Source organism: Nocardioides sp. B-3 (genome assembly GCF_024703895.1).
Classification (GTDB): domain Bacteria; phylum Actinomycetota; class Actinomycetes; order Propionibacteriales; family Nocardioidaceae; genus Nocardioides.
Genome location: NZ_CP087968.1, coordinates 2,517,972 through 2,629,434 on the forward strand (window position 1 = coordinate 2,517,972; position 111,463 = coordinate 2,629,434).

111 protein-coding genes and 38 pseudogenes (2 of these 149 only partly in view) are annotated in these 111,463 nt (G+C 70.3%); 96 read left to right on the top strand and 53 right to left on the bottom strand.

The window, feature by feature from the left end; genetic code table 11:
- From LP418_RS16760 to rplQ, 14 genes and pseudogenes are all read left to right on the top strand, one after another.
- Positions 1–845: the 3' portion of a fibronectin type III domain-containing protein gene (locus tag LP418_RS16760; protein WP_257952927.1), read on the top strand. 730 nt of this gene lie to the left of the window's left edge; only the last 845 of its 1,575 coding nucleotides appear in the window; its start codon lies beyond the left edge, outside the window; its stop codon occupies positions 843–845.
- Positions 846–873: 28 nt separating this feature from the next.
- On the top strand, positions 874–1,107 hold the full coding sequence (locus LP418_RS16765; RefSeq protein WP_257952928.1) for a hypothetical protein: 234 nt from the start codon (positions 874–876) through the stop codon (positions 1,105–1,107).
- Between the two features lie 412 nt (positions 1,108–1,519).
- A complete protein-coding gene (locus tag LP418_RS16770; RefSeq protein WP_257952929.1) occupies positions 1,520–2,488 on the top strand; it encodes an AAA family ATPase in 969 nt (322 codons plus the stop codon).
- Positions 2,489–2,496: 8 nt separating this feature from the next.
- On the top strand, positions 2,497–2,772 hold the full coding sequence (locus LP418_RS16775) for a hypothetical protein (protein WP_257952930.1): 276 nt from the start codon (positions 2,497–2,499) through the stop codon (positions 2,770–2,772).
- A 35-nt stretch (positions 2,773–2,807) separates the two neighbouring features.
- On the top strand, positions 2,808–3,674 hold the full coding sequence (locus LP418_RS16780; protein WP_257952931.1) for a DUF58 domain-containing protein: 867 nt from the start codon (positions 2,808–2,810) through the stop codon (positions 3,672–3,674).
- Positions 3,671–4,849 carry a hypothetical protein gene (locus tag LP418_RS16785; protein ID WP_257952932.1) on the top strand — a complete coding sequence of 393 codons (1,179 nt, stop codon included), beginning with the start codon at positions 3,671–3,673 and terminating at the stop codon, positions 4,847–4,849. Before LP418_RS16780 ends, LP418_RS16785 begins: the two co-directional genes overlap by 4 nt.
- A 35-nt stretch (positions 4,850–4,884) precedes the next feature.
- Positions 4,885–6,150, top strand: coding sequence for a transglutaminase-like domain-containing protein (locus tag LP418_RS16790; RefSeq protein ID WP_257952933.1), 1,266 nt, complete (start codon positions 4,885–4,887; stop codon positions 6,148–6,150).
- Positions 6,151–6,413: 263 nt separating this feature from the next.
- The gene (gene infA / locus LP418_RS16795) at positions 6,414–6,635 is read left to right on the top strand and encodes a translation initiation factor IF-1 (RefSeq protein ID WP_036490070.1); all 222 of its coding nucleotides are present in this window, start codon (positions 6,414–6,416) and stop codon (positions 6,633–6,635) included.
- A gap of 29 nt (positions 6,636–6,664) precedes the next feature.
- Entirely contained in the window at positions 6,665–6,778 is a 114-nt protein-coding gene (rpmJ, locus tag LP418_RS16800; RefSeq protein WP_056707964.1) for a 50S ribosomal protein L36, read from the top strand.
- Positions 6,779–6,990: 212 nt separating this feature from the next.
- Positions 6,991–7,364, top strand: a pseudogene (gene rpsM / locus LP418_RS16805) (30S ribosomal protein S13).
- Positions 7,365–7,434: 70 nt separating this feature from the next.
- Positions 7,435–7,831, top strand: a pseudogene (gene rpsK, locus LP418_RS16810) (30S ribosomal protein S11).
- Between the two features lie 26 nt (positions 7,832–7,857).
- Positions 7,858–8,467 (top strand): annotated as a pseudogene (gene rpsD, locus LP418_RS16815) (30S ribosomal protein S4).
- Between the two features lie 102 nt (positions 8,468–8,569).
- Positions 8,570–9,586, top strand: coding sequence for a DNA-directed RNA polymerase subunit alpha (locus tag LP418_RS16820; RefSeq protein WP_257952934.1), 1,017 nt, complete (start codon positions 8,570–8,572; stop codon positions 9,584–9,586).
- A gap of 116 nt (positions 9,587–9,702) precedes the next feature.
- Positions 9,703–10,230: pseudogene (gene rplQ, locus LP418_RS16825) on the top strand (50S ribosomal protein L17); the annotation flags it as partial.
- 202 nt (positions 10,231–10,432) lie between these two features.
- Here rplQ and LP418_RS33675 read toward each other — a convergent pair.
- Together LP418_RS33675 and LP418_RS16840 are read right to left on the bottom strand one after the other, a co-directional pair.
- Positions 10,433–10,897, bottom strand: coding sequence for a ketopantoate reductase family protein (locus tag LP418_RS33675; RefSeq protein WP_442939933.1), 465 nt, complete (start codon positions 10,895–10,897; stop codon positions 10,433–10,435).
- A 499-nt stretch (positions 10,898–11,396) separates the two neighbouring features.
- Entirely contained in the window at positions 11,397–11,750 is a 354-nt protein-coding gene (locus LP418_RS16840; protein WP_257952936.1) for a GntR family transcriptional regulator, read from the bottom strand.
- 102 nt (positions 11,751–11,852) lie between these two features.
- Between LP418_RS16840 and LP418_RS16845 the strand changes: the two genes are divergently transcribed.
- A complete protein-coding gene (locus LP418_RS16845) occupies positions 11,853–12,245 on the top strand; it encodes a hypothetical protein (protein WP_257952937.1) in 393 nt (130 codons plus the stop codon).
- Between the two features lie 2 nt (positions 12,246–12,247).
- Positions 12,248–12,724 (top strand): PfkB family carbohydrate kinase, encoded by a 477-nt coding sequence (locus LP418_RS16850; RefSeq protein WP_257952938.1) that lies wholly within the window; start codon positions 12,248–12,250, stop codon positions 12,722–12,724.
- 1 nt (position 12,725) lies between these two features.
- On the opposite strand, the gene LP418_RS16855 is transcribed toward LP418_RS16850, so the two are convergent.
- Both LP418_RS16855 and LP418_RS16860 read right to left on the bottom strand, forming a co-directional pair.
- Positions 12,726–13,808, bottom strand: a complete 1,083-nt coding sequence (locus LP418_RS16855; RefSeq protein WP_257952939.1) for an SRPBCC domain-containing protein — start codon at positions 13,806–13,808, stop codon at positions 12,726–12,728.
- A complete protein-coding gene (locus tag LP418_RS16860; RefSeq protein WP_272496275.1) occupies positions 13,805–14,035 on the bottom strand; it encodes a hypothetical protein in 231 nt (76 codons plus the stop codon). Before LP418_RS16860 ends, LP418_RS16855 begins: the two co-directional genes overlap by 4 nt.
- Before the next feature lies 1 nt (position 14,036).
- Here LP418_RS16860 and LP418_RS29930 point away from each other — a divergent pair, with 1 nt between their 5' ends.
- Positions 14,037–14,207 (top strand): hypothetical protein, encoded by a 171-nt coding sequence (locus tag LP418_RS29930; RefSeq protein ID WP_272496276.1) that lies wholly within the window; start codon positions 14,037–14,039, stop codon positions 14,205–14,207.
- 128 nt (positions 14,208–14,335) lie between these two features.
- Here LP418_RS29930 and LP418_RS16865 read toward each other — a convergent pair whose 3' ends face one another.
- The gene (locus LP418_RS16865) at positions 14,336–14,806 is read right to left on the bottom strand and encodes an NAD(P)-binding domain-containing protein (RefSeq protein WP_257952940.1); all 471 of its coding nucleotides are present in this window, start codon (positions 14,804–14,806) and stop codon (positions 14,336–14,338) included.
- A gap of 156 nt (positions 14,807–14,962) precedes the next feature.
- On the bottom strand, positions 14,963–15,925 hold the full coding sequence (locus tag LP418_RS16870; protein ID WP_257952941.1) for a hypothetical protein: 963 nt from the start codon (positions 15,923–15,925) through the stop codon (positions 14,963–14,965).
- Positions 15,926–15,965: 40 nt separating this feature from the next.
- Between LP418_RS16870 and LP418_RS31015 the strand changes: the two genes are divergently transcribed.
- From LP418_RS31015 to LP418_RS16900, 5 genes and pseudogenes are all read left to right on the top strand, one after another.
- Positions 15,966–16,355 (top strand): hypothetical protein, encoded by a 390-nt coding sequence (locus LP418_RS31015; RefSeq protein WP_336275737.1) that lies wholly within the window; start codon positions 15,966–15,968, stop codon positions 16,353–16,355.
- Positions 16,356–16,414: 59 nt separating this feature from the next.
- Positions 16,415–16,618, top strand: a pseudogene (locus tag LP418_RS31020) (tRNA pseudouridine(38-40) synthase TruA); the annotation flags it as partial.
- A 353-nt stretch (positions 16,619–16,971) separates the two neighbouring features.
- A complete protein-coding gene (locus LP418_RS16880; protein ID WP_257952942.1) occupies positions 16,972–17,859 on the top strand; it encodes an OmpA family protein in 888 nt (295 codons plus the stop codon).
- 8 nt (positions 17,860–17,867) lie between these two features.
- Positions 17,868–19,091 carry a sunset domain-containing protein gene (locus LP418_RS31025; RefSeq protein ID WP_336275738.1) on the top strand — a complete coding sequence of 408 codons (1,224 nt, stop codon included), beginning with the start codon at positions 17,868–17,870 and terminating at the stop codon, positions 19,089–19,091.
- Positions 19,092–19,168: 77 nt separating this feature from the next.
- Entirely contained in the window at positions 19,169–19,810 is a 642-nt protein-coding gene (locus LP418_RS16900) for a methyltransferase (protein WP_257952943.1), read from the top strand.
- On the opposite strand, the gene LP418_RS16905 is transcribed toward LP418_RS16900, so the two are convergent.
- A complete protein-coding gene (locus LP418_RS16905) occupies positions 19,779–20,072 on the bottom strand; it encodes a hypothetical protein (protein ID WP_257952944.1) in 294 nt (97 codons plus the stop codon). The two genes, LP418_RS16900 and LP418_RS16905, sit on opposite strands and share 32 nt — an antisense overlap.
- A 242-nt stretch (positions 20,073–20,314) precedes the next feature.
- On the opposite strand from LP418_RS16905, the gene LP418_RS16910 reads away from it, so the two are divergent.
- Positions 20,315–21,121, top strand: a complete 807-nt coding sequence (locus LP418_RS16910) for a 13E12 repeat family protein (RefSeq protein WP_257952945.1) — start codon at positions 20,315–20,317, stop codon at positions 21,119–21,121.
- Positions 21,118–21,711, top strand: a complete 594-nt coding sequence (locus LP418_RS16915; RefSeq protein WP_257952946.1) for an HNH endonuclease signature motif containing protein — start codon at positions 21,118–21,120, stop codon at positions 21,709–21,711. Before LP418_RS16910 ends, LP418_RS16915 begins: the two co-directional genes overlap by 4 nt.
- Before the next feature lie 52 nt (positions 21,712–21,763).
- Here the strand turns inward: LP418_RS16915 and LP418_RS16920 are convergent, their stop codons facing one another.
- Genes LP418_RS16920 through LP418_RS16930 form a run of 3 tightly spaced genes read right to left on the bottom strand, consistent with a single transcriptional unit; the run spans position 21,764 to position 22,899 of the window.
- On the bottom strand, positions 21,764–22,114 hold the full coding sequence (locus tag LP418_RS16920; RefSeq protein WP_257952947.1) for an isochorismatase family protein: 351 nt from the start codon (positions 22,112–22,114) through the stop codon (positions 21,764–21,766).
- A complete protein-coding gene (locus tag LP418_RS16925) occupies positions 22,017–22,442 on the bottom strand; it encodes a hypothetical protein (protein ID WP_257952948.1) in 426 nt (141 codons plus the stop codon). Before LP418_RS16925 ends, LP418_RS16920 begins: the two co-directional genes overlap by 98 nt.
- Before the next feature lie 16 nt (positions 22,443–22,458).
- Positions 22,459–22,899: a class E sortase gene (locus tag LP418_RS16930; RefSeq protein ID WP_257952949.1), complete on the bottom strand. Its 441-nt coding sequence runs from the start codon at positions 22,897–22,899 to the stop codon at positions 22,459–22,461.
- Between the two features lie 53 nt (positions 22,900–22,952).
- Between LP418_RS16930 and LP418_RS16935 the strand changes: the two genes are divergently transcribed.
- The 3 genes and pseudogenes from LP418_RS16935 (at position 22,953) to LP418_RS16945 (ending at position 25,947) form a co-directional block, all read left to right on the top strand.
- Positions 22,953–23,165 (top strand): hypothetical protein, encoded by a 213-nt coding sequence (locus tag LP418_RS16935; RefSeq protein ID WP_257952950.1) that lies wholly within the window; start codon positions 22,953–22,955, stop codon positions 23,163–23,165.
- A gap of 23 nt (positions 23,166–23,188) precedes the next feature.
- A pseudogene (gene mgrA / locus LP418_RS16940) lies at positions 23,189–24,214 on the top strand (L-glyceraldehyde 3-phosphate reductase).
- 43 nt (positions 24,215–24,257) lie between these two features.
- Positions 24,258–25,947 (top strand): annotated as a pseudogene (locus LP418_RS16945) (ABC-F family ATP-binding cassette domain-containing protein).
- A gap of 13 nt (positions 25,948–25,960) precedes the next feature.
- On the opposite strand, the gene LP418_RS16950 reads toward LP418_RS16945, so the two are convergent.
- Positions 25,961–26,857, bottom strand: coding sequence for a hypothetical protein (locus LP418_RS16950; RefSeq protein WP_257952951.1), 897 nt, complete (start codon positions 26,855–26,857; stop codon positions 25,961–25,963).
- A 29-nt stretch (positions 26,858–26,886) separates the two neighbouring features.
- Between LP418_RS16950 and LP418_RS16955 the strand changes: the two genes are divergently transcribed.
- Together LP418_RS16955 and LP418_RS16960 are read left to right on the top strand one after the other, a co-directional pair.
- Entirely contained in the window at positions 26,887–27,303 is a 417-nt protein-coding gene (locus tag LP418_RS16955) for a hypothetical protein (protein ID WP_257952952.1), read from the top strand.
- Positions 27,304–27,308: 5 nt separating this feature from the next.
- Positions 27,309–27,578: a hypothetical protein gene (locus LP418_RS16960; protein WP_257952953.1), complete on the top strand. Its 270-nt coding sequence runs from the start codon at positions 27,309–27,311 to the stop codon at positions 27,576–27,578.
- A 44-nt stretch (positions 27,579–27,622) separates the two neighbouring features.
- Here LP418_RS16960 and LP418_RS16965 read toward each other — a convergent pair whose 3' ends face one another.
- From LP418_RS16965 to LP418_RS17005, 9 genes and pseudogenes are all read right to left on the bottom strand, one after another.
- Entirely contained in the window at positions 27,623–27,889 is a 267-nt protein-coding gene (locus tag LP418_RS16965) for a hypothetical protein (protein WP_257952954.1), read from the bottom strand.
- A gap of 148 nt (positions 27,890–28,037) precedes the next feature.
- Positions 28,038–29,189: an acyl-CoA dehydrogenase family protein gene (locus LP418_RS16970; protein WP_257952955.1), complete on the bottom strand. Its 1,152-nt coding sequence runs from the start codon at positions 29,187–29,189 to the stop codon at positions 28,038–28,040.
- The gene (locus tag LP418_RS16975) at positions 29,189–30,172 is read right to left on the bottom strand and encodes an acyl-CoA dehydrogenase family protein (RefSeq protein ID WP_257952956.1); all 984 of its coding nucleotides are present in this window, start codon (positions 30,170–30,172) and stop codon (positions 29,189–29,191) included. The genes LP418_RS16970 and LP418_RS16975 overlap by 1 nt, the downstream gene beginning before the upstream one ends.
- A gap of 158 nt (positions 30,173–30,330) precedes the next feature.
- Positions 30,331–30,795, bottom strand: coding sequence for an acyl-CoA dehydrogenase family protein (locus LP418_RS16980; protein ID WP_257952957.1), 465 nt, complete (start codon positions 30,793–30,795; stop codon positions 30,331–30,333).
- A 91-nt stretch (positions 30,796–30,886) separates the two neighbouring features.
- A pseudogene (locus LP418_RS16985) lies at positions 30,887–31,066 on the bottom strand (acyl-CoA dehydrogenase family protein); the annotation flags it as partial.
- A gap of 121 nt (positions 31,067–31,187) precedes the next feature.
- Positions 31,188–31,484: pseudogene (locus LP418_RS16990) on the bottom strand (acyl-CoA dehydrogenase family protein); the annotation flags it as partial.
- 27 nt (positions 31,485–31,511) lie between these two features.
- Complete coding sequence (locus LP418_RS16995) at positions 31,512–31,763, bottom strand: PDZ domain-containing protein (protein WP_257952958.1); 252 nt, start codon at positions 31,761–31,763, stop codon at positions 31,512–31,514.
- Entirely contained in the window at positions 31,669–32,052 is a 384-nt protein-coding gene (locus tag LP418_RS17000) for a S1C family serine protease (protein WP_257952959.1), read from the bottom strand. The genes LP418_RS16995 and LP418_RS17000 overlap by 95 nt, the downstream gene beginning before the upstream one ends.
- Positions 32,049–32,699, bottom strand: a complete 651-nt coding sequence (locus tag LP418_RS17005) for a S1C family serine protease (protein ID WP_257952960.1) — start codon at positions 32,697–32,699, stop codon at positions 32,049–32,051. The genes LP418_RS17000 and LP418_RS17005 overlap by 4 nt, the downstream gene beginning before the upstream one ends.
- 219 nt (positions 32,700–32,918) lie before the next feature.
- On the opposite strand from LP418_RS17005, the pseudogene LP418_RS33680 reads away from it, so the two are divergent.
- From LP418_RS33680 to LP418_RS33690, 3 pseudogenes are all read left to right on the top strand, one after another.
- Positions 32,919–34,935, top strand: a pseudogene (locus LP418_RS33680) (alpha-amylase family glycosyl hydrolase); the annotation flags it as partial.
- Positions 34,936–35,290: 355 nt separating this feature from the next.
- Positions 35,291–35,584: pseudogene (locus LP418_RS33685) on the top strand (pullulanase X25 domain-containing protein); the annotation flags it as partial.
- A gap of 151 nt (positions 35,585–35,735) precedes the next feature.
- A pseudogene (locus tag LP418_RS33690) lies at positions 35,736–35,891 on the top strand (pullulanase X25 domain-containing protein); the annotation flags it as partial.
- A 90-nt stretch (positions 35,892–35,981) separates the two neighbouring features.
- On the opposite strand, the gene LP418_RS17020 reads toward LP418_RS33690, so the two are convergent.
- Positions 35,982–36,149: a hypothetical protein gene (locus LP418_RS17020; protein ID WP_257952961.1), complete on the bottom strand. Its 168-nt coding sequence runs from the start codon at positions 36,147–36,149 to the stop codon at positions 35,982–35,984.
- Between the two features lie 197 nt (positions 36,150–36,346).
- On the opposite strand from LP418_RS17020, the pseudogene LP418_RS17030 reads away from it, so the two are divergent.
- From LP418_RS17030 to LP418_RS17040, 3 genes and pseudogenes are all read left to right on the top strand, one after another.
- Positions 36,347–36,550 (top strand): annotated as a pseudogene (locus LP418_RS17030) (hypothetical protein); the annotation flags it as partial.
- Positions 36,551–37,100: 550 nt separating this feature from the next.
- On the top strand, positions 37,101–37,814 hold the full coding sequence (locus LP418_RS17035) for a hypothetical protein (RefSeq protein WP_257952962.1): 714 nt from the start codon (positions 37,101–37,103) through the stop codon (positions 37,812–37,814).
- Positions 37,801–38,571 (top strand): alpha-1,6-glucosidase domain-containing protein, encoded by a 771-nt coding sequence (locus LP418_RS17040; protein WP_257952963.1) that lies wholly within the window; start codon positions 37,801–37,803, stop codon positions 38,569–38,571. The genes LP418_RS17035 and LP418_RS17040 overlap by 14 nt, the downstream gene beginning before the upstream one ends.
- A gap of 54 nt (positions 38,572–38,625) precedes the next feature.
- Here LP418_RS17040 and LP418_RS31030 read toward each other — a convergent pair.
- Positions 38,626–39,937 (bottom strand): annotated as a pseudogene (locus LP418_RS31030) (citrate synthase).
- Positions 39,938–39,976: 39 nt separating this feature from the next.
- Positions 39,977–40,489, bottom strand: coding sequence for a CHRD domain-containing protein (locus LP418_RS17060; protein ID WP_257952966.1), 513 nt, complete (start codon positions 40,487–40,489; stop codon positions 39,977–39,979).
- 259 nt (positions 40,490–40,748) lie between these two features.
- On the opposite strand from LP418_RS17060, the gene rplM reads away from it, so the two are divergent.
- The 4 genes and pseudogenes from rplM (at position 40,749) to LP418_RS17080 (ending at position 44,217) form a co-directional block, all read left to right on the top strand.
- Positions 40,749–41,192, top strand: coding sequence for a 50S ribosomal protein L13 (gene rplM / locus LP418_RS17065; protein WP_257952967.1), 444 nt, complete (start codon positions 40,749–40,751; stop codon positions 41,190–41,192).
- A gap of 9 nt (positions 41,193–41,201) precedes the next feature.
- Positions 41,202–41,717, top strand: a complete 516-nt coding sequence (gene rpsI, locus LP418_RS17070) for a 30S ribosomal protein S9 (RefSeq protein ID WP_442940275.1) — start codon at positions 41,202–41,204, stop codon at positions 41,715–41,717.
- A 9-nt stretch (positions 41,718–41,726) separates the two neighbouring features.
- Positions 41,727–43,072: pseudogene (glmM, locus tag LP418_RS17075) on the top strand (phosphoglucosamine mutase).
- Between the two features lie 218 nt (positions 43,073–43,290).
- Positions 43,291–44,217 carry a hypothetical protein gene (locus tag LP418_RS17080; RefSeq protein WP_257952968.1) on the top strand — a complete coding sequence of 309 codons (927 nt, stop codon included), beginning with the start codon at positions 43,291–43,293 and terminating at the stop codon, positions 44,215–44,217.
- A gap of 52 nt (positions 44,218–44,269) precedes the next feature.
- Here LP418_RS17080 and coaA read toward each other — a convergent pair.
- Positions 44,270–45,238 (bottom strand): annotated as a pseudogene (coaA, locus tag LP418_RS17085) (type I pantothenate kinase).
- 64 nt (positions 45,239–45,302) lie between these two features.
- Here coaA and glmS point away from each other — a divergent pair.
- From glmS to tsaD, 13 genes and pseudogenes are all read left to right on the top strand, one after another.
- Positions 45,303–47,150, top strand: a pseudogene (gene glmS, locus LP418_RS17090) (glutamine--fructose-6-phosphate transaminase (isomerizing)).
- A 2-nt stretch (positions 47,151–47,152) separates the two neighbouring features.
- Complete coding sequence (locus LP418_RS17095) at positions 47,153–47,506, top strand: holo-ACP synthase (protein ID WP_257952969.1); 354 nt, start codon at positions 47,153–47,155, stop codon at positions 47,504–47,506.
- Between the two features lie 79 nt (positions 47,507–47,585).
- The gene (locus tag LP418_RS17100; protein WP_257952970.1) at positions 47,586–47,948 is read left to right on the top strand and encodes a hypothetical protein; all 363 of its coding nucleotides are present in this window, start codon (positions 47,586–47,588) and stop codon (positions 47,946–47,948) included.
- Positions 47,949–47,997: 49 nt separating this feature from the next.
- Positions 47,998–48,129: pseudogene (locus LP418_RS33695) on the top strand (LysM peptidoglycan-binding domain-containing protein); the annotation flags it as partial.
- Between the two features lie 146 nt (positions 48,130–48,275).
- Positions 48,276–48,731, top strand: a pseudogene (locus LP418_RS17105) (NAD(P)H-hydrate epimerase); the annotation flags it as partial.
- 203 nt (positions 48,732–48,934) lie between these two features.
- Positions 48,935–49,567 carry an ADP-dependent NAD(P)H-hydrate dehydratase gene (locus tag LP418_RS17110; RefSeq protein ID WP_257952971.1) on the top strand — a complete coding sequence of 211 codons (633 nt, stop codon included), beginning with the start codon at positions 48,935–48,937 and terminating at the stop codon, positions 49,565–49,567.
- A 20-nt stretch (positions 49,568–49,587) separates the two neighbouring features.
- Entirely contained in the window at positions 49,588–50,949 is a 1,362-nt protein-coding gene (alr, locus tag LP418_RS17115) for an alanine racemase (RefSeq protein WP_336275739.1), read from the top strand.
- Positions 50,950–51,003: 54 nt separating this feature from the next.
- Positions 51,004–51,771: an alpha/beta fold hydrolase gene (locus LP418_RS17120; RefSeq protein ID WP_257952972.1), complete on the top strand. Its 768-nt coding sequence runs from the start codon at positions 51,004–51,006 to the stop codon at positions 51,769–51,771.
- The gene (tsaE, locus tag LP418_RS17125; RefSeq protein WP_257952973.1) at positions 51,768–52,655 is read left to right on the top strand and encodes a tRNA (adenosine(37)-N6)-threonylcarbamoyltransferase complex ATPase subunit type 1 TsaE; all 888 of its coding nucleotides are present in this window, start codon (positions 51,768–51,770) and stop codon (positions 52,653–52,655) included. The genes LP418_RS17120 and tsaE overlap by 4 nt, the downstream gene beginning before the upstream one ends.
- Positions 52,656–52,669: 14 nt before the next feature.
- On the top strand, positions 52,670–53,002 hold the full coding sequence (gene tsaB, locus LP418_RS31035) for a tRNA (adenosine(37)-N6)-threonylcarbamoyltransferase complex dimerization subunit type 1 TsaB (protein ID WP_336275740.1): 333 nt from the start codon (positions 52,670–52,672) through the stop codon (positions 53,000–53,002).
- A complete protein-coding gene (locus LP418_RS31040; RefSeq protein WP_336275741.1) occupies positions 52,944–53,387 on the top strand; it encodes a hypothetical protein in 444 nt (147 codons plus the stop codon). Before tsaB ends, LP418_RS31040 begins: the two co-directional genes overlap by 59 nt.
- 22 nt (positions 53,388–53,409) lie before the next feature.
- Positions 53,410–53,760 (top strand): annotated as a pseudogene (locus LP418_RS17135) (GNAT family N-acetyltransferase); the annotation flags it as partial.
- Positions 53,757–54,803 carry a tRNA (adenosine(37)-N6)-threonylcarbamoyltransferase complex transferase subunit TsaD gene (gene tsaD / locus LP418_RS17140; protein ID WP_257952974.1) on the top strand — a complete coding sequence of 349 codons (1,047 nt, stop codon included), beginning with the start codon at positions 53,757–53,759 and terminating at the stop codon, positions 54,801–54,803. The pseudogene LP418_RS17135 and the gene tsaD, both read left to right, overlap by 4 nt.
- A gap of 12 nt (positions 54,804–54,815) precedes the next feature.
- Here the strand turns inward: tsaD and LP418_RS17145 are convergent, their stop codons facing one another.
- On the bottom strand, positions 54,816–55,988 hold the full coding sequence (locus LP418_RS17145) for a hypothetical protein (RefSeq protein WP_257952975.1): 1,173 nt from the start codon (positions 55,986–55,988) through the stop codon (positions 54,816–54,818).
- A gap of 335 nt (positions 55,989–56,323) precedes the next feature.
- Positions 56,324–56,680 (bottom strand): hypothetical protein, encoded by a 357-nt coding sequence (locus LP418_RS17150; protein WP_257952976.1) that lies wholly within the window; start codon positions 56,678–56,680, stop codon positions 56,324–56,326.
- Between the two features lie 244 nt (positions 56,681–56,924).
- Here LP418_RS17150 and LP418_RS17155 point away from each other — a divergent pair, with 244 nt between their 5' ends.
- The 6 genes and pseudogenes from LP418_RS17155 (at position 56,925) to LP418_RS33710 (ending at position 61,189) form a co-directional block, all read left to right on the top strand.
- Entirely contained in the window at positions 56,925–57,536 is a 612-nt protein-coding gene (locus LP418_RS17155) for a hypothetical protein (RefSeq protein WP_257952977.1), read from the top strand.
- Entirely contained in the window at positions 57,533–57,691 is a 159-nt protein-coding gene (locus tag LP418_RS17160; RefSeq protein WP_257952978.1) for a hypothetical protein, read from the top strand. Before LP418_RS17155 ends, LP418_RS17160 begins: the two co-directional genes overlap by 4 nt.
- A 15-nt stretch (positions 57,692–57,706) precedes the next feature.
- Positions 57,707–58,795: pseudogene (locus tag LP418_RS33700) on the top strand (S-(hydroxymethyl)mycothiol dehydrogenase).
- A 121-nt stretch (positions 58,796–58,916) separates the two neighbouring features.
- Positions 58,917–59,288: pseudogene (locus LP418_RS31045) on the top strand (MBL fold metallo-hydrolase); the annotation flags it as partial.
- A gap of 404 nt (positions 59,289–59,692) precedes the next feature.
- A pseudogene (locus LP418_RS33705) lies at positions 59,693–60,713 on the top strand (glycoside hydrolase family 3 protein).
- Entirely contained in the window at positions 60,710–61,189 is a 480-nt protein-coding gene (locus tag LP418_RS33710) for a hypothetical protein (RefSeq protein WP_442939935.1), read from the top strand. Before LP418_RS33705 ends, LP418_RS33710 begins: the two are co-directional and overlap by 4 nt.
- Here the strand turns inward: LP418_RS33710 and LP418_RS17190 are convergent.
- Together LP418_RS17190 and LP418_RS17195 are read right to left on the bottom strand one after the other, a co-directional pair.
- A complete protein-coding gene (locus LP418_RS17190; RefSeq protein ID WP_336275743.1) occupies positions 61,186–61,473 on the bottom strand; it encodes a THUMP-like domain-containing protein in 288 nt (95 codons plus the stop codon). The genes LP418_RS33710 and LP418_RS17190 overlap by 4 nt on opposite strands.
- Positions 61,474–61,619: 146 nt before the next feature.
- Complete coding sequence (locus tag LP418_RS17195) at positions 61,620–62,372, bottom strand: class I SAM-dependent methyltransferase (RefSeq protein ID WP_257952981.1); 753 nt, start codon at positions 62,370–62,372, stop codon at positions 61,620–61,622.
- A 62-nt stretch (positions 62,373–62,434) separates the two neighbouring features.
- Between LP418_RS17195 and LP418_RS17200 the strand changes: the two genes are divergently transcribed.
- From LP418_RS17200 to LP418_RS17225, 6 genes and pseudogenes are all read left to right on the top strand, one after another.
- A complete protein-coding gene (locus LP418_RS17200) occupies positions 62,435–62,620 on the top strand; it encodes a hypothetical protein (protein ID WP_257952982.1) in 186 nt (61 codons plus the stop codon).
- Entirely contained in the window at positions 62,617–63,021 is a 405-nt protein-coding gene (locus LP418_RS17205) for a hypothetical protein (RefSeq protein WP_257952983.1), read from the top strand. The genes LP418_RS17200 and LP418_RS17205 overlap by 4 nt, the downstream gene beginning before the upstream one ends.
- Positions 62,951–63,475: a hypothetical protein gene (locus LP418_RS17210; RefSeq protein ID WP_257952984.1), complete on the top strand. Its 525-nt coding sequence runs from the start codon at positions 62,951–62,953 to the stop codon at positions 63,473–63,475. The genes LP418_RS17205 and LP418_RS17210 overlap by 71 nt, the downstream gene beginning before the upstream one ends.
- Before the next feature lie 218 nt (positions 63,476–63,693).
- A complete protein-coding gene (gene groES / locus LP418_RS17215; protein ID WP_257952985.1) occupies positions 63,694–63,987 on the top strand; it encodes a co-chaperone GroES in 294 nt (97 codons plus the stop codon).
- Between the two features lie 98 nt (positions 63,988–64,085).
- A pseudogene (gene groL, locus LP418_RS17220) lies at positions 64,086–65,710 on the top strand (chaperonin GroEL).
- Between the two features lie 99 nt (positions 65,711–65,809).
- On the top strand, positions 65,810–66,778 hold the full coding sequence (locus LP418_RS17225; protein ID WP_257952986.1) for a hypothetical protein: 969 nt from the start codon (positions 65,810–65,812) through the stop codon (positions 66,776–66,778).
- Here LP418_RS17225 and LP418_RS17230 read toward each other — a convergent pair.
- On the bottom strand, positions 66,694–67,335 hold the full coding sequence (locus LP418_RS17230) for a hypothetical protein (protein WP_257952987.1): 642 nt from the start codon (positions 67,333–67,335) through the stop codon (positions 66,694–66,696). The two genes, LP418_RS17225 and LP418_RS17230, sit on opposite strands and share 85 nt — an antisense overlap.
- A 258-nt stretch (positions 67,336–67,593) precedes the next feature.
- On the bottom strand, positions 67,594–68,253 hold the full coding sequence (locus LP418_RS17235; protein ID WP_257952988.1) for a hypothetical protein: 660 nt from the start codon (positions 68,251–68,253) through the stop codon (positions 67,594–67,596).
- A gap of 172 nt (positions 68,254–68,425) precedes the next feature.
- Between LP418_RS17235 and LP418_RS17240 the strand changes: the two genes are divergently transcribed.
- Positions 68,426–69,247 carry a GNAT family N-acetyltransferase gene (locus tag LP418_RS17240; protein WP_257952989.1) on the top strand — a complete coding sequence of 274 codons (822 nt, stop codon included), beginning with the start codon at positions 68,426–68,428 and terminating at the stop codon, positions 69,245–69,247.
- A 10-nt stretch (positions 69,248–69,257) separates the two neighbouring features.
- Positions 69,258–70,761: pseudogene (gene guaB, locus LP418_RS17245) on the top strand (IMP dehydrogenase).
- Here guaB and LP418_RS17250 read toward each other — a convergent pair.
- The 3 genes from LP418_RS17250 to LP418_RS17260 are packed head-to-tail and all read right to left on the bottom strand — an operon-like array spanning position 70,746 to position 73,740.
- Positions 70,746–71,570 (bottom strand): SDR family oxidoreductase, encoded by an 825-nt coding sequence (locus LP418_RS17250; protein WP_257952990.1) that lies wholly within the window; start codon positions 71,568–71,570, stop codon positions 70,746–70,748. The pseudogene guaB and the gene LP418_RS17250 sit on opposite strands and share 16 nt — an antisense overlap.
- Complete coding sequence (locus tag LP418_RS17255; RefSeq protein ID WP_257952991.1) at positions 71,567–72,532, bottom strand: hypothetical protein; 966 nt, start codon at positions 72,530–72,532, stop codon at positions 71,567–71,569. Before LP418_RS17255 ends, LP418_RS17250 begins: the two co-directional genes overlap by 4 nt.
- Positions 72,529–73,740: an AraC family transcriptional regulator gene (locus LP418_RS17260; RefSeq protein WP_257952992.1), complete on the bottom strand. Its 1,212-nt coding sequence runs from the start codon at positions 73,738–73,740 to the stop codon at positions 72,529–72,531. Before LP418_RS17260 ends, LP418_RS17255 begins: the two co-directional genes overlap by 4 nt.
- Positions 73,741–73,782: 42 nt before the next feature.
- On the opposite strand from LP418_RS17260, the pseudogene LP418_RS17265 reads away from it, so the two are divergent.
- Positions 73,783–74,893: pseudogene (locus LP418_RS17265) on the top strand (GuaB3 family IMP dehydrogenase-related protein).
- A 132-nt stretch (positions 74,894–75,025) separates the two neighbouring features.
- On the top strand, positions 75,026–76,129 hold the full coding sequence (locus LP418_RS17270) for an MFS transporter (protein ID WP_257952993.1): 1,104 nt from the start codon (positions 75,026–75,028) through the stop codon (positions 76,127–76,129).
- On the opposite strand, the gene LP418_RS17275 is transcribed toward LP418_RS17270, so the two are convergent.
- Both LP418_RS17275 and LP418_RS17280 read right to left on the bottom strand, forming a co-directional pair.
- Positions 76,044–76,814: a hypothetical protein gene (locus LP418_RS17275; protein ID WP_257952994.1), complete on the bottom strand. Its 771-nt coding sequence runs from the start codon at positions 76,812–76,814 to the stop codon at positions 76,044–76,046. The two genes, LP418_RS17270 and LP418_RS17275, sit on opposite strands and share 86 nt — an antisense overlap.
- A gap of 224 nt (positions 76,815–77,038) precedes the next feature.
- Positions 77,039–77,897, bottom strand: a pseudogene (locus LP418_RS17280) (pseudouridine synthase).
- Positions 77,898–78,142: 245 nt separating this feature from the next.
- Here LP418_RS17280 and LP418_RS17285 point away from each other — a divergent pair.
- The 18 genes and pseudogenes from LP418_RS17285 to LP418_RS17360 all read left to right on the top strand — a co-directional run bounded on the left by LP418_RS17285 (position 78,143) and on the right by LP418_RS17360 (position 93,017).
- Complete coding sequence (locus LP418_RS17285; protein ID WP_257952996.1) at positions 78,143–78,643, top strand: FAD-dependent oxidoreductase; 501 nt, start codon at positions 78,143–78,145, stop codon at positions 78,641–78,643.
- A complete protein-coding gene (locus tag LP418_RS17290; protein ID WP_257952997.1) occupies positions 78,561–79,160 on the top strand; it encodes an FAD-dependent oxidoreductase in 600 nt (199 codons plus the stop codon). Before LP418_RS17285 ends, LP418_RS17290 begins: the two co-directional genes overlap by 83 nt.
- Positions 79,058–79,813, top strand: a complete 756-nt coding sequence (locus tag LP418_RS17295; RefSeq protein WP_257952998.1) for a glycerol-3-phosphate dehydrogenase C-terminal domain-containing protein — start codon at positions 79,058–79,060, stop codon at positions 79,811–79,813. The genes LP418_RS17290 and LP418_RS17295 overlap by 103 nt, the downstream gene beginning before the upstream one ends.
- Before the next feature lie 32 nt (positions 79,814–79,845).
- Positions 79,846–80,505 (top strand): annotated as a pseudogene (locus LP418_RS31050) (aldehyde dehydrogenase family protein); the annotation flags it as partial.
- A gap of 121 nt (positions 80,506–80,626) precedes the next feature.
- Entirely contained in the window at positions 80,627–81,193 is a 567-nt protein-coding gene (locus tag LP418_RS31055; RefSeq protein WP_336276092.1) for an aldehyde dehydrogenase family protein, read from the top strand.
- On the top strand, positions 81,084–81,464 hold the full coding sequence (locus LP418_RS31060) for an aldehyde dehydrogenase family protein (RefSeq protein WP_336275744.1): 381 nt from the start codon (positions 81,084–81,086) through the stop codon (positions 81,462–81,464). The genes LP418_RS31055 and LP418_RS31060 overlap by 110 nt, the downstream gene beginning before the upstream one ends.
- Entirely contained in the window at positions 81,461–81,895 is a 435-nt protein-coding gene (locus tag LP418_RS31065) for a hypothetical protein (RefSeq protein WP_336275745.1), read from the top strand. The genes LP418_RS31060 and LP418_RS31065 overlap by 4 nt, the downstream gene beginning before the upstream one ends.
- Positions 81,844–83,178: a GMC oxidoreductase gene (locus LP418_RS17305; RefSeq protein ID WP_336275746.1), complete on the top strand. Its 1,335-nt coding sequence runs from the start codon at positions 81,844–81,846 to the stop codon at positions 83,176–83,178. The genes LP418_RS31065 and LP418_RS17305 overlap by 52 nt, the downstream gene beginning before the upstream one ends.
- Positions 83,179–83,372: 194 nt before the next feature.
- Positions 83,373–84,947 (top strand): annotated as a pseudogene (guaA, locus tag LP418_RS17310) (glutamine-hydrolyzing GMP synthase).
- Positions 84,948–85,083: 136 nt separating this feature from the next.
- A complete protein-coding gene (pucL, locus tag LP418_RS17315) occupies positions 85,084–85,932 on the top strand; it encodes a factor-independent urate hydroxylase (protein ID WP_257952999.1) in 849 nt (282 codons plus the stop codon).
- Between the two features lie 122 nt (positions 85,933–86,054).
- On the top strand, positions 86,055–86,390 hold the full coding sequence (locus LP418_RS17320; RefSeq protein WP_257953000.1) for a 2-oxo-4-hydroxy-4-carboxy-5-ureidoimidazoline decarboxylase: 336 nt from the start codon (positions 86,055–86,057) through the stop codon (positions 86,388–86,390).
- Complete coding sequence (uraH, locus tag LP418_RS17325) at positions 86,387–86,704, top strand: hydroxyisourate hydrolase (protein WP_257953001.1); 318 nt, start codon at positions 86,387–86,389, stop codon at positions 86,702–86,704. Before LP418_RS17320 ends, uraH begins: the two co-directional genes overlap by 4 nt.
- A gap of 7 nt (positions 86,705–86,711) precedes the next feature.
- Complete coding sequence (locus tag LP418_RS31070) at positions 86,712–87,413, top strand: 2Fe-2S iron-sulfur cluster-binding protein (RefSeq protein WP_336275747.1); 702 nt, start codon at positions 86,712–86,714, stop codon at positions 87,411–87,413.
- Positions 87,337–87,822, top strand: a pseudogene (locus LP418_RS31075) (FAD binding domain-containing protein); the annotation flags it as partial. The gene LP418_RS31070 and the pseudogene LP418_RS31075, both read left to right, overlap by 77 nt.
- Positions 87,782–90,286, top strand: a complete 2,505-nt coding sequence (locus tag LP418_RS17345; protein WP_257957076.1) for a xanthine dehydrogenase molybdopterin binding subunit — start codon at positions 87,782–87,784, stop codon at positions 90,284–90,286. The pseudogene LP418_RS31075 and the gene LP418_RS17345, both read left to right, overlap by 41 nt.
- 108 nt (positions 90,287–90,394) lie before the next feature.
- A complete protein-coding gene (locus LP418_RS17350) occupies positions 90,395–91,198 on the top strand; it encodes an XdhC family protein (protein WP_257953004.1) in 804 nt (267 codons plus the stop codon).
- Positions 91,095–92,405 (top strand): guanine deaminase, encoded by a 1,311-nt coding sequence (locus tag LP418_RS17355; RefSeq protein ID WP_257953005.1) that lies wholly within the window; start codon positions 91,095–91,097, stop codon positions 92,403–92,405. The genes LP418_RS17350 and LP418_RS17355 overlap by 104 nt, the downstream gene beginning before the upstream one ends.
- A 90-nt stretch (positions 92,406–92,495) precedes the next feature.
- The gene (locus tag LP418_RS17360) at positions 92,496–93,017 is read left to right on the top strand and encodes a molybdopterin-dependent oxidoreductase (RefSeq protein ID WP_257953006.1); all 522 of its coding nucleotides are present in this window, start codon (positions 92,496–92,498) and stop codon (positions 93,015–93,017) included.
- A 117-nt stretch (positions 93,018–93,134) separates the two neighbouring features.
- Here the strand turns inward: LP418_RS17360 and LP418_RS31080 are convergent, their stop codons facing one another.
- The 4 genes and pseudogenes from LP418_RS31080 to LP418_RS17370 all read right to left on the bottom strand — a co-directional run bounded on the left by LP418_RS31080 (position 93,135) and on the right by LP418_RS17370 (position 95,893).
- On the bottom strand, positions 93,135–94,451 hold the full coding sequence (locus LP418_RS31080) for a malate synthase (protein WP_336276093.1): 1,317 nt from the start codon (positions 94,449–94,451) through the stop codon (positions 93,135–93,137).
- Positions 94,452–94,599: 148 nt separating this feature from the next.
- Positions 94,600–94,725: pseudogene (locus LP418_RS31085) on the bottom strand (hypothetical protein); the annotation flags it as partial.
- Positions 94,726–94,955: 230 nt separating this feature from the next.
- Positions 94,956–95,360 (bottom strand): annotated as a pseudogene (locus LP418_RS31090) (ROK family protein); the annotation flags it as partial.
- Positions 95,264–95,893, bottom strand: a complete 630-nt coding sequence (locus tag LP418_RS17370) for a MarR family winged helix-turn-helix transcriptional regulator (protein ID WP_257953008.1) — start codon at positions 95,891–95,893, stop codon at positions 95,264–95,266. The pseudogene LP418_RS31090 and the gene LP418_RS17370, both read right to left, overlap by 97 nt.
- 181 nt (positions 95,894–96,074) lie before the next feature.
- On the opposite strand from LP418_RS17370, the pseudogene LP418_RS17375 reads away from it, so the two are divergent.
- The 7 genes and pseudogenes from LP418_RS17375 to LP418_RS17405 form a co-directional block, all read left to right on the top strand.
- Positions 96,075–96,719: pseudogene (locus LP418_RS17375) on the top strand (substrate-binding domain-containing protein); the annotation flags it as partial.
- Entirely contained in the window at positions 96,634–97,305 is a 672-nt protein-coding gene (locus tag LP418_RS17380) for a substrate-binding domain-containing protein (RefSeq protein WP_257953009.1), read from the top strand. The pseudogene LP418_RS17375 and the gene LP418_RS17380, both read left to right, overlap by 86 nt.
- On the top strand, positions 97,286–99,226 hold the full coding sequence (locus LP418_RS17385) for an ABC transporter permease subunit (RefSeq protein ID WP_257953010.1): 1,941 nt from the start codon (positions 97,286–97,288) through the stop codon (positions 99,224–99,226). The genes LP418_RS17380 and LP418_RS17385 overlap by 20 nt, the downstream gene beginning before the upstream one ends.
- A gap of 26 nt (positions 99,227–99,252) precedes the next feature.
- Entirely contained in the window at positions 99,253–99,513 is a 261-nt protein-coding gene (locus LP418_RS17390; protein WP_257953011.1) for a hypothetical protein, read from the top strand.
- Positions 99,510–99,950, top strand: coding sequence for a hypothetical protein (locus LP418_RS17395; protein WP_257953012.1), 441 nt, complete (start codon positions 99,510–99,512; stop codon positions 99,948–99,950). Before LP418_RS17390 ends, LP418_RS17395 begins: the two co-directional genes overlap by 4 nt.
- 77 nt (positions 99,951–100,027) lie before the next feature.
- Positions 100,028–101,110 (top strand): endonuclease/exonuclease/phosphatase family protein, encoded by a 1,083-nt coding sequence (locus LP418_RS17400; protein ID WP_257953013.1) that lies wholly within the window; start codon positions 100,028–100,030, stop codon positions 101,108–101,110.
- Complete coding sequence (locus LP418_RS17405; RefSeq protein WP_257953014.1) at positions 101,089–101,232, top strand: hypothetical protein; 144 nt, start codon at positions 101,089–101,091, stop codon at positions 101,230–101,232. The genes LP418_RS17400 and LP418_RS17405 overlap by 22 nt, the downstream gene beginning before the upstream one ends.
- Here LP418_RS17405 and LP418_RS17410 read toward each other — a convergent pair.
- The 13 genes and pseudogenes from LP418_RS17410 to LP418_RS17475 all read right to left on the bottom strand — a co-directional run bounded on the left by LP418_RS17410 (position 101,205) and on the right by LP418_RS17475 (position 109,995).
- Positions 101,205–103,732: pseudogene (locus LP418_RS17410) on the bottom strand (bifunctional FO biosynthesis protein CofGH). The gene LP418_RS17405 and the pseudogene LP418_RS17410 sit on opposite strands and share 28 nt — an antisense overlap.
- Before the next feature lie 55 nt (positions 103,733–103,787).
- Positions 103,788–104,123, bottom strand: coding sequence for an MMPL family transporter (locus LP418_RS17415; RefSeq protein WP_257957077.1), 336 nt, complete (start codon positions 104,121–104,123; stop codon positions 103,788–103,790).
- Entirely contained in the window at positions 104,059–105,603 is a 1,545-nt protein-coding gene (locus tag LP418_RS33715) for an MMPL family transporter (protein ID WP_442939938.1), read from the bottom strand. The genes LP418_RS17415 and LP418_RS33715 overlap by 65 nt, the downstream gene beginning before the upstream one ends.
- A gap of 88 nt (positions 105,604–105,691) precedes the next feature.
- Positions 105,692–105,853 carry a hypothetical protein gene (locus tag LP418_RS17435; protein WP_257953015.1) on the bottom strand — a complete coding sequence of 54 codons (162 nt, stop codon included), beginning with the start codon at positions 105,851–105,853 and terminating at the stop codon, positions 105,692–105,694.
- A 186-nt stretch (positions 105,854–106,039) separates the two neighbouring features.
- Positions 106,040–106,327, bottom strand: coding sequence for a hypothetical protein (locus LP418_RS17440; protein ID WP_257953016.1), 288 nt, complete (start codon positions 106,325–106,327; stop codon positions 106,040–106,042).
- Positions 106,254–107,084 (bottom strand): hypothetical protein, encoded by an 831-nt coding sequence (locus LP418_RS17445; protein ID WP_257953017.1) that lies wholly within the window; start codon positions 107,082–107,084, stop codon positions 106,254–106,256. The genes LP418_RS17440 and LP418_RS17445 overlap by 74 nt, the downstream gene beginning before the upstream one ends.
- A 24-nt stretch (positions 107,085–107,108) precedes the next feature.
- Positions 107,109–107,231, bottom strand: a complete 123-nt coding sequence (locus LP418_RS17450) for a hypothetical protein (protein ID WP_257953018.1) — start codon at positions 107,229–107,231, stop codon at positions 107,109–107,111.
- A 6-nt stretch (positions 107,232–107,237) separates the two neighbouring features.
- A pseudogene (locus LP418_RS33720) lies at positions 107,238–107,537 on the bottom strand (hypothetical protein); the annotation flags it as partial.
- Between the two features lie 257 nt (positions 107,538–107,794).
- Positions 107,795–108,616, bottom strand: a pseudogene (locus tag LP418_RS33725) (glycerophosphodiester phosphodiesterase family protein); the annotation flags it as partial.
- Positions 108,516–109,253: an AMP-binding protein gene (locus LP418_RS33730; protein WP_442939939.1), complete on the bottom strand. Its 738-nt coding sequence runs from the start codon at positions 109,251–109,253 to the stop codon at positions 108,516–108,518. The pseudogene LP418_RS33725 and the gene LP418_RS33730, both read right to left, overlap by 101 nt.
- 88 nt (positions 109,254–109,341) lie before the next feature.
- Positions 109,342–109,644: pseudogene (locus LP418_RS17465) on the bottom strand (AMP-binding protein); the annotation flags it as partial.
- The gene (locus LP418_RS17470) at positions 109,584–109,790 is read right to left on the bottom strand and encodes a hypothetical protein (RefSeq protein ID WP_257953020.1); all 207 of its coding nucleotides are present in this window, start codon (positions 109,788–109,790) and stop codon (positions 109,584–109,586) included. The pseudogene LP418_RS17465 and the gene LP418_RS17470, both read right to left, overlap by 61 nt.
- A 61-nt stretch (positions 109,791–109,851) precedes the next feature.
- Entirely contained in the window at positions 109,852–109,995 is a 144-nt protein-coding gene (locus LP418_RS17475; protein ID WP_257953021.1) for a hypothetical protein, read from the bottom strand.
- Between the two features lie 79 nt (positions 109,996–110,074).
- On the opposite strand from LP418_RS17475, the gene LP418_RS17480 reads away from it, so the two are divergent.
- Genes LP418_RS17480 through LP418_RS17490 form a run of 3 tightly spaced genes read left to right on the top strand, consistent with a single transcriptional unit; the run spans position 110,075 to position 111,395 of the window.
- On the top strand, positions 110,075–110,389 hold the full coding sequence (locus LP418_RS17480) for a hypothetical protein (protein ID WP_257953022.1): 315 nt from the start codon (positions 110,075–110,077) through the stop codon (positions 110,387–110,389).
- Positions 110,386–110,727 carry a DUF2200 domain-containing protein gene (locus tag LP418_RS17485; protein ID WP_257953023.1) on the top strand — a complete coding sequence of 114 codons (342 nt, stop codon included), beginning with the start codon at positions 110,386–110,388 and terminating at the stop codon, positions 110,725–110,727. Before LP418_RS17480 ends, LP418_RS17485 begins: the two co-directional genes overlap by 4 nt.
- Before the next feature lie 50 nt (positions 110,728–110,777).
- Positions 110,778–111,395, top strand: a complete 618-nt coding sequence (locus LP418_RS17490) for a hypothetical protein (RefSeq protein WP_257953024.1) — start codon at positions 110,778–110,780, stop codon at positions 111,393–111,395.
- A gap of 21 nt (positions 111,396–111,416) precedes the next feature.
- On the opposite strand, the pseudogene LP418_RS17495 reads toward LP418_RS17490, so the two are convergent.
- Positions 111,417–111,463 (bottom strand): annotated as a pseudogene (locus tag LP418_RS17495) (NAD(P)-dependent alcohol dehydrogenase); it runs 997 nt beyond the window's last position.

The following is a 111,463-nucleotide window of genomic DNA, read 5'->3' on the forward strand; positions in this document are numbered from 1 at the left end:
GCGACCACACGATCACGATCGGCTGGTCGAAGCCCGAGAGCGCCACGCCGATCAAGCAGTACCGCATCAGCTGGCTGGGCCAGCCGGCAGTCCCGGTGGCCGGCACCCAGCTGCAGCTGCCCGTGAGCAGTCTGGACAACAACCAGAAGTACATCTTCTCGGTCGAGGCAGAGAACAGTGTGGGCTGGTCGCCACGTCGCGACTCCATCCCGCTGCAGCCACTGGGGACGCCCGCGCCGCCGGTCGGGCTCACCGTCGTCGATCGACAGTCCGGAGTCGACAACACCGACGTCGCGGCGACTCGGACGGCGACCCTGCCCGAGGGGCCGGCGCCGACGCTCTACACGCTCCTCTACTCCGCAAACGCTGGACCGGTCGCACCCGTCCCGGGCTGCAGTCGCATCCAGGCGACGACCTGCACGCACTCAGGTGTGGCATACGACGGCGTCAACTACTCCTACGTCGTGCAGGCCCACAACCTCAAGAACACCTCCGCGGACAGCGCGCCGGTCACCTTCGAGGCGGTCGGCAAACCGGCCAACTGGGGGGCGATCACCGTTGTCCCCACCGGAGTGGACGGTGAGGCCAGGGGTCACCGGCACCGCACCCGAGTCGCGGGGCGACGTCGCCCGTGCCGCCATCCTCGTCGGCGGCGGAGTCGCCCGGGAGAACAACGTGGCCCCGGGGCAGGTCATCAACGAGCTCGTGAGGACGGGTGGCAACGACACGGCCTATCCCGTCGTGATGCGGATGTGCAACGAGTTCGCCGCCAAGGTCGGCTGCAGCACCTCGGAGCAGAAGGTCGTCCAGACCTACGGTCCATTGCGGCCCGAACACATTGCTGAGCCCACTGCGGTGGTCAACGGAGTCAACGTGACTCGGACCATCAGCGGCACGTCGAACGGCGACGCGGCTCGGGTCGGCGTCAGCATCGACGGCGGCGCGGAAGAGGTCTTCGCGCAGGGCGCCCCGGGGACTTTCCAGTTCACCAAGACCGTCACGGTGTCCGACTACAACACACGCACCAACATCGCGGTCCGGCTCTTCGACGACAACCCCGCCGGTCGAGGTGAGGCCGTGAAGTTCAACCAGGGTCGACTCCGGTGATCCGCCGCCACCCGTTCTCTCGCTCTACAAGCGGGTCGGCTGCAACGACGGTGACGTCGACGCCGACGGGAATCCGATCACCAGCAACGACTGCACCGACGGGCGGTTGCTCGGTCAGGACTGCATGGAGGCCAGCTGCGGGAAGCTCGGCTTCCCGGGTCACCGGTGCCCGCGCCGTCTACGGCTGCTGGGTCTCCGGCGGCGACGGCCGCGAGTTCTCCGAGACGTACAGCTACATCGGCAACCTGAGCGGGGGGCGACACCGCCACCGACTGGGTGTTCAAGCGGGGAACGGTCGAGGTGACCTGTGAGTCGGGGAGCGGCGGCAACAAGTACTTCAAGGTCACCCAATCCTTCAGCTGGCCCGGATGACCAGACTCACCCCGAACCGAATCAGACAACGAGGAGCACGATGACCATCTCGCACGAGCAGGCCGACTGGTTCAAGAAGACCTTCGACCAGCTGACCGACAACATGGAGATCGCCGTGCTGGGCAAGCGGCACGTCGTCCGGCTGGCCCTCACGTGCCTGCTGTCGGAGGGTCACATCCTCCTCGAGGACTTCCCCGGCACGGGCAAGACCATGCTGGCGCGGGCGCTCGCCAACACGGTGCAGGGCTCCAATGCCCGCATCCAGTTCACGCCCGACCTGCTGCCCTCCGACGTCATCGGGGTCACGGTCTACGACCAGCACAAAGGCACGTTCGACTTCCACCCCGGTCCGATCTTCCACACGATCGTGCTCGCCGACGAGATCAACCGCGCCTCGCCGAAGACGCAGTCGGCGCTGCTCGAGGTGATGGAGGAGAGCCGCGTCACCGTCGACGGTGTGGCCCACTCCGTGGGGCGGCCGTTCCCGGTGATCGCCACCCAGAACCCGATCGAGCAGGCCGGCACCTACCGCCTGCCCGAGGCCCAGCTCGACCGCTTCCTGATGAAGACGTCGATGGGCTATCCCGACCGCGCAGCCACGATCGAGCTCCTCGTCAACGCCGCAGTGCGCGACCGGGCCTCGCTGGTCACGCCCGTCATCACGGCCGCCACGATCTCCCAGATGAGTGGTCTCGCCGACCGTGTCTACGTCGATCCCGCGGTCGTGGGCTACGTCGCCGAGCTGGCCGAGGAGTCGCGACGCCAGCCGCACGTCAAGCTCGGCCTGTCGGCGCGTGGCTGCCCGGCCTTCATCCGCGTCGCCAAGACTCGGGCCGCGGCCGACGGCCGTGACCACGTGGTGCCGGACGACATCAAGGAGCTCGCCGAGCCCGTGCTGTCGCACCGCCTGCTCCTCGACGCCGAGGCGCAGTTCAGCGGGGTCAGCGTCCAGACCGTCATCGGTCGACTGCTCGACGCGGTCGCGCCCCCGACCGACCGGGTGGCCTGAGTCAGCTGATGGAGCGGGTCAAGCAGCTGCTGACGATCGTGCGCCCGGTGGGGTGGCTGATCCTCGGCCTCGGAATCGGTGCGTTGTACGTCGCGACGCTGGCCAACTGGCGTGAGCTCGCCGTGATCGCTGCCGCCTGCCTGCTGCTCCTCCTGCTCGCGGTCCCCTTCCTCATCGGGCGCACCAACGTCTCGGTCGACCTGCGGCTCGAGCCCGAGCGGGTGGCCGCGGGGAGTCGGTCGCCGCCGGGGTCATCGTCAAGAACATCGCCAACGGTCGACTGATCCCCACCACCCTCGAGGTCCCGGTCGGCTCGTCGATGCACCGCTACGGCATCTCGTCGCTGCCGGCAGGCGGTCGTCACGAGGAGGCGTTCACGATCCGCACCGAGCACCGCGGGGTGATCTCCGTGGGACCGGCCACGACCCGTCGTGGTGACCCGATCGGCATCTTCTCCCGTGACATGGTCTGGACGCCCGTACGCGAGGTGCTGGTCCGGCCCACCATGGTGCCGCTGGACTCGTTGGGCGCGGGACTGCTGCGCGACCTCGAGGGTGTCTCGACCGATGCGTTGTCGCAGAGCGACCTCGCCTTCCACGCCCTGCGTGAATACGTCCCCGGTGACGACCTCCGCCACATCCACTGGCGTTCGTCGGCCAAGGTGATGGCCTCCGGCGGCGAGTCCAGCCTGTTGGTGCGGCAATACCTCGACACCGGGCGCAGCCACGCCGCGATCGTGGTCGACGACGTCGAGTCCTCCCGGGCGGACCCCGACGACTTCCGAGACGGCCATGTCCGTCGCGGCCTCCATCGCCGTACGCGCCGTGCTGGACGAGTTCGACGTGTCCTTCGTCTGCGGCGAGACCGCGTCGACCGGCAACGACGGGCACTGCCCCCGGACGCCGTCTGCCGCGCCGAGCACGGCCGCACCGGCATCGTGAAGTCCGCTCGCCGCGCCACCCGTGTCGCGCCCGACTGCAGCCTGCTCTTCCTCATCGGCGGCCCCGACACCGAGTTCACCGACCTGTTGCGAGGTGCGGCGGCCTTCCCGCCGGAGGTACGCCGCTACGCGATCCTCATCGACCCGTCGGGCACCAGTCGGGTCACCGAGACCGGCGGGCTGCCGGTGCTGCACCTCGCGGAGAAGCAGGACCTCGGCGGCCTTCTCCTCTGGAGCGTCAAGTGAGCACGCAGTCGTCCAACCTCGACACGGTCACGCGGTCGCGACGCAGCCGCGTGCTGCCGGACCCGGCGACCCTCCTCGACCTGCTGTTCGTCCTGCTCCTCAGCGCGCTGGCACTGAGCGGTTTCGCGACGTCGTTCACCGGTGTCGGCTTCCTCGTGGTGGGCGTCATCGGCGTCGTCCTCGGCATCGTGGTGACGCACTCGACCCGCGCCCTCGGCTGGCCCCCCGGTGGCGCCCTTCTTGATCCCGGCCGTGCTGTTCTTCCTGCTGGGCGGGCCGCTGTGCCTGCGAGCTGTCGGCGACACCGCCTTCCTGCCGGGCGGCTCGACCCTCGGCACGCTGGTGGACCAGGCCATCTTCGGCTGGAAGGACATGCTGACGACGCTCCCCCGGTGGACGGCGACGGCCCGTTGCTCGTCCTGCCGTGGCTGCTGGGCCTCGTGGCCGGTCTGGTCGGCACCGCCCTGAGCGGTGTCCGTCTCTCTCGCTCTCGGCTGAGCGCCCTGCTGCCGGTGCTGGGCCTGACCGGCATCCCGGTCGTGGTCATCCTCCTCGGCGTGCGCCACCCGCAGTCCGTCCCGGTGCAGGGCTCGGTCTTCGCTGCGGCCGCGCTCGGCTGGTTGGCGATCCGGGCGCGTCGGGCCTCGGCGACGGTCCACGGCGGCTCATCCGGGTGGGGCCGGGTCGCCCTCGGCGCCGGGCTGGTCGTGCTGGCATCGGCGCTGGCGCTACCGGCGAGCGCTCTGGTCACCGGTGACGACGACGAGGGCCGGACGGTCGCCCGGACCCGGGTCGAGCCACCGTTCGACATCGGGCGCTACCCGTCGCCGCTGGCGGGGTTCCTGCAAGTACATCGACACGGGGGCCAACGAGGAGCTCGCCAACGTCTACGACAAGGTCCTGTTCACCGTGAAGGGTGCCGACGGTCAGCGGATCCGGATCGCCGCGATGGACATGTACGACGGGATGGTCTGGGGCGCCTCCAACGACGCCCTGCCCGGGACCGCCGACGACTCGTTCCAGCGGGTGTCCTCGACGATCGACAATCCGGTCGAGGGCGAGAAGGTCGAGGCAACGGTCACGATCGGCGAGGGCTACGACGGAGTGTGGTTGCCGACGATCGGAGCCCTGCAAGGGGTGGACTTCCGCCTCGGCGACCCGGAGGCCAAGGCTGAGTCCTTCCGCTACAACCTCGGCGACCTCCACCGCAGTGGTCCCGTCGGGTGTACGCCGAGGCGACACCTACACCTTCACGGCCGTGCAGCCGAGCGACGACGTGACCCCGGACATGCTGCCCTCGACCGCCCTGTCGGCAGCGCCTCCCGGCACCGGCTTCCTCAAGACGCCGGCCACGGACTGGGCCGAGCAGGCCACGACCCCGATGGAGCGCGTGTGGGCGATAGCCGAGCACCTGCGGACCGAGGGGAAGTACTCCGACGGCGTCCGCAAGGCCGAGCAGGTCTACCACCCCGGCCACCACGTCCTGCGACTGTCCGACGAGTTCGTCAACGACGAGCAGATCGTCGGCAACGACGAGCAGTACGCCGCGGTGATGGCCCTGCTCGCCAACGAGGTGGGCGTCCCGGCCCGTGTCGTGCTGGGGGCCGTCATCCCCGAGGGTGGCGTGGTCAAGGGCGAGCAGGTGCAGGCGTGGGTCGAGCTGCGGGCGGCGGACGGTTCGTGGCGGACGTTGGCCACGGAGAAGTTCATGTCCAACGAGCCCCCGGCCGAGGAGCTGCCCGAGACCAACACCCCGATGAGCGGCACCGTCGTGCCGCCGCCCGCGCCGATCCCGCCGCCGTCGGACGCCGGCGACCAGAGCGATGCCGACCTGAAGGAGCGCAAGGCCACCGGGGACGACGAGGAGGATGACACGTCGCTCGGCGATCGCGTCCCCGCCCGGGTGGTCTTCGTCGGCAAGTACGTCGGGGGTCCGCTGATCCTCGTCGCCGTCATCCCGGGGGCGATCGTGGGCGCGAAGGTGCTGCGGCGCCGCCGCCGGCGCACCGCGGCGAGCGTGTCCGCCCGCTTCGTCGGAGCCCGGCGCGAGCTCGTCGACCATGCTCGCGACCCGGGCCAGCCCGTGCCGCTCGGACCGACCATCACCCGGCGTGAGCAGTCCGGGTCCATCGGCTCGCAGTCGGCTCCGGCGCTGGCCCGTCGCGCCGACAGCTTTGTCTTCGGACCGACGGTGCCGCAGGCTGACGCGGCGGCGACGTACTGGGAGTCGGTCGAGTCCGAACGCCGAGCCATGTCGCACTCGGTGGGCCGGCGCCGGCGCTGGCTGGCGGCCGTCAGCCCGGCGTCCCTGCGCCGTGCGAAGGCGACCCCGTCGGAGGCGAGCAAGCCGATGTTCCAGCCGGGCGACGGGGCCGGGCAGTCCGCCTCGAAAACCCGCCGGTCACGACTGCCCGGCCCGCCCGGGCTGCCTCGACTGCGTCGGCGAACCCCGGGTGGCAAGCGACGTTCGTCCTGATTGGTCTTTTGATCCTGTGACTGACTAAACTGGCGTGTCGGCCCAACGTGGGTTGTGCTTTGTGGTGCCTCGCGGCTGCCCGATCGCGCAAGATCCGCTCGCAACGAGCGGTTCGCAGCGTGCCCGGGAAGAGACACCACCAGTCACCGCACGAGGTCCACCATCAACCGATGGAGGTTCGCGGGCCACCCGTTCCATGCCCTTCCAATGAGGGGGAGCGGAGCAACAAACGGTAGAAGACCGAACAACAGATTGCGGAGGACATGCCGAAGAAAGAAGGCGTGATCGAGATCGAGGGCACCGTCGTGGAGGCCCTGCCGAATGCCATGTTCCGGGTCGAGCTGACCAACGGACACAAGGTCCTCGCCCACATCAGCGGCAAGATGCGCCAGCACTACATCCGGATCCTCCCTGAGGACCGCGTGGTGGTGGAGCTGTCTCCCTACGACCTGACCCGAGGTCGGATCGTCTACCGATACAAGTAGCAGCCACTCACGAGCTAGAAAGGGCTGACATGAAGGTCAACCCGAGCGTCAAGCCGATGTGCGACAAGTGCAAGGTCATCCGTCGTCACGGCCGCGTCATGGTCATCTGCGAGAACCCGCGTCACAAGCAGCGGCAGGGTTAATCACCGCTTGCCGCAAGCGGCAGCGCGGCTCGCGATGACATTCAGCTCCGGCTCCGCCGGATCTGAACATCACCGCTCAACCACAACGTGATCGCTAGGCCGGGGACTCCCTGACCGAAACCACCTCCGGAGCACTGGCCGGAGCCCACCCGAGGCGGGATGGGACGCGACACGACCAGAAACCATTGCGAGAACAGACAAGGAAACGCCACATGGCACGCCTCGTTGGTGTGGACCTCCCCGCGCGACAAGCGCATCGAGATCGCACTCACCTACATCTACGGCATTGGCCGTACCCGCTCCCAGCAGCTGCTCGCCGCGACCGGGGTTGACCCGAACGCCCGCGTGCACACGCTCGGTGACGAGGAGCTGGTCAAGCTTCATGATGAGATCGAAGCCAACTTCAAGATCGAGGGTGACCTCCGCCGTGAGGTCCAGGGGGACATCCGCCGCAAGATCGAGATCGGCAGCTACCGGGGTCGCCGCCACCGCATGGGCCTCCCGGTCCGCGGCCAGCGCACCAAGACCAACGCGCACCCGCAAGGGTCCCAAGCGCACTGTCGCCGGCAAGAAGAAGGCCAAGTGACCCGACGCGTCACGCGTTGATCACCGCCGTCTCACGAAGCTTCCAGACCAGAAACTCATAGGAGAAATCTATGCCTCCCAAGAGCCGCGCCACCAAGGTGCGTCGCAAGGAGAAGAAGAACATTGCTCAGGGCGAAGCCCACATCAAGAGCACGTTCAACAACACCATCGTCACCATCACCGACCCCACCGGCGCCGTGATCTCGTGGGCCTCCGCCGGCACCGTCGGCTTCAAGGGCTCGCGCAAGTCGACCCCGTTCTGCCGCCCAGATGGCTGCCGAGGCCGCTGGTCGTCGGGCCATGGACCACGGGATGAAGAAGATCGATGTCTTCGTCAAGGGTCCGGGTTCGGGTCGCGAGACCGCGATCCGTTCGCTGGGTGCCATCGGCCTCGAGGTCGGCACCATCCAGGACGTCACCCCCACCCCCCACAACGGTTGCCGCCCGCCCAAGCGCCGGCGCGTCTGACCCGAGACTGAGAAAGAGAGACTGACATGGCCCGTTACACCGGACCCATGACCCGTAAGTCGCGCCGTCTCGGTGTCGACATCGTCGGCGGCGACTCGTCCTTCGAGAAGCGCCCCTACCCCCCGGCCAGCACGGTCGCGGCCGCATCAAGGAGAGCGAGTACCTCCTCCAGCTGCGTGAGAAGCAGAAGGCCCGTTTCACCTACGGCGTCATGGAGAAGCAGTTCCTTCGCTACTACAAGGAAGCCAACCGTCGCCGTGGCAAGACCGGCGAGAACCTGCTTCAGCTCCTCGAGTGCCGTCTCGACAACGTCGTCTACCGTGCCGGCTTCGCCCGCACCCGTCGCGCTGCTCGCCAGCTCGTCGTGCACGGTCACTTCCCCGGTCAACGGCCACAAGGTCGACATCCCCAGCTTCCGTGTCTCGGCCCACGACATCATCGACGTGCGCGAGAAGTCGCTGGAGATGACGCCGTTCATCGTGGCTCATGAGACCCACGCCGAGCGTCACGTCCCGGCCCTGGCTGCAGGCGCTGCCCGGTCGCATGCGCATCCTCGTGCACCAGGTCCCGGTGCGCGCGCAGATCGACACGCAGGTCACTGAGCAGCTCATCGTCGAGTACTACTCCAAGAAGTAATTCCCTGTCGGTGGCCGCTCGCCAGCGGGCGGCCTCCGACGCCTCCTTTTCACGTGAGATCGGGTCCATCAAATGGTGGTTGGATCCGGGAAGGAAAAATAAGTGCTTATCGCTCAGCGCCCGACCCTGTCCGAAGAGTCCGTGGACGAGTTCCGTTCGCGCTTCGTCATCGAGCCCCTCGAGCCCGGCTTCGGCTACACGCTCGGCAACTCGCTTCGCCGTACCCTCCTGTCCTCCATTCCGGGTGCCTCGGTCACGAGCATCAAGGTGGACACCGTCCTCCACGAGTTCTCGACCATTGAGGGCGTCACCGAGGACGTCACCGAGATCATCCTCAACCTGAAGGGCCCGGTCGTCTCCTCCGAGCACGACGAGCCCGTCACGATGTACCTGCGCAAGTCCGGTGCCGGTGCCGTCACGGCCGCCGACATCGCGCCGCCCGCGGGCGTCGAGGTCCACAACCCCGAGCTGCTCATCGCCACGCTGTCCGACAAGGGCAAGCTGGAGATGGAGCTTGTCGTCGAGCGTGGCCGCGGCTACGTCTCGGCCGTCCAGAACAAGGGTGCCGACAACGAGATCGGCCGCATGCCGGTCGACTCGATCTACAGCCCCGTGCTGAAGGTGACCTACAAGGTCGAGGCCACCCGTGTCGAGCAGCGCACCGACTTCGACAAGCTCGTCATCGACGTCGAGACCAAGCAGTCGATCCGTCCCCGCGACGCGATCGCCTCGGCCGGCAAGACCCCGGTCGAGCTGTTCGGTCTGGCTCGTGAGCTCAACGTCGAGGCCGAGGGCATCGACATCGGCCCGTCGCCCGTCGACGAGCAGCTGGCCGCCGACCTCGCCCTCCCGGTCGAGGACCTGCAGCTGACGGTCCGTTCCTACAACTGCCTCAAGCGCGAGGGCATCCACACCGTGGGTGAGCTCATCAGCCGCTCGGAGCAGGACCTGCTCGACATCCGCAACTTCGGTGCGAAGTCGATCGACGAGGTCAAGGCCAAGCTGGTCGAGATGGGCCTGTCCCTCAAGGACAGCGCGCCCGGCTTCGACCCGCACGCTGCGCTCGCGGCGTACGGCGATGACGACGACGACGCCTTCGTCGAGGACGAGCAGTACTAGATCGCACTGCTGGCGTGCGCCTCGCGTTTGCGAGGCACACGCCATCAGCACGATTGCCCACATTCAGCAGCATCTACTCGAGTACCTAGTACGGCCCGAGAGAATCGAGAGAAATCATGCCCAAGCCCAAGAAGGGCAAGCGCCTCGGCGGTAGCCCGGCGCACCAGCGCCTCATCCTCGCCAACCGGGTCACGGCGCTCTTCGAGCACGGTCGCATCACCACGACCGAGGCGAAGGCGCGCATGCTGCGCCCGTTCGCGGAGAAGCTGATCACCAAGGCCAAGCGCGGCGACCTGCACAACCGTCGTGAGGTCCTCAAGACCATCCGCGACAAGGGTGTCGTGCACGTTCTCTTCACCGAGATCGCGCCGACCTTCGCCGAGCGTCCCGGTGGCTACACCCGGATCACCAAGATCGGTCCGCGCAAGGGCGACAACGCCCCGATGGCGGTCATCGAGCTGGTGACCGAGGCGTACGCCCCGAAGGCCGCCTCGTCGAAGAAGACCGCTGCCGCGGCCGCTCCAGTCGTCGAGGAGACCGTGGTCGAGGACACCGAGATCAAGGGTCTGGCTGACGTGGACGGCTCCGACGAGCTGCCCGCCGGTGCGCACGCCCCGCTCGAGGACGCCGACGAGGCGCCCGAGGGCTTCCCCGATCAAGGGCAACAAGGACTCGATGAAGTTCCACGAGCCGGACGGTCAGTGGTTCGCCGCGACCGTGGCCGAGCTGTGGTTCGACACCGCCGAGTCCGCCGAAGCCGCCGGCTTCACCCGCGCCGGCGCGTGAACCGCTAGCATCGCCTGCGCGACAGGCCCGCCATCCCCGGGAGGAGTGGCGGGCCTGTCGTCATTTCGGCGCGAGCTCGTCGAGAACCGTCCGTGCATCGAGGCTGCGCGGCGTGCCGTCGTTCGCAGTGAGGTCGCGCGTCGCCGCCACGATGGCCGCGTTGACGGGGGTGCGGATGTCGTGGAGGCGACCCAGCAGGACGATCTCGCCATGGAGGTAGTCGACCTCGCTGTCGCCGGTCCCTCGCTGCAGGCTCTGCCGTGTGGACCCGCCCCCGGGCGGGGAGGTCGTCTCGCCGACGCAGGATCGAGCCTCGCCGCAGCGTGTCGTCGGCTGCCGGGACGACTGAGAGGCCGCTCGCCTCAAGCACCTGCACGCCCTCGTCGACCGCGCGCTGCGCCAGCTCCTCGGCCGCGTCGCCCTTCCGGAAGGACGCGTCCACCCCGTTGCCCGGGTTGAGCAGCAGCTTGCGTCGCTTCCACGCCATGATGTCGGACCGTTCCTCGGACTCGAATCCCGCTGCACCCGGGTCCGTCGAGACCGCTCGGGTCACGTCGTCGGTGCCGCCGGGGATGCGGCCCACATCGAGGATGCCCGGGGTTGGTGCGCACTTGGCAATGACCTCACCCGGCTGCAGGTGCGTTGCCGGCAGCATCACGCACATGCCGTAGACGCGCGGAACTGCCGCAGTGCGGCGATCTCGGAGGCGATGCCGTTGGTCGCGCACACGATGGGGGTGTCCGGTGGCGCGTGCGCACGCAGGTCGGCCAGCGCCGTCGCCGCCCGGGTGCGACTTCACGGCCAGCACCACCACGGTGTCGGGAGTCCACTCGAGCTCGGCGGCACTGTCGGTGGCGGGTGCGACGATCCGGTGCATGCCAGTGGCCGTGTCCAATCGGAGCCCGCCCTCGCGGATCGCCGCGAGGTGCTCGCCGCGTGCCACGAGCGACACCGTCAGGCCGGCCGGGGGACAGGTGCCCGCCGATGACTCCGCCGACCGCCCCGGCGCCGTACACGACGAATCTCACCGGTTCCAGCCGCTCTCGACGAGCCGGACCGCCTCCGCCCGGGTCAGCCCCGGGCGACGGCAGGCCCGGACGTACGCCGCCGCCACATCGCCGACTTCGACGCCCGTGCTCGTCGATCTCACGAAGGTGCCGCGTCGCCCCTCGGTGACGACCGGGCCGTCCGTCTCGAGCTCCTTGTAGACCCGAGCGACCGTGTTCACTGCGAGGCCGAGGTCACCGGCGAGGGCCCGGACCGTCGGCAGCCGGGTGCCGCTGGGCAGGACTCCCGACTCGATCCGGGCAGCGATCTGGGCGCGAGCCTGCTCGAACGGCGGCGTCTCGGCGTCGTGGTGGATCGGATCCAGCTGCATGCCTCGACCCTACGGCGGGCCAACGCGCGCGAGGAGTGGTAGACCAAGCTGTCATGGAACACGTGGCGCTGGTCGTGGGCGAGTCGCTGGTGGATGTGGTGCGTGGTCGCGACGGTTCCGTCCGCGACCACCCCGGTGGCAGTGCTGCAGAATACAGCGGTCGCCCTCGCCCGGCTCGGGCGGCCCGTGCGCTTCGTGACGGCCTATGCCGATGACGAGCACGGCCGGTTGCTGGCGGCCCATCTGGGTGACAACGCCGTGACACCCGGCAGCGACCCCTTCGTGCTCGAACGCACGGCCACGGCGACCGCGACGCTGGCCGAGTCGGGCGCGGCGACCTACGAGTTCGACATCGACTGGCGGTTCAACCTGCCTGACCTTCCCGATGACGTGGTCCCGGTGGTGGTGGTCTTCGGCTCGATCGCCGCCGCGATCGAGCCGGGTGCTCCGCTCGTCGCCGCCCCCGGTCGAGCGGGCACCGGGCGTCGGCGCTGACGGTGTTCGACCTCAACGCCCGGCCGGCCATCACCGGGACGGGAGCCGAGGTGGTCGCGCGCGCCGAGGCGATGGGTGCGCTGGCCGACGTGGTCAAGGCCAGCGACGAGGATCTCGACGAGCTCTGGCCCACCCGGGACCACGCCGACGTGGCGGCCGACTTCCCGGGTCGCGGCGCCGGTGCCTTCATCCTGACCCGGGGCGAGGACGGTCTGCGCTGGTTCACGCCCAAGGACGAGGGCGAGGTGCCCGCGGTGACCGCCGTCGTGGCCGACACCATCGGAGCCGGGGACACCGTGACGGCTGCGATCGTCGACGCGCTCTGGGGCCCGGGTGTGGTCGGGCCGGCGTCTCGGGAGGGCCTGCGGTCGCTGCATGCACAGGACTGGACCGCGGTGCTCGAGCACGCCGGCCGGGCCGCCGCGATCACGGTCAGCCGCCCGGGCGGCGACCCGCCGTGGCGGCACGAGCTCGCGTGACTCAGGCCGGCGGCGTCCAGCTCGGATCGCGGCCGATGAAGCCCATCAGTCGATCGACGACGGGGGCATCGTCTGCGACCGGCACGGCTTCGCCGTACTGACCGGAGGAGCGGAGGAGCTCCTCGATCGGCCGCATGCCTTCGAGCATCGTGGCCGCGAAGTCCTCGTCGAGCCCCGGCTCCTGCCCGGTGGCCCGGGCGAGGTCCCGAGAATGCATGAAGACGTCGGCGGTGTAGAAACGGTCGACGGCGTCGGCGAGACGGTGGCTGCCGGCGCGGGGATGGGTGAAGGGTTCGTCCCCGCGCTGGTCGAGCAGCTCCTGTACGGCGTCCGCCCGGTGCTGCCGGGGCGGCGACCGGGTCGTCGGCGACGGCCGGCCCGGGCGCAACCACCACGCCGCCGGCGGACAGGAAGCCCGGGAACCATTCGACGAGGTGACCCACCACGTCGCGCGCGGTCCAGCCCGCCACCGGCGCGGGCACCTCCCAGTCACGGGCGCCCGCGACCGGGCGCCCGAAGGCCCCGGCCACCGCCAAAGCCGGGCGGCCGGGGACTCGGGAAGGGCCATCAGATGGCGCCGTCCGCGAGGAGCTTGTCGATGGCGGCGTAGCCCCTCGCTCACTCCGGTCTCCATGCCGCTTCGCAGCCGGGCATCGCGGTCCTCGAACGAGTCACACAGGCTGACCGCGTGCAGACGGGTCCGGCCGTCACCGAGGTCCTCGAAGGTCAACGTCTCGAGGGAGACACCGTCCGGCATGCCGTCCCGGGTGAAGGTCTGCACGATGCGGTCCTCGCGGACGGTGTGGAAGCAGCCGTGGAAGGACGTCTCGAAGTCTTCGCGCCCGTCACTGCCGCGTGCGGTGTAGCTCCAGCTGCCGCCGTCCCGGGCGTCCCAGTGCGTGATGTCGGCGCCGACGCTCGCAGGTCCGATCCACTGGGCGTAGACGTCGCGGTCGGTGTGCGCCCGGAACAGCTGGGCGGGGGTGGCGGCGAAGTCGCGCCAGATGTGGATGGCCGGGACCTTCTCGTCGGCCTCGATCGCGGCCTCGGTGTAGCGCGTGTCGGCGTTCTGCATGGTCGTCATGATGCGGTTCCTTCCGTGCGGATTCCAGTGGTGGGGTTGTCTGCTGAGCCGGTTGCGGGGGAGTCCATCGCCGCCAGCACGGCGTCGAGGCGGCTGAACCGCTCCTCGGCCTGTCGGCGGTATCGCTCGATCCATTTCGTCATCAGGTCGAACACCTCGGCTTCCAGGTGCACCGGTCGGCGCTGTGCCTCCCGGCTGCGGCTGACCAGTCCGGCCTCCTCGAGCACCTTGAGGTGCTTCGAGACGGCCTGCAGGCTGACGTCGTACGGCGCCGCCGTCGTTCACCGTCGAGTCGGCCACCGTGAGTCGCGCGACCATGTCGCGTCCGGGTCAGGGTCGGCCGGGGCGGCGAAGACCCCTGGAGAGCTGATCGGTCATGCGAGCACCTTCTTCAACTGATTGGTTGAATAAAGGTAGGCCGACGTGTCCGACATTGTCAACCGTTGGGTTGAATAAACCTCATCCGAGCCGGGCGTGCACCAGCGAGACGACCGATGCGCCCTCGCCGGACGCCGACGCGACGCGCTTCATCGACCCCGCGCGGATGTCGCCGGCCGCGAAGATGCCGGGCACCGTGGTGGCGAGGTCGGCGGGCGGCAGGCCGTCGGTCCGAGGCCTGCTTCGGCACGTCGCGCCCCGTGCGGATGAAGCCCTTGTCGTCCCGGGCGATCAGCGGCGGCAACCAGTCGCAGTGGGGTTCGGCCCCCAGCAGGAGGAACAGCCCGCGGATCTCGCGACGCGTCACCTCCCTCGTGTTGACGTCCTCGACGTCGACCCAGCTGAGGCTGTCGGTGCCACCCCCGGCGACGATGCGCGCACCCCCCGACGGTGATGCGGCGGTTGTACTCGATCTCGTTGATCAGGTAGTGCGACATCGTCTGGGTCAGGTCGGGACGCCGCACCATGATCGTCACGGACCGGGCGAAGCGGGCCGTGTGCACGGCCGCCTGCCCGGCGCTGTTGCCGCCGCCGACGACGATGACGTCGGCTCCCTCCATCCCGCGCGGATGCGGTCATGGCCCGCTCCGTAGAAGACGCCGTTGCCCACGAACTCGTCGACCGCGGGCACGCCGAGGCGCCGGTAGGTGACTCCCGTGGCGATGACGACCGCGCGGGCGCGTACGTCGCCGCCCTCCGTGCACACGACGTGTGGCTCACCGTCCGTGCCGGGTCGCAGCTCGAGCACCGGCCAGCCGGTGAAGAACCGGGTGCCGAAACGGATCGCTCGGGGCGCGGGCCCGGCTGGCCGGGCGCATGCCGGAGATGCCGCGCGGGAAGCCGAGGTAGTTGCGGATCATCGAGCTGGTGCCGGCCTGTCCGCCGATCGCATCGGACTCGATCGTCACGACGGAGAGGCCCTCGCTGGCGGCGTAGACACTCGCGCCCAGCCCTGCAGGCCCGGCGCCGATGACGACGAGGTCGACCACCCGGTCGACCTCGATGTCGTCGGGCCGACCGTAGATCTGGGTGTAGAGATCGCGGATGTCGGTCATGTGGACCGCTTCGTCCCGGCCGAAGGCACTGACCACCGGCCACCGGTCCGGCTCGCCGCTGTAGCGGGCCATGACTTCTCGGCCCACCTCGGAGTCGGGCGCGTAGACTCGGGCGGGGGTGCCGATGCGGTCGAGGTAGTCGCGCATCGTCAGGGTCATCGCGTTGTCGACCGGCGAGACGATCTGCACGATCACCACCTCGGGCACGGCGATCGTCGCGTTCCAGTCGTTGAGCAACTCCAGCACGGTCGAGTGGAACTCCTCGTCGCGTACGCCGCGGGGCAGCAGCACGAAGGCGTCGTACTTCCCGGAGGCGAGACCGGGACGCAGGGCCTCGGAGTCCTCCCGGAAGACCGGCCGGGCGGCGGCCACCATCCGGCGCGCGGTGGGCACCACCTCACGCATGGCCGCGAGGGCGAACCGCACGTCAGCATCCGGGAGTCGCGAGTCGGCCACGAACAGGCACACGGGGATCTCGTCGCGGTGCAGGTCCATCACCACGTGCTTCGCCTCGCCTGCGGAGCGGGTCACGCGCACGTCGTACTCCCGCGAGTAGCGCCAGAACTGTTCCTCGAGCACGTCGGCGTGATCGGCGGAGATCAGGACGATCGCGGGGTTGGGCACCCGGAAAGTATGTCCCAGGGACGTCTCCTAGGATCTGGGCGTGCGCATCCGGCTCGACCTCTCCTACGACGGCACCGATTTCAAGGGCTGGGCGACGCAGCCCTCGTTGCGCACGGTGCAGGGCTCGCTGGAGGACGCGCTGGCCATGGCGCTGCGTGTGCCGCTCCGTGTCGTCTGCGCCGGGCGTACCGACACCGGCGTGCACGCCCGCGGCCGGTCGTGCACTTCGACGTCGAACCCGATCGCCTCGTGCGCTCGAGGGGACATTCGAAGCAACCGCCGCTCGACTCGCTCGTGCGCAGGCTCAACGGCATCCCGGACGGCGACGTGCGCGTACGCAGTGCGGTGGAGGCGCCGCCGGGGTTCGATGCACGCTTCTCGGCGGTCTGGCGGCGCTACGCCTACCGGATCGCTGATCGCCCCGAGCTGATCGATCCCCTCACCCGGCGCCACGTGCTCGCGTGGGAGAGGCAGCTGGATGTCAGCGCCATGAATGCGGGCGCCGAACACCCGGTCGGCCTCAAGGACTTCGCGGCCTTCTGCAAGCGGCGCGAGGGCGCCACCACGATCCGCACCCTGATCGAGCTCGGCTGGACCCGGACCCCCGAGGGACTGGTCGAGGGCCGGGTCGTTGCCGACGCCTTCTGCCACACGATGGTGCGGTCGCTGGTCGGCTGCCCGGTGATCGTGGGGGAGGGGCGGCGCCCGCCGGAATGGGCCGCGGAGATGCTCGCCGGGCGCACTCAGGGACACCAGTATGACGGTCGTGCACCCCCGCGGACTGACGCTGGAAGAGGTCGGCTACCCCGACGGTGGCGAGCTCGCCGCCCGGAGCCGAGCGAACCCGGGCGCGGCGTACCGCTGAGTAGGTCGGGTACCCAAAAGGGTGAAGATCGCCTAGTTTGTCGTGCGATCCATTGTCGAGTCTCTCGGGAGACAGCATGGCTAACAGTTCAGAACGCGTGCCCACGGGCACGACTCACCAGCGACACACCGAAACACGGTGGGCACATCGCAACCTGGGAGGGCCGTGGTGGCTCGCCCTGTTGCTCGTCCCACTCCTCCCGGCCGCGCTGCTGACCGCCGTACGCGGCGGAGACATCGGTGACGACCTGCGAGGTCGTGCGCTCACCGCGCTGAAGGGAGCCGGCCTCGACGGCGTCGACATCGACGCCAGCGGCCGCGACCTGACCCTGACGGCCGCGGATGGATCCGCCCTGAGCGGCGCCGACGCCGAGCGGGCGCGTGACCTCGTCGCCGACGTGGACGGCGTCCGCGTCGCCAGTCTCGGCGACGGGTTCGACGGCGCTTCGGCCGGCTCGGACGACACCGACGCCACCGAGGAGCCCACCTCCGAGCCCTCCGAGACTGAGGAAGCCACCGAGTCCGCGAGTGCGGAGCCCACGGCTGCGGGTGGTGCGAACTGTGAGGTGAGCGCCGCGCAGGCCGGCATCGACAAGGCGTTGGGTGCCGACTTCGTCCAGTTCGGCGAGCTCCGTCGCATCCCCGACGACCCGTCGAAGGCCGAGATCGCTGCCGTGGCCGAGCTGATCGCGCCGTGCACCGACCTTGCCGTGACGGTCACGGGCTACACCGACAAGTTCGGCAGCAAGAAGCTCTCGCTGGCTCGGGCGATCAACGTGACCAACCTGCTCACCGAAGCAGGAGTCACCAGCGACATCAGCAAGGTCGGCGGGCACTTCACACGAGAGCTCGGCGACAACGAGACCTGTGCGGGGGGCGCGATCAGAATCGCTTCGCCACGATCACGGTGGGGTGACGACATGGCTTGGTTGTTCGGACAGCTCTGGTTCCTGCTCCTGCTCGCGTTCGTGATCGGCGCCCCGGTGGCGTGGCTGGGCGCGAAGGTGGCCCTGCCGCACGTCGATGAGCTCGAGGCCGAGACCGGCCTCTCCACGGATGGAGTCCTGTGATGGGTTGGTTGCTCGGTGAGAACTGGCTGTGGCTGCTGCTCAGCTTCCTGCTCGGCGTGGGGATCACGCTCTTCCTGATCCTGCGCAAGGTGGAGGTCTCCACGGCCTCCTCGAAGACGACGTACGCCGCCGCGGGCACCGGCGCAGCGGCTGCCGGTCTCGGCGCTGCCGGTCTGGCCGGCGCGGCTGCGACCGACCGCTCGACGAGCGTCGAGGAGCCCTCGCGGTTCACCTCGGGCTCGCACGCCGCCGGACCCGCGCCGGTGATCGAGCCGGAACCGTTCGTCGAGCCCACGCCGGTGATGGAGCCGGAGCCGGTCGCCGTCGCGGCACCCGCGGCCGACCCGGTCTTCGAGCCTGAACCCTTCGTCGAGCCTGCGCCCGTGGTCGAGGAGGTCGAGCTCGAGCCCGAGGTCGCCGCCGAGCCGGTGCGGGAGGCCGAGGCCATCACCGCCGAGGCCGCGGAGGTCCGGGAACCGGTCGTCGAGGAAGACGGTGACACCCGTGTCCGTGGGTTCGTCGGCACCGCGGCCGCCGCTGGCACGGTCAGTCGCTTCGGCGAGGGGTCGTTCGATCCGCTCGACGACGGTTCGTCGCCGGACCCGTCCTACACCATCAAGGGCAACGAGGACTCGATGCTCTTCCACCCGCCGGTGTCGCCCTACTACGGGCGGACGAAGGCGGAGGTGTGGTTCGACTCTGAGGACCGTGCGCGCAGCGCGGGCTTCACCCGGTGGGACGAGAAGGACCGCTCGACGGCTGTCGCCGGGTTCGCCTCGATGCCGGCTGCCGGTGCGTACGGCGAGGGCTCGGCCGATCCGCTGGCTGACGGTGCCTCACCGCACGAGTCGTTCACGATCAAGGGCAATGCCGACTCGATGCTCTTCCACCCGCCGGTGTCGCCCTACTACGGGCGGACGAAGGCGGAGGTGTGGTTCGACACGGAGGACCGTGCGCGCAGCGCGGGCTTCACCCGGTGGGACGAGAAGGACCGTGACACCGAGGTGCGCGGCTTCGCGTCGGTCCCGGCCGGCGCCTTCGGCGAAGGGTCCGCGGATCCGCTCGAGGGTGGCGCGTCGCCGCACGAGTCGTTCACGATCAAGGGCAATGCCGACTCGATGCTCTTCCACACCACCGAGTCGCCGTACTACGGTCGGACGATCGCCGAGGTGTGGTTCGACTCCGAGGACCGCGCCCGTGCCGCCGGGTTCACCCGCTGGGACGAACGCTGATCCACGAGCACGACGAGGCCGCACCCGTTCTGCAGGGTGCGGCCTCGTTGCTTGTCGCGACGCGAGATGATGTCCCCGTGACCGAGGACCACTACTTCTCCGCCGACCCCGCGGCGCCCTTCCACCGGGAGGCCTTCGTGGTCGAGGCACGGGGGCACGACTTCGAGCTCGTCAGTGGCGCGGGCGTGTTCAGCCGCGGGCACCTCGACCACGCGACCGCGGTGCTGTTCCGTGAGCTGGAGCCGCCGGTGCAGGGCCAGTTCCTCGACTGGGGATGTGGGTACGGCGCCATCGGGCTCGCGATCGCCCGCGCCGTACCCCTCGCGACCGTCACCGGCGTGGACGTCAACGAACGTGCGCTGCTCTCGGCCAACGAGAACGCGAAGACCATGGGCCTCGGTTCGCGGTTCGTGGCAGGCGCTGCCGGAGCAGATCCCGAGCGACATGACCTTCGACGAGATCTGGTCGAACCCGCCGATCCGGATCGGCAAGGCCGCGCTGCACGAGCTGTTGCTGACCTGGTTGCCGAGGCTGCGTCCCGACGGTCGAGCCGTGATGGTCGTCGGCAAGAACCTCGGCGCCGACTCGCTGCAGAGGTGGCTGGGCGAGCAGGGCTGGCCCACGACGCGCCCGGCCAGCGTGAAGGGGTTCCGGGTGCTGGAGACGCGGCGGGGCCAGCCGGGCTGATCAGTCCTCGTCGCTCTCGATCTGCTCGATGAGGTCGTCGGCGCTCGCATCGACCGCGAAGATCGGCAGGATGCTGACCACCCAGTGCGGTCGCTTGTCCTCGATCTCGTGGGCGAGGTCCCAGGCCTGCTGCGCGCCGACCGGGCCGAGGCGGACGTAGTCGCCCTCGTCCTCGTGCTCGTGGTCCGTGTCGATCTCGACCACCCGGGTCTCCGACCAGTCGTCGGCGAAGTCCTCGAAGGTGGTGTCGGCGTCGTCCGGGGTGTCCTCGGCGACGGGGTAGATCAGGGGCATGGCGAACTCCGTTCGGTGGTGGTGGGCCGTGCTCGATCGTGCCGCCGCCCATCGTTGCAGAGGGCTGGGAAGGGCAGGCGTCGGCGGCTCGGGCCGGTCGCGCACGGCCCCGTTTCGGCGGTTGAGGAGGTCGCGCAGCGACCGTCACGAAACCCGAAACCTTTTGAAAATTCTTTTCCCCGCACCCCCGATCCGGTCGCTTTCGGGGGTCCTTTGTCGGTGGCTTCTGGTTGGGTTTTCGTATGGCGACCAGCACCCGCAGCAGCACCGACACCCTGCCGGACACCCCGGCCGGAGTGCTGGCTGCGCTGCGGGCCGAGCAGGATGCCCGGCAGGCTTCCGAGGTCCGGTCGATGTCGTTGGCTGCGCACTGGGTCGCCCTGCACCCGGTGCTCGACCCCTCCTGCCCCGACGCGTGCTTCCAGTCCCCGAAGACACTCGCCGGTCAGGGGTCACCGGCGATTGACGAGTTCACCATCCCCGACATCGCGACCATGCTCGGCCAGACCTGTGACGCGGTCGGGTCGTATCTGACCGACGTGATCGAGCTGCGCTACCGCCTCCCGCAGCTGTGGGCCGGGATCCTCGCCGGGCTGGTGACACCGTGGCGGGCCCGGCGGATCGCACAAACCACGGTCGGCCTCACCCCCGAAGCTGCCGGGTTCGTGGACGAGCAGACCGCGTGGTGTGCCAACCGGCTCACCCCGACCGAGCTGAGCCGGCTGGTGGACCACGCCCGGGCCCGGTTCATGCCCGACCAACTCGCCAAGGAGACCGAGGACGCGGCGGATCGGCGGCACGTCACCTTCGACACCGACCGGGTCTCCTTCGACGGCACCCCTGCACCTCGAGGCCGACCTCGACCTCCCCGACGCCCTCGGCTCCGGCCGAGGCCGTCGCCGCCGGTGCCGCCCACCAGCTGCGACTGGGCTCGACCGACACGTTGGACGGGCGCCGGGCCACCGCCCTCGGCGACCTCGCCCGCCACCAGCTCGCGTTCGGCTTCCCCGACAACGACGACATCGACGGGGAACTGGACCGCGGGTTGAGCAGCGACGAGCGCAGCGAGGAGCGTGTCGAAACCAAGGCAGCCCCGACCACCCAGATCGTGCTCCACGCCCACCTCTCCGCCGACGCCATCACCCGCCACGACCTCGAGAACAACAGCGAGTGCCTGACCGGGTTCGTCGAGCAAGCGGGCGGCCGGGTCCTCACCGCCGAGCAGATCGCCGCCCGGTGCGGCCGTGACGACGTCAGCATCACCGTGAAACCGGTCATCGACCTCAGGGAGCGCCTCGCCACCGGCGGCTACACCCCGACCGAGCGGATCCGTGACCACGTCATCGCGCGCGACCGGACCTGCGTGTTCCCTTGGTGCGGACGCAACGCCCGTCGCTGCGACCTCGACCACGTGGTTCCGTTCGACCACGACGCACCAGATCGTGGTGGCACCACGTCCACGGACAACCTCGCCGCGTTGTGCAGGCGACATCACCGCCTCAAGACCAAGGGCCGCTGGTCCTACGCGATGACCGAACCGGGCAGGTTCGTCTGGACCAGCCCCCACGGACACCACTACCTCCGCGACCACACCGGCTCACGACCCATCGACGCAACCGGCCACCCGCCCGACCTCTGACCACACCGCCCCACACCCCGCGATCACGAACGATCGCGGGGTCACAGGCGAGTCATGACCCGACACGGATCATGTCCAGCACCTCCGCGGTGGATCGCACGTCGCCGTACGACCGATAGACGGTGTGGAGGGTGGCGTTGAGGTCGCGGTCGCGCATGGCGGCGACCGCATCGCCGATCACGATCACCCGGTGGTCGAGCGTGGCCGCGTCGCGGACGCTGGCCTCGACGCAGACATTGGCCACCGTGCCGGTGACGATGATCGTGTCGATGTCGCGCGCGGACAGGAGGTCCGGCAACGAACTGCTACGCGGGAAGAACGCGCTGCGTGCCGTCTTCTCGGCCACCGGGTCGTCGTTGTGCACCGCCAGCCCGGACCAGAGCCGTTCCCCGGGGCTGACCATCCCCACCGGAGCGGGCGTAGTTCTCCGCGACCTCGGCGCCGAAGAACTCGACGTCCCTCGAGGTCGGCGACTGATGTTCCGGCACCACCCGGGCGACCGTCCCGCCAGCTGCTCGCAGCCCGTCGGCCAGCGCGTTGACGTTGGGCACGATGCCTCGGACGTACGGTGACTCGTGGGCGAAGAAGGGCACGATGTCGATCACCACGAGCGCCGTGCGGGCGGGTTCGATCACCTCGAAGGCGTGCTGGCGACCGCGTCGAGACACGTGGCGACGGATCTCGCGCTCCTCGATGGCCCAGTCGTGGAAGGCAACGTCGGTAGGGATCACCGCGACACGGTAGGCCTCAACCCGTCACCGGTCGCGAAGACACGAGCACGCCGATCTTGTCGATCCGGTGCTCGGGGTTGTCGAACTCGTCGGCCCAGAAGTTGCCGGCCGCGTGGTCCTCGATCGTGGCGCAGGTCGAGAGCGTGATCATCGGGCGCGTCGCCTCGACGCCCGGGCGCCCGGGCACCGGCGCACGCTGCTCGGCGAGGGACCGGCGGGAGCGGAAGGACGTCCAGCGTGTGCGGCGTACCTCGTAGACGTGCTCGACCTCTCCGACCCGGATCCGGATGCGAGCACCGTCGGGCAACGCGGGCAGGAAGCGGAACGGCTCGGTGGAGGAGAGGCGATGTCCGGTCACGATGTAGTTGCCGACCTCGCCCGGCCCGACGCCACCGGAGGGCCCGCGTGGCGAGGCGAGCGGAACCGTCGTTCTGCAGCCGTGTGCCCTCGGCGTCATCGGGCGACCCGCGGTAGCGGATGACCGGGTAGTCGCGCAGCCCCAGCCGCGGGATGGTCAGGAAGGAGCGCCGGGGCTCGCGGACGTCGGGTGCGACCGACGGGGTCTCGCTGGGCGTCGACGGAGACACGACCGCCGAGGGCACGACGGGGACCGACGGTGACGACGGAGCCGTCCCGGGCGTGCACGCCACGCCGATCGCAGCGATGACCGGGCAGGCTGCGACCGGCACGAAGCGGCGTACGCGTGCCATCTCTCCACGGTAGTCGGGACCCGGCACACTGGCGCCATGACGTACGACGCCTCCCCGGACCGCTACGACCACACGAGCTACCGCGCGATCGGACGCAGCGGACTCAAGCTCCCGCCGCTGAGCCCGGGACTCTGGCAGAACTTCGGCACCGACCGGTCGGAGGAGACGCAGCGCGCGATCCTGCGCCGCGCCTTCGACCGCGGCGTGACGCACTTCGACCCGGCGAACAACTACGGGCCGCCGTACGGACGGGCGGAGGAGAACTTCGGACGCTTCCCCGGCCGCGGACTTCAAGCCCTATCGCGACGAGCTGGTGATCTCGACGAAGGCTGGCTACGACATGTGGCCCGGGCCCTACGGCCGGGGTGGCGGCTCGCGGAAGTACGTCCTCGCCAGCCTTGACCAGAGCCCGGCGCGGATGGGGCTGGACTACGTCGACATCTTCTACAGCCACCGCTTCGATCCCGAGACGCCCGTCGAGGAGACGATGATGGCGCTCGACACCGCCGTACGTTCGGGGCGCGCGCTCTACGCCGGCATCTCGTCCTACTCGGGCGCCGGGACGCACGAAGCGGCCACGATCGCGCGAGCTCGGCACGCCCCTGCTCATCCACCAGCCGTCCTACTCGATGCTCAACCGCTGGATCGAGGAGGACCTGCTCGACGAGCTCGAGGAGCAGGGGATGGGCTGCATCGTCTTCACCGCGCTGGCCCGGGGGCTGCTCACCGACCGCTACCTCGACGGCGTGCCCGAGGACTCGCGCGCGGCCCGGAGCAACAGCACGATCCGCGGTCTCGACGATGACGTGCTGAGACGGGTCAGGGGCCTGAACGAGATCGCGGTCGGGCGCGGCCAGAAGCTCGCCCAGCTCGCGCTGCAGTGGGCGCTCCGCGACAACCGCGTCACGAGCGCCGTGATCGGTGCCAGCAGTGTCGAGCAGCTCGACACCAACCTCGGCGCGCCTCGACGGGCCGCCGCTCACCGACGCGGAGCTGGCCGAGATCGACACGTTCGCGGTCGAGTCCGGCATCAACCTGTGGGCGAAGGCGACCGAGGAGTAAAGCCATTCGCCTCCGTCGGTCGCAGCGGGGATGATGGCTCGTTGTGGGTCACGTTGATGTCGCCGGAGTGCGTTACGAGCTGCCAGACGGGCGGGTGCTGCTCGACGACGTCAGCTTCCGGGTCGGGGACGGCGCGAAGGTCGCGCTCGTCGGCGCCAACGGGGGCCGGCAAGACGACGTTGCTGCGGATCATCACGGGCGACCTCACACCGCACGCCGGTGCGGTGACCCGCAGCGGCGGGCTCGGCGTGATGCGCCAGTTCGTCGGCCACGGTGGCGGTGACGAGACCGTCGCCGACCTGCTGCTCAGCGTCGCGCCCGAGGCGGTCCCGCGCCGCGGCCGCCAAGGTCGACGCCTGCGAGCTGACGCTGATGGACACCGACGACGAGAAGGCGCAGATGGCCTACGCCGTCGCGCTCTCCGACTATGCCGACGCGGGCGGCTACGAGGTCGAGGTGACGTGGGACGTGTGCACCACCGTCGCGATGGCGATGCCGTTCGACCGCGCGAAGCACCGCCTCCTCACCACGCTCTCCGGCGGCGAGCAGAAGCGACTCGTCTCGGAATACCTCCTGCGCGGTCCGGACCAGGTGCTGCTGCTCGACGAGCCCGACAACTACCTCGACGTGCCCGGCAAGATCTGGCTCGAGGAACGCATCCGCGAGTCGACGAAGACCATCCTGTTCATCAGCCACGACCGCGAGCTGCTCAACAACACCGCGACCCGCATCGTGACCGTCGAGCTGGGCAGCGCCGGCAACCGGGTGTGGACCCACCCCGGCAACTTCGCCAGCTACCACGAGGCCCGCACCGACCGGTTCGCCCGCTTCGAGGAGCTGCGCCGCCGCTGGGACGAGGAGCACGCCAAGCTCAAGGCGCTGGTGCTGCGGCTCAAGATCAAGGCGGAGTACAACGACGGCATGTCCTCGCAGTACCGCGCGTCCCAGACCCGACTGCGCAAGTTCGAGGAGGCCGGCCCGCCGACCGAGCAGCCGCGCGAGCAGCAGGTCACGATGCGGCTCAAGGGCGGTCGCACCGGCAAGCGCGCGGTGGTGTGCGAGGACCTCGAGCTCACCGGACTGATGAAGCCCTTCGACCTCGAGGTCTGGTACGGCGAACGCGTGGCCGTCCTCGGCAGCAACGGCTCCGGCAAGTCGCACTTCCTGCGGCTGCTGGCCGCCGGTGGCTCCGACCCCGACGTGGAGCACCGTCCCGTCGGCGATCCGCCCAACGCCGTACCCCACACGGGGCGGGCGAAGCTCGGCGCGCGCGTGCGACCGGGCTGGTTCGTGCAGACGCACGAGCACCCCGAGCTGGTGGGTCGCACCCTGCTGGAGATCCTGCATCGCGGCGACGGATCGCCCGACGGTCGCAGGGGCATGGGCCGGGAACAGGCGGCGCGCGTGCTCGACCGCTACGAGCTCGCGCACGCGGGGAGCAGACCTTCGAGTCGCTCAGCGGTGGCCAGCAGGCCCGCTTCCAGATCCTGCTGCTCGAGCTGTCCGGCGCGACGCTGCTCCTGCTGGACGAGCCGACCGACAACCTCGACGTACAAAGTGCGGAGGCGCTGGAGGCCGGGCTCGAGGCCTTCGACGGGACCGTCCCGGCGGTCACCCACGACCGATGGTTCGCCCGCGGCTTCGACCGATTCCTCGTGTACGGCGCCGACGGTGCCGTCTACGAGTCCGACGGTCCGGTCTGGGACGAGGGGCGTGTGGTGCGGTCGCGCTGAGGTCGGGGGAGGCTCAGCCTGCTTCGCGCGCCCGGCCACTCTCCGGGGCCGTCAGGAGCTCGAGTGCGACTCGCTCATCGAGCTCACACGACTTCCTGTGAGACCTCACGAGGCGGACGGCCTTCATGTCGGGCGAGACGAGGAAGACGTCCGGGGAGATCGGGTAGGGCTCCTCGCTCCGGGTCTTGTGAGCCAACCACGACATCGTGACCGCGGTGTGGATGACATCCTCATCGACCGGCACGTGCACCCAGAGCTCGAACTTGGTCGGAACCGCAACCAGCACTCCGTGGATCGGGAAGTCGGTGCCCGGGACGCGTCGCAGCACCTCGGGCAGCACCACCACCCGGGCGGCGCCGTGTGCGTCGGGGCTGTCGAGGAACTCGACCCATGAGCCCCTCACGCGTGGATCGACTCGGCGTCGGGTGTGGCGTGGCAGGGGCAGCGCGGCAAGGTTGGTGAGCGCTGTTTCATAGGCCTCGTCCCGGTCGCCGACGAGGTCGAGCTCGCCGAACTCATGGCTGGCCCCTTTGCCCTGCGCTGCAAGCACGGCAAAGAGCCCGGGCAGTGGCTCGAGGGCGTCGTAGGTGAGGAGCTGATCTGCACGCTCCGTGGGCCACAGCTTCACGCGGAGGTCGGCGGTCGCTGGTCGCTGGTCCGGCCGCATGGCGAGGAGGGTGGAGAGCTGGTCCCGCACCGCCCGTGGCCATCGCCTGCGCGGCATCAGGCTCAGCGTGCGCGCCGGGTTGTCGAGCCCCAGCTCACGACCGTCCGCAAGGGCGAGCGCGACGCCGTCCAGCACGCTCGAGCTGTGACCGAGCTCGGTGAGGACGCGTTGGGCCTCGTTGAGCAGCCAGCGGGTGTCAGTGGCGTTGAGGCCGGGGAGCTTCGGTTCGTCGATGTGTGTCATGTCCCGATGCAAACAGGATTCGGGGCGCGGTGTCGGGGGTCATCCACAGGCTGCGCATTGCGAGCCACTCTCCGTCCACAGCCCACCCGAAACTGGGGCTTGTCCCCGGTGGTGATGGGTTCGACAAGGAGTGTCCGAGGGCGCTCGTAACTTCGGTGCATGACCTCAACCACCACGGCATTGATCAAAGCAGCGATGCAAGTTACCTTGGAAGGGCGATGAGCGGTCCGATCATCGTGGTGTCTGCGCTCAAGCACGGACTGACCAAGGAGGAGATCCTTCATGCCTATCGCCACCCTGTCCGTGTCTGGGACCTCGGCGATGGTTTCACCATGATCGTCGGGCCGAATCAGGCCGCGATCTTCCCGGAGGTCGGGTATGTCGACGGCGGAGAGACCTTCGTCATCGTTCACGCCATGAAGGCCCGCGAGAAGTTCCTGAGGTGACGAACATGCCGCGCACAGTTGACGAGATCCTGAAGCACGCCGAAGAGCTGACGCTTCGGTTCGAGTCCTATGAGCCAGATCCCGATCACGAGCTCGATGCCAAGGCCGTGGCCTTGCTGCGAGATGCGGTGGTCGAACGCTCCAAGGCGGAGCGCCACCTTGTTGAGGCGGTGCGCATCGCACGCGAGGCCGGAATGACTCGGTCTGCGATCGGGTCGCTGGTCGGCACCAGCGGTGAGGCTGCTCGGCAGCGATACGGCAGCAAGGTCGCCTGACGGGCGGCTCGAGTGACGAGCGCGCTGGCCCCTAGGGTCCCGCGTCAGGCACCGCTGCCGTAGGGGCGGGTGATGATCTCGAGACTGTGCCCGTCGGGGTCCTCCCAGTAGACGCCGCGCCCGCCGTCACCGTGGTTGATCGCGTCGGGGTGCTGGTGGAAGGGGTCGGCCCAGTAGGCGATCCCGCGCTGCTGGATGCGCCCGAAGATCTCGTCGAACTCGTCCTCGCTGACGAGGAAGGCGTAGTGCTGCGGGTGCGGTGCCGGGTCCTCCAGCACGTCGAGGCTCACGCCGTTGGCCAGCTGGACCACCGGGGAAGGGGCCGTAGCGTGCCGGCTCCGCCAGACCGAGCACCTCGACGAGGTGCCGCGCGGTCTCGTGCTGGTCGCGGGCGTGGACGATCGTGTGGTTGAGGTCGATGGCCATGGCTTTGTCCTCCTGCGACCCAGCCTGCCACAGTCACACGAAGGCGCTGATGCCCGTTTCCGCACGGCCGATCAACAGCTTCTGGATCTGCGACGTGCCCTCGTAGAGCGTCATCACCCGGGCGTCGCGGAGGTACTTCGCGGCGGGGTAGTCGTCGACGTAGCCCGAACCGCCGTGGATCTGGATGGCGAGGTTGGCGGCGCGGACGGCAGCCTCGGACGCGAACAGCTTCGCCTTGGAGGCGGCCGTTCCGAAGGGTTCGCCGCGGTCGACGAGGTCGGCGCAGCGCCACACGAGGAGCCTCGCGGCGTCGGCGTCGAGGGAGATGTCGGCGATCATGTCCTGCACCAGCTGGAAGGCGGCGATCGGCTTGCCGAACTGGGTGCGGCTGGTGGCGTAGTCGACCGACGTCTCGAGACAGCCCTGCACGATGCCGACGCAGCCGGCGGCCACCGCGAGGCGCCCCTTGTCCAGCGTGCTCATCGCGATATTGAACCCGCGACCGACCTCGCCGAGCACGGCCGAGGAGGGCACCCGCACGTCGGAGAGGAACAGCTCCGCGGTGGCCCGGCCGCGCAGGCCGAGCTTGCCCTTGATCTCGCGCGCCTCGAAGCCGGGGGTGTCCGTCGGCACCGGGAACGCCGTGACGCCGCGCGGGCCGTCGTCGCTGGTGCGCGCGAAGATCAGCGCGACGTCGGCCCAGGTGCCGTTGGTGATGAAGAGCTTCTGCCCGTTGAGCACCCAGTCGTCACCGTCGCGGGTCGCGCGCGACGTCAGGTTGCCCGCGTCCGATCCGGTGTCCGGCTCGGTCAGCCCGAAGCAGCCGAGCTTGCTGGCCGTCGCGAGCTGCGGCAGCCACTCCTGCTTCTGCTCCTCGGAGCCGTTGAACAGGATCGACTTCCCGACGAGGCCGCTGCTGACCGACACGATCCCGCGCAGCGCCGAGTCGGCCCGCCCGAGCTCCTCCATCGCCAGCGCATAGGTGACGTAGTCGCCGCCGAGACCGCCGTACTCCTCCGGGATGGTGAGCCCGAAGAACCCGATCTCGGCCATCTTCGGCACGATCGCCGGGTCGACCGACTCGTCGCGGTCCCACTGCGTGCGGTGCGGCACGGCTTCCCGGTCGAGGAAGTCGCGGGCCAGCGTCCGGAAGGCCTGCTGCTCGTCGCTCAGCGAGAGGTCCATCAGGCGAGCGCGTCGATCTCGCCGTGGTCGGCCACCCGGGCGGCCAGCCCGGTGAGGTGATGCTGCGCCCCACCGAGCCATTGCTCGAGTACGGCGAGGTGAGCCGTCCCGACGCCGACGGAGTATTCCGCCGTCATGGCGATCCCGCCGTGGAGCTGGATCGCGTCCTGCCCGATGTGCTTGCCGGCCCGGGCGATCTGCAGCCCGACCCGGTCGGCGGCGTCGGCGATGTCCGCCCGGCTGCCTGAGGCGACCACCATCGTCGCCCAGTCGACCGGGCTGTGGGCGAGCTCGAGCGAGACGTACATGTCGGCGGCCCGGAAGGTGAGGGCCCGGAAGGTGTTGAGGGTGACGCCGAACTGCTTGCGGCTCATGAGGTAGTTGTTGGTGGCGGCCACCCGGGCCTGCATCACGCCGAGCGCCCGGTTGGCGCCCATGATCCGGGTGATGTCGCTGATGGTCGCGATGGTCGACGACAGGTCGAGCCCGGGCTCGCCCAGTGGCACCGCGGGTGTTTCGGCGAGCTCGACGCGCGCCGCGCGACTGCCGTCGAAGACGGCGTAGTCAGTGCGAGTCGCGTCCGCTCCGTCGACCACGAAGAGCCCCGTCCCGCCGGACGGCAGGGACGCGCTCACCACGATGTGGTCGGCCCGGGCGCCGTTGGGCACCGGGTCGCGGACGCCGGTGAGCGTCCACGCATCACCATCCGAGGCGGCCGTCACGCCCTCCGCCGCCGAGGACCAGCGACCGCCGGGGGAGGTGTCGGCGGCAGCCAGCACGATCTCGCCGGCCGCGAGCCGGCCCAGCAGGTCGGCACGCTGCTCGGATGATCCCGCGACGGCAACCAGTCCGCCGGCATGCACCACGGAGGCGAGGAACGGCTCTGGCGCCAGCACCCGGCCGAGCTCCCGGCAGACCAGCCCGATCTCCACCGGGCCGGCCTCGACGCCGCCGTCGTCCTCGGTGAACGGCAGACCGAGCACCCCCATCTCGGCCGGGGCGGGCCCACTGCGTCTCGTCGAACCCGGGAGCGTCGGCCACGGCCCGGCGCCGGTTCTCGAACTCGCCGTACGCCTTGGTCGCGAGTCCGCGGACGGCCTCGCGCAGTGCCTTCTGCTCGTCGTCGTAGGTGAAGTCCATGTCAGAGTCCCGGGATCGTGCGGGCGATGATCTGGCGCTGGATCTCGTTGGATCCGCCGTAGATCGAGGCTTTCCGCAGGTTGAGGTAGGTCGGTGCGGAGCGCCGGGCCCAGCCGGGGACGGGAGAGTCGTCGTCCGCACCGGAGGCGAGCGCCCCCGGCCCGGCGAGGTCGAGCGCGAGCTCGGTGACGGCCTGCTGGAGCACCGTGCCCTTGAGCTTGAGCACCGACGAGGCGGGGTGCGGCTCGCCGTCGGTGGAGTGCGCCACCACACGAAGGGCGGTCAGCTCCGGGGCGAGCAGGTCGTTCTCGATCTCGGCGATGCGGGCCCGGGTCAGCGGGTCGTCGAGCAGGTCGCCGGCGTTCTCCTTGAGGGTCGCCAGCGCCCGCTTCGTGGCACCGACCGGGGCGACGCCGACGCGCTCGTTGCCGAGCAGGAACTTCGCGATCGTCCAGCCGCTGTTCACCTCCCCCGACCATCAGGTCCCCCGGCACCCGGACGTCGGAGAACCACACCTCGTTGACCTCGTGGCCGCCGTCGATCATCTCGATCGGTCGCACCTCGACCCCGTCGAGCGTCATGTCGATCAGGAGCATGGAGATGCCCGCCTGCTTCTTCACCTCCGGATCGGTCCGGACGAGGGTGAAGATCCAGTCGCCGTACTGCCCCAAGGTGGTCCAGGTCTTCTGCCCGTTGACGATCCAGTCGTCCCCGTCGCGTACGGCGGTGGTGCGCAGGCTCGCCGAGGTCGGACCCGGCGTCGGGCTCGGAGAAGCCCTGTGACCACCAGATGTCGAGGCTGGCGGTCTTCGGCAGGAAGCGCTCCTTCTGCTCCCGGCTGCCGAACTGGGCGAGCACCGGACCGATCATCGAGGCGTTGAAGGCCAGCGGTGTCGGGACCCCCGCGCGCTGCATCTCTTCGTGCCACAGGTGCCGCTGCAGGCTGGTCCAGCCCTTGCCGCCCCACTCCTCGGGCCAGTGCGGCACCGCCGGGCCGGCGGCGTTGAGCGCCTGCTGGCTGGCCACGATCTCGTCGCGGGTCAGGTGCTGACCGGAGAGCACCTTGTCGCGGATGGCCTGAGGGAACTCGGTGGTGAAGAAGGTCCGCATCTCGTCGCGAAACGCTGCGTCCTCTGCGGACAGCTCCAGCTGCATGCTGCTCCTCGGCGTCGAAGGTTCAAGTCACTCGCCGTCGGAGTCAAGCACGAATTCGGCACTTTGCGTCTCGTCGTCCCGAACCCGGGTGACCTCGACGCTGTCGCCGGGCCGGTAGGAACGGATCGTGGCGACGAGGGAGTCGGCGTCGGTGATCCGCTGGTCGTCGACCTGCGCGATCACGTCACCGGCCTCCAGCCCTCCCTCGTCGGCGGTGGAGCCGGGAGTGACACGGGTGACCGGAGCGCCCTCGGTCCCGCCGTCCCGGGGGCCGCCCACTCGGGAGCCCGAGCCGCGCGTGGGTCGGCGTCTCGCCGGCGCTCATCTGGTCGACGATCGGCATGACCTCGTCGATGGGGATGGCGAAGCCGAGCCCGATCGAGCCGGACGCGGACTGCTCCCCGAAGCCCGACTGGGATGCCGCCGTACGGATCGAGGAGTTGATGCCGACGACCGCACCCGTCATGTCGACCAGCGGGCCGCCGCTGTTGCCGGGGTTGATCGCCGCGTCGGTCTGGATGGCGGGGTACGTCGTGGAGTTGCCGCTCTCGTCACGGTCGACGTTCACCGGGCGGTCCAGGGGCGCTGACGATGCCGCTGGTCACCGTGGCGTCGAGGCCGAAGGGCGAGCCCCACCGCGACGACCTGCTGGCCGACGTTGAGGTTGGCGGACTTGCCGATCGTGGCGGCCGTCAGGTTGCTCACGCCCTCGGCCTTGATCACGGCCGTGTCTGTCAGCGGATCGGTGCCCGGGATGGTCGCCTCGGCCGTGCTGCCGTCGGCGAAGTCGACGGTGATGGTGCCGCCGTCGCCCGCGACCTCGACCACGTGGTTGTTGGTCAGGATGGTGCCGTCGGAGGTCAGGATGATGCCCGAGCCCGAGCCGGACCCCTCGGCGCCGGTGACGTCGATCTTCACGACGCTCGGCAACACCCGGGCCGCGACGTCCTCGACCGATCCCTCCGGCGCCGGCGCGTCGCTCTGGGCGATGGGGGCGGTGTCGCCCGACGGCTCCGCGGACGCGTTCGGCGCGTCGGTGTGGGTGGAGTCCCACACCGCCGCGCCGCCCAGCCCGGCGCCGCCGCCGACGATCAGCGAGGTCGCGACCACGGCCGCGAGACCGGCCCGTCGTTTCCGCGGCGGCTCCGGAGGGGGCTCGGTCGGGAGCGTGGCGGTGTCGTAGGGCGTCCAGTCGGAGGGAGGCGTTGTGCTCATGTCGACCAGCGTGCGTCGGGCTGCTGTGAACCACCTGAGAGCGACCTTGGGGACGTCGAAGAAGGTCGCCGCTGCAAGATCTGCCATCCTCCGCGCAGGCGCGATCTGAAAGATCTTGCACGCCTTGCAAGAGGTTGTCAGGGACTCCTAGTGTGACTGCCGCCACATCAACCTCGGGAGACCATCGTGCGCACACCCCTGCTCGTCGCCGCCACCCTCGTGTCCGGGTCCGTCCTGTTGGGGCCCGTCTCCGCGTCGGCGGACCACACGGCCACACCGACAGCCGTCACGCTCGTCGGCAGCCTCCAGGACGAGCTCGGCTGCGCCGGGGACTGGGCGCCGGCGTGTGCGGAGACCCACCTCGTGGCGGTGCCGGGCACGTCGGCGTACGCCGCCACCGTCAAGGTCCCCGCGGGCACCTACGAGTTCAAGGTGGCGCTCAACGACTCCCGGGACGAGTCGTACAGCGCCGACGCTGGCGGCGCCAACATCCCGCTCGTGCTCAGCGAGGAGGCGGCGCTGACCTTCTCCTACGACCACACCTCCCACCGGGTCGCGGTCGCCCCCGCAGAGCTGCCGCCCGGCGAGGTGACGGCCGACGACCGCGCCATGGCCGGCAGCTCGTTGCGCGCGCCGCTCACGCGCGAGCAGTTCTACTTCGTGATGGCCGACCGCTTCGCCAACGGCGACCCGACCAACGACGCGGGCGGGCTCGACGGCGGACCGCTCGAGACCGGTCTCGACCCCACGCACAAGGGCTTCTTCCACGGTGGTGACATCGCCGGCCTCTCCGAGAGGCTCGACTACATCGAGGGGATGGGCACGACGGCGATCTGGCTGACGCCCAGCTTCAAGAACCGTCCGGTCCGGGGCAGTGGCGAGAACGCCAGTGCCGGCTACCACGGCTACTGGGTCACGGACTTCACGCAGATCGACCCGCACTTCGGCACCAACGCGGAGCTCAAGGCCTTCATCGACAACGCGCACGCGCGGCATCAAGGTCTTCTTCGACATCATCACCAACCACACGGCCGACGTCATCGACTACGCCGAAGGGCAGCACACCTACGTCGACAAGGCGACCGAGCCCTACCGCGACTCCAGCGGGCAGGTCTTCGACGACCGCACCTACGCCGGTGGGGAGACGTTCCCGGCGCTGGACGCCGCGACGTCCTTCCCCTACACGCCGGTCTTCGCGTCCGAGGCCGACAGCACGCTCAAGGTGCCGGCGTGGCTCAACGACCCGACCAACTACCACAACCGCGGCGACTCGACCTTCGCCGGAGAGTCCTCGACGTGCAGCGACTTCGTCGGTCTCGACGACCTGTTCACCGAGCAGCCCGATGTCGTGGACGGGATGGTCGACATCTACGAGAAGTGGGTCGAGTTCGGCATCGACGGGTTCCGCATCGACACCGTCAAGCACGTCAACATGGAGTTCTGGCAGGAGTTCGCGCCGGCGATGCGGGCGGAGGCGCAGCGGGTCGGCAATGACGACTTCTTCGCGTTCGGGGAGGTGTACGACGCCAACCCGGCGTACCTCTCGACCTTCACGACCGAGGGTCGGCTCGACGCAACCCTCGACTTCGGCTTCCGGGGTGCGGGCACCGGCTTCGCCAAGGGAGCGGCGACAACCGGGCTGCGCGACTTCTACGCGGGCGACGACTACTACACCGACACCGACTCCAATGCCTACGAGATCCCGACCTTCCTCGGCAACCACGACATGGGCCGGATCGGCATGTTCCTCGCCGACGGCGACCGGGCGCTCGAGCGGGATCGGCTGGCCCACTCGTTGATGTACCTCACCCGGGGCCAGCCGGTCGTCTACTACGGCGACGAGCAGGGCTTCACCGGTGACGGGGAGACCGGGCTGCTCGCCGGGACATGTTCCCGAGCGCCGTGGCCTCCTACAACGACGACGACCTGCTCGGCACCGACGCCACCACCGCCGAGGCCAACTTCGACACCTCGCACCCGCTCTATCGCACCATCGGCGACCTCGCGCGTTTGCGATCGACGTACCCCCGCGCTCGCCGACGGCGCGCAGCTTCACCGGTATGCCTCCCATGACGCCGGGGTGTTTGCGTTCAGCCGCATCGACGCCGACGAGCGTCGGGAGTTCGTCGTTGCGCTCAACAACGCGACTGCGCCGAGGACCGTCACCCTCGGCACGGAGATGAAGCAGGGCACGTTCAAGCAGGTGTGGCCGGCGTCGAGCGCGTCGGTCAGGAGCGATGCGGAGCAGCGGATCCAGCTGACCGTGCCGGCCTTGTCGGCCGTGGTGTGGCGTGCGGCCGGCACCCTCGCCGAACGAGAGCAGGCGCCTGCGCTGCACTTCGAGAAGCCCTCGGCAGGCGGCGTCGTCGGTGGGCGTGCCCCGATCGCCGTGGCCGTCCCCGACGGCGGCTTCAACCAGGTCACGCTCGCATGGCGACCGGTCGGCGCGACGGACTGGACCCCGCTCGGGACCGACGACAACGCGCCGTACCGCGTCTTCCACGACGTCTCGGGACTCGCCAAGGGCACGCTGCTGGAGTACAGGGCGGTCCTGCGCGACTCGTCGGGCAACTTCTCGGTCAGCTCGACCCATGGTGTCGTCGGTGACCCGACGACCGAGCCGCCGCCCGGCGGTGGCGGTGGTGGCGGACCGGTCACGCAGCCCGCAGCCGTGTCGATGCCCGGCAGCCACAACTCCGAGATCCAGTGCCCCGGTGACTGGATGCCCGACTGCGAGCAGGCACAGATGGCGCTGGACGCCAACGACCCGGGTCTGGAAGAAGACCGTGACCCTGCCCGCCGGCGGCTACGAGTACAAGGCGGCCATCGACCGGTCGTGGGACGAGAACTACGGAGCCGGGGGAGCCCCCAACGGCTCGAACCTCGCGCTGGACCTGTCCGCCGAGGACCGGGTGACCTTCTACTACGAGCACGGCTCGCACTGGATCACCACCGACGCCAGCGATCCGATCATCACCCCCGGCCGGCAGCATGCAGTCCGAGCTCGGCTGCTCGAGCGACTGGGCACCCGACTGCATGCGCGGCTGGCTCAAGGATCCCGACGCCGACGGCACCTACACGTTCGCAACCACATCGCTGCCGGCCGGCAGCTACGAGACCAAGGTGACCCACGGGTTGTCGTGGTCGGAGAACTACGGCGCGGGTGGGGCCCGCGACGGCGCCAACGTCGCCTTCGACGTCCCCGCGGCAGGAGTGGAAGTGGTCTTCACCTATGACTCGGGCAGCCACGTGCTGACGATCAGCACCCGGTCGGCGGGTGCGTCACCGGACCTCGCGGCGGCGACCGCTCACTGGGTGCGTGGCGATCTCGTCGCCCGGGACGTCCCCGATGCCGAGTCGCGCCGCTACCGCCTGCACTGGTCGGAAGCCGGCGACCTCGCCGTCGACGCCGAGGCCGTCACCGGCGGCTCCAGCGCGGCCCTGACCCATGACCCCCGAGGGACTGCCCGCGGACGTGCTGGCCGACTTCCCGCACCTCGAGGGCTACGAGGCCTTCCGGTTGGGCCGCGACACCGTCAAGCAGGTGCCGCAGATCCTCACGGGCCAGGGTCGCCGTCGCGTCCTACAACCGGGACGGCACCCTCCACGACGCCGCCGGGCTGCAGCTCCCGGGCGTGCTCGACGACGTGTACGCCGCCGACGCGACCGACCGCCAGCTCGGTGTCTCGTGGAGCAGCGGCCGTCCAACGCTCGCGGTCTGGGCCCCCACTGCCCAGCACGTCGCGGCAGTCGTCCGGGGCGAGGAGTTTGCGATGCGGCGTCAGGACGACGGTGCCCGGACGGTCACGGGGCCGGCCTCGTGGAAGGGCGCGACCTACGCGTACGACGTGCGCGTCTGGGCGCCGTCGGAGCAGCAGGTCGTCACCAACACGGTGACCGACCCCTACTCCGTCGCCCTCACTGCCAACTCGCGGCGGTCGGTGGTCGTGGACCTCTCCGACCCGGCCCCGGCGCCGGCAGGCTGGGCAACCACGACCCCGCCTGCGATCGCGCAGCCGGAGGACCGCAACGTCTACGAGCTGCACGTCCGCGACTTCTCGATCGGCGACGAGACCGTCCCGGCGGGGGAGCGGGGCACCTATCTCGCGTTCACCCACGACGACACCGCCGGCATGCGCCACCCGGGTCGACTTGCCGACGCCGGGCTCAACACGGTGCACCTGCTGCCAGCGTTCGACATCGCGACCATCGAGGAGCAGCGCGCCGCGCAGCGGACGCCCGCATGTGATCTCGCGGCGATGGCGCCGGACTCGACCGAGCAGCAGGAGTGCGTCGAGGACGTCCGACCCCACGATGGCTTCAACTGGGGCTACGACCCACTGCACTACACGACGCCCGAGGGCTCCTACGCCACCGATCCGGACGGCCCCGGGCCGCACCGTGGAGTTCCGCCGGATGGTGCAGGGCCTCAACGCCACCGGGCTGCAGGTGGTCATGGACGTCGTCTACAACCACACGGCGGCTCACGGTCAGGCAGCCACCTCGGTGCTCGACAAGGTCGTGCCCGGCTACTACCAGCGACTCAGCGCCACGGGAGCGGTCGAGAGCTCCACGTGCTGCTCCAACACCGCCACCGAGCACGCGATGATGGAGAAGCTGATGATCGACTCCGTGCTCACCCGGGCGCGCGACTACAAGGTCAACGGCTTCCGCTTCGACCTGATGGGCCACCACAGCCTCGAGAACATGCAGCGGCTGCGATCGGCGCTCGACGCGCTGACCGTGAGTCGCGACGGCGTCGACGGGCGTTCGATCTACCTGTACGGCGAGGGCTGGAACTTCGGGGAGGTCGCCAACGACGCCCGCTTCGTGCAGGCCACCCAGCTCAATCTCGCCGGCACCGGAATCGGGTCCTTCTCCGACCGGCTGCGAGACGCCGTACGCGGTGGCGGACCGTTCGACGACAACCCCCGTGTGCAGGGGTTCGGTTCCGGGCTCTTCACCGATGCCAACGGCGACGCGGTCAACGGCACCGTCGAGGAGCAGCGGACCCGCCTGCTGCACCTGCAGGACCCGGGTCAAGCTCGGCCCGGCGGGCAACCTCCGCGACTTCTCGTTCCGCGACTCCAGCGGAGAGACCGTGGTCGGCAATGACGTCGACTACAACGGGCAACCGGCGGGGTATGCCGCCGATCCGGGCGAGACGGTGACCTACGTCGATGCCCACGACAACGAGACACTGTTCGACTCCCTCGCCTTCAAGCTCCCTCAGGGCACCTCGATGGCGGACCGGGTGCGGATGAACACCGTGTCGCTGTCCACCGTCGCGCTCTCCCGGGGCGTGGTGTTCTGGCACGCCGGCACCGACCTGCTGCGCTCGAAGTCGCTGGATCGCAACTCCTACGACTCGGGGGACTGGTTCAACCGCGTCGACTGGGAGCGGCGCGACAACACCTTCGGGTCGGGGCTGCCGTTGCGAGCCGACAACGAGGCCAAGTGGGAGTTCATGCGGCCGCTGCTGGCCGACCCGGCACTCAAGCCGGGCGCGGTGGCCATGGACGCAGCGCATGAGCGCGCCCGGGAGCTGTTGCGGATCCGGATGTCGTCGCGGCTGTTCCGACTCGGCTCGGCCGACGCGATCCGAGCCAAGGTGAGGTTCCTCGACGCGGCGCCCGGCGTCATCGCGATGCTCATCGACGACACCGCCGGCGCCGATGCCGACGCTGATCGCGACGGAGTGCTCGTCGTCTTCAACGCGACCCCGGACGAACAGTCCGTCGGCGGCGCGGGCGAAGGCTGGACGCTGCACGACGTGCAGGCCACCGGTGGGGACGAGGTCGTGAAGGGCTCGTCGGTGACCGGGGAGCGGGTCAGCGTGCCGGCACGGACGACGGCTGTCTTCGACCGCTGAACGGGCGAAGCCCACCACGATTGCTCGTGGTGGGCTTCGCTCGGAAACTTGGGACTACGCCCAGCGCTCGGAAGCGGGCACGAACGTCAGCTGACGCTCGCCCGTGTAGATCTGCTTCGGGCGCGCGATCTTCTGGTCCTTGTCCCGGATCAGCTCCGACCACTGCGCGAGCCAGCCGGGCGTACGCCCGATCGCGAAGAGGACCGTGAACATCTCCGGCGGGAACTGGAACGCCTCGTAGATCAGGCCGGAGTAGAAGTCGACGTTGGGGTAGAGCTTGCGCTTGATGAAGTACTCGTCCTCGAGCGCGATCTTCTCCAGCTCCCGGGCGATCGCGAGGAGCGGGTTGACCCCGGTCACCTCGAAGACGTCGTCGCAGGCCTTCTTGATGATCGTGGCGCGCGGGTCGAAGTTCTTGTAGACCCGGTGCCCGAAGCCCATCAGCTTCTCGTTGCCGTTCTTCACGCCCTCGATGAAGGCGGGGATGTTCTCCTTGCTGCCGATGCGCCGCAGCATGCGCAGCACAGCCTCGTTGGCGCCGCCGTGCAGCGGGCCGAAGAGCGCGCCGACACCGGCAGAGACGGCCGAGTAGGGGTCGACTCGGCTGGAGCCCACCGAGCGCACCGCGTTGGTCGAGCAGTTCTGCTCGTGGTCGGCGTGCAGGATGAAGAGCACGTCGAGGGCCTTGACCGGGCGCAGGGTCGGCCTCGAACTTCTGCTCGCTCATCTTGAAGAGCATCGAGAGGAAGTTCGCGGTGTAGCCCGTGTCGTTGTCGGGATAGATGAACGGCTTGCCCTGCGCGTGCCGGAAGGACCAGGGCGCCCAGCGTCGGCATCTTCGCGATCATCCGCACCATCTGCATGTGCCGGTTGTCGGCATCGGTGATGTTGCGCGCGTCGGGGTAGAACGTCGACAGCGCCCCGACGGAGGCCATCAGCATGCCCATCGGGTGGGCGTCATGTGGAAGCCCTCCATGAAGGACTTCACGTTCTCGTGCACGAACGTGTGGTAGGTGATCTCGTGCACCCACGCGTCGTACTCGTCCTTGGTCGGCAGCGCTCCGTTGATCAGCAGGTAGGCGACCTCCGGGAACGAGGAGGACTCCGCGAGCTGCTCGATCGGGTAGCCCCGGTATTCGAGGATGCCCTTGTCGCCGTCGATGAAGGTGACTGCGCTGCGGCAGGAGGCGGTGTTGACGAAGCCCGGGTCGTAGGTCGCGAGACCGGGCTCGTCCTCGGCTGTGCGGATCTGGCCCAGGTCCTTGGCGTTGATGGTCCCATCGGTGATGGGGATGTCGTACTCCCGGCCGGTGCGGTTGTCGTGGACGGTCAGGGAGTCCGTGGTGTTGGCCGCTACGTCGGTCACGTCGGCTCCTCGATACGGGATGTGAGATGTCCGTCCAACCTAGCCGCGTCTCGCGCACGCGTGCCAACCGCACCCCGGATCGTGGACGCCAGAGGTGTGGCCTACCGGGTGCAGCTTGCCCCGGATCGCTCCGGCGGGGTACGGCGCAGTGTGGACGTTGACGTAGTAGCGCCCCGGCCTCGCGACGATCGCCCGGACGAGGCTGCGTCTGACGCCGCGGGTGCACCTCGCTCCTCCGGTCGCCGCACCGGTGAGGTCGACGACGACGCTGCCGTCGGACACCTTGTGGACGTGGGCGAAGGTCGGGTCGGCGATCCCGGACCAGTGGATCGTGGCGCACACCTTGCGCCCGGCCTCGTTCAGCGTGAGCATCGCGTGCCCGGAGCCGTCGGCGTCACCGCTGGGACGCAGCGTGGCGCTGAGAGCGACGGGCGCGGCGACGTGGGCAACCGCGGGGGCGGCGCTCTGCGCGGGGCTGGCCGGCAGCGCGGCATACGCAAGAGGCAGTGCGAGAACGGCGGCGGCGAGGCGCCGTGCGGGGCGGTGGGTCATCGGGCATCTCCTCTGAGCGGGTCGCTCCATTCAAGACCCGCGGCCCGCCGAGGGGAAGGGCCGCTCCTGCGCCGTTTTGACCCCCTCGGGACGACGCGCGTAATCTGACTGGTCGCGACTCCTGCCGCGCCCCGGTCCCGCACGGATCGAGGGTGCAGACCCGGACGAAGATGAGCCGGGCAGTGTTCGTCAGAAGCCGCAGCACCACACCGGTTGGGACACCTCCCAGCTGGCACTACGAACGGAACGGGATACAGCCGTGCGCACGTACAGCCCCAAGCCCGCTGACATCCAGCGAGAGTGGCTCGTCATCGACGCCACCGACGTGGTCCCGGGACGCCTCGCCGTCCAGACCGCCAACCTTCTCCGCGGCAAGCACAAGCCGACCTTTGCTCCGCACATGGACATGGGCGACTTCGTGATCATCATCAACGCCGACAAGGTCGCCCTCTCGGGCAACAAGAAGGTCACCAAGCTTGCCTACCGCCACTCAGGTTACCCCGGTGGCCTCTCCTCGACGCCGTTCGGTGAGCTCCTCGAGAAGGACGCCCGCAAGGCCATCGAGAACGCTGTCTGGGGCATGCTCCCCAAGAACAAGCTCGGTCGCCGGGTCTTGAAGAAGCTCAAGGTCTACGCCGGCGCGGACCACCCGCACGCCGCGCAGCAGGCCATCCCGTTCGAGATCTCGCAGATCTCCCAGTAAGCACTAGGACTGACAGTGACTGAGAACATCGAGAACACCGCAGAGGTCGAGGAGACCTACGAGACCGACGCCGACGGCGTCGCCTACAGCTCCGAGAGCGCCCCGTCCGCCGACGCCCCGCTGCGTCCCGCGACGATCGCCCCCGGCGCGGCCACCGGCCGTCGCAAGGAAGCCGTCGCTCGCGTCCGGATCGTCCCGGGCACCGGCGAGTGGACCGTCAACGGCCGCACGCTCGACAGCTACTTCCCCAACAAGCTGCACCAGCAGATCGTCAACGAGCCCTTCGTTGCGCTGCAGCTCGAGGGTCGTTTCGACGTGCTCGCCCGCATCCACGGTGGCGGCATCGCCGGTCAGGCCGGCGCCCTGCGCCTCGGCGTGGCCCGCTCGCTCAACGGCATCGACGTCGAGGCCAACCGCGCCGAGCTCAAGAAGCTCGGGCTGCTCACGCGTGACGCCCGCGCCGTCGAGCGCAAGAAGGCCGGGCTCAAGAAGGCCCGCAAGGCCTCGCAGTTCAGCAAGCGCTGACCTGCCTGCATGACACGCCTTTTCGGCACGGACGGGGTCCGGGGTCTGGCAAACGTCGCACTGACGGCGGAGCTGGCCCCGGACCTTTCCGTTGCCGCGGCACACGTCCCGGCCGACCGCGGTGACTTCGCGGGGCATCGCCCCGTCGCCGTGGTGGGCCGGGACACGCGCATTTCCGGGCAGTTCCTCGAGGCCGCCGTCGTGGCGGGGCTCGCGTCGGCAGGTGTCGACGTGCTCCTCCTCGGCGTCCTGCCCACCCCCGGCGTCGCCTACCTCACCGGCTCGCTCGGCGCCGACCTCGGCGTGATGCTGTCGGCCTCGCACAACCCGATGCCTGACAACGGCATCAAGTTCCTCGCCCGGGGCGGACACAAGCTCGACGACGCGATCGAGGTCGCGATCGAGCGCCGCATGCGTGAGGAGTGGCAGCGACCGACCGGCGGTGCCGTCGGTCGCGTGTCGCCGTACGCCGATGCGGTGAGCGACTATGCCGCCCACCTCGTCGCCTCCACGACCCTGCCCCCGGCCGGCCTCAAGGTCGTGCTGGATTGCGCGGCCGGGGGCGGCCTTCGAGGCCGGTCCGAAGGCGCTGCGCGACGCGGGCGCCGAGGTGATCGCGATCCATGCCGAGCCCGACGGTCTGAACATCAACGACGACTGCGGGTCGACCCACCCGGAGTCCCTGCAGAAGGCCGTCGTCGAGCACGGCGCCGACGCGGGCTTCGGCCTCGACGGCGACTCCGACCGCTGCCCGGCCGTCGACCACGAGGGCAACGTCGTCGACGGCGACCAGATCCTCGCCGTGCTCGCCCTCGCTGCGCGACCGGGGCCTGCTCGTCAAGGACACCGTCGTGGCCACCGTGATGAGCAACCTCGGCTTCGTCCGCGCCATGAAGGCCGCGGGCGTCGGCGTCCGCCAGACCAAGGTCGGCGACCGCTACGTCCTCGAGGCGATGAAGGTCTCCGGCTACTCCCTCGGCGGCGAGCAGTCCGGCCACGTGATCCTCTCCGACTACGCCACCACGGGCGACGGCATCCTCACCGCGCTGAAGGTGCTGGAGCGGATGGCCGCCACCGGTCAGTCCCTCCGGGAGCTCGCCGGTGTGATGACCCGCCTGCCGCAGGTGCTCGTCAACGTCAAGGACGTGGACAAGGCGCGCACCGACGAGGACGCCGTCCTTGCCGCAGCGGTGGCCGAGGAGGAAGCCGCTCTCGGCGAGACCGGCCGCATCCTGCTCCGCCCCTCCGGCACCGAGGCACTCGTGCGCGTGATGGTCGAGGCGCCGACGTCCGAGATCGCCAACGACGTCGCCAACCGCCTCGCCGGTGTGGTCAAGGCCCAGCTCGCACTCTGAGGTCGCCGGGGCCGACCCGGACGTCATGAGGTCTGATTGTTCGAGACAGGCAGCCTCCATGACGTCAGCACGGGGGCTCGGGCCGGGAACCGTGCACATGGCACCGGAGGCCCGGCCCATCCACAGGTGAGAGGCACAGGCGCTCGCGTGCGGTCGTGCGAGCAGCCAGCCTCAGCGCATGGCAAGGAAGGGCAAGCACCCACGAAGTCGGTCGGCGCGTGAGGCGAACCTCGGCGCCGCACGGTCTCGCGCCGAGGGCCGGGGGCGGCATCGTGTCTCGACGTCAGGTGTACGCCGCCGGCCTCACGCGATCCGAGGTGACCGCCCACCGTCGGGGCGGACGATGGCAGCGCGTCCACACGCAGAGCTCGGCCGTCCACACCGGACCGATCTCGCACTCGGGTCTGCTGTGGGCGGCGGTCTTCGAGGCCGGTGATCGTGCCTGCCCGGACGGAGCGTCGGCGCTGATCGCCGCCGGGTTGGAGCACTACACGGAGGAGGTCGTCCGGGTCTCGGTGCCTCGTGGTGTTCTCGTACGGCGGGGACCCGGCATCAACGTGAGGCAGACGCGGCGGCTGGCGGACGCTGACAAGGTCGGAGTCGGGGTGCCGCGGACCAAGGCCCACGTCGCCGCGATCCGGGCGGCACTCTGGGCGCGGTCCGACAAGCAGGCCACGCTGCTGCTGACGATGGCCGTGCAGCAGCGACTGACCACGCCTGAGCAGCTGGTCAAGGAGTTGCTGCGCATCAAGAGGGATCGGCGACGCGCGCTGATCACGTCGGTCATCACCGATCTGCTCGACGGAGTTCGATCCCTCGGCGAGCAGGAGTTCGCCCGGCTGTGCCACGAGCGCGGCCTTCCTGAGCCGACCCGCCAAGTCGTCCGCAAGGGGAGGAGCGGCCGCTACTACCTCGATGTGATCTGGGAGGAATGGGGTGTGGTCGTCGAGATCGACGGGATCCAGCACTCCCGGGCCACCAACGTCGTCGCGGACGCGCTGCGACACAACGACGTGGCACTCGGCAACGCGCTGGTGCTCCGGCTGCCGCTCCTCGGGCTCCGCGTCGCCCCCGACGAGTTCTTCGAGCAGATCGAGGCGGCGCTCGCAGGCCGGGGCTGGCGCCGCTGCGACCTTGCGTCATGAGGATTGCCCGTTCGAACAGTCATTCCTCATGACGTCCGCTGCGGGTCGGGGCTCAGAGCTTGCGCAGCCGCACGTAACGCACGGAGTGGTCGGCGTCCTTGCGCAGCACCGGGGTCGCGCGACCGCGCGTCGGCGCGACGTTCTCGGTCAGGTTGGGGCCGTTGATGGTGTCCCAGATGTGCGTCGCCACCTCGGTTGCCCGGTCCCGGCTGAGGGCGGCGTACTTCGAGAAGTAGGACGCGGGGTCGACGAACGCTGTCTCGCGCAGCCGCAGGAACCGCTCGATGTACCACTTGCGGATGTCGGAGAGCGCGGCATCGACGTACACGGAGAAGTCGAAGAAGTCGCTGACCGCGAGGCCGGCGCGACCGTCGTCGCGAACGCGCGGGCTGGAGGACGTTGAGGCCCTCGATGATCACGATGTCGGGTCGCTTGATGACGACCTTCTCGTCGGGCACGACGTCGTAGACGAGGTGGGAGTACGTCGGCGCCTCGACCTCGTCGCGCCCCGACTTGATGTCGATGACGAATCGCAACAACGCCTTGCGGTCGTAGGACTCGGGGAACCCCTTGCGGTGCAGGATCCCGCGGCGTTCGAGCTCGGCGTTGGGGTAGAGGAAGCCGTCGGTGGTGACCAGCGCGACGTTGGGGTGCTCGGGCCAGTGCGCGAGCATCTGCTGCAGCACGCGGGCCGTCGTCGACTTGCCGACGGCCACCGATCCGGCCGGAGCCGATCACGAAGGGCGTGCGCGGCGGCTGCTGGCGGTGCAGGAACTCCTCCTGCTTGCGGTGCAGCCGGCTCGCGGACGCGACGTACATCGAGAGCAGCCGCGACAGCGGGAGGTAGACCTGCTCGACCTCGCGAAGGTCCAGCTCGTCTCCCGGGCCCGCGCAGCTGCCGCACCTCGTCGGGCGTGAGCGGGCTCTTGGTCTCCCGGGCCAGCGCGGCCCATGCCCCGCGATCGAGCTCCACATAGGGGGAGGACTCGCTCGCGATGGCCAACCCTGTGGCGTCCGACATGTCGAGGATTGTTGCACCGGCTGCGCGTCAGGGCGGCGGTGGTGCGTTGCGTAGACTCCCGCGCATGTGCGGAATCGTGGGTTACGTCGGGGACAAGCAGGCGCAAGACGTCGTGATCGAGGGCCTGCGTCGCCTCGAGTACCGCGGCTACGACTCGGCCGGCATTGCGCTCATCCACGACGGGACGCTCGCCTCCGACAAGCGCGCGGGCAAGCTGGCCAACCTCGAGAAGGCGATCGGCGAGTCGCCCCTTCCCGCCTCCACGACCGGCATCGGCCACACCCGCTGGGCCACCCACGGTGCGCCCAACGACGTCAACGCCCACCCCCACCTCGGGCGCGTACGCCGAGTGGCGGTCGTCCACAACGGCATCCCGGAGAACTTCGCGGCGCTGCGCTCCGAGCTGGAGAATGCCGGCCACGAGCTGCTCTCCGAGACCGACACCGAGGTCGCCGCACACCTGCTCGAGCTCGAGGTGCAGTCGGGCGCCGACCTGACCACCGCGATGCAGCAGGTCTGTCAGCGACTCGAGGGTGCCTTCACGCTCGTCGCCATCGACGCCGAGGACCCGTCCCGCGTGGTCGCGGCCAGACGCAACTCGCCCCCGGTGGTCGGTCTGGGCGAGGGCGAGAACTTCATCGGCTCCGACGTCGCCGCCTTCATCGAGCACACGCGTGAGGCGATGGAGCTCGGCCGGGACGAGGTCGTCACGATCACCCGGGAGGGTGTCGAGGTGACCGGCTTCGACGGCAGCCCGTCCGAGGGCAAGCGCTACCACGTCGACTGGGACCTGTCGGCCGCCGAGAAGGACGGCTACGACTGGTTCATGCGCAAGGAGATCTTCGAGCAGCCTCGTGCGGTCGCCGATGCGCTGCTCGGTCGTCACGACGGACACGGCAAGCTCCAGCTCGACGAGGTGCGGGTCTCCGAGGACGAGCTGCGCACGGTCGACAAGATCATCATCGTCGCCTGCGGCACGTCCAACTACGCCGGTCTGGTCGCGAAGTACGCCATCGAGCACTGGACCCGCATCCCCTGCGAGGTCGAGCTCTCCCACGAGTTCCGCTACCGCGACCCCATCCTGACCCGCGACACCCTCGTCGTCGCCATGAGCCAGTCGGGTGAGACGGCCGACACCTTGATGGCGATCCGGCACGCCCGTGAGCAGGGCTCGCGGGTGCTGGCGATCTGCAACACCAACGGCTCCACGATCCCCCGAGAGTCCGACGCGGTGATCTACACCCACGCCGGTCCGGAGATCGGGGTCGCCCTCGACCAAGGGCTTCCTGACCCAGCTGGTCGCGTGCTACCTCCTCGGCCTCTACCTCGCCCAGGTGCGCGGCACGAAGTTCGGCGACGAGATCTCCCGGGTCCTCGACGAGCTGGCCAAGATGCCCGAGCACGTCCAGACGGTGCTCGACCGCTCGCAGGCCATCTACGACCTCGCCGCCAAGCACGCCGACACCAAGTCGGTGCTGTTCCCGGGCCGCCACGCCGGCTTCCCCGATCGCGCTCGAGGGCGCGCTCAAGCTCAAGGAGCTCGCCTACATCCACGCCGAGGGCTTCGCCGCCGGCGAGCTCAAGCACGGCCCGATCGCCCTGATCGAGGAGGGTCTTCCGGTGTTCTGCATCGTGCCTCCCCGGGGTCGCGACGAGCTCCACCAGAAGATGGTCAGCGCGATCCAGGGAGATCCGCGCCCGTGGCGCCCACACGATCGTCCTTGCCGAGGAGGGCGACGAGTCCATCACGCCGTACGCCGATGAGCTGATCCGGCTGCCGCGGGTGCCCACCCTCCTGCAGCCCGTCGTCGCGGTCGTGCCGCTGCAGCTGTTCGCGTGTGAGCTCGCCACCCGGATGGGCCACGACGTCGACCAGCCGCGCAACCTCGCCAAGTCCGTCACGGTCGAATAGCTGTGCCCGTCATCGGCGTCGGCATCGACGTGGTCGATGTCGCCCGGTTCGGCGAATCGCTCGAGCGCACGCCCGCGCTGCGGGAGCGACTGTTCACGCCGGACGAGGCGGGCCGACCCCTCGCGTCGCTCGCCGCACGCTTTGCCGCCAAGGAGGCGATCGCCAAGGCGCTCGGTGCGCCGGCCGGACTGGCCCGGCACGACGCGGAGATCGTGTCGGAGGAGACCGGGCGACCACGCTTCGAGCTACGCGGCACGGTGGCCGCTCGCGCGGAGGTGCTGGGTGCGCACCACGTGCACGTCTCGCTGTCCCACGACGCAGGCATCGCGTCGGCCGTCGTGGTGCTCGAAGGGTGACTGGGCTAGCGTTGGCTCGCCGTCGACGACGGTCCCGAATGGAGTCACTCGGGTGACGATCACACAGTGAGGTAGTGACATGGGGTTCCCGGACAACGTCAAGGACGCACTCAAGGACGCCGTCTCGACGCAGGCGTCGAAGGACGAAGAGGTCAAGGACGAGTCGGTCGACAAGGCCGACACCACGACCGCCGACGACTCGGCCACGCCTGCGCCGCCGACCATCCCGGTCGACAAGGACAGCGCTGACACGGAGACGGCCGAGCCGACCACCGAGCCGACCACCGGCCCGGTCCAGCCCGCCGACTCCGTCGAGCCGGCGCCCACCACCCCGGCCGCGACGGCCGAGGAGAAGGCCGAGCGCAAGGAGGCCCGCGAGGACCGCCGGGGGCGCAAGGAGGACCGCCGGGGAGGCCCGCGAGGACCGCCGGGAGGCTCGTGAGGACGCCCGCGAGAAGCGCGATGACGCCAAGCTCGAGACCTACACGGTCAAGTCCGGCGACACGCTCTCCGAGATCGGCGCCCGCTTCGGCGTCTCCTACCGGGAGATCGCCAAGCTGAACAACATCGAGAACCCCGACCTGATCTTCCCGGGCCAGGTCTTCCGGATCCCGAAGAACTGATTCACCGTCGACGACGCCCCGGCCGCTCGGCCGGGGCGTCGCCGGCATTTGATGGGTAGCGTGCTGGCCATGCGCTCCGCCCACACCGTCGCCCGGTGCGCGCCGCCGAGGCCGCCGCGATGCGCGGCCTGCCCGAGGGCGTCCTGATGCAGCGAGCCTCAGCCGGGCTCGCCCACGCGGTGCTCGACCTCCTCGGCGGCGGCTACGGGCGCCGGGTCGTGCTGCTCGTGGGCTCCGGCGACAACGGCGGTGACGCGTTGTACGCCGCAGCGCTGCTGTGCCGCCGCGGAGTGGCCGTCGACGCGCTGCTGGTGGGGTCTCGCCACCACGAGGCCGGACTCGACGCGATGCTGGCCGCCGGTGGGCGGTTGGTCGACTCCGTGGTCGGCCTCGCACCCGACGTCGTGGTCGACGCCGTCGTCGGCATCGGCGGCCGGCCGGGGCTGCGTCCCGATGCCGCTGCGGCACTGGCTGCCCTCGACGGCGTCCCGGTCGTCGCCGTTGACGTGCCGTCCGGGGTCGGCGTCGACACCGGTGAGCTCGACGGCCCCCACGTGCGCGCCGACCTCACCGTCGCGTTCGGCACCCACAAGGTGGCGCACCTCGTCGACCCGGCCGCCAGCGCCTGCGGTGTCGTGCACCTCGTCGACATCGGGCTCTCACCACCCCCGGCCGGGGTCCAGTCGCTGCAGCCGGCGGACGTCGCGAGGCTCTTGCCGAGGCCGACGCAGCACGCCCACAAGTACACCCGCGGCGTCGTCGGGGTGCGCGCCGGCAGCGAGACCTATCCGGGGGCCGCACTGCTGTGCGTGGCCGGTGCGTCGTCCGGGCTGGCCGGCATGGTGCGCTACGTCGGGCACGCGGCGGACGTCGTGCGACAGCGCCACCCCGAGGTCGTGGGGAGGGGCGGGTCCAGCCCGGGGTCGTCGGTCCCGGCAGCGGCGACGACGCGGCCGGCGCGCTCGACGCGGCGCTCGCCGACGCCGTCCCGGTCGTGGTGGACGCCGATGCGCTCGCCCTCGTCGACGGGCCGTTCGCCGTACCGACTGTGCTGACGCCGCACGCCGGCGAGCTGGCCGCGATGCTCGGGGTGGACCGCGCCGACGTGGAGGCACGGCCGCTGGCACACGTCCGCTCGGCGGCGGAGCGCTTCGACGCCGTCGTGCTGCTGAAGGGCCGCCACACGCTCGTCGCCCGGCCCGACGGACGGGTCCGGGTGACGACGACCGGGCTCCCGTGGCTGGCGACCGCCGGCGCCGGCGACGTGCTCGCGGGACTGATCGGCGCCCTGCTCGCTGCCGGCCTCGACCCCCGGGACGCGGCCGCCGTCGGGTCCCGGGTGCACGGCGCCGCGGCCACCGCGGCCTCCGGTGGCGGGCCGATCGTCGCGGGAGACGTGGCCCACGCCCCGGGTGGCGTGCTGCGGTCCCTGCTCTGAGTGGTGAAAGAATCGACGACATGACGTCGACCGGTCCCGCGCGCGCCGAGATCGTGGTGGACCCGGCGGCCATCCGGCACAACGTGCGCCGCCTGCGCGAGATCGTCGGGCCGGGCGTCGCGATGATGACCGTCGTCAAGGCCGACGGCTACGGCCACGGCAGGAACGAGGTGGCGCGAGCCGCCCGGCAGGCGGGTGCCGACTGGCTCGGTGTCGCCACCATCGACGAGGCGCTGGCCCTGCGTGAGGCCGGCGACACCGGCCCGGTGCTGTGCTGGCTGGGGGTCCCGGGGGAGCAGTACGCCGACGCGATCGCCGCCGACATCGACGTGACCGCCTACTCACGAGCCGAGCTCGACGAGATCGTCGCGACCGGCCCCCGGGCGCGGGTCCAGCTCAAGGTGGACACCGGCCTGTCACGTGGCGGTGCCGCGCGGCCGGACTGGCAGGACCTGTTCGCCCATGCGGCCGAGCTCGAGCGCGCCGGACGGCTGGACATCACCGGCATCTGGACCCACCTCGCCGCAGGTGACGAGCCCGACCACCCTGCCAACGACGCGCAGGAGGCCGCCTTCCGTGAGGCCGTCGAGCTCGCCGAGTCGCTCGGCGTGAGACCCGAGCTCAAGCACATCGCCAACTCCGCCGCGGCGGTGCTGCGACCTTCGGCCCGCTTCAACCTCGTCCGGTGCGGCATCGCGACCTATGGCCTCGACCCGGCGCCGGGCCACACGTCCGACCTCGGCCTCATCCCGGCGATGACCGTGCGGGCCAGCCTCGCTCTGAGCAAGCCGGTGGCGGCCGGCGACGGTGTCTCCTACGGCCACACGTGGATCGCGGACCGCGACACCACCGTCGGTCTGGTGCCTGCCGGGTACGGCGAGGGCGTCCCCCGCGCCGCCGGCAACGTTGCCTCGGTGCTGGTCGAGGGCCGCCGTCGCTCGATCCGCGGGCGCGTCTGCATGGACCAGTTCATGGTCGACCTCGACGGCGACCTGCCGCCCCCCGGCACCGACGTGGTGCTCTTCGGCCCGGGCACGCACGGCGAACCCACCGCGCAGGACTGGGCCGAGGCCCTCGACACCATCAACTACGAGATCGTCACCCGGGTCGGCGGGCGCTTCGTCCGCCGGCACGTGAACCAGAGCCCGCATGAGTCTGACTCGCAAGCTGCTCGCCAGCGCCGCCGGGCTGGCGGCCGCCGGCATGGCCGTCGGCGTTGCCGGCGTCGCCCAGCGCAGCCGGGTGATCGCTCGCCGCGGGGCGGGCGAGGACACGCCGTTCGGCTCGTTGCAGGAGCACGCCGTTGCACGTCATCACCGGCGACGGCATCGACCTGCACGCCGAGATCGACCTCAGTGACGAGCCGGCCGAGGACGAGCTGACGATCATCTTCGCCCACGGCTACTCCCTCAACCTCGACTGCTGGCACTTCCAGCGTGCGGGCTACCGCGGCCAGATCCGCACCGTCTTCTACGACCAGCGTTCGCACGGGGCGCTCGGCCCGGTCATCGGAGGACCACAGCACCATCGAGCAGCTGGGCGACGACCTGCGCCGAGTGATCGAGCAGGCGTCGCCGGGGCCGTGCGTCCCGGTCGGCCACTCGATGGGCGGCATGAGCATCGTCTCCCCGGCCGAGCAGCACCCCGACCTCTTCGGGGACAAGGTCGTCGGCGTGGCCCTGATCTCGACCACCGCCGGCGGTCTGGACCCGGGCCGGATCCTGTTCCCGATGCTGCCGCTCGGGCTCGGTGGCCGGGTGATGGCGCCGGCCGTCCGCACGCTCTACCGCGGACACAAGGCCGTCGACCTCGCGCGCAAGTGGGGGCACGCGCTCGCCGACGTGGTCACCGAGCAGTACGCCTTCGGCGACGAGGTGCCCGGGCACTACGTCGAGTTCGTCTACGACATGCTCAACGACACCCCGTTCGCGGTCGTCGTGGACTTCTACCCCGCCTTCGCGAGCCTCGACAAGTTCGATCACGTCGAGGTGCTGGGCCGGGTGCCGACCGCGGTCATCTGCGGCACCGACGACAAGATCACCAGCATCGGTCACGCGCGCAAGCTGCACTCGCGCATCCCCGGTTCCAGCCTGCTCGAGTGCGGGGGTGCCGGGCACATGGTCATCCTCGAACGGCACGTCGACGTCAACGCCGAGCTCGACGACCTGATCTCGCTGGCCCAGACCCGCCTCGAGGCGCGGTGAGTCTCGAGGTACGCCGGGTCGGCGCCACCGCGGCCACCGAGGTCCTCGGCGTGATCCGGACGGCCTTCGAGGCGCGCCCCACCTTGGACCCGCCGGCCGACGCGTTGGCCGAGACCGAGGAGTCGGTGGCTGCCGAGCTGCGTGCGTACGGCGGACTGCTGGCCATCCTCGACGGCGAGCCGGTCGGTGCGCTGCTCTTCCGGCCTCGCGACGACGTGATGGTGCTGCGCAGGTTCGGCGTGGTCCCGTCGGCGCAGGGCAAGGGCGTGGCTCAGCGACTCGTCCGGGGCGCGGTGGATGCGACGCTCGGCTGTTCCCAGCTCGTCGTGCTGGCCCGCGAGGAGCTCCCCGCCACCGTGGGCTTCTGGGCGCGGCGGGGCTTCGTGCAGACCGACCGCCGTTCGCCGTACGTCGAGATGCGACGCGACCTGCCCACCTCCCCGGAGGCCCGCGACGCCGACGACATGCGCGCGCTGGGCGAGCGACTGGGGCGTTCGGTGCACGCCGGGGACGTGGTGGTGCTCACCGGTGAGCTGGGGGCCGGGAAGACGACCCTGACGCAGGGCATGGGCCTCGGGCTGGGCGTGCGCGGTGGCGTCACCTCGCCGACCTTCGTCATCGCGCGCGTGCACCCGTCGCTGGTCGGCGGACCGGACCCGGTGCACGTCGACGCCTACCGCCTCGGTGGGATCGCCGAGCTGGACGACCTCGACCTCGACACGTCCCTCGACGACGCCGTCACGGTCGTGGAGTGGGGCGCCGGCCCGGTCGAGGGTCTCGCCGAGTCCGGGCTGGAGGTCACCATCACCCGGGCGATCGGCGACGAGGCGGTCGACGCGGAGCTGGATCCGAGGGTGGTCCACGCCCGCCGTGTGCGTGGCTGAGTAACCTCACCACCGTGCTCCTCTCGTTCGACACCGCCACCTCCTTGGTGACCGTTGCGCTCCACGACGGCGAGGACGTCGTGGCCGAGCGGCTCTCCGAGCTCCCCATGAAGCACGGCGAACACCTCGCGCCACTGATCGAAGCACTGCTCACCGACAACGGCCCGGTGCGCCGGGACCTGACTGCGATCGCGGTGGGCGTCGGCCCCGGCCCGTTCACGGGCCTGCGCGTCGGCTCCGGTCACCGCCCGCACGCTGGGCTACGTCCCGGAGATCCCGGTCTACGGCGTGTGCACGCTGGACGTCCTCGCGATCGAGGCGATCGACACCGGGGCCGTCACCGGTGACTTCCTCGTGGCCACGGACGCTCGCCGCAAGGAGGTCTACCTTGCGGCGTACGACGACCCGGGCCGCCGCATCCACGGCCCCGTGGTCTCCAAGCCGGCCGAGGTCGCGAGCGAGCTCCCGGTGGCAGGCGAAGGCGGGCTGCTGTATCCCGAGCACTTCCCGAACGCCGTGACGCCGACCCGTCCCAGCGCGGGCTGGCTGGCCCGCGTCGTCGCCGAGGAGCGCGCAGAGCTGCTCGACCCCGAACTCGTTGTACCTGCGACGGCCGGACGCGGTGGCCAACGCCCCCCGCAAGACCGTCACACCCGGCGCATGATCCGACTCGCGACAGGAGCCGACCCGGCCGCGGTGGCCGTCCCGGGAGGCCGAGCTCTTCGGACCTGACGCCCGGGACGAGGCCGCGCTCCTTGCCGAGCTGGCCGGCCCGGGCCGCCGATTCGTCGTGGCTGACGACGACGGCGTCGCCGGCTACGCCGTGTCGCGTTCGATCGGCGACGTCGTCGATCTCCAACGGATCGGTGTCTCGCCGGCCCATCAGCGCACCGGTGTGGCCACGGTCCTGCTCGACGAGCTGCTGGCCCACCCGGGAGAGGCGGATCGGATGATGCTCGAGGTCAGCGCGGCCAACGTTGCCGCCATTGCCTTCTACCGGCGCAGCGGTTTCGCCGAGCTCGCGACCCGGCCTCGCTACTACCGCGACGGCTCGGACGCACTGGTGATGAGTCGCGATCTCGGATCGGGGAGGATGGTCAGATGAGCGACGAACCCCTCGTGCTCGGCATCGAGACCTCCTGCGACGAGACCGGCGTCGGCATCGTGCGCAGGCACACCCTGCTGGCCGACGCCGTCGCCAGCAGCGTCGAGGAGCACGCCCGCTTCGGCGGAGTCGTGCCCGAGGTCGCCAGTCGCGCGCACCTCGAAGCGATGGTGCCCACGATCGAGCGCGCCTGCGAGACCGCCGGCATCAAGCTCGACGACATCGATGCGATCGCCGTGACCTCCGGACCGGGACTCGCCGGCGCGCTGCTGGTGGGCGTCGCGAGCGCGAAGGCACTCTCCATCGGCCCGGGCAAGCCGCTGTACGGCGTCAACCACCTCGCCGCCCATGTCGCGGTCGACCAGCTGGAGCACGGTCCGTTGCCGGAGCCGTGCCCGGCGATGCTCGTCTCAGGCGGCCACTCGAGCCTGCTCAAGGTGGAGGACGTGACCGTTGGCGTCGACCCCCTCGGAGCCACCATCGACGATGCCGCGGGGGAGGCCTTCGACAAGGTCGCCCGGTTGCTCGGCCTGCCGTTCCCCGGCGGTCCGCACATCGACCGGGCGGCGGCCAGCGGGAACAGCGTCGCGATCGACTTCCCGCGTGGCCTCACGGCCCGCAAGGACCTCGAGCGACACCGCTTCGACTTCTCGTTCTCCGGGCTCAAGACGGCCGTTGCTCGCTGGGTGGAGGCCCAGCAGCGCGACGGGATCACCATCGACGTCGCCGACGTGGCCGCGTCCTTCCGGGAGGCCGTGTGCGACGTCCTCACCCGCAAGGCGCTCGATGCCGCCACGACCTACGGCATCGAGGACATCCTGATCGGCGGCGGTGTGGCCGCGAACAGCCGGCTGAGGGCGATGGCGACCGAGCGCGCCGAGGCCCGCGGGATCAGGGTGCGGGTCCCACGGCCCGGCCTGTGCACCGACAACGGCGCGATGGTCGCTGCCCCGGGGGCTGAGCTCGTGAAGAGAGGTCGAGCGCCGTCGGCGCTCGACCTCCCAGCCGATTCATCCCAGCCCATCACCACCGTGGTGGCGTGAGGGCGGTCTGCGTCAGTCCAGCACGCCCGGTGCGGCCGTGTCGTCGCCGAGCCAGTCCTGCTCGTAGACCAGCGCGTCGCGCTGGGTCGAGCGGTCGTCGTCCTTCTTGTTGCCGCGCCCACCGGCCGTGGAGCCGTTGGATCCGCGGCGGAACAGGCCCTTGCCCTTGCCCTTGCCCTTTCCGGCGCCCTTCGAGCCGTTGGCTCCGGCTGCACCCGTGCGACCGGACGCCCCCGTGCCAGCACCCCTCGACGAAGAGCCCTTGGCGGCGGAGCCGGCCCCGGCCGCCCCGGCACGGCCACCAGCACCGGCGGATCGTGACGAGCCGGCCGCACCGGCGGCGCTGCGACCCGCCCCCGTCGCGGCACCGCGCGCACCGGTGGAAGCGCCCCGAGCGGAACCCGATGCGGCGCCGCGAGCAGAGCCGGCCGCGGTGGTGCCACGCGTCAACGAGCTCGAGGCACCCGCTCGACCGCCGGCACCGATGTTGCGCACGGACCCGCCTGTCGGCGCCTTGGCGCCACTGATGGCACCGCCCTTCAGCGCGCCCGCACCCAGACCGGCGCCGGCGACGCCCGCGGCGCCGCCGATCGTGCCGGAGCCCGAGCCGCCTGCGCCACCGCCGGATGACCCGCCGCCGGGATTGATGCCCGAATAGCTGGCGCCGCCGTCGGTGCCGCCCCGGACGTTGTTGGTGGGCACGTCGATCGGGTGCAGGGGCGGCGGGACCGGCGTCGTCGGGGTGGGCGTCGGTGTGGGGGTGGGAGTGGGAGTCGGCGTCGGCGTCGGCGTCGGGGTGGGCGTCGGCGTCGGCGTCGGGGTGGGCGTCGGCGTTGGAGTCGGCGTCGGGGTGGGAGTCGGCGTCGGGGTGGGAGTCGGCGTCGGCTGTCCCGGGACGTTGGGGACCTGACCCGGACCGCTGGGCACCCCCGGCGTGCTGGGGTTGGTCGGACCAGCGGGCTGCTCGGGGTCGGGCTCCCCGTGGATCTCCTTCATGGTCTGGGCAGCTTCGGCATAGTCCCGGTCCATCCGGAGCAGCGCCTGTCGGGCCTTTTCCTCGGCCGCCGCCTCAGTCGCCTCGTACTGCGTGACGTCGGTGTTGTATTTGGCCAGCGCCTCGGTCTGCTGCTCTGTGGGCTGTGCGCCGGGCAGGGGACCTTCGGGCTTGGTCGGCATCTGGTTCATGGGACCGGAGAGCTGGATCCCGTTGCGGGGTCTTGATGGCGTCCAACGCAGCGGTGTGCGCCGGGCTCAATGCCTCCGACCCCTTCTGCATGTCGATCGAATCGGTTTCGAGGTTGTCGCTGATGGTCTTGAACTTGACGACCATCGCTCGGCCTGCGTCGCCCTCGATCTCGCTGGCCAGCGTCTTCCGAGCTGGTGCGAATGCTCTCGGCGACTCCCTTGAGCAGGGTGGCGTTGTTGCTCCAGTCGGTTGCCGACGAGGCGATGGACTCTTCGTTGGCACTGGTCAGGGCGGCCTGCAACCGGTCCCGGTAGTAGCGGCTGGCCATCAGTGGTCACTCCCTGATCCCCTGGTTGGGCGTTACCGGTGGGGTGTACCGGTCGTCGTCCATGCTGTCGACTGCATGCTGTGTGCGGCGGAGCAGCGCACGCGTCACGTCCTCGGAGTTGGCGTCCGCGGACGACATCTCGTGTTCGAACGTCTCCATGGCCGCACCGGTGGCCCGGAGGGCCGAGACTGCCTCCGGGACGGAGTTGGAGAGCTTCTGGTGAGCCTTGGACGTGTGCAGGCCGAGATTCTCGGCGCTGTAGGTGCCGCCGAACCACGTCCCGCTCGGCTCGCTGAACTGGTCGCGGCCCCCCTCGAGGTAGAAGGAGTTGTCCTGAAGGATGCTGACGATGTTGTTGATCACGTCTGGCGGGACAGAGACGGACTGCAGTGTCTGCTTGACGCCTGACACGCCGCCGACATCGGACAGTAGGACCATCGTGGTGCCTCCCCTGTGGCAGTGAGTATCCGGAATGTGAGTGTGTGGGCAGCCCAAAAACGGCTGCGAACGCGCTCCTTCCCCCGTTGTGAGCGGGCTAAACACGTAATTGCAGGACCTCTAGGCTGCTGGTCAGAGTTTTCGTCACGCCCTCGGGAGGCAACGCGTCATGAACCCTTTCAACAAGTCGGTCGGCCCGGTGCTGGCCGGACTCCTTCTCTCAGGATGCTCCGAACGGGCGGACCCCGCCTCCGGCTCGTCCGACCCGGATCCGAACGCGACGCAGTCCGATTCGCCCACCCCGGGTGAGACGGCGTCGCAGACTCCTGTGGAGACAGAGACCACTCAGGCCGTCGCACCCGCAGCGGGGCCCCGGCTCTCGGTCAAGGGGCTGAGCGTCAATGCGCCCGAGGGGTGGGAGGCCAAGGCCGCCTACTCCGTCATGGCGGCGGCCGTGCCGAAGGGGTTGATCGGGACCACTGTCTACGTTTTCAGGTTTCCCAACAGCGGGTTGGTGGACTCGGATCAGCTCGCCCGGGCATCGCGCAGGGAGACGGGCTGGAAGTCCGCGCTCGAGCGACTCGACGACGTGGAGCTGGACGGCCAGCCGGCCTTCCACCCGGCGGGCAACGTCAACCCCGGGGAGTACATCGAGAAGTTCGGCGCCATCGTCAACGATGACCGCCTCACCGTGACGTTCGAGTTTCGCAACAACGAGAGCGACGAGGTCAAGGACCAGATCATCGCCAGCGTCCCGGCCACCGCCGAGTACGGCAGTTGAGTGTCAACTCGGTCACCTACGACGAGACGTACGGATCGCTGATCGGCAACATCGAGTACACCCTGTCGTTCTCGTTCACCACCGAGTACGGCACGATCAAGGAAGCCCGAGAAATCATCGAGTCGATGCTGGTCACGTGGGACTTCAACCCCTGATCCAGAGGAGCACGCATGCAGCAGGTCAAGGCCGTCGTCGCCCGCGCAAAGGGCCAGCCGGTCACCATCGAGACGATCAACATCCCCGACCCCGGTCCGGGTGAGGCGGTCGTCAAGGTCCGGGCGTGCGGGGTCTGCCACACCGACCTGCACTACCGCGAGGGCGGGATCAACGACGACTTCCCGTTCCTGCTGGGGCACGAGGCGGCCGGCGTCGTCGAGTCCGTCGGCGACGGCGTCACGGGCCTCGAGCCGGGGGACTTCGTCGTGCTCAACTGGCGTGCCGTCTGCGGCAACTGCCGTGCCTGCCACCGCGGCGAGCCGTGGTACTGCTTCGCGACGCACAACGCGACCCAGAAGATGACCCTCGAGGACGGGACCGAGCTGAGCCCCGCGCTCGGCATCGGCTCGTTCGCCGAGAAGACGCTCGTCGCCGCAGGCCAGTGCACGAAGGTCGACCCGTCCGCCCGAGCGGCGGCCGTCGGACTCCTCGGCTGCGGCGTGATGGCCGGCCTCGGTGCGGCCATCAACACCGGCAACGTGAGCCGCGGCAAGTCCGTCGCGGTGATCGGCTGCGGTGGTGTCAGGGATGGCCGCCATCGCGGGATCCGCGCTCGCGGGCGCCTCGAAGATCATCGCCGTCGACATCGACGACCAGAAGCTCGAGCTGGCCCGCGGCATGGGTGCCACCGACACCATCAACTCGAAGGACAACGACCCGGTCGCTGCGATCCAGGCGCTGACCGACGGCAACGGCGCCGACGTCGTGATCGACGCGGTCGGTCGCCCGGAGACGTGGAAGCAGGCGTTCTACGCGCGACCCGGCGGGCACCGTCGTCCTCGTCGGCGTGCCGACACCGGACATGAAGATCCCCGACATCCCGCTCATCGACGTGTTCGGCCGCGGAGGGGCGCTCAAGTCCAGCTGGTACGGCGACTGCCTCCCGTCCGGGGGACTTCCCGATGCTCGTCGACCTCTACCAGCAGGGGCGGCTCGACCTCGATGCGTTCGTCAGCGAGGAGATCGGGCTCGGCGACGTCGAGGCGGCGTTCGAGAAGATGCACCACGGCGGCGTGCTCCGCTCGGTGGTGGTGTTCCAGTGACCGCGCGGGTCGACCACGCCGTCTCCTCCGGCACGTTCTCGCTCGACGGCGAGACGCACCAGTCGAGAACAACATCTGGGTCGTCGGTGACGACAACGACTGCATCGTCATCGATGCGCCGCACTCCGTCGACGACATCCTCGCGGTGGTGGCGGGGCGCAACGTCAAGGCGATCCTGTGCACGCACGCCCACGACGACCACGTGCGCGTGGCGCCCGAGCTGCGCGTGGCGACGGGTGCGCCGATCCTGCTGCACCCCGACGACCGGCCGTTGTGGGAGCTCACGCACCCCGACGAGCTGTGGGACGTCGACCTCACCGACGGCCAGTCGATCAAGATCGGCGGCGCCGCGCTGACGATCCTGCACACGCCCGGCCACGCACCGGGTGCGGTCTGCGTCTACGTCCACGACCTCGGGTGCGTCTTCACCGGCGACACCCTCTTCCCGGGGCGGCCCGGGCGCGACCGGGCGGTCCTTCAGCGACGCGCGTGATCGAGCAGTCCATCCGGCGCAGGCTCTTCGACCTGCCCGGCGACACCGTCGTCCACACCGGCCACGGCTCCGACACCACGATCAGCGCCGAGCGGAACAACCTCGGCTGAGAGGATGGGCCGGTGCGCCGGTTCGTCCCCCTGATCGTTGCGCTGAGCCTGCTCGGCTCGGCGTGCTCCGGCGACCCGGAAGCCGACCGGCCCGCGCCCACGGACGAACCTTCGGCAACGGCCGAGGCGAGCGCACCACCGACTCCGGCCGAGGCGCTCGGGCTGGTCGAGGGCTGGGGCCCGACGACCGCCGAGCTCGAGCGCGCCGCCACGATCGTCGGACGGATGCGGCTGCCGGACCCGGCCGGGCAGGTGATCGTCGCCGAGTGGCGCGGCACCGCACCGCCGGTCGCCATGGTGCGCCGTCTCCATCTCGGCGGGGTCATCGCGTTCGCCGACAACGTCTCGTCCACCCAGCAGATCCGCGGCGTCCATGCGACGCTCGAGCGCGCCGTACGCCGAAAGTGGCCGCTGTTCCTCGCCGTCGACCGGGAGGGCGGCATCGTGGAGCGGGTCAAGGGCGACGCGACGCGCTTCCCGACGTTCATGAGCGCGGGCGCCGCGGGCGACGTGCGGCTGACCCGCAACGCAGCGCGTGCCAGCGGGGCCGAGCTGCGTGGGCTGGGCTTCGACGTGGTGTTCGCCCCAGACGCTGACGTCACCAGCGGGCCCGGCGACCCGACGATCGGCTCGCGGTCGGCAGGCTCCGACGTCGAGACCGTGATCGCCCGTGGGGGGGCCGCGGTCGAGGGCTACACCGCGGCCGCCGTCGTGCCCGTGCTCAAGCACTTCCCGGGCCACGGCTCGGTGCCGCAGGACAGCCACCTGACGCTGCCCGTGCAGCTGCGCACGCGCAAGCAGCTGACCGCGGTGGACCTCGCGCCGTTCGCCGCTGCCGTCGAGCAGGGCGTGCCCGCGATCATGGCGGGCCACATCGACGTACGCGCCATCGACCCGCGGGGTGCCGGCGTCCATGTCGAAGGCCCTTGTCACGGACGTGCTCCGCACCCAGCTGGGCTTCAACGGCCTCGTCGTCACCGACTCGCTCTCGATGGCAGGGGTGCGGGCGACGTACGACGCGGCCCGCTCGGCCGTGCAGGGCCTGCGCGCCGGCAACGACGTCCTGCTGATGCCGCCCGACCCCGCCGCCGCGCGGTCCGGGATCGTTGCCGCGGTGAAGGCCGGTCGGCTCAAGCGGAGCCGCCCGGAGCAGGCCGCGGCGCGCCAGATCGCGCTGCTCCTGCACCGGGCCGGGGGCAAGCAGGCAGGTCGCGCGCCGGGGTCCGGCCGGGCGGCGTCGCGTGCCCTGAGCGCCGCGGCGCTGACCGTGGTGGCGGGCAGCTGCCGTGGCCGGCCTCGTCGGGGAGCACGGTGACGCCGGCCGGTGACCCGGTCGCGGTCGCGAACTTCTCGGGGGCGGCTCGCGCGGCCGGCCTGACGGTGCTGACGCGGCAGGCGCCTCCCGCGTCGCTGGTCAAGGCTGAGCCGCCGCCGAAACGCAAGAAGAAGGAGAGCCGCAAGGCCTTCTCGCGCCGGACGAAGGCGTGGCGCACCCGTGAGCGGAAGCGGAGTGCCGCGCTGAACAGCTTCCCGGCAGCCGAGGACGCCCGCCTCGCTCGCGGGACCAACATCGGGTTCTCCGGCTACCGGGACGCCGCTCACGACGGCGAGATCGCGGTCGCCACGAACACGCCCTACGTGCTCGGCTCCGTGAGTGCGCCGGTGCGGATTGCGGCGTACGGCGACACACCGGGAGCCATGTCAGCCCCGGTCGACGTGCTGCTCGGGAAGGCCAAGGCCCCCGGTTCCTTGCCGGTGAAGGTCGCGGGCGTCGAGAAGACCGGTTGCTAGAAGGGTTCGACGAGCAGGGCGGTGCCGGCGCCGGCGACGCGCGTCATCACCAACGTTGCGGTGTTGTCGCCGCGCAGGTCGAGCCGCTTGCGCAGCTGCTCCGGCACGATCTCGACGCCGCGCTTCTTGATCGTCAGCGACCCGATGCTGCGCTCGCGCAGGGCCGCCTTGAGCGGCTTCTCGCAGTAGGGCACCTCCTCGGAGCACGCGGTAGGAGCGGGCGAAGGGGGTGCGGAAGGACGAGTCGCTGGTGACGTAGGCGATGTGCTCGTCGAGCAGTCCACCGTCGACCCCGGCCGCGACCGCGGTCACCGGGCCGGCGCGGATGACCGCGCCGTCGGGCTCGTAGAGGAAGGCGCCGAGCTCACGCACGGGCCGGGACTGGCCGATGAACGGGTCGTCCTCGTCGGTGATCGTGGCGAGCCCGCCGTCACCGATGACGGTGGCGCGGCGGTCGGTGGTCGCGAACACCGGCGCCCACAGCACCGCCTCCTTCACGTCGCCGGCATCGCTGACCCACTCGGCCTCCACGCCGTCGGGGATGGCGTCGTGGGGGATGCCGGGAGCCACCTTCACGACGCCACGACCGGCCAGCAGGTCGAGGACGAACGGCCACGGGGGAGTCCAGCCGTCGATGTCGAAGACCCGGCCCCGGGCGCCGCGTCGGGCCGGGTCGGCGAAGGCCGCGCCGAAGCCGTTCCGGGTCGATGCTGGTCACGTCGGCGACCCGGACGGCGCCGGGCAGGCCGAGGGCCGCCGGGTTGGCCCGGGCCGCGACGACGCGGACCGGATCGAGGTCAACGCCGGCGGCGGTGAGCCCGGCCCGCGCGAAGGCGATGAGGTCACCGCCGATGCCACAGCCCGGGTCGACCACGCTGCTCGGCTGGGCGGCGGCGAGCCGAGCCGCCCGGTGCTCGGCGACTCGCAGCCGGGTCGCCTGCTCGAGCGCGTCCGGGGTGAAGAACATGTGCGGTGCCAGCGCCCCGAACTTGGCGACCGCGCGGGTGCGCAGCTCAGCCTGCGTCAGCGCCGCGGCGGCCCGTTCGGCGTCGCGCTCCGCCTTCCGCACCTGTGTGGCCGCGCGGACGGGGTCGCCCGCCGCATCGACGTACGCCGCCATCGCCACCTCGAGCAGGTCGCGGCCGGGATCGGTCAGCAGCCATTCGAGGGTGGGGACGTCCATTGGCGCATCCTGTCAGGTGGTTGATGCGTGGCCGGCACCGACGAGATGGCAGGCTCTGCGTCGTGCGCAAGCTGATCTGGCCGCTGGCCCTCGTCCTCGTCATCGCTGCCCTCGCCGGAGGCGGGGTGTGGCTGTCCCAGCGGGGTCCTGCCGGACTGAAGCCCGGGACGCTCATCGCCGAGGCGGCCTCCGAGGCGATGGTGGGTCGCACCGCGGAGGTACGCGTCCCGTGGGGAGCCTGCAGGTGACGGTGTCGGAGCCGATCGAGCGCACGGCAGAGGGCAAGGACGCGGGCCACGGGGCAAGCCTCGTCGGCGTCCGTGGTGGCCCCTGGACGGGCCGGAAGACCTGTTGGTGGCCGACCGGCTGCCCGACGCAGCGCTGCAGGACCCGACGTTCACGCTGGTCGCGGACGACCAGGGAGTACGCGCTCGACGGCCTCACCGGCTGGGTCGAGGAGGACGGGATCGCGCAGGTTGCACGCCGTCAGTACGTCGCCCTCAAGGGTGAGCCTGCGGAGCTGAGCCTGCGCGTGGGCTACGACGGTGTGGACCAGGTCGTCGACGGTCTGACCGGAGGTGTGGATCGGGGCGCGGCGGGAGGCGCTCTACCAGCTCGGCTTCGCTGGTGGGGCCCAGCCGTGCGGTGACCCGCTGTGGAGCCCGGACGCATCGGACACCGGCGATGCAGTGACCAAGTGCGTGGTCACCTCGTCGGCGCAGCGGCCGCACGTCGCCGGGCTGGGCTGGGCACCGGAGGGCAGGAGCTGGATGGTGGTCACCGTGCTGACCGGGACCCCGACCGAGTTCGATGGCCCCGACGGCACCTATGAGGTGGCCGAGGCCGAGTCGACGTTCCTCCTTGACGCCCGGGGTCCGGAGGAGTCCTTCGCGCTCAACGACGCGCTGCCCGAGGGGGCGGTCGAGGACGCCAACGACCCGCAGGTCGCGATCTTCGAGGTGGCCCCGGATCGACCGACCGGCCAGTTCGAGGTGCGCACTGCCCTGACCGGCGAGACCAAGGTGCGCACGGGCAAGAAGGGCAAGGGGAAGCCCAGGACGAAGACGTTCGAGGCGCTCGTCGCGCAGGGCGCCTTCGTCTGAGGCACTGCTGGCACTCGACCCGGGGGAGTGCTAACGTCTGAACTGGCACTCTCGCCATGAGGGTGCCAGCGCTTGCCGAGACGTGCGACCCCAGCGACGGCGCTCATCACGGCAAGCCCAAGCGTGCGAGAAACATCCGTTTCTCGGTCCCTGTTCAGCCCAACGTTGGGCCCAGTTCGATTTGGGCTCCGTTCAATTCCGAAAGTGGAGGTCGACAAGTGTCGGTCAACATCAAGCCCCTCGAGGACCGCATCGTCGTCAAGCCGCTCGACGCCGAGCAGACCACGGCCTCCGGCCCGGTCATCCCGGACACCGCCAAGGAGAAGCCCCGGGAGGGCGAGGTCATGGCGATCGGTCCCGGTCGCGTCGACGACAACGGCAACCGCGTGCCCCTCGACGTCGCTGTCGGTGACAAGGTCATCTACAGCAAGTACGGCGGCACCGAGGTCAAGTACGCCGGTGGCGAGTACCTGATTCTCTCGGCTCGCGACGTCCTCGCAGTCGTTTCCTGATTTCTCCGGATAGTCCGTGACGGACGGACCCTCAATCCAGCTGTTCGGGGGGTCCGTTTGTCACGGACTATCTCGCTTTTCATCCCAAGGAGCATTGAATGCCCAAGATCCCGGAATTCGACGAGAACGCCCGCCGTGCCCTCGAGCGCGGCGTCGACGCCCTCGCCAACGCCGTCAAGGTGACGCTCGGCCCCAAGGGCCGCTACGTCGTCTCGGACAAGAAGTGGGGCGCCCCCACGATCACCAACGACGGTGTGACCGTCGCGCGTGAGATCGAGCTCGACGACCCCTTCGAGAACCTCGGCGCCCAGCTCACCAAGGAAGTTGCCACCAAGACGAACGACGTCGCCGGTGACGGTACGACGACCGCGACCGTGCTGGCGCAGGCGATGGTCCACGAGGGCCTGCGTGCCGTCGCGGCCGGTGCCAACCCGATGGGTCTCAAGCGGGGCATGGACGCCGCGGCCGACGCCGTCGGCGACGCTGCTGCGCGAGGCCGCTCGCGAGGTGGAGTCCAAGGAGGACATGGCGTCCGTCGCCACGATCTCCTCGCGTGACAGCCACATCGGCGAGCTGCTCGCCGAGGCCTTCGACAAGGTCGGCAAGGACGGCGTGATCACGGTCGAGGAGTCCAACACCATGGGCACCGAGCTCGAGTTCACCGAGGGCATGCAGTTCGACAAGGGCTACATCTCGGCCTACTTCGTCACCGACCCGGAGCGCATGGAGGCCGTCATCGACGACGCCTACATCCTCCTGCACCGGGGCAAGATCGGTTCGATCCAGGAGCTGCTGCCCCTGCTCGAGAAGGTCATCGCCGCCGGCAAGCCGCTCTTCATCCTCGCCGAGGACGTCGAGGGCGAGGCGCTCTCGACCCCGGTCGTGAACAAGATCCGCGGCACCTTCAACGCCGTCGCCGTCAAGGCCCCGGCCTTCGGTGACCGTCGCAAGGCGATGATGCAGGACATCGCCGTCCTCACCGGCGGCCGGTCGTCGCCCCCGAGGTCGGCCTGAAGCTCGACCGGAGTCGGTCTCGACGTGTTGGGCACCGCCCGTCGCATCGTGATCACCAAGGACAACACCACGATCATCGACGGTGCCGGCGACGCCAGCGCCGTCGAGGGCCGCGTCAACCAGATCAAGGCCGAGATCGAGTCCTCCGACTCCGACTGGGACCGCGAGAAGCTCCAGGGAGCGCCTCGCCAAGCTCGCCGGCGGTGTCTGCGTGATCAAGGTCGGCGCCGCCACCGAGGTGGAGCTGAAGGAGAAGAAGCACCGCATCGAGGACGCCGTCTCCGCGACGCGTGCCGCGATCGAGGAGGGCATCGTCGCCGGTGGCGGCTCGGCCCTCATCCACGCGGTCTCCGTGCTCGAGGACGACCTCGGCCTCACCGGTGACGAGGCCATCGGCGTGCGCATCGTGCGCAAGTCCGCCGATGAGCCGCTGCGCTGGATCGCCGAGAACGGTGGCGTCAACGGCTATGTCGTGACCACCAAGGTCCGCGAGGGTGGCGTCGGCTTCGGCTACAACGCCGCCACCGAGGAGTACGGCGACTCGGTGGCCCGGGGCGTCCTCGACCCGGTCAAGGTCACCCGCTCCGCGCTGGTCAACGCCACCTCGATCGCGGGCATGCTGCTCACGACCGAGACGCTGATCGTCGAGAAGCCCGAGGAAGAGGCCCCCGCCGCTGCCGGCGGCCACGGCCACGGTCACGGTCACTGACCGACAGGTTCATCGAGGGGCCGGTTCCACCGCGAGGTGGGGCCGGCCCTTCGCCGTACCCGAGGACAACGGACGGGTGACCTCGCGCGTCCTACCGTCATGAGAACCGTGGTCGTCGCGGCCTGCCCGGCCGCCCTGCTCGGCTGCTCCGGCCCGCCTGAGGCGGTGCCCGAACCGACACCCGAGCCGAGGGTCGTGGTCACAGCCACGGCGTCTCCCGAGGAGCCGCTCCCGACCTCCCGGCCTCCGCGCACCGCAGTGGTGGCGGGTCACACGCTGACCTACCCGGACGGCCGGACGGTGCGACTGCCTCGCGACCGGGGAGTCACCGGCATCGCGGCGTACGGCGACGGCTACCTCGTCGCCGACAACCGCTTCTTCGAAGGCACGCTCGCGATGTCTCGTCTCGACTCCGCGGGCAGGGTCCTCGACACTGGACCAGCACCGGGCCGGCGCTCGTGGCGCCGGACGGCCGTGGCCCGGGTCAGCCCGGTCGCGCCCGAATCGGGGGAGACCGGCCCGACCCTCATCCACGTGGGCGAGCGGACGCAGGAACTGTCAGGCATCTTCTCGCCATACCTCCCGGGCTTCGACGGGGAGACGGTCACTTTCGTGGCCCACGCCAACGTCCACGGACGATGGATCACAGCTGACTATGCGACCGACCTCGTCGACCCACCGCGACGGACCGGCACGTCCCCGCGGCTCGCGAGGTACCACAGTCCGAGCGGGGAGAACTGGTACGGCTATCGACGACGGTCGCTGCGGCTGGTGACGCCCGACGGCTTCATGGAGATCAGGGCCGGCCGGCTCGTGCGCACCATGGGGGGCCTGTTCTGGGAGGACGACCGACACCTGCTCGGCACCTACGTGCGCGACGGACGGATGGCGATCGCCCGGATCGACATGCGCGGCAGGATCTCGATCGCCAGCCCCCTGGCGCCGCAAGGACATCGACGGGTTCGCGTTCCCCGGGCTGAGGTCTACGAGATGACGGGCACGAAGCTGTCGAACGGCTCGTTGCAGTCGATCCGGAACTGGGGCCGCTCGATGTCGACGTGGAGATAGACGCGGTAGGAGCGGCAGGCGATGGCGACGAGACGGTAGTCCTCGAGCAGCTCGCCGCGGATCTCGTCGGTGCCCGCCTCCGACCACTCGTCGAGGCGGGTGACCTGCACAACCCGAGTCGGCGCCCGGGGTGAGTCCAGCACTGCCTCGAGGCCGTCAAGGTCCGGGTCGAGCGTCCGCATGGGCAGCGACCACAGGTGTTCGTACGGCGAAGGCAGCCCGCTCGCCCATTGGACGTCCGCTCGCCCGCCGTACACGAGAAGGGTGTCGCCGGGCTCGGCGACAGCCACGATGGCGCGGCCGGTGAGGTATTCCGTCGGCAGGTAGGTGTCGATCGTGCGCTCCCACTCGACGACGGACAGCACCGCGCTCAGCACGGTGAAGCCCACCAGCGCGCGGGTGGTCAGGCCGACCCAGTGCCGCCAGTGCCGGCTCAACAGCTGCTCGTCGATGATGAGCAGTCCCGTGCACAGCACGATGGGCGCGATCGGCACGAGGAGGTAGGTGCGCCAGTAGCTGCCGCTGAGGAACACGCCGGCCGTGTCGACGACGAGCATGGCGACGACCGCGAGGGTCGGAGCCGTCGCGCGAGCGCAGCAGCCGGGGGAGGCGGAGGGCGAACCAGAGCGCCAGTGCCGCCGGGCCGGAGACGAGGGTGATGAGGAGCAGCGTGTGGATCCGGGCGTCGATGGTGCTCGAGGGCTGGGAAGCCGGGACCTCACTGGCGTCGAGGCGGAAGCCGAGGGTGACGTAGGCCAGCGTCGAGAGCCGTACGCCCGCGGCCGGGCACCACACGATCGTCGCCAGCACGGGAATCAGGGCACCGGCGATGGCCGCGGTCGCGAGCCGGCCGAAGTCGCGGCGGTCCAGGGCGCGAGGTCGCCAGCGCCGCCACCAGCAGGACGCCGCCGAAGACCCGGGCCGCCGAACAGGTTCTGCTTGAGCCCGATCGCGAGCGTGGCCAGCGCACCGGCGGCGGCCGCCTGCCCGCCGGAGCGGCGGACCGGGGCGGTGGTGGCGAACCAGCACGACGCCATCACCACTGGAAGGCCGAGTATCTCGCCCTTCGCGGCGACGGAGTCGATCGCGGCGTGCGAGGTCAGGGCGGCGGTCGCGACGGCGACCCACGCGCCGATCCGATCGGCGTCGCGTGCCCCGGCGTACTCACCGAGACGTCGCGCCGTGCCCGCGGCGGCGAGGACGAACAGGGCTGCCGCGAGGGCGGCGATGACGCGGATGAAGTAGGGCCCGCCGATCCAGTCGCTGAGCTTGAAGAGCGCGATGATCGGCGGCGGCCGGTCCACCCAGTAGGTGCCGAACATGCTGTCCGGCTCGGGGTGCCACCCGCGGGCCACCAGCAGGAAACCGGCCTCATCGGGACGCAGCGGCCACTGGAGCGAGGGGATCCGGCCCAGCACGGCCGCGACCATCGCCATCGCGACCACGACGCGAGGGGTCGGTCGAGGCAGCGGCACCGGGCCATTGTGCAGGTTGGGGCCGGGAGGTTTTCGCGGGCGAAACATCCGCGGACCCGGTTGGCAACATCGTCGGTGGAGAGTGGTCGCATGTTGTGGAGAGTGCGAACGACCATGCCGGACCGACCGGGCGCCCCGGCGACCCCGGGCGCAGGAGTGCGGTGCCGCGGGCGTGAACATCCCGGCGATGCAGGTGTTCCCGGGCGTGGAAGCGGTGACCGACGAGCTGGTGCTGGAGGTGCCCTCCTCCCGGGACCCGTCGGACGTGGCGGCTCTCGTGGAACGGGCCGGTGCGCGCGCCGTCGTCTCGCACCCGTGCACGGAGCAGGCCCCGGTCGACCAGCCCTCACGCTACGTCGAGGCGGCGCGCACGATCCTCGGCCAGCCGGCCCGCTTCCCGGAGGTGGTGGCGGCGCTGTTCGATGCGGAGGCGGAGACCGGCGTGGGCCCTGCCGAGCACGACTCGATGGAGATGACCGTCGGCGATGTCTCGGTGCAGATCCACCGCGAGGCGCCGTTCACCGCGACCGAGCACGCGCGCGGCACGACGATGGCCGGGCTGGTCAGCGACGTGCTGGCGCGCGGCAAGGAGATGTTCGCAACTCCCGGTCCGGGTCGGCGTCTGGGCACCGGCACGGTTCCCGACTACGTCGCCACCAGTCACGGGGTCACGGCAGAGGTGGAGGGTACGGCGGTCGCGCGGGCCGTGCTCGCCGATCACGCTGCTCCCGGGTGCCGTCGACTGGTGCTCGAGGTCGATCCCGCGTGGCGGCGACGCGGCATCGGGTCGCGGCTGCTGCTCGAGGCGGCGCGGGCCGCCGCCCGCCCGGGCGACGAGGAGCTGGTGCTGGTGACCAGCGCCGACAACCGAGCCGTGCTGCCGATGGTGCTGGGGTCGGGGCTGCGCGGCCGGATCCGGATGTCGGGCGACGAGCTCAGCGTCCGCGTCCCGCTGCGAGACACTGGAAGTCACGCGTCACTGAGTGGCCGTTAGACTCTGGGGGGTGGAGATCCCCGAGAAGTTTGCCGCGCTGGGCCTCACCTACGACGACGTCCTGCTGCTGCCGGGTGAGTCCGACTCGGCGCCCGCCGACATCGACACGACCTCGCGCCTGACCCGCGAGATCTCGCTCAAGGTTCCGCTCATCAGCGCGGCCATGGACACCGTCACCGAGTCGCGGATGGCGATCGCGATGGCCCGTGAGGGCGGCATCGGCGTGCTCCACCGCAACCTCTCGATCGAGGACCGGGCCTACCAGGTCGACCTCGTCAAGCGCACCCAGACCGGGATCATCTCCAACCCGGTCACCATCGGGCCCGACGCGACGCTCGAGGAGCTCGACCGCATCTGTGGGGAGTACCGCGTCTCCGGCCTGCCGGTCGTGGATGTCGACAACCGTCTGCTCGGCATCATCACCAACCGCGACCTCCGCTTCACCCCGGTCGCCGAGTGGGCGACGACGAAGGTCAACGAGGTGATGACGTCCGAGGGCCTGATCACCGGCCCGGTCGGCGTCTCCCGCGATGACGCGACGGCCCTGCTGCGCGCACACAAGCGCGAGCGGCTCCCGCTGATCGACGCCGACGGTCGTCTCGGCGGACTGATCACGGTCAAGGACTTCGTGAAGTCCGAGCAGTTCCCCCACGCTTCCAAGGACGGCGACGGGCGGCTGCTCGTCGGTGCCGCGATCGGCTACTTCGGTGACGCTCGGGAGCGGGCCACGACCCCCGGTCGAGGCGGGCGTCGACGTACTCGTCGCTGACACCGCCCACGGCCACGTGCACCTCCTGCTCGACATGGTGCGCCGCCTCAAGTCCGACCCCGCGACCAAGCACGTCCGGGTCATCGGCGGCAACGTCGCCACCCGCGAGGGCGCCCGGGCGTTCGTCGATGCCGGTGCCGACGCGGTCAAGGTCGGCGTCGGGCCGGGCTCGATCTGCACCACCCGCGTGGTCACCGGTGTCGGCGTCCCGCAGGTCACCGCGATCTACGAGGCCTCTCTGGCCTGCAAGCCGGCCGGCGTGCCGGTCATCGCCGACGGCGGCATGAAGCACTCCGGCGAGATCGCCAAGGCGATCGTCGCCGGCGCCGACTCCGTGATGCTCGGCTCGCTGCTCGCCGGCTGCGAGGAGTCTCCCGGCGACCCGGTCTTCGTCAACGGCAAGCAGTTCAAGTCCTACCGCGGGATGGGCTCACTCGGTGCGATGTCGAGCCGCGGCAAGAAGTCCTACTCCAAGGACCGCTACTTCCGGGCCGAGGTCGCCAGCGACGACAAGATCGTGCCCGAGGGCATCGAGGGCCGTGTCGCCTACCGCGGTCCGCTAGGCGCCGTCGCCCACCAGCTGATCGGTGGTCTCAACCAGTCGATGTTCTACACCGGCTCGCGGACCGTGTCGGAGCTGCAGGAGCGTGGCCGGTTCGTCCGGATCACGTCGGCCTCCCTCAAGGAGAGCCACCCGCACGGCGTGCAGATGACGGTCGAGGCGCCCAACTACTCCGGAGCCTGAGCCTTCAGCAGCTTGCGCTGAACACGCGCGCCCTGCTTGATGACGAGTGGCACGGCGGCCAGCCCGAAGGCGGGTACGGCGTCGCCGACCCCGGCGACGATCCCGCGCCATCCGGGCACCGCGGTCACGAGACGCGGCTTGTCGAGCACCTTGCGGACCGCGTCGACGACCTCCTCGGGCTGCAGCAGCTTGCCGGAGAAGGACAGGGCCGAGCCCGGGTCGTCGAGCTTGTCGAAGAGCATCGGTGTCCAGATGCCGTCGGGGCAGATGCACGAGATGTCGATGTTCTTGGTCCCGGCCGCGCGCAGGTCGGCCATCGTGCTCAGGCTGAAGCCGATGGCGGCGTGCTTGGACGCGGCGTAGACCGCCTCACCTGCCACGGCCGTGAGACCGGCGAGCGACACGATGTTGACGACGTGACCGCCGCTGTCCCGCATGGCCCCGATCGCGGCGACGGTGCCGTTGATGGTGCCGAGGGCGTTGACCTCGAGCATCAACCGGCGGGCCGCCTCGTCCTGCTCCCATGCCGGGCCGGTGATCAGGATGCCGGCGTTGTTGACCCAGACGTCGAGCCGACCGGTGCGCTCGACGATGTCGTCGCGCGCGGCCTCGACCCGGCCGTGGTCGCGGACGTCCACGACACGGGCAAAGGCCCGGTCGCCCAGCTCGGCCGCTGTTGCGGTGGCGGCTGCCTCGTCGACGTCGGTGACCGGGACGGAGTGGCCGCGTTCGACGAGCAGGCGGGCGATCTCCTTGCCCGGGCCTCGCCCGGCTCCGGTGACGACCGCGCCGGCGGGAGAGCCGCTCACCGCAGCCCGGCCCGGATCTCGCCGTACGAGATGCCGCCGTGGCAGAAGGTCGGCACGACCGGCCAGAACCGCTTCCACGGGACCAGCTCGGTCGAGGGGAGGATCTGCAACCAGCGCGGGTCTGCCCGGCAGGGGTCGGCCATCGTCTTCTCCTTGATCATGGAGTCGTACTGGTCGAGCGAGTCCTCGAGCGTGTTGGCGTTGGGACAGATCTCGCGGCCGAGCTGCTCGTGGTACTTCCGCACGCCGGGGATCTTCGAGAGCTCGGGCTGCCAGTTGTCCAGCGAGATGCCGTTCTCCGACGACACCCACACGCCGTCGGGGGTGTTGAGCACCAGCGAGTGGTTGCCGTCGGTGTGCCCCGGCGTCCACAGCAGCGCGATGCCGGGACCGAGCTCGATGTCGCCGTCGAAGGTCGCGAACTTCGACGGGTCCACGCCCCCGAGCCCGCCGTCGACGTACCACGCCCACTGCATCGGGTGCAGCGACCTCAAGGTGGCGAGCTCGCGGCTGTGCACCAGCATCTTCGCGTCGCCGAACAGCGGCTGGCGCGGCTCGCTCTCACCCTCGATGACCTCGGTCGAGCCGAGGATCATCCGCGGGTCCTGCACGTGCAGGTGGTCGAAGGTGCAGAAGTCGATGTCCTCGGGGCGCAGGCCGAGCTGGTCGAGCACGTCGCCGGGCTCGTTGTAGTACTTCAGCATCACCGTCTCGGCGACCTTCGTGGCGCCGGGGACCTTGGCCATCAGCGCCTGCAGGTTGGCGTAGAACGGCGCCTCGGCCGAGCCTGCGGGCACGGTGGGCTCGAAGACCAGCGTGCGTGCGCGACCGTCGAAGTCGTCGTACTGCACCACGATCATCCGGTTGATCATCGAGATGAGCGGCAGCGTCGGCACCGAGACGGCGTCGTGGAAGGCGTAGTGGACCGGATAGGGCGCCGCGGCGATGTCGACCGACTTCACCGCGCGGATCTGGCCCCCGGGCCTTGAAGCGCACCTTGTACGCCGCTGCGGCCTCGCGCACGGCCCGGAGCCGGTCCCCGCGCGGCCACACGTCGTGGACGCCGTCGAATCTGGGGATCGCTCGGGCGCCGATGTCGGACAGGGAGTTGGTCAGCGTCATGGCGACAAGGGTGCGACGCGCACCCCGGAAAGACTTGTCTCAGCGCGACAATCTGAGCTGGCGGGGACTGACGCCGTGCCAGCGGCGCACCGCGTGGGCCGGGGGTCGACTGCTCGGTGAAGCCGAGGAGGGCCGCGACCCGGCTGAGCGGGAGGTCGGTGGTCGTGATGAGGCGGTGGGCGGCGTCGCGGCGGACGGAGTCGAGGGTCGCCTCGAAGGAGGTGCCCTCGGCAGCCGGGCGTCGCTGGAGGGTGCGCGGGTGCAGGGAGAACAGCCTCGCGACGTGCGCCGGGCTCGGCGTGCGCAGGCCCGGGCTCTCCGCCAGCGCGCGGCGGACCCGGACGGCGACGCGCGAGGTCGGCTCGGGGTAGTGGCGTGCGAGGTAGTCGAGTGCCACCTCACGGATCGTGTCGTCGGCGCCGGCGAATCGCGCGTCGAGCACGCGCCGCTCGATCCGCAGCGCGGCGGTGGGCGCGCCGAACCTGACGTCGACGCCGAAGAAGTCGGTGTAGCGACGGATCGGGGAGAGCGGCTGGTGCGGGAACTCCACGGACCTGAGCCCGGTGATCCCGTCCATCATCTGGTCGGCCACGTGGTGGAACAGCCCGAGACCCAGCTCCATCGCCTGCGGCGAGTAGGGCGACTCCGGGAGGTCCTTGCGATAGGTCAGCGCGACCACACCGCGGGCCCCGCGCGGATCCGGCTCGAGGCCCACGGTCAGCGCCGGGCTGTGCACGAACATGAACCGCGAGGCGCACTGGACCGCGTCGGCCACCGTCGGCGACGACTCGATCGCGAGGGCGAGCGGCCCGAGGATGGTGAGGTCCCGGGACCCGGCCAGCCGCAGGCCGAGGTCGCGGCAGCCGAGGTCCACCGCAGCGGCATCGAGCATCAGGTCGTGCTCGGTGATGCCGATCAGGCCGTCGTCGGAGTCCGGGGCGTCGGCCGGGAGGTGGAACCCGGCGAGGAACGCTGCGGGGTCGCCTCCCAGCTCGCGGACCAGCGGAGCGAAGCCGCGCAGGCTCGCGGTCCGGATCATCGGCCCCATGCCACACACGATAGGTGCCTCTTCTGCCGATAGGCTGCCGCAGTGACTGAGATCGAGATCGGCCGAGCCAAGCGCGCCCGTCGCGCCTACTCCTTCGACGACATCGCGATCGTGCCCTCGCGGCGCACCCGCGATCCCGAAGAGGTCAGCACCGCCTCGGCAGATCGACGCCTACCGCTTCGAGCTCCCGGTCATGGCCGCGCCCATGGACTCGGTGATGTCGCCCGCGACCGCGATCGCCTTCGGCAAGCTGGGCGGCCCTGGGCGTCCTCAACCTCGAGGGCCTCTGGACGCGCTACGACGACCCGTCGGGCCTGCTGGAGGAAGTCGCCGGACTGCGGGGCAGCGACGCCACCCGCCGGATGCAGGAGATCTACACCGAGCCGATCAGGGCCGAGCTGATCACCGCCCGGCTCCAGCAGATGCGCGAGGCCGGCGTCACGGTGGCGGGGTCGCTCTCGCCCCAGCGCACCAAGGAGTTCGCCAAGGCGGTCGTGGATGCCGGGGTCGACATGTTCGTCATCCGCGGCACCACGGTCAGCGCCGAGCACGTCTCCTCGCAGGTCGAGCCGCTGAACCTCAAGGAGTTCATCTACGAGCTCGACGTGCCGGTGATCGTCGGCGGCTGCGCGACCTACCGGGCGTCGCTGCACCTCATGCGCACCGGCGCTGCCGGGGTGCTCGTCGGTTTCGGCGGGGGAGCGGCTCACACGACGAGGACGGTGCTGGGCGTCGCCGTACCCATGGCATCCGCGGTCGCGGACGTGGCTGCCGCTCGTCGTGACTACCTCGACGAGTCGGGCGGTCGCTACGTCCACGTCATCGCCGACGGCTCGATCGGCCGCTCGGGCGACATCGCGAAGGCCGTCGCGTGCGGCGCCGACGCGGTGATGGTCGGCTCACCGCTGGCACGCGCGACCGACGCGCCCGGTCACGGCTTCCACTGGGGCGGCGAGGCCCACCACCCCCGACCTGCCGCGCGGCGAGCGCGTCGAGTTCGGCCGGGTCGGCACGATGGCCGAGATCCTCTTCGGCCCCTCGCGCGTCGCCGACGGCACGATGAACCTGATCGGTGCGCTGCGTCGCTCGATGGCCACGACGGGCTACACGGAGCTCAAGGAGTTCCAGCGTCGTCGAGGTCGTCATCGGTTGAATGACGCCCGCCTGCTGACCCGGCCCTTCCTGCTGCTCGGCGTGGCAGAACTGGCCTACTTCGCGGCGGTCGGCGTCGCCGTACACACCCTGCCCCTCTACACGACCGGTCCGGTCGGCTCCGACGAAGCGGGTGCCGGGCTGGCGTTCGGCGCGTTCCGGTGTGACGGCGCTGCTGTGCCGGCCGTACGTCGGGCGGCTGTCCGACAGTCGCGGCCGGATCCCGCTCATGATCTTCGGGGCGGTGCTCGCCGGCGTCGGCATGCTGCTGATCCCGTTCGTCTCTTCGCTGGAGGCGCTGGTCGCAATCCGGTTGCTGCAGGGAGTCGCGGAGGCCGCGTTCTTCGTCGCCTCCTTCGCACTGCTGGCCGACATCGCGCCACCGGAGCGGATGGGCGAGGCGATCTCCTACAACTCACTCGGCTTCTACCTCGGCCTCGCGCTCGGCCCGCCGCTGGGCGAGGCACTCCTCTCCCACTGGTCGTACGGCGCCGCGTGGACCGGCGCCGCCATGCTCTGTGCGGTCACCGTCGGCCTGACGTTGCTGATCGTCGAGCCGCCGCGGGACCGCTCGATCGTCGGGCACGGGAAGCTGATCCACCGCCCGGGGATCCCTGCCTCGCTCGGCTTCTTCTCCTCGCTCGTGGCCGTCGGTGGCTTCCTCGCGTTCGCGTCGTTGCACAGTGCCGAGGTGGGGATGTCGAACACGTCGCTGGCACTGCTGGTCTACGGGCTGGTCGTGGTGGTGTGCCGGATCCTCTTCGCGCGGGTGCCGGACCGGGTGCCGTCGTTGCCGCTGGGCGCGGCGGCCTTGGTCGCGATGGCGCTCGGGCTGACCGTGATGGCGCTCTGGCTCACCCCGGCCGGACTGATGGTCGGCGTCGTGGTGACCGCGGTCGGCGTGACCTTCTCGGCGCCGGCCTTCTTCTCCGCCATCTTTGCCACCGCCACACCGTCCGAGCGCGGCGCGGCTGCCGGCACGGCCTCGGCCTTCATCGACTCCGGGCCCGGGGTTCGGGCCGATCTGCCCGGGTCTCGTGGCTCGGTCGAACGGGATCCCGGCCGCGTTCCTTGCCGGTGCTGGCTTCGCCGTACTCGGTGCTGTGTGGGTGGGCTGGCTCAGCACCCGGCGTGCGGCCGTGGCGGCGTGATCACAGGACCTCGGCGCGCAACCGTCCGGCGAGGGCGACCGCGGCATCGATCTCGGCCTTGCGGATCGAGACGCTCTCGACGCTGAACCCGAACGGGACCCCGAGCGAGCGGCAGAATCCCGCCGGGTCCCCGGCCGTTGCCGGAGCAGTGTTCCGAGGACGCCTCGAGGGTGTCGTCGCTGTGGCGGAGCGCGTTCTCCATCCACCGCGGGACGTCGACTCCCAGCCAGCGCAGGAACTCCAGCGTCTTGAGTGATCCGCAGACCGAGAGCGTGAAGATGATCGGCGCCGGCTCGGTCCCGCGGTCACGGCACGCGTAGTAGTAGTCGGAGACCGGGTTGCAGGGCCGCCTGTGCGTCGTAGACGACCTGCGTGATGAAGAAGGAACAGCCGCGCTCCGCCTTGGCGAGCAGCCGGGCGTGCTCCTCTGCTCCGGCGGAGTGGCGCTCGGGGATCGCGACGCCGCCCGGGAGCACCTCCGGCCTCGCCAGGGCTCCGCAGCTCCCGGGCCCGGGTGAGGGTCGTCTCCACCGGCATGTCGCGCGAGGCCGCACCCACGAAGACCGTGGACACGCGCTCCGGATCCCGGTCGCGCAGCCAGCTCTCGAGCTGGGGCTGGGTGTACTTGCCGACGCAGCGATAGACGATGACCGATCTCTCCCGGGCACCGAGGTGGGTCGCGAGGAAGTCGGCTGGATCGATCGTCGGGAGATAGGGGAACGGGCGGTCCCGGTCGGTCCGGTCGCTCTCGTCGACGATGTCGTAGAGCAACAGCCCGTCCGGGTCGAGCCCGCGCAGGCGTTCGATGGTGAGGTCCGCGATCCGCTGTGCGTCCTCGGGACCGACGGACCGTCGTGGCGGGGTGAGGCCGAAGAGCAGGAAGCCGCTTTCACGGCGGGCGAGTCGGGCGGCCGGTGAGCGGGCACGGCGGCAGCCTATGGGCGGTTGACCAAAGGCCTTCCGACGGGGGACGGAGCTACCGAACAGTCAGGGGGTCAGTCGGCACCCGGGACCCCCGCACGGTTCGGTAGCTCGGCGGCGATCGGCATGCTCCGGTTGCTCACAAACCGACGCTTGGTCCCGTCGACCGGGTCGGTGAACGCGAGCTCGCTCGCCAGCAGCTGGAGTGGCCGGGAGAAGTCGTCGATGTCGGTCTCGCGTACGGCGGGATAGAGCGGATCGTTCACGATCGGGATGCCGAGCCCGTTCAGGTGGAGCCGCAGCTGGTGGGTGCGCCCGGTGCGAGGCGTGAGTCGGTAGACCGCGAGATCGGAGCCCACCCGCGACTCGACCTCGATCAGCGTCTCCGCGTTGACCGGAGCACCCGGGACGACCGCGGCCTGCCACTCGCCACGCGTCTTGTGGATGTGGTTGCGGACGGTCAGAGGGAAGGAGAGGTCTGATCGGAACGGCGCGAGCGCGCGGTAGGTCTTGCGCACGGTCCCGTGCTCGAACATCACCCGGTAGGGCCCACGCCACTCCCGCGAGACGGCGAGCAGCAGCAAGCCCGACGTGATCCGGTCGAGGCGATGCAGCGTCGAGAGCTCGGGCAGCCCCAGCGAGTCCCGCAGCCTGACCACCACGCTCTGCCGGACGTGCTGGCCGCGCGGGATGGTGGAGAGGAAGGGCGGTTTGTCGACCACGATGATGCGCTCGTCGCGGTGCACGACGTCCAGCGAGCCGGGCACCGGCTCTTCAAAGCGCAGGTCACGGTGGAACCACACGAAGGTGTGGTGGACGAACGGGTCGTCGGCGAGGACCGGGCGGCCGTCGCCGTACACAGAAGCGGCCGGAGGCCGGGAAGGCCGCGACGTCGAGGTGGCCGGGGAGCTTGTGCCGCAGCCACGCACCCATGGTGGTCCGGGGCGCCGACGGCTCAGCCACCCGGTCCGGAGTCCGCACCCGGGCCGCGCTGAGGCCGTGACGCGCGGGCAGCGGGGAACGAGGGGGCACGGGGCAACCCTGACAGGATGAGGGCGTGACCTACCAACTCAGTCCGGACCACCGCACCACCGCGATCTCGTCGATGATGACCTCCGAGCTCGACGTGCTGGTCGTCGGCGGCGGCATCGTCGGCGCGGGTGCCGCCCCGGGACGCCGTGACCCGCGGGCTGAGCGTCGGACTGCTCGAGCAGCGCGACCTCGCCTCGGGCACGTCGTCGCGCAGCTCCAAGCTGGTGCACGGTGGGCTTCGCTACCTCGAGATGTTCGACTTCGCGCTGGTCAAGGAGGCGCTCGAGGAGCGTGGGCTGCTGCTGACCCAGCTCGCGCCACACCCGGTGCGCCCGGTGCCCTTCCTCTACCCGCTCACCAAGGCGTGGGAGCGGCCCTACGTCGGCGCGGGCGTCGCCCTCTACGACGGTATGGCGATGACCGGCAAGTACGACATGGGTGTGCCCAAGCACAAGCACATCTTCCGCAAGGAGCTCGCCCGGATCGCACCGGACATGAAGACCGACGAGCTGCACGGCGCGATCCGCTACTACGACTGCCGGGTCGACGACGCCCGCCCGGGTCATGACGATCGCCCGCACCGCCGCCAACAACGGTGCCCAGATCGCGACGCGCTGCAAGGTCACAGGCTTCCTGCGCGACGGTGAGCGCGTGGTCAGTGCGACGGCGCTCGACCCGGAGAACGACGTCGAGTTCGAGGTCCGCGCCAAGGTCGTCATCAACGCTGCCGGCGTGTGGACCGACGAGGTCCAGGGCGCTGATCGGCGGCGACGCGACCCTCGACGTCGACGCCAGCAAGGGCGTCCACCCGGTCGTCCCGAAGGACCGGATCCGCTCCGACTGCGGCTTCATCACCAAGACCGAGAAGTCGGTGCTCTTCGTCATCCCGTGGGGCGCCTTCTGGATCATCGGCACCACCGACACTCCACAGGGACCTCGATCTCGCGCACCCGTCGGCCAGCAAGACCGACATCGACTACGTCCTGCGCCACGTCAACGCGCTGCTCAAGGACCCGCTCGACCACCGCGACGTCGTCGGCGTCTATGCCGGCCTGCGCCCGTTGCTCAAGCCGGTCGTCAAGCGCCCCAAGGGCGACCTCGGCGAGACGACCAAGCTCTCGCGCGAGCACACCGTCGCCAACCCGGTCCCGGGCCTCGTGCTGATCGCCGGCGGCAAGCTCACGACCTACCGCGTGATGGCCAAGGACGCCGTCGACCACGCACTGCGTCCACAGGGAGGGGGCGACTTCGCGGTCGCGCCGCCCAGCATCACCGAGCGGGTGCCGTTGCTGGGCGCGTGGGGCTACGAGGCGCGCACCAACCAGCGCGTCGCCCTGTCCCGCGAGTCGGGCATCGAGATCGGCATGATCGACCACCTGTTGGGCCGGTACGGCGGTCTCATCGACGAGGTCCTCGACCTGATCCGCGCCCGACCCGAGCTGGCCGAGCCGCTCCCGGGGGCCCCGCTCTACCTCGCCGCCGAGGTCGTCTACGCCGTCTCGCACGAAGGTGCGCGCCACCTCGATGACGTGCTCACGCGGCGTACGCGCATCTCGATCGAGACCTTCGACCGGGGCATCGCCTGCGCCGGGCAGGCGGCCGACCTGATGGCAGGCGAGCTCGAGTGGACCGTCGAGCGGGCCGACGAGGAGGTCGACCACTACCTGCGACGCGTCGAGGCCGAGCGGCAGTCCCAGCTCAAGATCACCGACCGGGGAGGCCGACGAGGCCCGGGTGAAGGCTCCCGACATCGTCTGACGCCGTTTTACAAAGGTTCTCCTCATGTCGAATGGCGGGACAATGTGACTGACGGGTAGCAAGGCGTCCGAGGGCGGCCTACCCTCGGGGCATGAGCGAGCAGAATTCATCCTCCGGTCACCTCGTCGACGGCCCGGCTGATCCTGAGCACGACCCGCGGGCGTCCTACGCCCTCGAGCCTGACTACGTCGCCGGCCTGACCGCACGCGTCGTGACGTCGACGGGTGCCGTGACCCCGCTCGACTCTCCCCTCAACGGGCAGCCGCTCGCGGTGATCCCGCAGTCGAGTGCTGACGACGTCGCCGAGGCGTTCGTCCGGGCTCGCAAGGCCCGGGCCGCCCGGGCGAGGACCTCGCTCGAGGAGCGCGCCGCCGTGCTGCTGCGCTACCACGACCTCCTGCTCGAGCGGCAGGACGAGCTGCTCGACCCGGTCGGACTGGAGTCCGCCAAGTCGCGCAAGGACGCCTTCCTCGAGCTCGCACACCTCGCACTGACCGCGCGCTACTACGCGCGCACCGCGCACGAGCACCTCGACACCCGGCGCGTGCCGGGCATGTTCCCGACGCTGACCCGAGCCGAGATCAACCGCGTGCCCAAGGGCGTTGTCGGGATCATCTCGCCGTGGAACTACCCGCTCACGATGGCGGTCTGTGACGGCCTGCCGGCGATCATGGCGGGCAACGCCGTCGTCTCCAAGCCCGACGCCCAGACCATGCTGACCGCGCTGCTGGCCGTCCAGCTGCTCGAGGAGGCCGGCATGCCGCGCGACCTGTGGCAGGTCGTCGCCGGGCCGGGTCGCGAGCTCAGGGACGCCGATCATCCAGCGCGCCGACTACATCTGCTTCACCGGCTCCACCGCGACCGGCAGGCTGATCGCGGCACAGTGTGCCGAGCGGCTCATCGGCTGCTCGCTCGAGCTGGGCGGCAAGAACCCGATGCTGGTCCTGCGCGACGCCTCCGTCGAGAAGGCGGCCGAGGGCGCCGTGCGCGCCGTGTTCTCCAATGCCGGACAGCTCTGTGTCTCGATGGAGCGCCTCTACGTCGCCGACCGGGTCTACGACCGGTTCGTCGACCGATTCGTCGCCCGCACCCGGGCGATGAGCCCGGGCGCGAGCCTCGAGTGGACCGTGGACATGGGCTCGCTCATCTCCCGGGACCAGCTCGACACCGTCCGGGCACACGTCGACGACGCCGTCGCCAAGGGTGCGCGCGTGCTCGCCGGCGGCAAGGCGCGTCCCGACCTCGGCCCGTTCTACTTCGAGCCGACCATCCCGGAGGGCGTGACGCCCGACATGACGTGCTTCGGGCACGAGACCTTCAGGTCCCGTCGTGTCGCTCTACCGCTTCCACGACGAGGCCGACGCGGTCGCCCGCGCCAACGAGGGCAGCTACGGCCTCAACGCCGCGATCTACACCCGGGATGGCAACCGCGGCCGTGAGCTGGCCCGCCGGGTCAAGTGCGGCACGGTCAACATCAACGAGGCTTACGGCGCGACCTTCGGCTCGCTCGCGGCGCCGATGGGCGGCATGCGCGAGTCCGGGATGGGCCGCCGTCAGGGCGCGGAGGGCATCCACCGCTACACCGAGGCCCAGTCCGTCGCCACCCAGCGCGTCGTGCCGATCGCGCCGCTGTTCGGGATGTCGGAGAAGTCCAATGCGAAGGCTCTGACGATCGGCCTCAAGGTCCTCAAGAAGCTGGGCCGGGCGTGAGCACGGTGACCCACTACGACGTCCCGGTCATCGGCTCCAGGTTCGGCGGCTCGGTCACCGCGCTGCGGCTCACCGAGAAGGGCTACAAGGTCGGGGTGCTCGAGGCGGGCGCGCGCTTCACCGACGAGGACCTCCCGGAGAACGGTGGCGACGCGAAGCGATTCATCTTCCAGCCGCAGCTCGGGATGTACGGCATCCAGCGCATCGACATCGTCAACGACTGCTTCATCCCGGCCGGCGCCGGCGTGGGCGGCGGCTCCCCCGGTCTACGCCAACACGCTCTACGAGCCGCTCGAGCCGTTCTACACGGATCCTGCGTGGTCGCACATCACGGACTGGAAGTCCGAGCTGTCGCCCTACTACGACCGAGGCGAAGCGGATGCTCGGAGTGGTGGAATACGCCAAGACGACTCCGGCCGACGTGGCCATGAAGAAGGTCGCCGACGAGATGGGGGTCGGCGACACGTTCCACCCGACCCCGGTCGGTGTCTTCTTCGGCGGGCCCGGGCAGGCCGAGGGCGAGCAGGTCGCCGATCCCTACTTCGGTGGGGCCGGACCCGAGCGCAACACCTGCATCAACTGTGGCTCCTGCATGACCGGCTGCAAGCACAACGCCAAGAACACCTTGGTGAAGAACTACCTCTATCTCGCGGAGCGCAACGGCGCCGTGGTGCACCCGTTGACGACCGTCACCGACGTGCGCCCCCGTGCCGAGGGCGGCTACGAGGTGACGGCCCGCTGGACGAAGGCGAAGCTGTCGCGCAAGAGCGCCGTCAAGACGTTCACCGCAGACCACGTCGTCTTCTCCGCTGCGTCGCTCGGCACCCAGAAGCTCCTCCACCGGCTCAAGGCCGAGGGGTCACTGCCGGCCGTGTCCGACCGGCTCGGTGTCCTCACGCGCACCAACTCCGAGGCGATCTTGTGGTCCACCGCCAACGACGACGACGTCGACTGGTCGGAGGGCGTCGCCATCACCTCGTCCTTCCACCCCGACCCGCACACGCACATCGAGCCGGTCCGCTACGGCCCCGGTCGCAACGTGATGCCGCTGATGGCGACGGTGCTCGTGGACGAGGTCGAGGGCGAGAAGCGCTGGAAGACCCGGGGCAAGGAGCTGTGGAAGCAGAAGAACGGCCTCAAGGACCTCTACTCGCTCAACACTGGTCGCGGCGCACGGTCGTCGCGCTGGTCATGCAGACGCTGGACAACTCGATCACGACCGTGTGGCGCCAGCGCGGGCCGGTCGGCTACATGTCCTCCGAGCAGGGCCACGGCGCCCCCAACCCGACCTACATCCCCGCGGCCTACGACGCCGTACGCCGCCCGGCCCCGCGTGATGAAGGCCAAGCAGGCCTACGGAGCGCTCGGCGAGCCGCTCGGCATGCCGCTCACGGCGCACTTCATCGGCGGCTGCGCCATCGGTGACTCGCCCGAGACCGGCGTGATCGACCCCTACCAGCGGATGTTCGGGCACCCCGGCCTGCACGTGGTCGACGGATCGGCGATCTCGGCCAACCCGGGCGTCAACCCATCCCTGACGATCACCGCCCGGGCGGAGCGGGCGATGGCCTTCTGGCCCAACAAGGGCGAGCCCGACCCGAGGCCCGAGCTCGGGGCGACGTACCAGCAGATCGCGCCGGTCGAGCCCAAGAACCCGGTCGTGCCCGTCGACGCGCCGGCGGCCCTGCGGCTGCCGATCGTCGGAGTGAGCTGAAGTTTCTTTTCAACGGCGTAACCCGCTGTGGTGGGGGTCGTTTGCACGGGTGAGAGACCCGGCGTAAACGCTCCCTCCCAGTGGCCGGGTCTTTCTGTCCGGGCGCTGTCCAGCAGTGGCTCAGGGCAATCCAGGGCCTGACCATCCTCCCTCCCCGGTCAGGCCCCGGTGCTATTTCCGAATAGACTCCGCGGGTGACCGCGACTCCTGACCACGACCTCGTCCTCGTCGTCGACTTCGGTGCCCAGTACGCCCAGCTGATCGCCCGTCGGGTCCGCGAGGCGAGGGTCTACTCCGAGATCGTTCCGCACTCGCTGCCGGTCGCGGACATGCTGGCGCGCAAGCCCAAGGCGATCATCCTGTCCGGCGGCCCGTCCTCTGTGTACGCCGATGGCGCACCCGGCATCGACACCGCGATCTTCACGTCGGGGGTCCCGGTCTTCGGCATGTGCTACGGATTCCAGCTGATGGCCAAGGGTCTCGGCGGCGAGGTCGCGCACACGGGTGCGCGTGAGTACGGCCGCACGCCCGTCTCCGTCACCACGCCGGGCACGCTGCTGGCCGGCATCCCCCGAGCGCACAACGTGTGGATGTCGCACGGCGACTCGGTGGCCAGCGCCCCCGAGGGCTTCACCGTGCTCGCCTCCACCGACGTCACCCCGGTCGCGGCGTTCGAGGACGTCGCCCGTGGCCCGGCCGGCGTCCAGTGGCACCCCGAGGTGCTGCACTCCGAGCACGGCCAGCAGGTGCTCGAGCACTTCCTGCACGAGATCGCCGGCTGCCGCCAGACGTGGACCATGGTCAACATCGTCGAGGAGCAGGTCGAGCGCATCCGCGAGCAGATCGGCGAGAACGGCCGGGCGATCTGTGCCCTGTCCGGTGGTGTCGACTCGGCCGTCGCCGCCGCGATCGTGCAGCGCGCGATCGGCGATCGCCTGACCTGCGTCTACGTCGACCACGGGATGATGCGCAAGGGCGAGACCGAGCAGGTCAAGCGTGACTTCGAGGAGGTCTTCGACGCCCTCGACGTGGTCGACGCCGCCGACCAGTTCCTCGACGCGCTGGCCGGTGTCCATGACCCGGAGGAGAAGCGCAAGATCATCGGGCGCGAGTTCATCCGCACCTTCGAGGCCGCCGAGGTCCGCGTCTTCGGCGGGCTGGCGGGCGGCGACGCCACCGCCCGGGCTGGTCCAGGGGCACGCTCTACCCCGACGTCGTCGAGTCCGGCGGAGGTGCGGGCACCTCCACGATCAAGTCCCACCACAACGTTGGGGGCCTGCCCGATGACCTGCAGTTCGAGCTCGTCGAGCCCCTGCGCACGCTCTTCAAGGACGAGGTGCGCGCCGTCGGCGAGCAGCTCGGCCTGCCGTCCACGATGGTGTGGCGCCAGCCCTTCCCCGGCCCCGGCCCGGGGCATCCGGATCATCGGCGAGGTGACCCGCGAGCGGCTCGACCTGCTCCGCGAGGCCGACGCGATCGCCCGCGAAGAGCTCACCCGTGCCGGGCTCGACCGCGAGATCTGGCAGATGCCGGTCGTGCTCCCGGCGGACGTCCGCTCCGTCGGCGTACAAGGTGATGGTCGGACCTATGGCCACCCGGTGGTCCTGCGGCCCGTCACCTCCGAGGACGCGATGACCGCCGACTGGGCGCGGCTGCCCTACGACGTGATGGAGAAGATCTCCACGCGCATCACCAACGAGGTCGCCGACATCAACCGCGTCACCATCGACATCACCTCGAAGCCCCCGGGCACGATCGAGTGGGAGTGAGCCGGGCCACGACTCTCGCGCTACCGAACAGTCAGGGGCATCTGATTCGCCGGAACCCCGCGACTGGTCGGTAACTCCGGGAGTGGGGGCAGCGGATACCCGGGACTGGGCCCGCCTCGCGGACTAGGGTCTGGCCATGGGGATCGTGGTGGGGCCCAACCAGTACGGCAAGGCGGAGAACCGCGTCGTGCGGATCGTGCGCGACACGGCTCGCCACGAGATCCACGACCTGAACGTCTCGACGTCGCTGCGCAGTGACTTCGCGGCGGCACACACAGACGGCGACCAGTCGCAGGTGTTGCCGACGGACACCCAGAAGAACACCGCGTTCGCCTTCGCGAAGAAGCACGGCGTGACCTCGCCCGAGGACTACGCACTGGCGCTCGCGCGGCGGTTGGTCGAGGCGACCCCGGCAGCGACGGGTGCGCTGATCCACGTCGATGAGTTCGCCCGGGACCGGATCGTGGTCGACGGCGTCGGCCACGACCATTCGTTCGTACGCCGCGGGGGTGAGGTCCGCACGACGGAGATCTCGCTCGAGGGTGGTGCCGCCACGGTCGTCTCCGGGCTCAAGGACCTGACCGTGCTGAAGTCCACCGGGTCGGAGTTCAAGGGCTTCCTCAAGGACGAGTACACGACGCTCCCGGAGGCCGACGACCGGATCCTCGCGACCGCCCTCACGGCTCGTTGGCGCTACGCCGAGCGCGACTGGATCGAGTGGAATGCGGCGTACGACAGTGTGCGGGCGCTGCTGGCGACCTTCGCGACGACCTACAGCCGCGCCCTGCAGGAGACGCTCTATGCGATGGGCAAGGCAGTGCTGGAGGCGCACGCGGAGATCGCGGAGATCTCGTTCGCGGCCCCCAACAAGCACCACTTCCCGGTCGACCTGAGGCCCTTCGGGCTGGAGAACCCGGGTGAGGTGTTCATCGCCGCCGACCGGCCCTACGGCCTGATCGAGGCGACGGTGACCCGCGATGACTGAGCGGGATCGCTTGTTGACGTGCCTCGACGTGCCGCGCTGGGCCGACGAGGTGCTGGCTCGCGGGCCCTACGCCACGCGGGAAGCGATGGAGGCGGTGATGGTCGAGGCTGCCGCGTCGATGAGTGACGACGAGCTCAGAACAGGCGCTGGCCCGGCACCCGCGGATCGGCGAACGGGCGGACGCCGCGAAGCACGACGCCGCGTTCTCGCGGAGCGAGCAGGCGGGTGTCGATCGCACGGATGTCGACGTGGCGAGGAGGCTGGCGGAGGGCAACCGGGCCTACGAGCAGCGCTTCGGTCGGGTCTTCATCATCCGCGCCGCCGGCCGCGATGCCCCCGAGATCCCGGCTGAGCTGCGCCGCCGGCTCGACCACAGCGATGAAGCCGAACGCGCCGAGACCATCGAGCAGCTGACCCAGATCGCAGTCCTTCGCAACCGTGAGGCGTTGAGCCGATGACCACCCTGAGCACCCACGTCCTCGACACCAGCCTCGGCCGTCCCGCCGGGGGAGTGACGATCACGCTGTCGCGCGGGGACGAACCCCTCGCCGAGGCCGTCACCGACATCGACGGCCGGGTCGCCGACCTCGGCGGCGACCCGGCGCCCGGCACCTACAGCCTGCGCTTCGACTCCGACGACTACTTCGCCGAGCGTGGGATCGAGGGGTTCTACCCCGAGGTGGTGGTGACCTTCACGGTCTCGGGCGCGCGCCACGTGCACGTGCCGCTGCTGCTGAGCCCGTTCGGCTACTCGACGTACCGTGGCAGTTGAGGTCACCATGTCCGACCCGCAGATCATCGTCAACGGGCAGTCACGCCCGCTGGTCGGCGTGCCCGCGCACAGCAACACCCTCGACTTCCTGCGCGGCCTCGGCCTGACGGGCGCCAAGGAGGGCTGTGCCGAGGGTGAGTGCGGCGCGTGCGCGGTGCTGGTCTGTCGCCCCTCCGGCGAGGGGAGCCGGTGGACGCCCGTCAACTCCTGTCTCGTCCCGGCCTCCGCGCTCGACGGGCAGGAAGTGGTCACGGCCGAGGGCCTCGGCAGCCCCGAGCGCCTGCACCCCGTGCAGGCCGAGATGGCGCGCGCGGGCGGCTCGCAGTGCGGCTACTGCACGCCGGGCTTCGTGTGCTCGATGGCCGCGGAGTACTACCGGTCCGAGGGTGACTTCGACGTCGAGGCGATGAGCGGCAACCTGTGCCGCTGCACCGGCTACCGCCCGATCCGCGATGCCGCGCTGGCGCTGGGCAGTCCGCCCGACGGCGACCCGCTCGCGGAACGACAGCAGCGTCCGGCTCCGGGACCGGGCGCCAACCGCCCGGCCGACCTCGCCGCCGCGCTCGGCCTGCTGCGCGACCACCCCCGACGCCACGGTCGTCGCCGGGGCCACCGACTTCGGCGTCGAGGTCAACCTGCGGGGGCGGCGTTCGCCGTACACCGTGCACGTCGACCGCCTGCCCGAGCTCCGCACGCTGTCGACTGGTGACGTGATCGAGATCGGTGCCGGGCTGACGCTGAGCGAGGTCGAGGAGCAGCTCGGTGGGGCGGTGCCGCTGCTCGACCAGTGTGGCTGCTCTTCGCGTCGCCGCTGATCCGCAACGGCGCCACCATCGGCGGCAACCTCGGCACCGCGTCCCCCGATCGGCGACCTGCCACCGGCCCTGCTCGCGCTCGAGGCCAGCGTCGTGATCGCCTCGCTCGACGGCGAGCGCGAGGTCGCGCTGGCGGACTACTTCACGGGCTATCGCACGACAGCTCTGCAACCCGGCGAGCTCATCAGGTCCGTCCTCATCGCGCGACCGCTCGCCGGGCCTGACGGCCTTCCACAAGATTGCGAAGCGGCGGTACGACGACATCTCCAGCGTCGCCGTCGGGTTCGCGCTCGACATCGATGACGGGGTGGTGACGAAGGCCCGCATCGGGCTGGGAGGGGTGGCCGCGACCCCGATCCGCGCTTTCGCGACCGAGGCGGCGCTCGAGGGCCAGCCGTGGACCGAGCAGACCGTCGACGAGGTGGGCGAGGTGATGCGCGGCGAGGGCACGCCGATGGACGACCACCGGGCGAGCGCGGCCTACCGGGTCGGCGATGCTCGGCACCGCGCTGCGCAAGCTGTGGGCGGAGGCCTCGTCATGAGCGTCGGCGAAGCGCTTCCGCACGAGAGTGCGGCCCTGCACGTCACCGGGCACGCTCTCTACACCGACGACCCGGTGCACCGCACGAAGGACGTCCTGCACGCGCACCCCGTGTGCTCGCCGCACGCCCATGCGCGGGTGCTCCGTCTCGACGCCGGTCCGGCGCTCGACGTGCCGGGAGTGGTGAGGGTCCTCACCGCCGACGACGTCCCCGGCGTCAACGACTCGGGGACCAAGCACGACGAGCCGCTCTTCCCGGAGATCGTGATGTTCGTCGGGCACGCGGTCTGCTGGGTGCTCGGGGAGACGCTCGAGGCCGCTCGACTCGGTGCCGAGGCCGTCGAGGTCGACTACGAAGCCCTGCCCGCGATCGTCGCGCTGACCGAGGCGATCGAGGCCGAGAGCTTCCGGGGCAACCAGCCCGTCGTCGCGCGGGGGACGTCTCGCTCGGGTTCGACGGCGCCGCGCACGTCTTCGAGGGCGTCACCGAGATGGCCGGCCGGGAGCACTTCTACCTCGAGACCCACGCGTCCCCGGCCCCGGGTCGACGAGGGCGGCCGGGTGTTCGTCCAGTGCAGCACCCAGCACCCGACCGAGACCCGGGAGATCGTCGCGCACGTGCTCGGCGTGCACAGCCACCACGTGACCGTGCAGTGCCTGCGGATGGGCGGCGGCTTCGGCGGCAAGGAGATGCAGCCGCACGGCTTCGCCGCGATCGCCGCACTCGGCGCGATCCTGACCGGTCGGCCGGTCCGGCTCCGGCTCAGCCGCACCCACGACCTGACGATGACCGGCAAGCGGCACGGCTTCCACGCGTCGTGGAAGGTGGCCTTCTCCAGCACCGGCAGGCTCGAGGCCCTCGAGGCCACCCTCACCTCCGACGGCGGCTGGAGCCTCGACCTCAGCGAGCCCGTCCTCGCCCGCGCGCTCTGCCACGTCGACAACGCCTACTGGATCCCGCACGTCCGCCTGCTCGGCCGCGTCGCACGCACCAACAAGACCTCGCAGACCGCCTTCCGCGGCTTCGGCGGACCGCAGGGGATGCTGGTGATCGAGGACATCCTCGGTCGCTGCGCCCCGCTGCTCGGCATCGATCCGATCGCGCTGAGGAGCAGAAACTTCTACGTCGACGGGCAGGCAACGCCGTACGGACAGGTGGTCCGGCACCCCGAGCGCGTCGGCGTCGCGTGGGAGCAGGTGCTGGCGAGCGCCTCCATTTCCCAGCGCCGCGAGGAGATCAAGGCCTTCAACGCGGCGCACGCGCACACCAAGCGCGGGCTGGCGCTGACGCCGGTGAAGTTCGGCATCTCCTTCAACTTCACGTCCTTCAACCGGGCCGGCGCGCTCGTGCACGTCTACAAGGACGGGTCGGTGCTGATCAACCACGGCGGCACCGAGATGGGCCGGGGCCTGCACACCAAGATGCTTCAGGTCGCGGCCACCACGCTCGGCATCCCGATCGAGAAGGTGCGCGTCGCGCCCACTCGCACCGACAAGGTGCCCAACACGTCCGCGACCGCCGCGAGCTCCAGCGCCGACCTCAACGGCGGCGCCGTCAAGAACGCGTGCGAGCAGATCCGCACCCGTTTGACCGAGTACGCCGATGGGCGCGAGCTGCCTTGGGAGGAGCTCGTGCGGGAGGCCTACTTCGCCCGCGTGCAGCTGTGGGCAGCGGGCTTCTACCGCACCGAGGGCATCCACTGGGACCCGTCGGTGATGCAGGGGCACCCGTTCAAGTACTTCGCCTACGGCGTCGCCGCGGCCGAGGTCGAGATCGACGGGTTCACCGGCGCCTACCGCACCCGCCGCGTCGACATCGTGCACGACGTCGGCGACAGCCTGTCCCCGATCGTCGACCTCGGCCAGATCGAGGGCGGCTTCGTGCAGGGGCTGGGCTGGTTGACGCTGGAGGACCTGCGCTGGGACGAGTCCGACGGCCCCGGCCGCGGTCGGCTGACGACGCAGTCGGCGAGCACCTACAAGCTGCCGAGCTTCAGCGAGCTGCCCGACGAGCTCAACGTCGCGTTGCTCGAGCACGCGACCGAGGACGGCGTGGTCCACGGATCGAAGGCGGTCGGGGAGCCGCCGCTGATGCTGGCCCTCGCGGTGCGTGAGGCGCTGCGCGAGGCGGTCGGGGCGTTCGGGTCCTTCGGCACGAGCGTCGAGCTCGCCTCGCCGGCGACACCCGAGGCGGTCTTCTGGGCCATCGAGCGCGTGAGGACCTGACATGCACTGGATCCGGGCCGTCCAACGTCTTCGGCAGCGCCGCGAGGCCGGCGTGCTCATCACGGTCGCCGACGTGCGCGGGCACGCCCGCGCGACGCGGGCGCCAAGATGGTCGTCTCCTCGGACGCGACGTGGGGGAGCATCGGCGGCGGCAACCCGGAGGAGACGGCGGTGGTCCGTGCCCGGGCCCTCCTCTCCTCGCACGCGTCAGACCCGGAGCAGCTCACCCCGGGCCTCACCGACAAGACCCGCACCGAGCACGGTCGCCAGTGCTGCGGGGGAGAGGTGACCGTGCTGCTCGAGCCGCTGGCCGTCGTGCCCGCGGTCGCCATCTTCGGCGTCGGCCACGTCGGGCTCGAGCTGGCGCGGATCCCGGTGCGGCACGACCTCGACCTGCACCCGGTGGACTCGAGACGTGACCAGCTCGCGGGCGAACGGCTCGCGTGCCTCGACGACGGACAGGGCGCCGTACACGTGCATCACTCGCCGGTGCCCGAGGTGGTGCTCGGAGCAGTGCCCGCCGGGACGCACGTGCTGGTGATGACGCACGATCACGCCGAGGACTTCGCGATCTGCGACGCCGCGCTCAGGTGCGGCCACCTCGGAAGCGTCGGCCTGATCGGCTCGGCCGCCAAGTGGGCCCGCTTCCGGTCGGGCCTGCTCGTCGAGGGTCACGACCCGGGCGACGATCGGACGGATCCGCAGTCCCATCGGCGATCCGGCGCTCGTCGGCAAGGAGCCGGCCACGATCGCGGTCTCGGTGGCCGCCGACCTGCTGCGCGTTCGCCGCCGCCGAGCGGTCGCGCGTATGAAGACCGTCCTCTACCGCGCCCGCGCCTACGACACCCCCGACGACTCCGCCTTCCCGCTACGACGACGACCTCGGGCTGGCCGTCTCGGACGACGGATTGATCACGGCGCGGGGTCCTTCGCGTCAGTGCGCGCGGGCCATCCCGATGACACCGTGATCGACCTGCGCGCCGGCATCCTGCTGCCCGGGCTCGTCGACACGCACGTCCACTTCCCGCAGGTCCGGGTCATCGGCGCGCTAGGGATGCCGCTGCTCGAGTGGCTCGACCGGTGCGCGCTGCCGGAGGAGCAGCGCCTCGCATCGCCCGACTATGCAGCGACGATCGCGAGCGAGTTCGTGGCCAGCCTGATCGCGGCCGGCACCACGACCTCGCTGGTCTTCGGGTCGCACTTCGCACCCGCCGTCGACGCGCTCTTCACCGAGGCGGCCCGCTTCGGGCTGCGGTTGACCAGCGGGCTGGTCGTGAGCGACCGGATGCTTCCGGAGCCGCTGCTCACCACGCCGGAGGCGGCGTACGCGGACGCGGTGAAGCTCGCCTCTCGCTGGCACGGCACCGGCCGCGCCCGCTACGCCGTCACGCCGCGCTTCTCGCTCTCCGCGTCCGACCCCGTCCTCGCGGCGTGCGCCGCGGTCATGGCGGAGGTCGACGGCGCCTTCTTCACCTCGCACGTCAACGAGAACAAGGCCGAGGTGACCTCCGTCGCCGGGCAGTTCCCCGACCGATCCGACTACTGCAACACCTACGACCACCACGGGCTCCTCGGCGCCCGGTCGGTCCTCGCCCACAACGTGCACCCGCTGGCCTCCGAGCTGGAGGTGCTCGCCCATCGCCGTACGGCGATCGCGCACTGCCCCAGCAGCAACGCAGCGCTCGGCTCGGGACTCTTCCCGCTGCGCGAGCACCCGGCGGCCGGTGTGCCCGTGGCGCTCGGCTCCGACGTGGGAGCGGGAACCGGGTTCTCGCTGTTCAAGGAAGGGCTGCAGGCCTACTTCATGCAGCGCCTGCTGGGCGACGAGGGATTCGCGCTCACGCCCGCACACCTGCTGCACCTGAGCACACAGGCCGGGGCGTCCGCCCTCGGGCTCGGCGACGTCATCGGCACCTTCGACGTCGGCAAGGAGTTCGACGCGATCTGCCTGCGCCCGCCGGTCGGCACCGCGCTCGACATCGGGCTGCGGCACGCGGGCTCGCCGGACGAGGCGCTGGGCAAGGTGTTCGCGCTCGCCAGCGACGCCGACGTCGCGGACGTGTGGATCGGCGGCGTGCAGATCGCATCGGGCGGGTTCGTGCGGGCGCTCCGTCGTTGAGCACCGGTGAAGGTCCTCATCCTCGAGGATGAGGACGTTCACACCCAGAGGTGGAGGCGCACCATGCCCGGCCCTGCCACGGTGGCCGACATGACCGAAACCACCCACCGACGCGGGGCCCTCCCGCCCGGCCAACGAGAGATCAACTTCTTCCCACGCTTCGGCCGACGTAGCGATCAGCCGGCACCGACGGTCCGCGACAATCCGACAGTGGTCTTCGGCGGAGCGCTCACGGCGCCGATCGAGATGACCGTTGACGAGCTCGTCGGCGCTGACCGCCGCGAGCTCCATGCCGACTTCCATTGCGTCGCAGGCTGGTCAGTGACCGGCCTGCACTGGGAGGGCGTCTCCTTCGCCGACGTCTATCGGCGGGTCATCGCCGCCGCCGTCCTGCCGGGCGCCGTCGTGACCCACGTCAAGGTGCGCGGCCTCGATGGTGAGCACTTCGTGGCTGAGCTGTCGGACCTCATGGCCGACGACGTCCTGCTCGCAGATCGGCTCGATGGCGGGCCGCTCGACGGCGATCACGGCGCCCCGCTACGCCCGGGTCAACCCAGCGCAGTACGGGTACGCCAACATCAAGCATGTATGTCGCATCGACGTGCTCGCTGACCCGCCCTCCGCGGGCTCACCGGCGTTGCTCGACCGGGTGCTGCAGTCCCACCCGCGGGCACGGGTCTGGGAGGAGGAGCGCCACGGCACGGTGCCCGGTTGGCTGATCCGCCCGTTCTACCGGGTGATCAAGACATTCATGCTCAGAACCCGGCGTCGAGGATGACGCGGTAGGCCGGCAGCGTCAGGAAGTCGGGGTACTCCTCGGCGAGCGCCGACTCCGCGAACAGCCTGCGAGCCTCGGCGAGGTGCTCGCCGTCCCCCAGTGCGGCGTACTCCTCCTCCAGGGATCCGCTCGACCAGCTCGCGGGTGATCACCTCGCCGGTGTCGAGCGTGGCCGCGTTGTTGATCCACTGCCAGACCCGGGAGCGCGAGATCTCGGCGGTGGCGGCGTCCTCCATCAGGTTGTCGATGCCCGCGGCGCCGTTGCCGGAGAGCCACGACTGGAGGTAGAGGATGCCGATCCGGACGTTGCCGCGCAGACCCGCCTCGGTGCGCTCGCCGGGCGTCCGGTCGACGGCAAGCAGGTCGGCAGCGGACACGGCCACGTCCGGACGCAGTACGTCGAGCTGGTTGATCCGGTCCCCGAAGATCTCGGCACACAGCGGGACCGAGTCGGGGTGCGCGACCCGGGACCCGTCGAAGCCGGCCTCGACCTCGCGGGTCTTGTCCTCGCGCACCTTGGCGAAGGCGCGCTCGTTGGCCTCGGCGTCCCTGCGCGACGGGATGAAGGCGGCCATGCCGCCGATCGCGAAGGCGCCACGGCGGTGGCAGGTGCGCACCAGCAGGTCGCTGTAGGCCTTCATCATCGGCGCGTTCATCGTCACCGCTCCCCGGTCGGGGAGGTTGAAGGCCGGCCCGGCGTCGCGGAAGTTCTTGATGATGCTGAAGAGGTAGTCCCAGCGCCCGGCGTTGAGCCCGGCCATGTGCTCGCGCAGCTCGTAGAGGATCTCGTCCATCTCGAAGGCCGCGGTGATGGTCTCGATCAGCACGGTCGCGCGGATCGTGCCGGTCGGCACCTCCAGCGCCGCCTCGGCGTGCGTGAAGACGTCGTTCCACAGCCGCGCCTCGAGGTGCGACTCCATCTTCGGCAGGTAGAAGTAGGCGCCGCTGCCGCGCGAGAGCTGCTCCTTCGCGTTGTGGAAGAAGTAGAGCCCGAAGTCGAGCAGCGCCGCGACGACGGGCCTCCCGTCGGCGGTGACGTGCTCCTCGTCGAAGTGCCAGCCGCGTGGCCGCGGCACGATCACCGGGAGGTGGTCGGGGTCCTTCAACGCGTAGCCCTTGCCCTCCGGCGAGGTGAACTCGAGCTGCCGGCGCACGGCGTCGTGGAGCGTGACCCGGCCGCCGAGCACGTTGCGCCAGTGGGGAGTGTTGGCGTCCTCGAGGTCGGCGAGCCAGACCTTGGCGCCCGAGTTGAGGGCGTTGATCGCCATCTTCGGATCTGTCGGACCGGTGATCTCGACGCGCCGGTCGCTCAGGTCGGCCGGGATCGGGGGCGACGGTCCAGTCGGCTTCCCGGATCTCCGCGGTCTCGGGCAGGAAGTCGAGGCTGGCGATGTGCTTGCGGCGGACCGTGCGTGCCGCCGGGAGCTCGTCGCGCTGCTGGTGGAACCTCGCGTCGAGAGCGGCGACGAAGTCGAGCGCCTCGGGGGTGAGGATCTCCTCGGACCGGGCGACGGGTGGGGCGGTGACGTCCGGGATGGCCATGCTCGCCACCGTAGCCCCGCGATCAGTCGGTGAGGAGCTCCGTGCGCTCCGCTGCGAGGAGTACGGCGCCGACGAGCGAGGCACGCTCGCCGAGCTCGGAGGCCACCACGGGAGTGGAGGCGACGGCGTCGAGCGCGTGCCGGCGCAGCCCGATGCGGGCCGACTCCGAGCAGCAGCTCACCGGCGCGGGCCATCTCGCCGCCGACGACGACGAGGGCAGGGTTGAGGAGGTTGACGACGCTCGCCAGCGCCCAGCCGAGGTGGAGCCCGGCGTCCTCGAGCGCGCGCAGGGCCGAGACGTTGCCGTCGCGGGCGGCAGCGACGATGTCGTCGATGGTCGCGCCGGGCAGCTGGAGGCCCATCATCGACTGCAGGGCGACGGTCGAGGTGTAGGCCTCGAGGCAACCGCGGCTGCCGCACCGGCAGACCGGGCCGTTCTCGTCGAGCGTGAGGTGCCCGATCTCGCCGGCGGTGCCCCCGGCGCCGTGGAAGAGCTGGTCGTTGAGCACGATCCCGGCGCCGACACCGGAGGACACCTTCACGAAGAACGAGGTGTCGTGGCCGCGGGCCACGCCCCCGGCGATGCTCGGCCGGGGCCCCGAGGTTGGCGTCGTTCTCGGTGTGCACGATGGCACCGAGCGCGTCCTGCGCGGCGTCCCGGGCGTTGACGCCGACCCACCCGGGCAAGATGGCCGAGGTCCGCACCACCCCGTTGGTCATGGGTGCGGGCAGGCCGAGCCCCGTGGTGCGGACCATGGAGCGCGACAGCCCCTCCCGGGGCCGGGAGGGAGTCGAGGATGGTGTTGGCCTCGGCCAGCCCATCGGCGTACGCATGGCCCGAATCGATGCGACGACGCTCCTCGGCGATCAGGGTGCCGGTCAGCTCACCGAGCGCCACCGCGACGTGGCTGTGGCCGAAGTCGATCCCGGCCACGAGCCCTGCGCCACGCGCCAGCTCGACGGTGGTGCCGCGTCGGCCGCTGCCCGGCTCGGTGGCGACGAGGCCGGCGGCCGCGAGCTCGCGAACGATGTTGGAGACGGTGGCCGGCGCGAGCCCGGTCTGGCGGGCGATGTCGGCCCGGCTGACGGTGCCCCCGGCGCGCAGCACGTCGACCACGCGCTGCTGGTTGGCGGAGCGCAGAGACGCCGTCGAGCCGGGGGAGGACATGGTGGAACTGTGAGGGATGAGGAGGTTTGTCGTCAAGCACCCACCACAAAACCATTGCAATCGGCAAATGTAACGAGTTTGCATTCAAGTCTTGACGACAAACATGTGACTCAGCACACTAGGGACCACGTTCTCGTCCGGTTTGTCCTTCGACGAGCCCCGCACCCCCGGGAGACAACCCATGAACCGATCGTCCATCCGCATCGCCGCCGTCGGCGCTGCACTCCTCCTCGGTGCCGGCGGCCTCTCGGCCTGTGGCGCCAACGACGCCCAGTCCGGCGACGACTCCGGTGACGGCGCCAGCGACGGCAAGGTGATCGCGCTGCTGCTGCCCGAGTCCAAGACCACGCGCTACGAGGCGTTCGACAAGCCGCTCTTCGAGGCTGCGGTCTCCGACCTCTGCGATGACTGCACGGTCGTCTACTACAACGCCGACCAGGACGAGACGAAGCAGACCCAGCAGGTCGACACCGCGATCTCCGAGGGTGCCAATGTCGTCGTGCTCGACCCGGTCAACGGTGCCGGCGCGGGCGGCATGGTCCAGACCGCGCAGGACGCCGGCGCCAAGGTCATCGCCTATGACCGACTGATCACCGAGGCCGACTACTACATGTCCTTCGACAACGAGACGGTCGGCAAGCTGCAGGCCGAGGCGCTCGTCGAGGCGATGGGCGACAAGGGCAGCATCCTGATGCTCAACGGTGCGCCGAGCGACCCCAACGCCGCGCAGTTCAAGGCCGGTGCGCACAGCGTGCTCGACGCCTCGGGCGTCAAGATCCTCGAGGAGTACGACAACCCCGACTGGAGCCCGGAGAACGCGCAGTCGTTCGTCAACGACATGCTCAGCAAGTACGACGCCGACCAGATCAACGGCGTCTACGCCGCCAACGACGGCCGGAGCCGGCGGTGTCGTCGCGGCCCTCACCGGCGGCGGAGTCGCGGCCGACGCGCTGCCCCCGATCACGGGTCAGGACGCCGAGATCGCCGCGATCCAGCGGATCCTCGCCGGCGAGCAGGAGATGACGATCTACAAGCCGATCCCGATCGAGGCCGAGACGGCCGCCGAGGTCGCGGTCGCGCTCGCCAACGGTGACGAGGTCCCCGCGACCAGCGAGACCGGGATCGAGCAGAGTGACTACGAGGGCGTCACGTCCTACATCTTCACCCCCGATCGTCGTCACGCAGGACAATGTTGCCGACACGATCATCGCGGACGGCTTCTACACCGCTGCGGACATCTGCACCGGCGAGTACGCCAAGGCGTGCGAGGCGGCTGGCATCTCCTGATGACCACCGCACAGGCAGCACCGTCGCCGGCCGGGGACATCGTCTTGTCCCCGGCCGGCGTCACCAAGCGCTTCGGCGCCGTCCGAGGCCCTCTCGGACGTCCACATGGACGTCCGGGCGGGTGAGGTCGTCGCCCCGGTCGGCGACAACGGCGCCGGCAAGTCCACGTTGGTCAAGGTCATCTCGGGGGTCTACAGCCCCGACGAGGGCGACATCACCTTCGGCGGACGCAAGATCACCGTCGGTGGTCCCTCCGAGGCCCGGGCCCTCGGCATCGCGACTGTCTTCCGGGACCTCGCCCTGTGCGACAACCTCGACGTCGTCGCCAACCTCTTCCTCGGCCGGGAGAAGCACCGCGGCGGTCTCATCGACGAGGTGCACATGGAGAAGGAGGCGTGGCGCCTGCTCCGCACCCTGTCCGCGAAGATCCCGTCGGTGCGCATCCCGATCGCCTCGCTCTCCGGTGGTCAGCGCCAGACCGTCGCGATCGCTCGCTCCCCGGTCGGCAATCCCAAGATCGTCATGCTCGACGAGCCCACCGCCGCCCCGGGTGTCGCTCAGACGGCCGAGGTGCTCAACCTGATCGAGCGGCTGCGCGAGACCGGCCTCGGGCGTGATCCTGATCAGCCACAACATGGCCGACGTGCAGGCCGTGGCCGACCGCATCGTCGTGCTCCGCCCGGGCCTGCAACGCGGCCGAGTTCCGCGTCGAGGACGCCACCACCGAGGAGCTCGTCGCCGCCATCACGGGCGCCTCCGACAACGTCGTGTCCGCACGCGCCAACAGGGGTGAACAGCATGGCTGACCCGTCCGCATCCACCGTCGCCGCCGACCCGGCCGACGAACGGCTGATCCGCACCCGGGGCATCGCCGGCTACGCCCACCTCTTCTGGAACCGGCTGCGCTCCGGCGAGCTCGGCAGCCTGCCGGTCGTGATCGGCCCGGTCATCATCTGCGTCGGCTTCTACTCCGCCGAACCGCGCTTCCTGTCCTCGCGCAGCCTCGTCTCGATCAGCCAGTTCGCGGCCCCGATCGGCATCATCGCGCTCGGCATCGTGCTCGTGCTGCTGCTCGGCGAGATCGACCTCTCCGTCGGGTCTGTCAGCGGCTTCACCGCTGCGACGATGGCCGTGCTGCTCGTCGAGCACGGGCAGTCGATGCTCGTCGCGATCCTCGCCGCGATGGCGGTGGGAGTGGCGATCGGCGCGCTCTACGCCGTGCTCTACACACGCCCGGGCGTGCCGTCGTTCGTGTTCTCGTTGGCCGGGCTGCTCGGCTTCCAGGGCGCGCTGCTCTACGTCCTCGGCAAGAACGGCACCATCAACCTGCCGTCCGACTCGTTCTCGGTGCAGTTCACCCGGTTCGAGTTCCTCAGCCCGACCATGTCCTACGTCCCGGTCGTCCTCATCGGTCTCCTGTACGCCGGATCGCAGCTGCTCACGATCCGCCAGCGCACCGCCGCCGAGCTGAGCACGCCGCCGCTGGCACTGGTGCTGGTGAAGGCGGGGCTGCTCGTGGTCGGGCTGGCGTTGCTGACCTACTACGTCAACATCGACCGCGGCTGGTCCTACCTCTGGCTCTTCTTCGTGCTGCTCGTCGTCCTGATGGACCTCGCGCTCCGCCGTACGACACAGGGACGGCACGTCTTCGCGGTCGGTGGCAACGAGGAGGCCGCGCGACGCTCCGGCATCAAGGTGGGCCGCGTCTACTTCTCCGTGTTCGCACTGTGCTCGATGCTTGCCGCTGTCGGGGGCCTGCTCGCGGCCGGCCTGCAGACGAGCGTGTCCCGAGCCAGCGGCACGACCGACACCAACCTGACCGCCATCGCGGCGGCGGTGATCGGTGGCACCTCGCTGTTCGGCGGACGCGGTTCGGCCTACTCCACGATGCTCGGCATCATCGTGCTGCAGGCGATCCAGACCGGGCTCAACCCGGTCGGAGTCGACTCGTCGGTGCGCTTCATGGTCACCGGTGGCGTGCTGCTGCTCGCCGTGGCGATCGACTCCGTCTCGCGCAGGCTCCGCACGTCGAGTGGTCGGGGGTAGTGGCCGGGTGACACCATGTGCCCGTCATGCGAAGCCTCCTGCTGGTCTGCTGCCTGCTCGCCACGAGCGTGCTCTCGGGCTGCTCCGCCGTGGAGTCGACGGTGATCGCGGTCCCGGCCGCTGACGAGGCGACGCAGGTCGGCCAGCCCCTCGACGTCGAGGGGCTGGAGGAACGGGTCGCGGAGATCTGCGACGGGTGCACGGTCGAGGTCTTCGACGCGGGCGGTGATGCCGACACGCAGGCGGAGCTGTTCGACCGGGCGCTCGTCGACGCCGACCTCCGGTGATCCTCGACCCGGTGGACCCGGAGCTGGCCGAGTCGCTCGTCCAGCAGGCCGGGGAGGTGCCGGTGATGGCCTACGGCACGCTCGTGCCCGGCGCCGACTGGTTCGTCGGCGTGGCCGATCCCGCCACGCCGGCAAGCGGCGTGACCAGCGACTCGGAGGCGGCTCGCGAGGTCATCACCCGCGACCGCGAGAGCTTCTCCTACATCCCCGCGGCGGCGATGAGCGACCGGGCCGCCGACGTCGCGGTCGGCGAGCTGGCCGACGAACCGGTGGGGGAGTCGGTCGACCACGAGGGCGTGCCGTCGTGGCTGTTCGAGTCCGTCGAGGTGACCGTCAACGACCTGACCACCGTCGTGGTCGCCTCCGGTGCGATGACACTGGCCGAGCTGTGCGCGGGCGACACCGCCAAGCGGTGCGCCAAGCTCGGGCTGATCTGACCGCTCCGTTCACCCACAGGCCACGTCGAGTGCCTACGGTGAAGGTCTTGTCCCTCACCCACTCGGAGGACCGACCCATGAAGCGCCCGACCCTGCTCGCTGCCGCACTGCTCGCCGCCGTACCCCTCGTGATGACACCGGTCGCTCAAGCGGGCGACACCGGCGACGTCCGCTTCTCCACGTTCAACGCGTCGCTCAACCGCAACGCCGCCGGTCAGCTGGTCGCCGACCTCTCGACTCCGGGCAACGTGCAGGCGGCCAACGTCGCCGAGACCATCCAGCGCGTGCGCCCCGACGTCCTGCTGGTCAACGAGTTCGACCACGCCCCCGAGGCCGTCGACCTGTTCCGCGACAACTACCTCGAGGTCTCGCACCACGGCTCGCAGCCGATCGACTACCCCTACGCCTACATCGCGCCGTCCAACACCGGTGTCCCGAGCGGCCACGACCTCGACAACAACGGCTCGATCGGCGGCGGCAACGACGCCTACGGCTTCGGCCTCTTCGAGGGCCAGTACGGCATGGTCGTCTACTCGAAGTTCCCCATCGACACCGATGCGGTCCGCACCTTCCAGACCTTCCGCTGGGCCGACATGCCCGGTGCGATGCTGCCCGACAACCCGGCCACCCCGGAGCCTGCCGACTGGTTCTCCGCAGACGAGCTCGACGACGTACGCCTCTCGTCCAAGTCCCACTGGGACATGCCGATCGACGTCGACGGCACCACCATCCACTTCCTCGTGTCGCACCCGACGCCGCCCGTCTTCGACGGTCCCGAGGACCGCAACGGCACCCGCAACCACGACGAGATCCGCTTCTGGGCCGACTACGTCTCCGGAGCCGACTACATCTACGACGACTCCGGTGTGTACGGCGGACTGCCGGCCACCGAGCGGTTCGTGATCGCCGGCGACCAGAACTCAGACCCGCTGGACGGCGACTCGGTGCCCGGCTCGGCGCAGCTCCTCCTCGACCACCCGCGCGTCAACGACGCGAAGACCCCAAGTCGGCCGGCGGCACCCGGGCGGCCGAGCTGCAGGGAGCGGCCAACCTGTCCCACGAGTCGCACCCGCGCTTCGACACGGCCGACTTCGACGACCGGCTGTGCTGCGGTCCGGGCAACCTGCGCGCCGACTACGTGCTGCCCTCGAGCGACCTGAAGATCCTCGGATCCGGCATCTTCTGGCCGACGTCGGACCAGCCGTACTACTACCTGACCGGCAACTTCCCGTTCGTGCCGACCTCCGACCACCGTCAGGTGTGGGTGGACCTGCGCCCGTAGGTCGTCGTTCGCTCCACGACGGGTCGGTCGATGCCGGCGCCGATCTCGACGAGCTCGGCGACGGTCTTGGCCGACCCGTGCTCGCTGCCGGCCATCCGCGAGATCGTCTCCTCCATGAGCGTCCCGCCGACGTCGTTGGCGCCCGCGCGCAGCATGGCGCGGGTGCCCTCGACGCCGAGCTTGACCCAGCTGGTCTGGATGTTGGGGATTGACCCGTGCAGCATGATCCGGGCCATCGCGTGCACGGCGAGGTTGTCGCGCAGGGTCGGGCCGGGGCGGGCGACGCCGGCGAGGTAGATCGGTGAGCTGGTGTGAACGAAGGGCAGCGGCACGAACTCGGTGAAGCCGCCCGTCTCGTCCCGGATCCCGCGCAGCACCCGCAGGTGCGCCACCCAGTGCCGTGGGTTGTCGACGTGGCCGTACATCATCGTCGAGCTCGACCGCAGGCCCACCCTGTGCGCGGTGGAGACGACCTCGATCCAGGTCTTCGTCGGCAGCTTTCCCTTCGTCAGCACCCAGCGGATCTCGTCGTCGAGGATCTCCGCGGCCGTGCCGGGGATCGTGTCGAGGCCGGCCTCGCGGGCCTTGATCAGGAAGTCCTCGATCGACAGCCCGGTGCGTGCGGCACCACTGACGATCTCCATCGGGCTGAAGGCGTGCACGTGCATGTCGGGCACCCGCTGCTTCACCGCGGAGACGAGGTCGAAGTAGGCCGACGCCGGCAGCTCCGGGTCGATGCCGCCCTGCATGCAGACCTCGGTCGCGCCGAGCTCCCACGCCTCCTGCACCCGGTCTGCGACCTGCTCCGGGGAGAGGGAGAACGCGTCGGCGTCGGTCTTGCGCTGCGCGAACGCGCAGAACCGGCAGCCGACGTAACAGATGTTGGTGAAGTTGATGTTGCGGTTGACGACGTAGGTGACGTCGTCGCCGACGGTCTCGCGCCGCAGGTCGTCGGCGAGGCGGCAGACCCGGGTGAGCAGGTCGCCCTCCGCGGTCATCAGCGCCAGCGCCCGGTCGTTACTGAGGCCGGCCGGGTCCTCCTCCGCGGCCCGCAGTGCGGCGTACCCCTCGGAATCCCGGGGTAGTCCAGTGCCAGACGGCTGCGTTTGAGACGTTTCGGCAGCCGTTTGCCACTGGACTACCTCTCGCAGGGCCTCCCAGTCGCCGTACACGCTGTCGAAGTCCTCGCGGCGATCCTTCGTGCGGCCCTCGGTGTCGATGGTCGCGTGCAGGTCGGTGCGACCCGTGCCCTCGAGCCCCGCGTCGGGCTCCTGCCACGGCAGTCCAACGGGTCGTACGCCGATGCGCGCGAGCCCGTCGGGAAGCGCGAGTGCGTCGATGTGGGCGTCGAGGCGCGGGTCGAGCCGGGGGCGTGCGCTGGCGCACGTAGTGCGGGTGCACCGTCAGCCGGGGCGCCGGGTCGAACCCTGCCTCGGCGGTGACCGCTCGTAGGCGCTCGATCGAGGGCCACGGGCGCTCGGGGTTGACGTGGTCGGGCGTGAGCGGCGAGACGCCGCCCCAGTCGTCGACGCCCGCGTCGAGCAGCGCGCGGCACTCGGAGCTGTCGACGAGGTTGGGCGGCGCCCGGATCCGCATCGTGGGGCCGAGCAGGATCCGCGAGACCGCGATGGCCGCGCGGTAGTCGGCCAGCCCCGGTCGTCGGCGTGCCGCATCGCGGTGTCGGGCTTGGCCCGGAAATTCTGGACGATGACTTCTCGGATCGAGCCGTAGAGCTTCGCGATCCGTCGCAGCTCGAAGATCGTCTCGGCGCGCTCGGTCAAGGTCTCGCCGATGCCGACGAGAAGCCCGGTGGTGAAGGGGATCGACAGCCGGCCGGCGTCCTCGAGGACCCGCGAGACGGATGGCGGGGTCCTTGTCGGGCGAGCCATGGTGCGCCTCGCCCTTCGTCTCGAACAGTCGGCGCGACGTCGTCTCGAGCATCATCCCCATCGAGGGCGACACCGGCTTGAGGCGCGTCATCTCCTCCCACGACATGACGCCGGGGTTGAGGTGCGGCAGCAGCCCGGTCTCCTCCAGCACCCGGATCGCCATCGCCCGGATGTAGTCGAGCGTCGAGTCGTAGCCCTGCTCGTCGAGCCACACCCGCGCCTCGGGCCAACGGTCCTCGGGTCGGTCGCCGAGGGTGAAGAGCGCCTCCGGGCAGCACAGCGCCGCGCCCTCGCGGGCGATGGCGAGGATCTCGTCGGGGGAGAGGTACGGCGAGGACAGCTTGCCCGGCACCGTGACGAACGTGCAGTAGTGGCAGCGGTCGCGGCACAGCCGGGTGATCGGGATGAACACCTTCGGGGAGTAGGTCACCACGCCCGGTCGGCCGGCGCGGACCAGTCCCGCATCGCGCACCCCGGCCGCCACCGCGCACAGCCGGTCCAGCGACTCGTCGCGAGCCGCCAGCAGGGCGGCGGCCTCCTCGACGTCGAGCGCCGCACCGCGTTCCGGCGCACACCAGCGCCCGGCGGATCTGGGCGGGGGTGGCCTCCATGGCCACATCCTTCCAGCCCGCCGGACGCGGTGGATCAACGCATGTGAATGACCGGTCAGTGGACCGTCTCGATCGGCGCCTCGATCTCGGCGGTGGTGAGCCGGTGGTCGTCGCTGTCGAGCTTGCTCGGCCACCAGATCTTGCCGCCGAGGTCCATGTTGATCGCCGTCACCGGGACGGACCGCACGATCATCGTGTCGAGGATGACGCCGAGCGCGACCGCGACCCCGAGCTGGGCCAGGGAAGACGACCGGGATCGTCCCCAGCACCGGGGAAGGTGGCCGCCAGCACCGGGCCGGCGCTGGTGATCACGCCGCCGGTCGAGGTCAGGGCGACCAGTGATCCCTTGCAGGGTGCCGAGGTGCATCGTCTCCTCGCGGACTCGCGTCATCAAGAAGATGTTGTAGTCGATGCCCGGGGCCACCAGGGAACACGAAGGCGAACAACGGGAACCCGGGGTCGGACCCGGCGAACCCGAAGACGTACTTGAACAGCACCGAGCTGATGCCGACGGCGGCCCCGAAGGACAGCACGACGGTGCCGATCAGGATCAACGGAGCCAGCACCGAGCGCAGCAGTGCCATCAGGATCAGGAACACCACGAGCAGGATGATCGGGATGATCAGCACGTTGTCGGCGTTGGCCGCCTCCTTGGTGTCGAGGTAGAACGCGGATCCACCGCCCACGAGTGCGTCGGCGCCGTCCACCGCATGCACTGCGTCACGCACCGACTCGACCGCCTCGAAGGCAGCGGGCGAGGACGGGTCGGAGTCGATCGCCGCCTCGATGAAGGCGACACCGTCCTTGACCATCGGTGCCTTGGGCTCCTCGACGCCGTCGACGCCCTTCATGGCGGCGGCGACGGCGTCACCCTGCTCGGCGTTGGCGACGACGGCCACAGTGTTGGACTGGTCGACGAGGCCGTGCTCCACGAGCATCTTCTGGCCGGTGATCGACTCGAACTCCTTGGTGTAGGTGTCCTCGGTCGAGAGCCCGTTGGTGTCGAGCGTGAAGAGCCCCGGGCAGCAGACGGCCGGGATCACGCTCGTGCCCACCCACACGCGGCGCGGGTTGGGCGCGATCCGTCGGCCGACCTTGGCCCAGAAGCCGGTCTGCGTCGGCTCGGCGGGAGCCGAACGCGGGGCGGCGCGGCCAGAAGATCCAGCGACCGGTGATGACCAGCAGCGCGGGCAGCAGGGTGACCATGACCAGGGACCGTCACCGCGATGCCGATCGCCGCCACCGGGCCGAGGCCCGCGGTGGAGTTCATCTCGGCGAAGAGCAGGCACAGCATGCCCGGGACGACGGTTGCGGCGCTGGCGAAGAGGGCCGGTGCTGCCCGGTGGAGGGCGAAGGCCATGGCCTCGTGCCGGTCCTCGTGGCGGCGGAGCTCTTCTCGGTAGCGCGCCACCGGGGAGCAGGGCGTAGTCGGTGCCCGCTCCCACGACGAGGATCGTGAGGATGGCCTGCGACTGCCCGTTGACCGTCAGGTCGGCGTACTTCACGAGGAAGTAGATCAGCGCCTGCGAGGTGAACAGGGAGATGCCGGCGCACATGATCGGCAGGATCCAGAGCACGGGGCTGCGATAGGTGAAGAGCAGGATCAGGATCACGACGCCGAGGGTGGCGAAGAGCAGCGTGGTGTCGATGCCACCGAAGGCCTCGGCGGCATCGGCCGCCCGGCCACCCATGCCGGCGATGTAGACGCTGACGCCGTCGATGTCGGCGATGCCGCGGAGGTCGTCGGCCGCGTCGGGCAGCGCGTTCCACCCGTCCTTGCCGAAGTCGAACGTCACCGAGGTCTGGGCGACCTCGCCGTCCTCGGAGATCGCCGGGAAGCCGATCTGCTCGGCCGTGGCCGGGCTGATCACCGCCGGCGGGCGGCCCTCGGCGGGCGACTCGATGCCGTCGAGCGTGGCGAACTCCGTCGCCTGCTCCTCGATGGCCGCGCGGTCAGCGTCAGAGGAGCCCGCCGTCGCGCTGGTAGACGACGAGGGTGGGGATCGCGTTGACGTCCCGGAAGGCGCCGAGCTTCTCGAGGGCGCGGGTGGACTCGGCGCTCTCGGGCAGCCACGAGGAGGCCTCGTTGTTCTGGACGTCGATCAGCTTGGAGGCGAACATGGAGGACCCGGCAGCGATGGCCAGCCGAGCGCGATGAGCACTATCCACTTGGTGGTGGGGCCGGTGAGCGAGCCGGCGATCTGTCGATGCATGCGGAATAGTCAACCGGAGAGCACCGACATTGCGCATCCGGATAGTCCCTGAGTGCGACTCAGGGTTCTCAGGGTTACCCAAGGTTGGGCAGGCTCAGCGGGTCTGGAGGCGGAACGGCGACTCCATGTCCCCGTCCGGGTCGGCGACCGGCGCGACGGCGTACTCCATCGAACCGTCGAGACCGAGCCGCACGATGGCGAACTCCCCGCCCCGGTAGGTCACGGCCGGGATGTGCGTCGCGTCCTCCCAGACCTCGTCGAAGTAGGTCGTCGTGGCCTTGCGGGTGCTGGCGAAGGTGCGCTCGGGCTCACCCGAGCGGAGGTCGAGCACGTCGAGGGTCGTCGGGCCGAAGCCGTCGGCGTAGGCCGGGGTGCCGAGCACGTGCTGCTTGTCGGGGGAGATGTCGCTGAAGGCGTTGTCGCACGTGCGCCACTTGATCCTCCGGTTGCGCGTCATCGCTGCACGAGCCGGTGTCGCTGAAGTTCGTGTACGCGCCGAGCCAGCGTCCTCGACCGGCGCTGATCGCGGGGAACCCGGTGGTGTCGACGATGCCGTGGGAGGACACCGCCCAGCTCTGGCGGCTGCGCGACGAGTTGACCGGGACGGCGCAGCCGTTGCTGGTCTCGTCCTCCTTGCAATAGCCGTTGGTGACGTAGGCGGGCGTCCCGAACTGCTTGCTCGGGATGGACGGCATGCGCAGCACGCGGTCACCGTCCCGGTCGATGACCTTGACGCCGCCACGCCGGGTCGTGAACGCGACCGCCTCCCCGTCGGGCGAGGTCGCGAGGCCGTAGCCGGTGCGCCAGCTGGATCGGCCCGCCGTGCCGTCGGCGCCGATCCATCGGGTGATCGGCCGACCGTTGGGGTCGACGGTGTCGAAGGTCTGGACGACGTAGCCAGAGCCCGTCGGCGCGATCGCGTTGACGTCGCCGGTGATCGTCGTGGTGCCGCCGCTGCCGTGGATCACGGTCTTCGACCCCTGCTGCTCGGTCCACACCAGCTTGGGTGCGGTGCCCGTCTCCGGGTCGGAGACGTCGAAGATCGTCCGGGCAGGGCCCTGTTCCTGCGCCCGGGCGCTGGATCCGAGGAGGGTGAGGGCCAAGGGTGCAACGGCCAGCACGGCCACGATTCGCTTCATGACTGCTCTGACGCCGACATGCCGTCAAAGGTTGCACGGCGGGAACGACGTCGGCAAGGGCAGTCCCCGGGCATCGAGCACCTCGCGGAGCCGGTCGGGGTAGTTCGTGATCAGCCCGTCGACGCCGAGCCGGATGAGCGCGGCCATCGTGGGCGGGTCGTCGACGACGTACGGGATGACCTGCAGGCCGACCTCGTGTGCGCGATCGACGAGCTCGCCGTTGGCGAAGGGGACGTATGCCGCATCGTCGACGCCGGACAGGAACGGGCTGCCGTGGATGGGGGAGATGGCGTCGAACCCCTGCTCCGCCGCGGTGACGACGAACTCCGCCGCCACGTCCGGGCCGTCAGAACCAGCGCGACGGTCCGTCCGCCGCGGGCTTGAGGTACTTCGGGGAGACGAGCAGGTTGCGGCGTACGCCCTGCTCCTCCTTGCCGACCGGGCGCATGACACCCCAGTCGAAGCACTGGACGGACGTCCGCTCCACGAGTCCGTCGATGCGGATCGCGTCGAGGGTGACCGCCACGAACTCGTCCCGCGACGTGAGCTCCGAGGCCGCGAGCGCGTCGAACTTGATCTCGAGATTGATGCGTACGTCGACCGCCTCGCGCTCCTCCGAGGAGCGCCGCGACATCGCGCAGCAGCGGCATCGACGGCGGCAGGTCAGCGCGCCCGAGGTGCCGGATCAGGCGGGCGTCTGCGAGCGCCGGGTCGTGGCTGACGACCACGTCGTCGTCGCGGGTGAGGTGGACGTCGAGCTCGAGCGTCGAGACACCGAGTGTCAGCGCAGCGCCGAACGCCGCGAGGGTGTTCTCCGGGTGGGGCCCGGCGCCGCCACGGTGCGCCTGCAGGTCGAAGGTCACGAGTCGTAGAGGCCGCTCACCACGTCGGCGTACTTCTTGTTGACGACGCGGCGCTTGAGCTTGAGGGTCGGGGGTGAGCTCCTCCGACTCGGCGGTCCACTCGTGCGGCAGCAGCTCCCACGACTTCACCTGCTCGGGCCGCGAGAGTCGTGCGTTGGCCTTGTCGACGGCGTCCCGGACCATCGCGCGGACCTGCGGGTGCTGCGACAGCTCGGCGAGGTCGGTGGTCTCGATGCCGAGCTGCGCGGCCACCAGTGGTGCGATCTCGCCGTCGAGGGTGAGGATCGCGACGATGTAGGCCCGGTTGTCGCCGATGGCCATCGCGTGGCCCACGAGCGGCGACTCCTTGAGGTAGTTCTCGATGTTGGACGGCGCGATGTTCTTCCCGGCGCTCGTGATGATCAGCTCCTTCTTGCGATCCACGATCGCGAAGAAGCCGTCCTCGTCGAGGCTGCCGATGTCGCCGGTGTGCACCCAGCCGTCGGCGTCGATGAGGTTGCGCGTCGCCTGCTCCTGCTGGTGGTAGCCGGGCGTGATGACGGGCCCGCGGACGAGCACCTCGTTGTCCTCACCCAGCGTGACCTCCATGCCCGGCGTTGCGCGGCCGACCGTGCCGAGCCGGAAGCCCGCCGGGCCGTTGGCGGTCACCGCACCGCAGGTCTCGGTCATGCCGTAGACGTCGAAGACCTTGAGCCCGAGCCCGGCCATGAACTTCGCCACCTCGATCGGCATCGGCGCTGCCGCGGAGCCGGCCCGGGTGACCTGGTCGAGTCCGAGCAGCAGCTTCAGGAAGCCCAGGGATGGCTTCGTCCGCCTGCTTGTAGGCAGCCTCGATCTCGGGCGTCATCACGCCCCCGACCTCCCGGGCCTGCACCCACGCGAGACCGGCGGCCATGGAGTCCTGCACCAGCTTGACGTTGTCCGGGTTGGGGTCGGCGGCGAGCTTGGCCGAGATGCCGGTCTTGATCTTCTCCCACACCCGCGGGACGCCGAAGAACGCCGTCGGGTGGACCTCGCCGAGCGTCGCCAGCAGCTCGGCGGGATCGCCGATGCAGTAGGAGTGGCTGCCGACGACCTGCGGTCCGTAGAGGCTCAGCACCCGCTCGGCGATGTGCGCGAGCGGGAGGTAGGACACCCGGCGTTGGCCGGGCTCGAGGCCGGCTGCCTCCGTGGTGCTCAGTGCCTCGTAGACGACGTTGTGGTGGGTGAGCACGACGCCCTTGGGATTGCCGGTCGTGCCCGACGTGTAGAGGATCGTCGCCGGGGCGTCCCGGTCCCGGGGCGGCGTGCCGCTCCTCGATCGCATCGGGACTGGCTTCTCGATGGGCCTTCCCGCTGGCCACGAAGTCGTCCCACGTCGCTCCACCCTCGGGCACCGTGGCGTCGCCGATGACGACGACCTTCGCCACTCCGTCGAGCGCCTGCGCCCAGCGGTCGAGGTGGTCCTGCGTCTCGACGATGACCACCTTCGGTCGAGACTCGGCGGCGATGAAGGCGACCTGTTCGGGGGACAGGGTGTTGTAGATCGACATCGGGGTCGCCGCTGCGTGCACGCCGCCCATGTCGGCGACCATGTGCTCTATCCGGTTGGTGGCCATGATCGCGACCGTGTCGCCGGTCGCGACCCCGACCTCGATCAGCGCCCCCGCGACGTCGAGCGCCAGCTCCCGGGTCTCGCGCCAGTCAGGGTGCGCCAGGTCTCTCCCTCGGGCACGTCGTGCTTGTCGCTGTACGCCGCCTCGTCGGCGTACGCCGTCGCCGTACCCGCCAAGGCGTCGATGAGTGTGCGACCGCCGACCTGCTCCTCGATCCGTGCGCGGTGGGTCAGGACGTCGTCGGTCATCTGTGTGCTCCCTCGGGGTGTGATCGGCGCCACGATCCTCGTCCACCCGAGGGGGCGCTGGCTAGGGGTCGAAGCCCGGCATCGGCGTCGAGGCGCAGTCGCAGGAGTCGCCGCACGCGAGGAAGGTGTGGGCCGCGTGCCCGCAGCGCGGGCACGGCAGGTCGTGCGACAGATGGATCGTGTTGGTCTGGACGGTGTCCCACATGGTCGTGCCTCCGCGTCGTCTCGTACTCTCGTTAGGATCACGAACGGGGTCCGCGGAATACGACAGGACGACGAAACGCATGGTGGCGAGCCGATCAGCGCGCAGAGCGCAAGGCCTCAGTCGAGGCCGGTTCCCCGGCGACGGTCAAGATCGACTCGGACTCCCAGGGAACAGTTCTCCTACAAGATCGCGTGCACCGCGTGCCGCAACATCGCGTCGGGGAGGCACCCGTCCTCGCGCCCGGTCGACCTACCGCCCCGGCGGCGACAACGGCTACATGGCCGCGATGGACCGCTGGATCTTCCACCCGGTCGAGAAGCACCCGGGCGTCGAGGCGCCCTGCTCGGCCTATCTCGCGGCCGCGCAGGAACGACTGCACGAGCGCCGCGCATGAGCCGGATCTTCACCGTCAGCTTCGCATCCGTGTATCCCCACTACCTGACGAAGGTGGAGAAGAAGGGGCGGACGGTCGCCGACCTGCACGAGGTGATCGAGTGGCTGACGGGCTACGACGAGAAGGCGCTGGCCGCGCACATCGCGGCCGAGACGACCTTCGAGGACTTCTTCGCGTCGGTGTCGATCAACCCGAAGGCGTCGTTGATCACCGGCTCCATCTGCGGTCACAAGGTCCGGGAGATCGAGGATCCGTTGATGCAGCAGATCCGCTACCTCGACAAGCTCGTGGACGAGCTGGCGAAGGGCAAGGCGATGGAGAAGGTGCCGCGGGCGTAGCTGCCCGCGCGGTGCTTGACCTGTAGGTCTCGACGATCAACGCTGAGGACATGGGCAATCAGGCGCTGCTCACGTTCGGCCGGCTGGACGTGGTCCGGGTCCGTGTCGGCTACCGCGCGAGTCCGGAGGACCTGCCCGACCAGCAGTTCCTGCTCGACGTCTCGGTCCAGGAGCCAGTGGACGAGGAGCTCGTGCTCGGCGCGCTGGAGCCGGTCCTGCACGTGCGTTCCGGTCCGCCACGTCACTACTCCCTCCACCAGCACCGGTGGCACACCAGCTGGGGCGCCAGCCCGGGCGCCCCGGAGATCGGGCTGCTCGTCACGACCGGCACGACGGCCGACCTGCAGGCACCTCCCGACGGGGTGACGCGCGCCTTCCGCGACCTGCTGGCACTCGTCGGCCGCCCCGAGCCGACGTCGACGACTCGGGAGGCCGCGATCGTGCTGGCACGCCGCGGAGCGGCGACGGTCTACGCCGCGGACCCCGACACGTTGTCTCTCAGCGCGGAGGAACACCATCCGCCCGAGAACTCCCGGACGTTCAAGCTCCGCACGCCCGCCGACGACGCCTACGAGGTCGTCGTGGGCTTCGTCGATGGCTACGCCGGGTCGGTCCGCGTGCAGCACGAGCAGCGGATCGAGGTCTCCGACTCGCTCGGCGCCGAATGACTCCCTGCCGGGGCGCAGGCCTCAGCCGATCGTGCTCGCGTCGATCACGAAGCGGTAGCGCACGTCGG

Coding starts and splice junctions, on each gene's coding strand:
- LP418_RS16770 (WP_257952929.1), top strand. CDS start 1,520: ATGACCATCTCGCACGAGCAGGCCGACTGGTTCAAGAAGACCTTCGAC.
- LP418_RS16775 (WP_257952930.1), top strand. CDS start 2,497: ATGGAGCGGGTCAAGCAGCTGCTGACGATCGTGCGCCCGGTGGGGTGG.
- LP418_RS16780 (WP_257952931.1), top strand. CDS start 2,808: ATGCACCGCTACGGCATCTCGTCGCTGCCGGCAGGCGGTCGTCACGAG.
- infA (WP_036490070.1), top strand. CDS start 6,414: ATGCCGAAGAAAGAAGGCGTGATCGAGATCGAGGGCACCGTCGTGGAG.
- rpmJ (WP_056707964.1), top strand. CDS start 6,665: ATGAAGGTCAACCCGAGCGTCAAGCCGATGTGCGACAAGTGCAAGGTC.
- LP418_RS16840 (WP_257952936.1), bottom strand. CDS start 11,750: ATGCAGCTGGATCCGATCCACCACGACGCCGAGACGCCGCCGTTCGAG.
- LP418_RS16855 (WP_257952939.1), bottom strand. CDS start 13,808: ATGACGACCATGCAGAACGCCGACACGCGCTACACCGAGGCCGCGATC.
- LP418_RS16865 (WP_257952940.1), bottom strand. CDS start 14,806: ATGGAGGGAGCCGACGTCATCGTCGTCGGCGGCGGCAACAGCGCCGGG.
- LP418_RS16905 (WP_257952944.1), bottom strand. CDS start 20,072: ATGCCCCTGATCTACCCCGTCGCCGAGGACACCCCGGACGACGCCGAC.
- LP418_RS16910 (WP_257952945.1), top strand. CDS start 20,315: ATGGCGACCAGCACCCGCAGCAGCACCGACACCCTGCCGGACACCCCG.
- LP418_RS16920 (WP_257952947.1), bottom strand. CDS start 22,114: ATGGTCAGCCCCGGGGAACGGCTCTGGTCCGGGCTGGCGGTGCACAAC.
- LP418_RS16930 (WP_257952949.1), bottom strand. CDS start 22,899: ATGACGCCGAGGGCACACGGCTGCAGAACGACGGTTCCGCTCGCCTCG.
- LP418_RS16935 (WP_257952950.1), top strand. CDS start 22,953: ATGGTCAGGAAGGAGCGCCGGGGCTCGCGGACGTCGGGTGCGACCGAC.
- LP418_RS16950 (WP_257952951.1), bottom strand. CDS start 26,857: ATGACACACATCGACGAACCGAAGCTCCCCGGCCTCAACGCCACTGAC.
- LP418_RS16960 (WP_257952953.1), top strand. CDS start 27,309: ATGCCGCGCACAGTTGACGAGATCCTGAAGCACGCCGAAGAGCTGACG.
- LP418_RS16970 (WP_257952955.1), bottom strand. CDS start 29,189: ATGGACCTCTCGCTGAGCGACGAGCAGCAGGCCTTCCGGACGCTGGCC.
- LP418_RS17005 (WP_257952960.1), bottom strand. CDS start 32,699: ATGAGCACAACGCCTCCCTCCGACTGGACGCCCTACGACACCGCCACG.
- LP418_RS17020 (WP_257952961.1), bottom strand. CDS start 36,149: ATGGGTCAGGGCCGCGCTGGAGCCGCCGGTGACGGCCTCGGCGTCGAC.
- LP418_RS17060 (WP_257952966.1), bottom strand. CDS start 40,489: ATGACCCACCGCCCCGCACGGCGCCTCGCCGCCGCCGTTCTCGCACTG.
- LP418_RS17100 (WP_257952970.1), top strand. CDS start 47,586: ATGGGGTTCCCGGACAACGTCAAGGACGCACTCAAGGACGCCGTCTCG.
- alr (WP_336275739.1), top strand. CDS start 49,588: ATGACGTCGACCGGTCCCGCGCGCGCCGAGATCGTGGTGGACCCGGCG.
- tsaD (WP_257952974.1), top strand. CDS start 53,757: ATGAGCGACGAACCCCTCGTGCTCGGCATCGAGACCTCCTGCGACGAG.
- LP418_RS17145 (WP_257952975.1), bottom strand. CDS start 55,988: ATGAACCAGATGCCGACCAAGCCCGAAGGTCCCCTGCCCGGCGCACAG.
- LP418_RS17155 (WP_257952977.1), top strand. CDS start 56,925: ATGAACCCTTTCAACAAGTCGGTCGGCCCGGTGCTGGCCGGACTCCTT.
- LP418_RS17195 (WP_257952981.1), bottom strand. CDS start 62,372: ATGGACGTCCCCACCCTCGAATGGCTGCTGACCGATCCCGGCCGCGAC.
- LP418_RS17225 (WP_257952986.1), top strand. CDS start 65,810: ATGAGAACCGTGGTCGTCGCGGCCTGCCCGGCCGCCCTGCTCGGCTGC.
- LP418_RS17230 (WP_257952987.1), bottom strand. CDS start 67,335: ATGCTCGTCGTCGACACGGCCGGCGTGTTCCTCAGCGGCAGCTACTGG.
- LP418_RS17260 (WP_257952992.1), bottom strand. CDS start 73,740: ATGGGGCCGATGATCCGGACCGCGAGCCTGCGCGGCTTCGCTCCGCTG.
- LP418_RS17290 (WP_257952997.1), top strand. CDS start 78,561: ATGACGATCGCCCGCACCGCCGCCAACAACGGTGCCCAGATCGCGACG.
- LP418_RS17305 (WP_336275746.1), top strand. CDS start 81,844: ATGCTCGGAGTGGTGGAATACGCCAAGACGACTCCGGCCGACGTGGCC.
- pucL (WP_257952999.1), top strand. CDS start 85,084: ATGGGGATCGTGGTGGGGCCCAACCAGTACGGCAAGGCGGAGAACCGC.
- uraH (WP_257953001.1), top strand. CDS start 86,387: ATGACCACCCTGAGCACCCACGTCCTCGACACCAGCCTCGGCCGTCCC.
- LP418_RS31070 (WP_336275747.1), top strand. CDS start 86,712: ATGTCCGACCCGCAGATCATCGTCAACGGGCAGTCACGCCCGCTGGTC.
- LP418_RS17350 (WP_257953004.1), top strand. CDS start 90,395: ATGGTCGTCTCCTCGGACGCGACGTGGGGGAGCATCGGCGGCGGCAAC.
- LP418_RS17355 (WP_257953005.1), top strand. CDS start 91,095: ATGAAGACCGTCCTCTACCGCGCCCGCGCCTACGACACCCCCGACGAC.
- LP418_RS17360 (WP_257953006.1), top strand. CDS start 92,496: ATGACCGAAACCACCCACCGACGCGGGGCCCTCCCGCCCGGCCAACGA.
- LP418_RS31080 (WP_336276093.1), bottom strand. CDS start 94,451: ATGGCGATCAACGCCCTCAACTCGGGCGCCAAGGTCTGGCTCGCCGAC.
- LP418_RS17370 (WP_257953008.1), bottom strand. CDS start 95,893: ATGTCCTCCCCCGGCTCGACGGCGTCTCTGCGCTCCGCCAACCAGCAG.
- LP418_RS17385 (WP_257953010.1), top strand. CDS start 97,286: ATGGACGTCCGGGCGGGTGAGGTCGTCGCCCCGGTCGGCGACAACGGC.
- LP418_RS17390 (WP_257953011.1), top strand. CDS start 99,253: ATGCGAAGCCTCCTGCTGGTCTGCTGCCTGCTCGCCACGAGCGTGCTC.
- LP418_RS17400 (WP_257953013.1), top strand. CDS start 100,028: ATGAAGCGCCCGACCCTGCTCGCTGCCGCACTGCTCGCCGCCGTACCC.
- LP418_RS17415 (WP_257957077.1), bottom strand. CDS start 104,123: ATGACGCGAGTCCGCGAGGAGACGATGCACCTCGGCACCCTGCAAGGG.
- LP418_RS17435 (WP_257953015.1), bottom strand. CDS start 105,853: ATGTTCGCCTCCAAGCTGATCGACGTCCAGAACAACGAGGCCTCCTCG.
- LP418_RS17445 (WP_257953017.1), bottom strand. CDS start 107,084: ATGAAGCGAATCGTGGCCGTGCTGGCCGTTGCACCCTTGGCCCTCACC.
- LP418_RS17450 (WP_257953018.1), bottom strand. CDS start 107,231: ATGGCCGCGCTCATCCGGCTCGGCGTCGACGGGCTGATCACGAACTAC.
- LP418_RS33730 (WP_442939939.1), bottom strand. CDS start 109,253: ATGCGATCGAGGAGCGGCACGCCGCCCCGGGACCGGGACGCCCCGGCG.
- LP418_RS17470 (WP_257953020.1), bottom strand. CDS start 109,790: ATGACCGACGACGTCCTGACCCACCGCGCACGGATCGAGGAGCAGGTC.
- LP418_RS17475 (WP_257953021.1), bottom strand. CDS start 109,995: ATGTGGGACACCGTCCAGACCAACACGATCCATCTGTCGCACGACCTG.
- LP418_RS17480 (WP_257953022.1), top strand. CDS start 110,075: ATGGTGGCGAGCCGATCAGCGCGCAGAGCGCAAGGCCTCAGTCGAGGC.
- LP418_RS17485 (WP_257953023.1), top strand. CDS start 110,386: ATGAGCCGGATCTTCACCGTCAGCTTCGCATCCGTGTATCCCCACTAC.
- LP418_RS17490 (WP_257953024.1), top strand. CDS start 110,778: ATGGGCAATCAGGCGCTGCTCACGTTCGGCCGGCTGGACGTGGTCCGG.